The organism is Janthinobacterium sp. HH102, assembly GCF_001758625.2.
Classification (GTDB): Bacteria; Pseudomonadota; Gammaproteobacteria; order Burkholderiales; family Burkholderiaceae_D; genus Janthinobacterium.
On sequence record NZ_CP062062.1, the window covers coordinates 2,284,955 to 2,397,846 of the forward strand.

The 112,892-nt window shown below is 63.9% G+C and carries 108 protein-coding genes and 2 tRNA genes (2 of these 110 running past the window's edge); 73 read left to right on the top strand and 37 right to left on the bottom strand.

The window, feature by feature from the left end; translation table 11 throughout:
* The 8 genes from JAB4_RS10430 to JAB4_RS10465 form a co-directional block, all read left to right on the top strand.
* Positions 1–402, top strand: the 3' portion of a protein-coding gene (locus JAB4_RS10430; protein ID WP_223278908.1) for a winged helix-turn-helix domain-containing protein. It extends 99 nt beyond the left edge of the window; the window shows 402 of its 501 coding nt (coding positions 100–501); the start codon falls outside the window, past its left edge; its stop codon occupies positions 400–402.
* A gap of 267 nt (positions 403–669) precedes the next feature.
* Positions 670–1,542, top strand: a complete 873-nt coding sequence (locus JAB4_RS10435; protein WP_070224937.1) for a M90 family metallopeptidase — start codon at positions 670–672, stop codon at positions 1,540–1,542.
* A 110-nt stretch (positions 1,543–1,652) separates the two neighbouring features.
* Entirely contained in the window at positions 1,653–2,483 is an 831-nt protein-coding gene (locus JAB4_RS10440; RefSeq protein WP_070224938.1) for a transporter substrate-binding domain-containing protein, read from the top strand.
* A gap of 128 nt (positions 2,484–2,611) precedes the next feature.
* Positions 2,612–3,295 (top strand): amino acid ABC transporter permease, encoded by a 684-nt coding sequence (locus JAB4_RS10445; RefSeq protein ID WP_070224939.1) that lies wholly within the window; start codon positions 2,612–2,614, stop codon positions 3,293–3,295.
* Positions 3,295–3,987, top strand: coding sequence for an amino acid ABC transporter permease (locus JAB4_RS10450; protein WP_070224940.1), 693 nt, complete (start codon positions 3,295–3,297; stop codon positions 3,985–3,987). The genes JAB4_RS10445 and JAB4_RS10450 overlap by 1 nt, the downstream gene beginning before the upstream one ends.
* Positions 3,984–4,727: an amino acid ABC transporter ATP-binding protein gene (locus JAB4_RS10455; protein WP_070224941.1), complete on the top strand. Its 744-nt coding sequence runs from the start codon at positions 3,984–3,986 to the stop codon at positions 4,725–4,727. The genes JAB4_RS10450 and JAB4_RS10455 overlap by 4 nt, the downstream gene beginning before the upstream one ends.
* A 105-nt stretch (positions 4,728–4,832) precedes the next feature.
* Entirely contained in the window at positions 4,833–5,387 is a 555-nt protein-coding gene (locus JAB4_RS10460; RefSeq protein WP_070224942.1) for a glycine zipper domain-containing protein, read from the top strand.
* Between the two features lie 196 nt (positions 5,388–5,583).
* Positions 5,584–5,943, top strand: coding sequence for a hypothetical protein (locus tag JAB4_RS10465; protein ID WP_070224943.1), 360 nt, complete (start codon positions 5,584–5,586; stop codon positions 5,941–5,943).
* A 21-nt stretch (positions 5,944–5,964) separates the two neighbouring features.
* On the opposite strand, the gene JAB4_RS10470 is transcribed toward JAB4_RS10465, so the two are convergent.
* Complete coding sequence (locus JAB4_RS10470; RefSeq protein WP_070224944.1) at positions 5,965–6,831, bottom strand: universal stress protein; 867 nt, start codon at positions 6,829–6,831, stop codon at positions 5,965–5,967.
* Positions 6,832–6,999: 168 nt separating this feature from the next.
* Here JAB4_RS10470 and phbB point away from each other — a divergent pair, with 168 nt between their 5' ends.
* Positions 7,000–7,746: an acetoacetyl-CoA reductase gene (gene phbB / locus JAB4_RS10475; RefSeq protein ID WP_070224945.1), complete on the top strand. Its 747-nt coding sequence runs from the start codon at positions 7,000–7,002 to the stop codon at positions 7,744–7,746.
* Positions 7,747–7,914: 168 nt separating this feature from the next.
* Here phbB and JAB4_RS10480 read toward each other — a convergent pair whose 3' ends face one another.
* The 6 genes from JAB4_RS10480 to JAB4_RS10505 all read right to left on the bottom strand — a co-directional run bounded on the left by JAB4_RS10480 (position 7,915) and on the right by JAB4_RS10505 (position 12,684).
* A complete protein-coding gene (locus JAB4_RS10480; RefSeq protein ID WP_070224946.1) occupies positions 7,915–8,295 on the bottom strand; it encodes a TraR/DksA family transcriptional regulator in 381 nt (126 codons plus the stop codon).
* 108 nt (positions 8,296–8,403) lie between these two features.
* Complete coding sequence (locus tag JAB4_RS10485) at positions 8,404–8,820, bottom strand: VOC family protein (protein WP_070224947.1); 417 nt, start codon at positions 8,818–8,820, stop codon at positions 8,404–8,406.
* Positions 8,821–8,903: 83 nt separating this feature from the next.
* Positions 8,904–9,377: a hypothetical protein gene (locus JAB4_RS10490; RefSeq protein WP_083287293.1), complete on the bottom strand. Its 474-nt coding sequence runs from the start codon at positions 9,375–9,377 to the stop codon at positions 8,904–8,906.
* On the bottom strand, positions 9,362–10,180 hold the full coding sequence (locus JAB4_RS10495; RefSeq protein WP_083287292.1) for a hypothetical protein: 819 nt from the start codon (positions 10,178–10,180) through the stop codon (positions 9,362–9,364). The genes JAB4_RS10490 and JAB4_RS10495 overlap by 16 nt, the downstream gene beginning before the upstream one ends.
* Positions 10,181–10,268: 88 nt before the next feature.
* Positions 10,269–11,069, bottom strand: coding sequence for a 2-oxo-tetronate isomerase (gene otnI, locus JAB4_RS10500; protein ID WP_070224948.1), 801 nt, complete (start codon positions 11,067–11,069; stop codon positions 10,269–10,271).
* 244 nt (positions 11,070–11,313) lie between these two features.
* Positions 11,314–12,684, bottom strand: coding sequence for a DEAD/DEAH box helicase (locus JAB4_RS10505; RefSeq protein ID WP_070224949.1), 1,371 nt, complete (start codon positions 12,682–12,684; stop codon positions 11,314–11,316).
* A 290-nt stretch (positions 12,685–12,974) separates the two neighbouring features.
* Here JAB4_RS10505 and JAB4_RS10510 point away from each other — a divergent pair, with 290 nt between their 5' ends.
* The 4 genes from JAB4_RS10510 (at position 12,975) to JAB4_RS10525 (ending at position 18,991) form a co-directional block, all read left to right on the top strand.
* On the top strand, positions 12,975–14,696 hold the full coding sequence (locus JAB4_RS10510; RefSeq protein WP_070224950.1) for a methyl-accepting chemotaxis protein: 1,722 nt from the start codon (positions 12,975–12,977) through the stop codon (positions 14,694–14,696).
* 99 nt (positions 14,697–14,795) lie between these two features.
* Positions 14,796–15,173: a BlaI/MecI/CopY family transcriptional regulator gene (locus JAB4_RS10515; RefSeq protein WP_070224951.1), complete on the top strand. Its 378-nt coding sequence runs from the start codon at positions 14,796–14,798 to the stop codon at positions 15,171–15,173.
* Between the two features lie 3 nt (positions 15,174–15,176).
* Complete coding sequence (locus JAB4_RS10520) at positions 15,177–16,733, top strand: M23/M56 family metallopeptidase (protein ID WP_070224952.1); 1,557 nt, start codon at positions 15,177–15,179, stop codon at positions 16,731–16,733.
* A 113-nt stretch (positions 16,734–16,846) separates the two neighbouring features.
* Entirely contained in the window at positions 16,847–18,991 is a 2,145-nt protein-coding gene (locus tag JAB4_RS10525; protein ID WP_070224953.1) for a TonB-dependent receptor, read from the top strand.
* A gap of 15 nt (positions 18,992–19,006) precedes the next feature.
* Here the strand turns inward: JAB4_RS10525 and JAB4_RS10530 are convergent, their stop codons facing one another.
* Positions 19,007–19,261 carry a hypothetical protein gene (locus tag JAB4_RS10530; RefSeq protein WP_070224954.1) on the bottom strand — a complete coding sequence of 85 codons (255 nt, stop codon included), beginning with the start codon at positions 19,259–19,261 and terminating at the stop codon, positions 19,007–19,009.
* Between the two features lie 219 nt (positions 19,262–19,480).
* Here JAB4_RS10530 and JAB4_RS10535 point away from each other — a divergent pair, with 219 nt between their 5' ends.
* On the top strand, positions 19,481–20,134 hold the full coding sequence (locus tag JAB4_RS10535; protein WP_070224955.1) for a hydrolase: 654 nt from the start codon (positions 19,481–19,483) through the stop codon (positions 20,132–20,134).
* A gap of 67 nt (positions 20,135–20,201) precedes the next feature.
* Entirely contained in the window at positions 20,202–22,052 is a 1,851-nt protein-coding gene (locus JAB4_RS10540; RefSeq protein WP_070224956.1) for an amidohydrolase, read from the top strand.
* Positions 22,053–22,066: 14 nt separating this feature from the next.
* Here JAB4_RS10540 and JAB4_RS10545 read toward each other — a convergent pair whose 3' ends face one another.
* Genes JAB4_RS10545 through JAB4_RS10555 form a run of 3 tightly spaced genes read right to left on the bottom strand, consistent with a single transcriptional unit; the run spans position 22,067 to position 24,500 of the window.
* Positions 22,067–23,407 (bottom strand): VWA domain-containing protein, encoded by a 1,341-nt coding sequence (locus JAB4_RS10545; protein WP_070224957.1) that lies wholly within the window; start codon positions 23,405–23,407, stop codon positions 22,067–22,069.
* Positions 23,407–24,012, bottom strand: a complete 606-nt coding sequence (locus tag JAB4_RS10550; protein ID WP_070224958.1) for a TadE/TadG family type IV pilus assembly protein — start codon at positions 24,010–24,012, stop codon at positions 23,407–23,409. The genes JAB4_RS10545 and JAB4_RS10550 overlap by 1 nt, the downstream gene beginning before the upstream one ends.
* On the bottom strand, positions 24,012–24,500 hold the full coding sequence (locus JAB4_RS10555; protein WP_070224959.1) for a TadE/TadG family type IV pilus assembly protein: 489 nt from the start codon (positions 24,498–24,500) through the stop codon (positions 24,012–24,014). Before JAB4_RS10555 ends, JAB4_RS10550 begins: the two co-directional genes overlap by 1 nt.
* A gap of 558 nt (positions 24,501–25,058) precedes the next feature.
* Here JAB4_RS10555 and JAB4_RS10560 point away from each other — a divergent pair.
* From JAB4_RS10560 to JAB4_RS10605, 10 genes are all read left to right on the top strand, one after another.
* Positions 25,059–25,757 carry a response regulator transcription factor gene (locus JAB4_RS10560; protein WP_070224960.1) on the top strand — a complete coding sequence of 233 codons (699 nt, stop codon included), beginning with the start codon at positions 25,059–25,061 and terminating at the stop codon, positions 25,755–25,757.
* Positions 25,758–25,958: 201 nt separating this feature from the next.
* On the top strand, positions 25,959–26,132 hold the full coding sequence (locus JAB4_RS10565) for a Flp family type IVb pilin (RefSeq protein ID WP_071650303.1): 174 nt from the start codon (positions 25,959–25,961) through the stop codon (positions 26,130–26,132).
* Positions 26,133–26,248: 116 nt separating this feature from the next.
* Entirely contained in the window at positions 26,249–26,809 is a 561-nt protein-coding gene (locus JAB4_RS10570) for an A24 family peptidase (protein ID WP_083287299.1), read from the top strand.
* A gap of 63 nt (positions 26,810–26,872) precedes the next feature.
* On the top strand, positions 26,873–27,706 hold the full coding sequence (gene cpaB / locus JAB4_RS10575; protein WP_070224961.1) for a Flp pilus assembly protein CpaB: 834 nt from the start codon (positions 26,873–26,875) through the stop codon (positions 27,704–27,706).
* A gap of 25 nt (positions 27,707–27,731) precedes the next feature.
* Entirely contained in the window at positions 27,732–29,240 is a 1,509-nt protein-coding gene (locus JAB4_RS10580) for a type II and III secretion system protein family protein (RefSeq protein ID WP_071650304.1), read from the top strand.
* Positions 29,241–29,249: 9 nt separating this feature from the next.
* A complete protein-coding gene (locus JAB4_RS10585; RefSeq protein WP_070224963.1) occupies positions 29,250–29,522 on the top strand; it encodes a hypothetical protein in 273 nt (90 codons plus the stop codon).
* A 37-nt stretch (positions 29,523–29,559) separates the two neighbouring features.
* Positions 29,560–30,720: an AAA family ATPase gene (locus JAB4_RS10590; protein WP_070224964.1), complete on the top strand. Its 1,161-nt coding sequence runs from the start codon at positions 29,560–29,562 to the stop codon at positions 30,718–30,720.
* A gap of 107 nt (positions 30,721–30,827) precedes the next feature.
* Positions 30,828–32,117 carry a CpaF family protein gene (locus tag JAB4_RS10595; RefSeq protein WP_099409992.1) on the top strand — a complete coding sequence of 430 codons (1,290 nt, stop codon included), beginning with the start codon at positions 30,828–30,830 and terminating at the stop codon, positions 32,115–32,117.
* Between the two features lie 6 nt (positions 32,118–32,123).
* A complete protein-coding gene (locus JAB4_RS10600) occupies positions 32,124–33,092 on the top strand; it encodes a type II secretion system F family protein (RefSeq protein ID WP_070224965.1) in 969 nt (322 codons plus the stop codon).
* Between the two features lie 27 nt (positions 33,093–33,119).
* Positions 33,120–34,052, top strand: coding sequence for a type II secretion system F family protein (locus JAB4_RS10605; protein ID WP_083287298.1), 933 nt, complete (start codon positions 33,120–33,122; stop codon positions 34,050–34,052).
* Positions 34,053–34,126: 74 nt separating this feature from the next.
* On the opposite strand, the gene JAB4_RS10610 is transcribed toward JAB4_RS10605, so the two are convergent.
* A complete protein-coding gene (locus tag JAB4_RS10610; RefSeq protein WP_070224967.1) occupies positions 34,127–34,906 on the bottom strand; it encodes an inositol monophosphatase family protein in 780 nt (259 codons plus the stop codon).
* Positions 34,907–35,101: 195 nt separating this feature from the next.
* On the opposite strand from JAB4_RS10610, the gene JAB4_RS10615 reads away from it, so the two are divergent.
* From JAB4_RS10615 to JAB4_RS10670, 12 genes are all read left to right on the top strand, one after another.
* Positions 35,102–35,866, top strand: coding sequence for an RNA methyltransferase (locus tag JAB4_RS10615; protein WP_070224968.1), 765 nt, complete (start codon positions 35,102–35,104; stop codon positions 35,864–35,866).
* The gene (locus JAB4_RS10620) at positions 35,863–36,765 is read left to right on the top strand and encodes a LysR substrate-binding domain-containing protein (protein WP_070224969.1); all 903 of its coding nucleotides are present in this window, start codon (positions 35,863–35,865) and stop codon (positions 36,763–36,765) included. The genes JAB4_RS10615 and JAB4_RS10620 overlap by 4 nt, the downstream gene beginning before the upstream one ends.
* Positions 36,766–36,856: 91 nt before the next feature.
* Entirely contained in the window at positions 36,857–38,062 is a 1,206-nt protein-coding gene (locus tag JAB4_RS10625; RefSeq protein WP_070224970.1) for an MFS transporter, read from the top strand.
* 72 nt (positions 38,063–38,134) lie between these two features.
* Positions 38,135–38,662 (top strand): hypothetical protein, encoded by a 528-nt coding sequence (locus JAB4_RS10630; protein ID WP_070224971.1) that lies wholly within the window; start codon positions 38,135–38,137, stop codon positions 38,660–38,662.
* Between the two features lie 7 nt (positions 38,663–38,669).
* On the top strand, positions 38,670–40,304 hold the full coding sequence (locus JAB4_RS10635) for a GMC family oxidoreductase (protein WP_070224972.1): 1,635 nt from the start codon (positions 38,670–38,672) through the stop codon (positions 40,302–40,304).
* On the top strand, positions 40,301–41,257 hold the full coding sequence (locus JAB4_RS10640) for an alpha/beta fold hydrolase (RefSeq protein WP_070224973.1): 957 nt from the start codon (positions 40,301–40,303) through the stop codon (positions 41,255–41,257). Before JAB4_RS10635 ends, JAB4_RS10640 begins: the two co-directional genes overlap by 4 nt.
* Positions 41,258–41,559: 302 nt before the next feature.
* Positions 41,560–45,198 (top strand): EAL domain-containing protein, encoded by a 3,639-nt coding sequence (locus JAB4_RS10645; protein ID WP_070224974.1) that lies wholly within the window; start codon positions 41,560–41,562, stop codon positions 45,196–45,198.
* A gap of 152 nt (positions 45,199–45,350) precedes the next feature.
* Positions 45,351–45,971, top strand: coding sequence for a phasin family protein (locus JAB4_RS10650; protein ID WP_070224975.1), 621 nt, complete (start codon positions 45,351–45,353; stop codon positions 45,969–45,971).
* A 138-nt stretch (positions 45,972–46,109) separates the two neighbouring features.
* Positions 46,110–46,781: a TetR/AcrR family transcriptional regulator gene (locus JAB4_RS10655; RefSeq protein ID WP_034758777.1), complete on the top strand. Its 672-nt coding sequence runs from the start codon at positions 46,110–46,112 to the stop codon at positions 46,779–46,781.
* 41 nt (positions 46,782–46,822) lie between these two features.
* Positions 46,823–47,596, top strand: coding sequence for a hypothetical protein (locus JAB4_RS10660; RefSeq protein WP_070224976.1), 774 nt, complete (start codon positions 46,823–46,825; stop codon positions 47,594–47,596).
* An 11-nt stretch (positions 47,597–47,607) separates the two neighbouring features.
* The gene (locus tag JAB4_RS10665) at positions 47,608–48,153 is read left to right on the top strand and encodes a TIGR00730 family Rossman fold protein (RefSeq protein WP_046682536.1); all 546 of its coding nucleotides are present in this window, start codon (positions 47,608–47,610) and stop codon (positions 48,151–48,153) included.
* A 348-nt stretch (positions 48,154–48,501) separates the two neighbouring features.
* Positions 48,502–49,095, top strand: a complete 594-nt coding sequence (locus JAB4_RS10670; protein ID WP_070224977.1) for a PEP-CTERM sorting domain-containing protein — start codon at positions 48,502–48,504, stop codon at positions 49,093–49,095.
* Between the two features lie 161 nt (positions 49,096–49,256).
* Here the strand turns inward: JAB4_RS10670 and JAB4_RS10675 are convergent, their stop codons facing one another.
* From JAB4_RS10675 to JAB4_RS10685, 3 genes are all read right to left on the bottom strand, one after another.
* Entirely contained in the window at positions 49,257–49,769 is a 513-nt protein-coding gene (locus JAB4_RS10675; RefSeq protein ID WP_070224978.1) for a M48 family metallopeptidase, read from the bottom strand.
* A gap of 180 nt (positions 49,770–49,949) precedes the next feature.
* Positions 49,950–50,333 carry a general stress protein gene (locus tag JAB4_RS10680; RefSeq protein ID WP_070224979.1) on the bottom strand — a complete coding sequence of 128 codons (384 nt, stop codon included), beginning with the start codon at positions 50,331–50,333 and terminating at the stop codon, positions 49,950–49,952.
* Positions 50,334–50,381: 48 nt separating this feature from the next.
* Complete coding sequence (locus tag JAB4_RS10685) at positions 50,382–50,894, bottom strand: phasin family protein (protein ID WP_070224980.1); 513 nt, start codon at positions 50,892–50,894, stop codon at positions 50,382–50,384.
* 345 nt (positions 50,895–51,239) lie between these two features.
* Between JAB4_RS10685 and purU the strand changes: the two genes are divergently transcribed.
* Complete coding sequence (purU, locus tag JAB4_RS10690) at positions 51,240–52,121, top strand: formyltetrahydrofolate deformylase (protein WP_070224981.1); 882 nt, start codon at positions 51,240–51,242, stop codon at positions 52,119–52,121.
* Positions 52,122–52,160: 39 nt separating this feature from the next.
* Positions 52,161–52,703 carry a YaeQ family protein gene (locus JAB4_RS10695; protein WP_070224982.1) on the top strand — a complete coding sequence of 181 codons (543 nt, stop codon included), beginning with the start codon at positions 52,161–52,163 and terminating at the stop codon, positions 52,701–52,703.
* A 63-nt stretch (positions 52,704–52,766) separates the two neighbouring features.
* On the opposite strand, the gene JAB4_RS10700 is transcribed toward JAB4_RS10695, so the two are convergent.
* Positions 52,767–53,315, bottom strand: a complete 549-nt coding sequence (locus JAB4_RS10700) for an XRE family transcriptional regulator (RefSeq protein WP_070224983.1) — start codon at positions 53,313–53,315, stop codon at positions 52,767–52,769.
* A gap of 141 nt (positions 53,316–53,456) precedes the next feature.
* Between JAB4_RS10700 and JAB4_RS10705 the strand changes: the two genes are divergently transcribed.
* Together JAB4_RS10705 and JAB4_RS10710 are read left to right on the top strand one after the other, a co-directional pair.
* Positions 53,457–54,272 carry an aldolase gene (locus JAB4_RS10705; protein ID WP_070224984.1) on the top strand — a complete coding sequence of 272 codons (816 nt, stop codon included), beginning with the start codon at positions 53,457–53,459 and terminating at the stop codon, positions 54,270–54,272.
* Positions 54,273–54,303: 31 nt separating this feature from the next.
* Positions 54,304–55,191 carry a dihydrodipicolinate synthase family protein gene (locus tag JAB4_RS10710; protein ID WP_070224985.1) on the top strand — a complete coding sequence of 296 codons (888 nt, stop codon included), beginning with the start codon at positions 54,304–54,306 and terminating at the stop codon, positions 55,189–55,191.
* Here the strand turns inward: JAB4_RS10710 and JAB4_RS10715 are convergent.
* Entirely contained in the window at positions 55,188–55,973 is a 786-nt protein-coding gene (locus JAB4_RS10715) for a head GIN domain-containing protein (RefSeq protein ID WP_070224986.1), read from the bottom strand. The genes JAB4_RS10710 and JAB4_RS10715 overlap by 4 nt on opposite strands.
* A 188-nt stretch (positions 55,974–56,161) precedes the next feature.
* Between JAB4_RS10715 and JAB4_RS10720 the strand changes: the two genes are divergently transcribed.
* Positions 56,162–56,797, top strand: a complete 636-nt coding sequence (locus JAB4_RS10720; protein ID WP_070224987.1) for an SAM-dependent methyltransferase — start codon at positions 56,162–56,164, stop codon at positions 56,795–56,797.
* A gap of 51 nt (positions 56,798–56,848) precedes the next feature.
* Here JAB4_RS10720 and JAB4_RS10725 read toward each other — a convergent pair whose 3' ends face one another.
* The 4 genes from JAB4_RS10725 to JAB4_RS10740 all read right to left on the bottom strand — a co-directional run bounded on the left by JAB4_RS10725 (position 56,849) and on the right by JAB4_RS10740 (position 59,614).
* Complete coding sequence (locus JAB4_RS10725) at positions 56,849–57,274, bottom strand: helix-turn-helix domain-containing protein (protein WP_083287290.1); 426 nt, start codon at positions 57,272–57,274, stop codon at positions 56,849–56,851.
* A complete protein-coding gene (locus JAB4_RS10730) occupies positions 57,252–57,542 on the bottom strand; it encodes a type II toxin-antitoxin system HigB family toxin (RefSeq protein ID WP_070224988.1) in 291 nt (96 codons plus the stop codon). The genes JAB4_RS10725 and JAB4_RS10730 overlap by 23 nt, the downstream gene beginning before the upstream one ends.
* A 75-nt stretch (positions 57,543–57,617) precedes the next feature.
* Positions 57,618–58,892: a cytochrome c gene (locus JAB4_RS10735; protein WP_070224989.1), complete on the bottom strand. Its 1,275-nt coding sequence runs from the start codon at positions 58,890–58,892 to the stop codon at positions 57,618–57,620.
* Positions 58,889–59,614 (bottom strand): c-type cytochrome, encoded by a 726-nt coding sequence (locus tag JAB4_RS10740; RefSeq protein WP_070224990.1) that lies wholly within the window; start codon positions 59,612–59,614, stop codon positions 58,889–58,891. Before JAB4_RS10740 ends, JAB4_RS10735 begins: the two co-directional genes overlap by 4 nt.
* Positions 59,615–59,766: 152 nt before the next feature.
* On the opposite strand from JAB4_RS10740, the gene JAB4_RS10745 reads away from it, so the two are divergent.
* Both JAB4_RS10745 and JAB4_RS10750 read left to right on the top strand, forming a co-directional pair.
* Positions 59,767–61,188, top strand: a complete 1,422-nt coding sequence (locus JAB4_RS10745) for a PLP-dependent aminotransferase family protein (protein ID WP_070224991.1) — start codon at positions 59,767–59,769, stop codon at positions 61,186–61,188.
* An 89-nt stretch (positions 61,189–61,277) separates the two neighbouring features.
* A complete protein-coding gene (locus JAB4_RS10750) occupies positions 61,278–61,625 on the top strand; it encodes a DUF4870 domain-containing protein (RefSeq protein ID WP_070224992.1) in 348 nt (115 codons plus the stop codon).
* A gap of 21 nt (positions 61,626–61,646) precedes the next feature.
* Here the strand turns inward: JAB4_RS10750 and JAB4_RS10755 are convergent, their stop codons facing one another.
* From JAB4_RS10755 to JAB4_RS10765, 3 genes are read right to left on the bottom strand one after another with little or no spacing between them, the layout of a single operon-like run.
* Complete coding sequence (locus tag JAB4_RS10755) at positions 61,647–62,069, bottom strand: SMI1/KNR4 family protein (RefSeq protein WP_070224993.1); 423 nt, start codon at positions 62,067–62,069, stop codon at positions 61,647–61,649.
* Positions 62,070–62,090: 21 nt separating this feature from the next.
* The gene (locus JAB4_RS10760) at positions 62,091–62,738 is read right to left on the bottom strand and encodes a 3'-5' exonuclease (RefSeq protein WP_070224994.1); all 648 of its coding nucleotides are present in this window, start codon (positions 62,736–62,738) and stop codon (positions 62,091–62,093) included.
* A gap of 9 nt (positions 62,739–62,747) precedes the next feature.
* The gene (locus JAB4_RS10765; protein ID WP_070224995.1) at positions 62,748–63,257 is read right to left on the bottom strand and encodes a ProQ/FINO family protein; all 510 of its coding nucleotides are present in this window, start codon (positions 63,255–63,257) and stop codon (positions 62,748–62,750) included.
* A 569-nt stretch (positions 63,258–63,826) separates the two neighbouring features.
* Between JAB4_RS10765 and rpoD the strand changes: the two genes are divergently transcribed.
* Complete coding sequence (gene rpoD, locus JAB4_RS10770; protein WP_070224996.1) at positions 63,827–66,382, top strand: RNA polymerase sigma factor RpoD; 2,556 nt, start codon at positions 63,827–63,829, stop codon at positions 66,380–66,382.
* A gap of 64 nt (positions 66,383–66,446) precedes the next feature.
* Here rpoD and JAB4_RS10775 read toward each other — a convergent pair whose 3' ends face one another.
* The 3 genes from JAB4_RS10775 to ppc form a co-directional block, all read right to left on the bottom strand.
* Positions 66,447–67,586 carry a hypothetical protein gene (locus tag JAB4_RS10775; RefSeq protein ID WP_070224997.1) on the bottom strand — a complete coding sequence of 380 codons (1,140 nt, stop codon included), beginning with the start codon at positions 67,584–67,586 and terminating at the stop codon, positions 66,447–66,449.
* A 63-nt stretch (positions 67,587–67,649) separates the two neighbouring features.
* On the bottom strand, positions 67,650–69,437 hold the full coding sequence (locus JAB4_RS10780) for a PAS domain S-box protein (protein WP_162995605.1): 1,788 nt from the start codon (positions 69,435–69,437) through the stop codon (positions 67,650–67,652).
* Between the two features lie 177 nt (positions 69,438–69,614).
* Positions 69,615–72,464, bottom strand: a complete 2,850-nt coding sequence (gene ppc, locus JAB4_RS10785; RefSeq protein WP_070224998.1) for a phosphoenolpyruvate carboxylase — start codon at positions 72,462–72,464, stop codon at positions 69,615–69,617.
* A 252-nt stretch (positions 72,465–72,716) separates the two neighbouring features.
* On the opposite strand from ppc, the gene hemC reads away from it, so the two are divergent.
* The 4 genes from hemC to JAB4_RS10805 are packed head-to-tail and all read left to right on the top strand — an operon-like array spanning position 72,717 to position 76,818.
* Positions 72,717–73,697, top strand: coding sequence for a hydroxymethylbilane synthase (hemC, locus tag JAB4_RS10790; protein ID WP_070225031.1), 981 nt, complete (start codon positions 72,717–72,719; stop codon positions 73,695–73,697).
* Positions 73,690–74,472, top strand: a complete 783-nt coding sequence (locus JAB4_RS10795) for a uroporphyrinogen-III synthase (protein WP_070225030.1) — start codon at positions 73,690–73,692, stop codon at positions 74,470–74,472. The genes hemC and JAB4_RS10795 overlap by 8 nt, the downstream gene beginning before the upstream one ends.
* Positions 74,469–75,617, top strand: coding sequence for a uroporphyrinogen-III C-methyltransferase (locus JAB4_RS10800; protein ID WP_070224999.1), 1,149 nt, complete (start codon positions 74,469–74,471; stop codon positions 75,615–75,617). Before JAB4_RS10795 ends, JAB4_RS10800 begins: the two co-directional genes overlap by 4 nt.
* Positions 75,618–75,621: 4 nt before the next feature.
* Complete coding sequence (locus JAB4_RS10805; protein ID WP_071650305.1) at positions 75,622–76,818, top strand: heme biosynthesis protein HemY; 1,197 nt, start codon at positions 75,622–75,624, stop codon at positions 76,816–76,818.
* Positions 76,819–76,915: 97 nt separating this feature from the next.
* Here the strand turns inward: JAB4_RS10805 and JAB4_RS10810 are convergent, their stop codons facing one another.
* Positions 76,916–79,342, bottom strand: a complete 2,427-nt coding sequence (locus JAB4_RS10810; protein WP_070225001.1) for a membrane-bound PQQ-dependent dehydrogenase, glucose/quinate/shikimate family — start codon at positions 79,340–79,342, stop codon at positions 76,916–76,918.
* A 625-nt stretch (positions 79,343–79,967) separates the two neighbouring features.
* On the opposite strand from JAB4_RS10810, the gene ppa reads away from it, so the two are divergent.
* The gene (gene ppa / locus JAB4_RS10815) at positions 79,968–80,510 is read left to right on the top strand and encodes an inorganic diphosphatase (RefSeq protein ID WP_070225002.1); all 543 of its coding nucleotides are present in this window, start codon (positions 79,968–79,970) and stop codon (positions 80,508–80,510) included.
* A 50-nt stretch (positions 80,511–80,560) separates the two neighbouring features.
* Here ppa and JAB4_RS10820 read toward each other — a convergent pair whose 3' ends face one another.
* The gene (locus JAB4_RS10820) at positions 80,561–81,694 is read right to left on the bottom strand and encodes a GNAT family N-acetyltransferase (protein WP_070225003.1); all 1,134 of its coding nucleotides are present in this window, start codon (positions 81,692–81,694) and stop codon (positions 80,561–80,563) included.
* An 88-nt stretch (positions 81,695–81,782) separates the two neighbouring features.
* Here JAB4_RS10820 and JAB4_RS10825 point away from each other — a divergent pair, with 88 nt between their 5' ends.
* Together JAB4_RS10825 and JAB4_RS10830 are read left to right on the top strand one after the other, a co-directional pair.
* Positions 81,783–83,399, top strand: a complete 1,617-nt coding sequence (locus tag JAB4_RS10825) for an NAD+ synthase (protein ID WP_070225004.1) — start codon at positions 81,783–81,785, stop codon at positions 83,397–83,399.
* Positions 83,400–83,458: 59 nt separating this feature from the next.
* The gene (locus JAB4_RS10830) at positions 83,459–83,797 is read left to right on the top strand and encodes a P-II family nitrogen regulator (protein ID WP_034758685.1); all 339 of its coding nucleotides are present in this window, start codon (positions 83,459–83,461) and stop codon (positions 83,795–83,797) included.
* Positions 83,798–83,941: 144 nt separating this feature from the next.
* Here JAB4_RS10830 and JAB4_RS10835 read toward each other — a convergent pair whose 3' ends face one another.
* From JAB4_RS10835 to trxB, 3 genes are all read right to left on the bottom strand, one after another.
* On the bottom strand, positions 83,942–84,571 hold the full coding sequence (locus JAB4_RS10835; protein WP_034786156.1) for a trimeric intracellular cation channel family protein: 630 nt from the start codon (positions 84,569–84,571) through the stop codon (positions 83,942–83,944).
* Positions 84,572–84,706: 135 nt separating this feature from the next.
* Entirely contained in the window at positions 84,707–85,381 is a 675-nt protein-coding gene (locus JAB4_RS10840) for a Smr/MutS family protein (protein WP_070225005.1), read from the bottom strand.
* Between the two features lie 7 nt (positions 85,382–85,388).
* Positions 85,389–86,342: a thioredoxin-disulfide reductase gene (trxB, locus tag JAB4_RS10845; protein ID WP_034758671.1), complete on the bottom strand. Its 954-nt coding sequence runs from the start codon at positions 86,340–86,342 to the stop codon at positions 85,389–85,391.
* A 215-nt stretch (positions 86,343–86,557) separates the two neighbouring features.
* Between trxB and JAB4_RS10850 the strand changes: the two genes are divergently transcribed.
* The 3 genes from JAB4_RS10850 (at position 86,558) to JAB4_RS10860 (ending at position 90,971) form a co-directional block, all read left to right on the top strand.
* The gene (locus JAB4_RS10850; protein WP_070225006.1) at positions 86,558–88,918 is read left to right on the top strand and encodes a DNA translocase FtsK; all 2,361 of its coding nucleotides are present in this window, start codon (positions 86,558–86,560) and stop codon (positions 88,916–88,918) included.
* A 31-nt stretch (positions 88,919–88,949) separates the two neighbouring features.
* A complete protein-coding gene (lolA, locus tag JAB4_RS10855) occupies positions 88,950–89,579 on the top strand; it encodes an outer membrane lipoprotein chaperone LolA (protein WP_139143741.1) in 630 nt (209 codons plus the stop codon).
* A gap of 72 nt (positions 89,580–89,651) precedes the next feature.
* Positions 89,652–90,971 carry a replication-associated recombination protein A gene (locus JAB4_RS10860; protein ID WP_070225008.1) on the top strand — a complete coding sequence of 440 codons (1,320 nt, stop codon included), beginning with the start codon at positions 89,652–89,654 and terminating at the stop codon, positions 90,969–90,971.
* Positions 90,972–90,973: 2 nt separating this feature from the next.
* Here the strand turns inward: JAB4_RS10860 and JAB4_RS10865 are convergent, their stop codons facing one another.
* Both JAB4_RS10865 and JAB4_RS10870 read right to left on the bottom strand, forming a co-directional pair.
* Complete coding sequence (locus JAB4_RS10865) at positions 90,974–91,711, bottom strand: NAD(P)-dependent oxidoreductase (RefSeq protein ID WP_070225009.1); 738 nt, start codon at positions 91,709–91,711, stop codon at positions 90,974–90,976.
* Positions 91,708–91,998, bottom strand: coding sequence for a DUF2917 domain-containing protein (locus tag JAB4_RS10870; protein WP_070225010.1), 291 nt, complete (start codon positions 91,996–91,998; stop codon positions 91,708–91,710). Before JAB4_RS10870 ends, JAB4_RS10865 begins: the two co-directional genes overlap by 4 nt.
* Positions 91,999–92,178: 180 nt before the next feature.
* On the opposite strand from JAB4_RS10870, the gene JAB4_RS10875 reads away from it, so the two are divergent.
* The 5 genes from JAB4_RS10875 to JAB4_RS10895 all read left to right on the top strand — a co-directional run bounded on the left by JAB4_RS10875 (position 92,179) and on the right by JAB4_RS10895 (position 96,016).
* Positions 92,179–93,600 carry a PLP-dependent aminotransferase family protein gene (locus JAB4_RS10875; RefSeq protein ID WP_070225032.1) on the top strand — a complete coding sequence of 474 codons (1,422 nt, stop codon included), beginning with the start codon at positions 92,179–92,181 and terminating at the stop codon, positions 93,598–93,600.
* Positions 93,601–93,749: 149 nt separating this feature from the next.
* The gene (locus JAB4_RS10880) at positions 93,750–93,953 is read left to right on the top strand and encodes a hypothetical protein (protein WP_070225011.1); all 204 of its coding nucleotides are present in this window, start codon (positions 93,750–93,752) and stop codon (positions 93,951–93,953) included.
* Between the two features lie 135 nt (positions 93,954–94,088).
* Positions 94,089–95,378, top strand: coding sequence for a serine--tRNA ligase (gene serS / locus JAB4_RS10885; protein WP_070225012.1), 1,290 nt, complete (start codon positions 94,089–94,091; stop codon positions 95,376–95,378).
* A gap of 113 nt (positions 95,379–95,491) precedes the next feature.
* Positions 95,492–95,581 (top strand) — tRNA-Ser (locus tag JAB4_RS10890).
* 345 nt (positions 95,582–95,926) lie between these two features.
* A tRNA-Ser gene (locus JAB4_RS10895) sits at positions 95,927–96,016 on the top strand.
* Between the two features lie 161 nt (positions 96,017–96,177).
* Here JAB4_RS10895 and JAB4_RS10900 read toward each other — a convergent pair.
* Positions 96,178–96,777, bottom strand: coding sequence for a hypothetical protein (locus JAB4_RS10900; RefSeq protein WP_139143733.1), 600 nt, complete (start codon positions 96,775–96,777; stop codon positions 96,178–96,180).
* 130 nt (positions 96,778–96,907) lie between these two features.
* Here JAB4_RS10900 and hisC point away from each other — a divergent pair, with 130 nt between their 5' ends.
* The 10 genes from hisC (at position 96,908) to JAB4_RS10950 (ending at position 107,957) form a co-directional block, all read left to right on the top strand.
* On the top strand, positions 96,908–97,963 hold the full coding sequence (hisC, locus tag JAB4_RS10905) for a histidinol-phosphate transaminase (RefSeq protein WP_070225013.1): 1,056 nt from the start codon (positions 96,908–96,910) through the stop codon (positions 97,961–97,963).
* Positions 97,964–97,967: 4 nt separating this feature from the next.
* Complete coding sequence (locus JAB4_RS10910; RefSeq protein ID WP_070225014.1) at positions 97,968–98,405, top strand: GNAT family N-acetyltransferase; 438 nt, start codon at positions 97,968–97,970, stop codon at positions 98,403–98,405.
* Between the two features lie 63 nt (positions 98,406–98,468).
* On the top strand, positions 98,469–99,338 hold the full coding sequence (locus tag JAB4_RS10915; RefSeq protein WP_070225015.1) for an NAD(P)-dependent oxidoreductase: 870 nt from the start codon (positions 98,469–98,471) through the stop codon (positions 99,336–99,338).
* 206 nt (positions 99,339–99,544) lie between these two features.
* A complete protein-coding gene (locus JAB4_RS10920) occupies positions 99,545–100,609 on the top strand; it encodes a YeiH family protein (protein ID WP_083287284.1) in 1,065 nt (354 codons plus the stop codon).
* Between the two features lie 16 nt (positions 100,610–100,625).
* Positions 100,626–101,945: a D-amino acid dehydrogenase gene (locus JAB4_RS10925; protein ID WP_070225016.1), complete on the top strand. Its 1,320-nt coding sequence runs from the start codon at positions 100,626–100,628 to the stop codon at positions 101,943–101,945.
* A gap of 26 nt (positions 101,946–101,971) precedes the next feature.
* Positions 101,972–102,787: a thiazole synthase gene (locus tag JAB4_RS10930; protein WP_070225017.1), complete on the top strand. Its 816-nt coding sequence runs from the start codon at positions 101,972–101,974 to the stop codon at positions 102,785–102,787.
* Between the two features lie 91 nt (positions 102,788–102,878).
* A complete protein-coding gene (locus tag JAB4_RS10935) occupies positions 102,879–103,889 on the top strand; it encodes a porin (protein WP_070225018.1) in 1,011 nt (336 codons plus the stop codon).
* Between the two features lie 225 nt (positions 103,890–104,114).
* A complete protein-coding gene (gene xsc, locus JAB4_RS10940) occupies positions 104,115–105,929 on the top strand; it encodes a sulfoacetaldehyde acetyltransferase (RefSeq protein WP_070308476.1) in 1,815 nt (604 codons plus the stop codon).
* A gap of 263 nt (positions 105,930–106,192) precedes the next feature.
* Positions 106,193–107,194 (top strand): phosphate acetyltransferase, encoded by a 1,002-nt coding sequence (gene pta, locus JAB4_RS10945; RefSeq protein ID WP_070223834.1) that lies wholly within the window; start codon positions 106,193–106,195, stop codon positions 107,192–107,194.
* Between the two features lies 1 nt (position 107,195).
* Positions 107,196–107,957, top strand: a complete 762-nt coding sequence (locus JAB4_RS10950; protein ID WP_227742136.1) for a sulfite exporter TauE/SafE family protein — start codon at positions 107,196–107,198, stop codon at positions 107,955–107,957.
* Here the strand turns inward: JAB4_RS10950 and JAB4_RS10955 are convergent.
* Positions 107,954–109,351 (bottom strand): RtcB family protein, encoded by a 1,398-nt coding sequence (locus JAB4_RS10955; RefSeq protein ID WP_070223838.1) that lies wholly within the window; start codon positions 109,349–109,351, stop codon positions 107,954–107,956. The two genes, JAB4_RS10950 and JAB4_RS10955, sit on opposite strands and share 4 nt — an antisense overlap.
* A 437-nt stretch (positions 109,352–109,788) precedes the next feature.
* On the opposite strand from JAB4_RS10955, the gene JAB4_RS10960 reads away from it, so the two are divergent.
* From JAB4_RS10960 to JAB4_RS10970, 3 genes are all read left to right on the top strand, one after another.
* On the top strand, positions 109,789–110,676 hold the full coding sequence (locus JAB4_RS10960) for an RNA ligase family protein (RefSeq protein ID WP_070223840.1): 888 nt from the start codon (positions 109,789–109,791) through the stop codon (positions 110,674–110,676).
* On the top strand, positions 110,676–111,815 hold the full coding sequence (locus JAB4_RS10965) for an AAA family ATPase (protein ID WP_070223848.1): 1,140 nt from the start codon (positions 110,676–110,678) through the stop codon (positions 111,813–111,815). The genes JAB4_RS10960 and JAB4_RS10965 overlap by 1 nt, the downstream gene beginning before the upstream one ends.
* A 242-nt stretch (positions 111,816–112,057) precedes the next feature.
* Positions 112,058–112,750: a choice-of-anchor E domain-containing protein gene (locus JAB4_RS10970; protein WP_070223842.1), complete on the top strand. Its 693-nt coding sequence runs from the start codon at positions 112,058–112,060 to the stop codon at positions 112,748–112,750.
* Here JAB4_RS10970 and JAB4_RS10975 read toward each other — a convergent pair whose 3' ends face one another.
* A protein-coding gene (locus tag JAB4_RS10975; protein WP_070223844.1) for a cobalt chelatase crosses the window boundary here: on the bottom strand, positions 112,751–112,892 show its end. Its footprint extends 1,592 nt past the window's final position; the window shows 142 of its 1,734 coding nt (coding positions 1,593–1,734); its start codon lies off the right edge, out of view — the gene reads right to left on this strand; the stop codon is at positions 112,751–112,753.

Consider the following 112,892-nt stretch of genomic DNA (forward strand, 5'->3'; position numbering starts at 1 on the left):
CTGCACGAGATGCTGGCTGACGAAATCGCCTGGTTCCTCAAGTTTTCGCCATCGGGCGCCCGCAAATACATCCGCGACCTGCGTGAAGCGGGCGTGATCGAACTGGCCCGCTACATCGAAGGCACCGCCACCTACCTGGGCAAGGCAGTGTACCAGCTGACGCCGGATCCCGAGCGCGTGCGCGCCTTCCTGGCCGCCATCGTCCAGCCGAAACGCGAAGGCGCGCCACCGCGCAAGGACCGTCCCGGCTTGCGCGAGCAAAGCATGGCCGGCAGCGGCCGCCACTTCCACATCCTGGCCGATGACACGCATTACGCCATCCGCGTCAACCGCGGTCCCGTGACGCGCGATCCGCTGGTCGCCGCCCTGTTTGGCGCGCCACAGCAAAAATCGGCTGAATAAACCTTGCGCCTGGCAGGCCGCTTGACGGCCGGCAGGCGTGGTTTGTGGTTCGTATGATCAGACACATGTCGAAAGCCGGGTGACAACCCGGCTTTTGGCGTTGGGGCAAGCCCTTTGAGCTGGGCGGATTGAAAAGATATTAATCAACCCCATGTGGGCTGGACTGCTGCCCGCAACGCGCGGGTTCACTTGAAGGAGCTTGTCCTTGTCTGCCTACGCCGCCCTGTTATCGTCCCCGCCATTGCGCTGCCTGAAACGGGCCGCCGCATGAACCCGTTGCTGTGGATCGCCCTCGTCACGGCCGCCATCGTCTTTTCATTATGGTTCCCCCGCTGGCGCTTGAAGCGTGCCCTGTCCAGGCCCTTGCCGCCGGAAGGCCTGGCCGTGTTGGAAAAGAATATCCCCGTGTATCCGCGCATGCCGGCCCCGCTGCAGCAGCAGTTGCGCCGTCTGGTCGTGCAATTCCTGTACCAGAAGAAATTCGTCGGTTGCGGCGGCCTGGAGATCACGGACGAGATGCGCTACACGATTGCCGGCCAGGCGTGCTTGCTGCTGCTCAATCGCCAGACCCAGGTGTATCCGGAACTCGACACGATCCTCGTGTATCCCACGGAATTCATCGTTACGCGCGATGAAGTGGGGCCGGGCGGCGTCGTCACGCCATCGGCCAATGGTTTATTGGGCGAATCCTGGGGCGATGGCCGCGTGGTGCTGGCCTGGGACCACGTGCAGCGCGGTGCGGCCGACTGGACCGATGGCCACAACGTCGTGCTGCATGAATTCGCCCACCAGCTCGACAGCGAATCGGGCGCCGCGAATGGCGCGCCCTACCTGCCCAGCGTGTCGAGCTACCGCAGCTGGGCCACCGTGTTGTCGCGCGACTTCGACAACCTGCGCCACGATGCCATCTATCAGCAGCACAGCGTGATGGACCACTACGGCGCCACGAATCCCGCCGAATTCTTTGCCGTGGCGACGGAAACCTTCTTTGAAAAGCCATACCAGATGGCCGAGCACCACGAAGAACTGTACGCGCAATTCTTGCAGTACTACAAGGTCGATCCGCGCGACTGGATGGCGCCGCCCGTGGAAGCCGAACACATGGCCTCGCCGTTTCCCAATTACGCGCCCCACTGGTAGGCGGCAGCGCCTTACATGATTTACTCATAAGCAAGGCTGAAAAGATTCCTTTTTGGAAATAATAACGTTGCGGTCTAATGGCGGCATTCGTTATCCACCAGAGGAATCCCATGCAGACCCGCCTTCATTTCGCAGCGCTTCTTTTCACTTCCATCGCTTTCACGCAAGTGGCGCAAGCGGACCAGCTGGCCGCCATCAAGGCGAAGGGCGAACTGGTCTGCGGTACCCTGGGCACGGACGAGCCGAACAGTTTCATCGACGCCAAGTCGCGCCAGCTGGTCGGCTATGAAGTGGACCTGTGCCGCGCCATCGCCCAGGGCCTGGGCGTCAAGCCCGTGATCAAGCAGCTGGCCGTGGCCGCCCGCATTCCCGAACTGCAGCAGGGCCGCATCGATATCCTGACGGCGTCCTTGACGCACAACAAGGAACGCGAAGCGCTCGTCGATTTTTCGCTGTCCACGTTTTACACGGGCCAGCGCGTGCTGGTGAAAAAAAGCAGCCATATTACGACGGTCGCTGGCTTGGCCGGCAAGAAAGTGCTGACCGTCAAGGGCGGCACGCAGGAACCGAATATCCGCAAGGCCGTGCCCGGCGTGGACGTGGTGACGTTCGAGACGGCGGGCCAGGCTTATCTGGGCTTGCAGCAAGGTAAGGGCGTTGGCTATGTCGACGATGAAGTCTCCCTGCTGAACAATTACGCCAAGCTGGGCGCCGCGCAAAAAGACTATATTGTGCTGCCGCAAAACATCAGCCAGGAAGTGTTTGCCTTCGGCATCCGCAAGGGCGAGACGGGCGTGAAAACAGCCGTCGACCAGGTGCTGCGCGGACTGGAAAAATCGGGCGAGGCGGAAAAACTGTTCTTCAAATGGTATGGCCCGACGAGCAACGTCAAGTTTCAAAAACGGACCTTCAAGATCGAATCGGACAAGATTGACGCCTAAGCAAACCTACTGCGCGGCGCGCTTTGCGGCCTGCGATGCTCACCGTGCTCCAGCACGGTTGCGCTTCTCAGCCACAAATCACTGCCGCTCGCTACGGTTTTCTTAGGCATCAATGATATTTCACCATCATGTTCCAATTTGATCTGACCTTTTTGCTGTCCGGCGACTATCGCGACTGGCTCGTTTCCGGCTTGCTGCTGTCCTTGCAACTGATGGGCATCACCTTGCTCTTGTCTTTGCCGCTGGCCTGCGGCGTGGCCATGCTGCGGCTGGCCCCGTCGCGCCTGCTCAATGGCCTGGGCGCCGCGTATGTCGAGCTGATCCGCAACGTGCCCTTGCTGGCCCACTTCCTGTTCTGGTATTTCGGCGCGCCCGAATTGCTGCCCGATGCGTGGAAGGAGCGTTTGTATGCCGGCAATATCGAAGCCGCCAGCGCCGTCACGGCCCTGACTTTATATACGGCCGCCTACATGGCGGAAGACATCCGCAGCGGCATCCGCGCCATTCCCGCCCAGCAATTCGAGGCGGGCCGGGCGCTGGGCTTCAGTTTTCTTGCCACCATGCGCCTGTGCATCGTGCCGCAGGCGCTGCGGCTGGCCGCGCCGCCGCTGCTGTCGCAAACCCTGACCCTGTGGCAAAACACCAGCATCGCCACCGTCATCGGCGTGGCCGAGCTGATGTACCAGACGCAGCGCGTGGAAGCGGCCTCGTTCCGCAGCGTCGATGCCTTCGTCTTCGCCAGCGCGGCCTACCTGGCCGTCTCGCTGCTGATCGCCGGCCTGGCGGCCTTGCTGCAAAAGAAGGTGTCCTGATGCTGGAACTCCTCCATGATTACTGGCTGTATTTCCTCGTGGGACGCTATCCCGAGGGGCCGCTGGGCGGCCTGGCGCTGACGGTCGTGCTGGCCAGCCTGGCGCTGGTGCTGAGCCTGCCCTTCGGCCTGCTGCTGGGGCTGGCGCGCCTGAGTCCCTGGCGGCTGTTGCGCTGGCCCGTCGCCGTACTGATCCACGTGGTGCGGGGCATCCCCTTGCTGCTGGTGATTTTCTGGGCGTATTTCTTCCTGCCCAGCATCACGGGGCATGAAAGCGGGCAATTCGGCACCATGCTGGCCGCCCTCGTCATCTTCGACGGCATTTATCTGGCGGAAATCGTGCGCGCCGGCGTGCAAGCCGTGCCGCGCGGGCAGGTGGAGGCGGCCCGCTCGCTGGGCCTGAATTATCTGGACAGCATGCGCTCGGTGGTGCTGCCGCAGGCGCTGCGCCACATGCTGCCCTCGCTGGTCAACCAGTTCGTCTCGACCATCAAGGAAACCTCGCTCGGGTACATCATCGGCCTGGCCGAGGTGTCGTTCATCGCGTCGCAAGTGAACGGCCTCGTGCTGACCAAGCCCGTGCAAGTGTATTTCCTGCTGGGCATGACGTATTTTGTCTTGTGTTTCAGCCTGTCGCGCGCCGCCTTCTGGCTCGAGCGGCGCCAGGCGCGTCTCCTGAAAGCGGCAGCATGATTAACTTTGACAACGTCAACAAATACTATGGCGACTATCACGCCTTGCGCGAGATCAATGAACACGTGGCCAAGGGCGAGGTGCTGGTCGTGTGCGGGCCGTCCGGCTCCGGCAAGTCGACCCTGATCCGCACCATCAACCGCCTGGAGCCCATCGCCTCAGGGCGCATCGCGGTGGCGGGCCAGGATATCCACGCGCCGGGGCTGGACGTGAATGCCTTCCGCTCGCGTATCGGTTTTGTGTTCCAGCAATTCAACCTGTTTCCCCATTTATCCGTGCTGGACAATTGCGCGCTGGCGCCGCAGCGCTTGCGCGGCCTCGCCCGGCGCGAAGCCGAGGAGCGCGCGCTGGCCCTGCTGGAGCGCGTGGGGCTGGCACACAAGGCGCGCGCCATGCCGGCGGCCTTGTCGGGCGGGCAGCAGCAGAGGGTGGCGATTGCCCGCGCGCTGGCCATGCAGCCGCCGCTGATGCTGTTCGACGAGCCGACCAGCGCGCTGGACCCGGAAATGGTGGGCGAGGTGCTGCACGTGATGCGCGACCTGGCGCACGGCGGCATGACGATGGTGTGCGTGACGCACGAGATGGGTTTCGCGCGCGAAGTGGCGGACCGCGTCTGGTTCATGGACCACGGGCAAGTGCTGGAACGGGCCGCGCCCGAGGAGTTCTTTGCGCGGCCGCAGCATGTGCGCGCACAGCAATTCCTGGCCGATATCCGCAGCCCATATGGGGCACCGGCCTGAGGATTTCTGGGCTGTGTGCGCAAGCGAACGGTATCTTGGCGTTGTCCGGCGCACGCTATCGGAGTGGCGCACGGGGCGCCCGCAGCCGACCAGGAGGGCCGTATCATGTCACGCATCATCGCAGGTCATTTTCAGTTGCAGGAGCAGATAGACGCCGCGCGCGCCGCCCTGAACCAGGCGGGCTTTCCTGACAGCCGCATCAGCGCCTTCTTTGTCAACCAGCCGGGCCAGCATGATTTGCATGCGCTCGGCGGCGACCGCGACGTCTCGCCGGGCGCCAAGGAGACGCCGGAAGGCGTGGTCGAGGGCGTGGCCGTCGGGGCCGCCGTCGGTGCCGGCATCGGCGCGGCCACCACCCTGGCGACGGGGCCGCTGGGGCCGGTGGTGGGCGCGCTGGTGGGCGCCCATGTGGGCTCACTCTACAGTTTCAACAAGATGAAGGAGGCGGGCGAGCCCGAGAAACATGGCGAAAACCACCGCCAGCCGCGCCATCCGGGCATGCTGATCGCCGTGGCGCTGGGCGGCCTCGAAGAGCGCGAACGGGCGCTCGAGACACTGCACCGGCTGGGCGCCGAGCATATCGAGGAAGCGGAAGGCACGATCGCCAATGGCGACTGGCATGACTTCGATCCGCTCAGCATTCCCGTGCTGGTGGCGTGAATCAACGCCTCTGTGGTGCCATATGCATAAATTCCGCGCTGCACGAAATTTAGGTATGATCCTTGTTAGTATGAGTAATTATTGGTAAACAATGCCGACAGGGATAGTTTCCGCGCGCCCGAAGTGACACTGGACCAAGGTGACTGCCCGTAGTACTTGCCTCGCATGCTAACGAGTATGGATAGGAGGGCGCGTCATGACACAGGCATGGTTCATTCTGACACGGGCCGATGGGCGCGACATCTGCGCGCCCTCACCGGCACAGCTGGCCGATGCGCTGGCCGAGGTGTACCGCGGCGGCGCCGTCACGCCGGATGGCAGCCCGGCCGCCGTCTTGTTGCGCTTTGGCTACGACGATGGCTTGATGTATCAGGTCGAAGTCGCTAGCGGAGGCGAAGTCACTTTCGAGGAATGGTCGGACCGCGATTGCGAAATTGCCCTGGCCAGTCCGCGCCACATGTCGGCCCTGCCGCAGGACGACGCGCTGCAGCTGTGGCAGTGGCTGGCGCAGCGCCAGGTGGCGAAGATCCGCAGCCAGCCCTGGCAGGGCGGCTAGCCCGACCGTTTTAGCAAAGGCCTAGTGCGCCATCAGCACGGGGATCGTCATGCTCTGCAGAATCGTGCGCGTGACGCCGCCGAGGATGGTTTCGCGCAGGCGCGAATGGCCATACGCTCCCATCACCAGCAAGTCGACCGACAGGTCGGCGGCCTGCGACAGCAGCGCCTCGCCGATATCGCCGCGCCGCACGCCACCCCCATCGAGCAAATGCAGCCGCGCTTCCACGCCGTGGCGCGCCAGGTAGTGCACCAGTTCCGCGCCCGGCTGTTCGCCGTGCTCGGCCGCATGCACCTGGGCGTCGAAGATGGCCACGTGGACTTGCCCGGCGCGCTGCAGCAGGGGAAGGGCGGCGGTCACGGCGCGGCTTGCTTCCTTGCTGGCGTTCCAGGAAATGAGCACATTGCGCGCCGCTGCCGGCGGTGCCAGCAGGGGCAGCGGCGGCGCATACGGCACGATCAGCACGGGCCGGCCCGAATGCAGCAGCACATAGGCGGGAAAGTCGCGCATCACGGACGGCGATTTATCCTTGGCATTGTATTGGCTGATGACGACCAGGTCCGCATAGCGGGCCAGCAGGCTGATGCCGCCCGCCGCCTCGTCGTCGACGACGCGCTGTTCGAACGAGGCGACGCCTGCCGCGCGCACCTGCTGTTCGAAACCGTCGAGGGCGCGCGTGGCGCGGTCGCGCAGGAAATTCAGATGCAAGCTCAGGTTCGGGTCGGCATCGAGGTCGGGCTGGTGCTGGTACAGCAGGCGCGACACGCCCGTCAGCGCCACGCCCGTCAGGTGGCCGCCGCACGCCTGGGCGATGCTGGCCGCCGCTTCGATGCGGGCGGCGCGCCCGGCGCTGTCGTCGATGTGGAGCAATACGGTTTTGTACGTCATGGCCTGTCCTCTCGCTGTGCAGTAGGGGCCATTCTGGCACAGTCCGGGGTGCCGGCCGCGCACGACTGCATCAGGCTGGGCACTTGATCTGGCGCAAGGCTGGCAATAAAAACTGCTCCTACACTTGATGCCACGCAGAACAACCATAACAAGCGGGGAGAGACAGTCATGAAGGAACAAAAGGTAGCGCTGGTCACGGGCGGCATGGGCGGCCTGGGCACGGCCTTGTGCCGGCGCCTGCATGCGGCGGGCTTTGCCGTCGTGGCGGCGCATACGCCGGGCAACACGCGGGTGGAAAGCTGGCTCGACGAGCAGCAGGCGCAGCAGTATTATTTTCATCCGCTGGCCCTTGACGTGACGGACTTTGCTGCCTGCAGCGAAGCCGTCGGCAAGGTGCTGGCGCAGTTCGGCCGCATCGATGTGCTGGTCAATAACGCCGGCATCACGCGCGACCAGAGCATGCGCAAGATGGAGTTGCCGCACTGGTCCGAGGTGATGCGGACCAATCTCGACAGCCTGTTCAACATGAGCAAGCAGGTGCTGGAACCCATGCTGGAAAAGAAATGGGGACGCATCATCAATATCTCGTCCGTCAATGGCCAGAAGGGCGCGTTTGGCCAGTGCAACTACGCGGCCGCCAAGGCCGGTGTGCATGGCTTCAGCAAGGCGCTGGCGCTGGAAGTGGCGCGCCACGGCATCACCGTCAACACCGTGTCGCCCGGCTACCTGCGCACGCAGATGGTGACGGCCGTGCCGGCCGATATCCTGGAAACGAAGATCTTGCCGCAAATCCCCCTGGGCCGCCTGGGCGAGCCGGACGAGGTGGCGGCCCTGGTCGCTTACCTGGCGTCCGACGAGGCGGCATTCGTCACGGGCGCCAACATCGCCATCAATGGCGGACAGCACATGAGTTAAGCAAGCGTACAGCTTGCATAGAGGCAATGGCAGTAGAGGAGACCCATCCACCCAGCCGGCGCATAGACGCTGGCGGAGGACGGCAGGCAGCATGGTAATTACGCTGGAAAACAGGGGGCAGGGCAGCGATGCCTTGCCCTTTGTTGTCGTGCCGCCGTTAAGCTAGGGTCATGTTATGGCGCGCCGTGCCTTTTCCAGCCGGGTCTGGCAATCGATGCACAGGCGCGCTTCGGGGCGGGCGTTCAGGCGCGACAGGCCGATGGCTTCGCCGCAGTTGTCGCACAGGCCGTAGCTGCCGTCGGCAAACTTCGCCAGCGCGTGCTTGATGATGGCCAGTTGCGCCTGATTGTGCTCGGCCGCTTCGCTGACGAGGGCGTTCAAGGTGCGCACGCTGGCGTTGTCGGCCGGCGAGGCTTCGATTTCATTGAGCAGCGAGGCGCGCGCGTCCGCTTCGGCCGCTTCGTTCTCTATCTGTTCCAGCAACGCCAGCTTGCGTTGCTCCAGCACGCCTTGCAGGCGCTGTAGCTGGTCTTGCGGCAATCCATTCATGGCTGTCCCCGATAGGAGTCTCTCCTCTATGGTAGTCCAGGATGGGCGCTTCTGCTTGCGCTACTACCCGCGCCGCGTTTGACGCGGCGCAGGCAGGCGCGGGCCGTTCTATGCTGGCTCTTTCAGGCAGTTGACCATCCAGGCCACGCCGAACTGGTCTTTCAGCATGCCGAAGCGTTTGGCCCAAAACGTTTCTTCCATGGGCATCTGGATGGCGCCGTCACGCGCCAGCGCGGCGAAGGCCCGTTCCGCCTCCTCCGGCGTGTCGACGGTCAGGCAGATCGAGCTGCCGCTCATGCCCTTGGCGCCCTCGTCGCAGCCGCCGTCAGAGCCCATCAGCATGGTGGGACCCAGCTGCACGGAGCCGTGCATGATCTTGTCATACCAGTCTTCCTTGACTTGCTCCTGCATCGGCGTGCCGCGATACGGCATCAGGCACAGGTCCGTGCCATGCAGGTGCTGCCGGTAGTATTCCAGCGCTTGCGCGCAGTTTCCATTGAATTGCAAATACGGTTCGATACGCATGTTGGTCTCCTCTGGCAATCGCCCCGCAGGCACGATTGCCAGGCGGGGACGTCCCAGTATAGGCGCTCGCCGGCCGATTTCAATCAGTCCGGCGCCATCTCTTGCAGCCGCTCACGCACCTTGCCCAGCGTGCTGAGGATGCGCTCGGGATTGCCGGCCAGGACGGCACTGCCCAGATGTAACAAACTCGTCGACAGGCTGATCCAGTGCCGCACATCGTCGTTGCGGGCGATGCGCAGGCGCACCGTGTCGAGCAGGCCGCTGAGCTGGCGCTGCGCCGTTTCCAGGCCCATTACCGTATGGCCGGCAGCATCGGCATACAGCTGGTTGGCTTGCTGGCGCAAGGCTACTTCCAGGGCGAAGACGGCTTGTGCCTGGCTGTGGCTAATGCCGTTTTCTCCCTGGCTGGCGCGCTTGCGGATGGCGCGCATGACGGCGCCGTGCAGGGTGACAGCCGCCTGCGACAGGCTGTCGGCCAGTTGCTCGACGCGCATGGCGCTGCTGAGAGCCGCTTCGCGGCGTTCGCTGCCGCTGCTCCTGCCTACCGATCCGTCCATCTTGCCTCCGTGGTGGTGAGGGCGGCGGCCAGCTGTGCGTGGTCGCGCGCCAGTGCCGCCAGTTGCCGGCGCGCCAGCGTGTGGCGCAAGCCAAGCAGCCGGTATTCTTCGGTTTTACTTTGCTGCATGGTTTTCGCCAGCACGGCCAGCAGGCGCTGCTGCGGCGTGTCGGCAAACGCGATTTCCACGTCGAGCAGGCCGAGCACCATGTCGCGCTCGTTGTCGCCGCTTTTGTCGTACAGCGCCAGCAAGCTGTCGAGCGCTGCCAGTAAGGCTTGCAGCGGCGCGTCGCCGTCGTGCAGCACTTGCGCCAGGTGCGCCTGCTGGCTGGCCGCGCCGCCCAGGCGCGACAGTTGCTGCAGCAACAGGGTGTAGGCGCTGACATGACGGTCGTCGATGCCGCTGCCGGGCCAGGCGCGGATGGCGGCGCCGGCGCCGGCCAGTTCCGGCTGCACGTCGTACGCATCGGCATTCGCCAGCCGGCCCAGCGCCTGCAGATACAGGCGCACGGCCTGCGCCAGGCGCGCGACGTCCGCTTGCGCGGCGCGGCGCTGCGCATCGAGCAGGCGTTCGCGCGCGTCTTCGGCGGGCGACAGATAGGGGCGGGCGCGCTGGTAGCTGTCCACGTGGCGCTGCGACAGTTCGCCGAAGGCCGTCAAGGCATCGGTGCCGGCGGCCAGGGCGCGCACTTGCGCCAGGTCGGTGCGCGCACTGGCGCAGCCGCACAGCGCGACGGCCAGGAAGAGGCTCAGGTACAGGTTATGGCAAAGGGCGCGGCGATGGCGGGCGGGCAGGGTGGACACGTCACCTCTCGACAGGAAATACTGTATGGAAAGGTATTGTCGTGCCGACCTGCGTTGCCCGCCTTGTGCGGGCGCAAGCGCGCTGCGATCAGGCGCCTGTTGTGCCCGTGGCGGTGGTCAATTGTTCGCGCCAGCCCAATCCGGCCACGGTGTCGCTGGCGGGACGGTATTCGCAGCCGACCCAGCCCACGTAGCCGACCTGGTCGAGCAGCTTGAACAGGTGGCGGTAATTGATCTCGCCCGTGCCCGGCTCGTGGCGGCCCGGCGTGTCGGCGATCTGGATGTGGCGGATCAGGGGCAGCAGGGCGCGGATAGTGTTGCTCAGCTCGCCCTCCATGCGCTGCATGTGATAAATGTCGTACTGCAGGAAGATATTGCTGCGCTGGCAGTCGGCGATGACGTCGGCTGCCTGCTGACTATGGTTCAGAAAGTAACCGGGCATGTCAAAGCGGTTGATCGGCTCGATCAGCACGTTGATGCCGTGCGGACGGCAGGCGTCGGCCGCAAATTGCAGGTTGCCGATCAGGCTTTGCCGCGCACGCTCCAGGCTCATGCCGGGCGGCACGATGCCGGACATGCAGTGCAGCTGTTTCGCCCCCAGCGCCAGCGCATAGTTGAGTGCCAGCTGCACATTTGTGCGAAATTCCTCGCCCCGGCGCGGGTCGCAGGCGATGCCCCGCTCGCCGTGTTCCCAGTCGCCGGGCGGAAAGTTGAACACGGCCAGCTGCAGATGGTGGCGTTCCAGCCGCATGGCGATCTGCCGCGCCTCGACGGCATAGGGAAACAGAAACTCGACGGCATCGAAGCCCGCTTCCCTGGCGGCGGCAAAGCGGTCGAGGAAAGGCAGTTCGGTAAACATCATGCTGAGGTTGGCAGCGAAGTTCGGCATGGCGGCACGCAGGTGAGGAAGATGGATACTATCCTAGCCCAAATTGCCAATCAGTGGCGTGCATGAAAAAACCGCTCCAGAAGCAAGTCCTGGAACGGTTTTTTTCGTCTTTTTAACAAAGACAAACGCCGCCTGAAAGCGTAGCGAGCGGGAGTGATATTGCGTCGAGTAGCGCAGCCGTACTGGAGTACGGCGAGCAACGCAAACGCAATAGCGCCCCGCGCAGTAGCTTTCAGGCCGCGTTTTAGCGGCCGCGGCCGCCGGAGCGGTGGGAGGCGGCCGAACGCGGCGCATTGCCCGAACGGTTGCCGCCGCCACCGCCGCCCGATGGGCCGGCGCTGCGTGGCTTGGCGCCGCTGCCGCCCGTTTTTACGCGCACGACGGCGCCGGCTGGCGCGCGGCTGTTGTTGCGGTGGCCGCCGGTGCCGCTGCGCAATTGCACAGGCTGGGCGCGGGCGTTCAGGTCCGGCTCGAAGCCGGGGATGACTTCACGCGGCAGGGTTTGCTTGATCAGCTTTTCGATGTCTTTCAACATTTCGTGCTCGTCCACGCAGACCAGCGACACGGCTTCGCCCTTGGCGCCGGCACGGCCCGTGCGGCCGATACGGTGCACATAGTCTTCCGGAATGTTCGGCAAGTCGTAGTTGACGACGTGCGGCAACTGGTCGATATCGATACCGCGCGCGGCGATGTCGGTGGCGACCAGCACTTGCAGGGTGCCATCTTTAAATTCCGACAGGGCGCGCGTGCGCGCCGACTGGCTCTTGTTGCCGTGGATGGCCAAGGCGCCGATGCCGTCCGCGCCCAGCTGCTCGACCAGTTTATTCGCGCCATGCTTGGTGCGCGTAAAGACCAGCACTTGCGTCCAGTTGTTCGACTTGATCAGGTAGGACAGCATCGGGTGCTTCTTGTCGCGGTCGACGGGATGGATCTTTTGCTTGATCACTTCCACGGTCGAATTGCGGCGCGCCACTTCGATCATGGCCGGCTTGTTCAGCAAGCCGTCGGCCAGGGCCTTGATCTCTTCCGAGAACGTGGCCGAGAACAGCAGGTTCTGGCGTTTCGGCGGCAGCACGGCCAGCACTTTCTTGATGTCGCGGATGAAACCCATGTCGAGCATGCGGTCGGCTTCGTCCAGGATCAGGATTTCCACTTTCGACAGGTCGACGGTGCCCTGACCCATGTGGTCGAGCAAACGGCCCGGCGTGGCGACGAGAATGTCGACGCCATGCTTGAGCTGCTTGATTTGCGGGTTGATGCCGACGCCGCCGAAGATCACGGTGGAGTTCAGCTTGGTGTACTTGCTGTAGGCGCGCACGCTTTCCTCGACCTGCGCGGCGAGTTCGCGCGTCGGTGCCAGGATCAGGGCGCGGATCGGGCGCGTCGAGGTGTTGCTGGTGATGGCAGCGCCATTCTTGTCGGTCGACAGGCGGTGCAGCACGGGCAGGGTAAAGCCGGCCGTCTTGCCGGTACCGGTTTGTGCACCGGCCAGCAAGTCGCCGCCAGCGAGCACGGCGGGAATCGCCTGCGACTGGATCGGGGTCGGCACGGTGTAGCCGTGTTCGGTAACGGCACGTACGATAGCGTCGGACAATCCGAGGGAGGAAAAGGACATGGTAACTTTATTGTGAGATCGGCCTGTCGCCATCGTGGGGCGCCAGTCGCAGGCAATCAGATTAGGGGTCGAAAGACAGCGGCAAGGGGACTGGTCATATGTGCCGCACACGCGAAGTATAACAGCATGGCAAAAAACCGCCGAGTTTGTTTAAAGTATGCAATACCACAGGTAAAAGAAATACATGGCCACGGTGCGCCTTTGCATACCGTTTTTCATTATTATTGCCTGTAGCACTCCATCTGCGGGACTCGCCGTGGCGCCGGAGTGTTCACTCCCGGAGGACTATCATGCGTATTGCCGATCTTCGCATCGCCACCCGCCTGTACGGCGGTTTTGCCACCATTGTCCTGTTGCTGGCCGCCCTGGTCACCGTCGCCACATTGAACGTCTCGCGGCTGGCCGACGCCAATGCCATCAATACCCACACTTACCAGGTACTCGCTGAAAACAGCGCGATCCTGGAAAGCCTGATCAATATGGAAACGGGGCAGCGCGGCTATGTGATCACGGGTGCGGAGGCCTCGCTGGAACCGTACAAGGCGGGGCAGGCCGCGTTCGGCGCGCATCTGGACAAGGCGCGCGCCCTGACCAGCGACAATCCTGCCCAGCAGGAGCGCCTGGCGAAGCTCGATGCCGCCAAGCAAGCCTGGCTGGCCGGCGCGCTCGAACCCGTGATCGCCATGCGGCGCGCCGTGGCGCAGGGCACGGCGGCCATCGAGCCCGTGCTGGCGCTGGAAAAGGAGGGCCGGGGCAAGCAGGGCATGGATGCCATGCGCGCATTGCTGGGCGAGATCAGCCAGGCGGAAACGGTGCTGCTGGCGCAGCGTTCGGAAGCGGCGGCGGCCTTGCAGGCGCGCACGCACTGGACCTTGCTGGGCGGCGGCGCGGCGGCGCTGATCCTGGCCGCCCTGATCGCCTGGTGGCTGGCGCGCAACATCAGCGGGCCGCTGCGTTCAGCCATCGACGTGGCCAGGCAGGTGGCGCAGGGCGACCTGACGGTACAGGTGGAAGTGCGCTCGAAGGATGAGACAGGCGAGCTGATGCAGGCATTGAAGGAGATGACGGCCAGCCTGCTGCGCATCGTCACCGAGGTGCGCGGCGGCACGCAGGCCATCGCCACGGCCTCGCGCCAGATCGCTTCGGGCAACCTCGACCTGTCGGCGCGCACGGAACAGCAGGCCAGTTCGCTGGAAGAGACGGCCTCGTCGATGGAAGAACTGACCGGCACGGTACAGCAGAACGCGCAGAATGCCCATGAAGCCAACGGCCTGGCGGCGTCGGCTTCCGCCGTGGCGGGCAAGGGCGGCAGCGTGGTGGCGCAGGTGGTCGACACCATGGGCTCGATCAACGACTCGTCGCGCAAGATCGTCGACATCATCGCCGTGATCGACGGCATCGCCTTCCAGACGAATATCCTGGCCCTGAACGCGGCCGTCGAGGCGGCCCGGGCGGGCGAGCAGGGGCGCGGCTTTGCCGTCGTCGCCACGGAAGTGCGCAACCTGGCCCAAAGATCCGCTGGCGCGGCGAAGGAAATCAAGGCCCTGATCAACGATTCCGTCGCGCAGGTGGAGAGCGGCGCGCGCCTGGTCGACGAAGCGGGCCACACCATGCACGAGATCGTCGACAGCGTGCACAAGGTCAGCAGCATCGTCGGGCATATCTCGGCTGCCAGCGATGAGCAGCGGGCCGGCATCGAGCAAGTCAACCAGGCGATCAGCGAAATGGACCATGTGACCCAGCAAAACGCTTCATTGGTGGAAGAGGCCGCCGCGGCTGCGGAAGCCATGCAGGAGCAGGCGGCGCGGCTGGCCGATGCGGTGAGCGTGTTCAGGACGGCGCAGGTGGACGCCATCGCGGCGCCGTCACCTCGGCCCGCCGTGCGCCGTCCCGTGCCGCTCAAGGCGGCGCGCGCGCCCGCCCGCCTGAGCGTCAAGCCCGCAGCGCGCCATGCGCCGCAAGTTCCAGCCGGCAAACAGCGTCCGGGGGACGATGAGTGGGACGAGTTTTAGCACAGGCGCCCAGTGCATGCGACACCTGTCGCAAATACCGCTTGCGTGCGTGTGACTGTTGTCGCATAATTGTGTCAATAGTCACTCAAAGGATGCATCATGAACACGCCCTCCGTCACCGAACTGTCGTTATTGAAAGCCTTGTGGAAAGACCACCCGCTGTCCGCGCGCGAATTGCATGCCCGCGTGGAAGAAGAGCTGGGCTGGTCTTTTTCGTCAACGCGCAAGACGCTCGAGCGCATGCTGGACAAGGGCATGCTGCTGCAGCGCAGCGTGCACGGCGTGCTCGTGTATGAAGCGAACGTGGACAAGGTAGCCACCCTGGCCGCGTTCGCCCACGACTTTGGCCGGCGCGTGATGGAAATCGACAGTCCCTTGCCGGTCAGTATGTTTACGGGCAGCAAACTGGTGGACCAGCAGGAGCTGGCGGCGCTGGAGCAGCTGCTGCAGGACTGGCCTGCGGACGCGAAGGAATAGGCCATGACCCTGTTCGCCCTGACCTTGTTGCAGGCGACGGCCGCCTGCCTGTTCGCCGGCTTGCTGCTGCAAGGCTTGCTGCACCTGGCGCAGGGGCGCTGGCCCGCGCTGGCCGCCCAGCGCAGCGTGTGGCTGGCGGCCGCGCTGGTGCTGGCCGCCGTGTTCCTGCTGCCGCTGTTGCCGCAGGGCCAGCAGATCAGCGTGGTTCCCGAGTTCAGCTTGCCCGCCGCCGCGCAGGCAGCGCCCGAGGCGGTTTTGCCGATGGCCGCGCCCGCGCCCGCGCCCATGCCAGCGCCGCTGGTCGAAGCGCCATCGGTGACGGCCTGGCTGAGCATGCTGGCCACGATCTGGCTGGGCGTGTATCCGCTGGTTCTGTCCGTGCTGGCGTGGCGCCGCTGGCGTAGCCGCAGCGCACTGCGGGCCTTGCTCCAGGCGGCGCAGCCGCTGGCGCCGGCAGCCCTGGCCGCGCATGGCGCGTTTGCGCCGGCGCAACTGCGCCAGCTGCAAGCCCAGCGCACCGCCGTACTGGAAATCGACGCGCCCATCTCGGCCATGCTGGTGGGCGTGTGGCGGCAACGTTTGCTGTTGCCCGCGCATTTGCGGCAATTTACGGCCGAGCAGCAACAACTGGTCATCGAACACGAACTGACGCATGCGCGCCGGCGCGATCCCATGCTCCAGCTGCTGGCCAGCGGCGTGCAACTGCTGTTGTGGTTCAACCCGGCAGCGCGCTGGCTCGCAGGCAAGCTGGCCTGGGCGCAGGAACTGGGCTGCGACCGCCATGTGCTGGCTGGACGTTCGCAGCAGCAGCGCCGCGAATATGCGGCCGCCTTGGTGCGCCAGCTGGGCCTGCAAACCCGTGCCCCTGCCGGCCTGGCGTTTGGCGGCCAACCCGACAGCATGCTGGAGCGCGTGGCCCGCATGCGCGACAGCAGCGCCGCCAGTATGCACTGGCGCGCCCGGCTGGCCATGGGCCTGGTCCTGTGCGCACTGGGTGCGGCCAGCGTGGCCTTGCAGCCGGCACTGGCTTTACAACCGGCACCGGCCTTACAGCCCGCACGGGCCTGGACATCGGCCGCGTCCTTTGCCAGCCCGGCCCCGCTTCCGGCCACGGCACCTGCCCATGCGCCGTGGCGCAATCCGCTCGCCACCATGCGCGTCACGGGTTTCTTTGGCGTGGTGCGCCCCATCACGCAGAAGGGCTTGCGCGGGATTGACCTGGCGGCGCGGCGCGGCACGTCCGTGCAGGCAGTGGCCGATGGCATCGCCACGGTGACGCAGGACGACTGGCTGGGCAAGGCCGTGCACATCGCCCATGGCGGCGGACTGCAATCGGTATACGTCCACCTCGACAGCGTCGCGCTGGAAGACGGCGCCATCGTCGAGGCCGGCCAGCGCATCGGCACGGTGGGCGACACGGGCCGCGCGACGGGGCCGCACCTGCACTTCCAGGTACGCCAGGACGGCCGCGTGCAAGATCCGCAGCGCTGGCTGGCCGGCCTGGATGCCAACGCCAGCGAACGGGCCTTGCGCATGCGCAAGGAGCAGTTCGGCCGCTGACGCCGTACGGTATTTTGTCACCCAGGAACAACAAACGGGGGCGGACTCGGCAGGGTCTGCCCCGGCGTGAGGCTCTTGGTTTTCACTGAAATATCCTTTCTTCGGGAATCCCCATGCGATTGAGTATCTTGTTGTGCAGCCTCGCGCTGCCGTTGACGGCGCACGTCCGTGCCGAAGACATTCTCCCTTCCGTGACGGTCCATGCCGGTAAAGTGGAGCAGCGCCGCAACGACACCGTCGCCGCCATCGTCGTCGGCCACGATGAATTGATACGCCAGGGCGACCGCGTGCTGTCCGACGCCCTGAAGCGCCTGCCCGGCATTTCCATCGGCGGGCCATCCGGCGCGGCTGCGGGCGCCGCTGGCGGGCAAATCCAGATGCGCGGGCTGGGCCAGGGCTATACCTTGATCATGCTCGATGGCGTGCCCGTGGCGCCCGGCTTTTCGCTCGACGCCCTGGACCCGGAACTGGTCGAGCGCGTGGAAATCATGCGCGCCGCCACGGCGGAATTTTCCACCCAGGCGATCGCCGGTTCCATCAACATCGTGCTGAAAAAGTCGGGCGGGCGGCGCGAACGCACGTTCAAGCTGGGCGCGTCCGCCAGCCACGGCATGCCCGCCGGCAGCGCCACCGTGCAGTGGTCGGACAAGGATGGACGCCGGTCGTACGCGCTGGCCGGCACGCTCAGCCATACGGGACGCGAAGCGCTGCTCGACGAGTGGAGCCGCGAATTCGACGCAGCGGGCGCGCCCACGGTGGTGCGCCACGTGCCGCTCACCGAGCGCGTGACGAGCGACGCCATCGAGTTGGCGCCCCGCGTGCAATGGGCGCTGGCGGGGGAGGGCAGCCTGGCCTGGCAAAGCCTGGTCAACGTGCGCCGCCTGGCCAGCCGCCGCCACGCGCAGGAAACGGCTTACCTGGGCGGCACGACCGCCTATCCGGAGAACCAGGCCCATTTCAACCAGGACAGCAGCACCGTGCGCAGCGACCTGCACTGGCTGCGCAAGCTCGGCCATGGCGCCAGTCTCGACGTGAAGCTGGGCGCCAGCATCAATCACCGCGCCAATGATTATCAGTTCCTGGGCCGCGGCGCGGCGCCGGGACAGGGCATCACGCGCCTGGTCGATTCGGGCCTGGACGAGGTGGGCGTGCAGGCGAGCGGCACCTACCGCCGCGCGCTGGGCGAATACCACACGCTGGCGGCGGGTTGGGATGCGGGGCACCGGCGGCGCACGGATTTTCGCCGCGAACGCCAGCTGGAGCCGGGCGGGCCGCCCGTGCTCAGCGACGAAGACTATGCTGCCACAGTGCGGCGCCTGGCCCTGTTCGCGCAGGATGAATGGGAACTGTCCGCGCATTGGTCGCTGTACCTGGGCTTGCGCTGGGAAACCTGGCGCACGGCCAGCGCCACGGGCGGCGGCGAGCCGGTCGACGTGCGCGCGCAGGTATGGAGCCCCTTGCTGCAAAGCCTGTGGAAGTCCGGCGGCAAGCAGCAGGTGCGCCTGGCCGTTACGCGCACCTACAAGGCGCCGCAGATTTTCGAGCTGATCCCGCGCCCGTACACGGTCGACAATGGCAACAGTCCCACGAATCCCGACACCCAGGGCAATCCGGCGCTGCGCCCGGAGCTGGCCTGGGGCCTTGATGCCGCCTATGAATACTATCCGGGCGCGGGCGCCATGCTGGGCGCCAGCGCCTCGCTGCGGCGCATCAGCGACGTGACGCTGGAGCGCCTGTACCAGGACAACGGGCGCTGGGTGAGCACGCCCGTCAACCATGGCCATGCCGCCGTGCGCTCGATCGCGCTGGAAGCGAAGCTGCCCTTGACGGCGCTGTGGGCGGGCGCTCCCGCGCTGGACTTGCGGGCCAACGCGGCGCGCAACTGGTCGAGGCTCGATGCCGTGCCCGGCCCCGATAGCCGCCTCGACAGCCAATTGCCGTGGAGCGCCAACGTGGGAGGGGACTACCAGCTGGCCCGCCTGCCCCTGAGCCTGGGCGTCGACCTGAATTACCAGGCGGGAGGGCGCTCGCGCGAGTCCGGCCAGCTGCTGGCCTGGCAGGGCGGCAAGCGCGAACTCGATATGTACGCGCTATGGAAAGTCAGCGACAGGCTGCGCCTGCGCCTGTCGGGCGCCAACCTGCTGGGGCAGGATTACCGCACGCGCAGCCTGTATGCGGATGGCGCGCGCAGCCTGCTGCGCACGGTCGATACGGGCAGCTACCGCACCTGGCGGCTGATGCTGGAGGGAACCCTGTAGCCAGCTGTAGCCAGCCTAGTCGTCGATCTCGTCGACGGTGTAGCTGACGCCCTGCGCCTCGAGGTAGCCGCGCACGGCGTCCAGGCCGTGCCACGGGTCGGGGCGCAGGTGCTGGCATATATACAGGCCGGCGTCCGTCAGCCTGGCGTCGGTGTCGGGCATGGCGGCGCCGGTTACGCGCGGCGCCTGCGGCAGTGCCGCCAGCAGCTGTTCGAGGTGCTGGCGCTGGCGCGGCGCCAGGCTTGCCGCGATCCTGAATTCAAATCCCATGTTTTCTCCTTGATTGACAGGCCGCCGCAGCGGCTATTTTTCATTATCGAAAAAATTGCACATAGCTTGGCATTCTTTCCGTTTTTGTTTTCAAAGTATCTCGTCCATACTGCATAGCACTGGCCCGGCACACACAGCGTGACGCAAGGGCAGGAGCAGAAATGCCGTACAAGTACCTCTCTTTTTTCATATTCAATTATTTTCACTAAGGAAAACATCATGCCTATCGCCACCGCCCAAGCCGCCCACAAACTGCTGACTCCCAACGATCATACCCTGATCATGATTGACCACCAGTCGCAGATGGCGTTCGCCACCCGTTCGATCGACCTGGCCTTGCTGCGCAACAATGCGGCCCTGGTGGCCAAGGCGGCGGCGCAATTCAAGGTGCCGACGATTCTGACGACGGTGGCCGCCAAATCGTTCTCCGGCCCTATTTTTGACGAGATCCAGTCCGTCTTCCCCGAGCAGGCGCCGATCGACCGCACCAGCATGAATACCTGGGAAGACGCGCGCATCGCCGACAAGGTCAATGGCTACGGCAAGGGCAAGATCGTGCTGGCCGGCCTGTGGACGTCCGTCTGCATCGTGGGCCCTGCGCTGTCGGCGCTGGAGCAGGGCTTCGAGGTGTACGTGATCGCCGACGCCAGCGGCGACGTCTCCGACGAAGCCCATGCGATGGCCATGCAGCGCATGATACAGGCGGGCGCGCAGCCCATGACGTCCGTGCAATACCTGCTGGAACTGCAGCGCGACTGGGCCCGCGGCGAGACCTACAACGAGACGGTGGCGACGGCCGTGGCGCACGGCGGCGGCTATGGCCTGGGCTTGATCTACGCCAAATCCATGTTCAACGCCAGCGAAGGCCATTGATTTTTCACTGACTCCGGCTCTGCCGCCCGCCGGCGGGGCCGTGTTTTCACCTGATCCGGGAGTTCCCATGCACGCAAACACGATCTTGCTCAATGGCCGTTTCCACACGGTCGACAGGACGCAGCCGCTGGCGTCCGCCGTCGCCATCGCCGATGGCAAATTCCTCGCCGTGGGCGACGTCGAAGACGTGATCCGTCATCGCGGTCCCGCCACGCAGCTGATCGACCTGGGTGGCCGCACGGTGATTCCCGGTCTGAACGACTCGCACCTGCACCTGATCCGCGGCGGCTTGAACTACAACCTGGAATTGCGTTGGGAAGGCGTGCCCTCGCTGGCCGACGCCCTGCGCATGTTGAAGGAACAGGCCTTGCGCACGCCGCACCCGCAATGGGTGCGCGTGGTGGGCGGCTGGACGGAATTCCAGTTCGCGGAAAAGCGCATGCCCACCCTCGATGAGATCAATGCAGCTGCGCCCGACACACCCGTTTTCATCCTGCACCTGTACGACCGCGCCTTGCTCAACCGCGCGGCCCTGCGCGCCGTCGGCTACGATAAAAATACGCCGAACCCGCCCGGCGGCGAGATCGTGCGCGATGCATCGGGCAATCCCACGGGCTTGCTGATCGCCCGGCCGAACGCCATGATCCTGTATGCGACCCTGGCGAAAGGCCCCAAGCTGCCGCTGGAATTGCAGGTGAACTCCACGCGCCAGTTCATGCGCGAACTCAATCGCCTCGGCATCACCAGCGCCATCGACGCGGGCGGCGGCTTCCAGAATTATCCGGAAGACTACGCGGTCGTCGACGAGCTGGCGCAAAAAGAGCAGCTGACCATCCGTATCGCCTACAACCTGTTCACGCAAAACAAGGGCGCGGAATTGCAGGACTTCCAGAAGTGGACGGGCATGGTGAAACCCGGCGACGGCACCGATTTTTACCGCCACAACGGCGCAGGCGAAATGCTGGTGTTTTCCGCCGCCGACTTCGAGGATTTCCTCGAGCCGCGCCCCGAGCTGGCGGCCGGCATGGAAGACGAACTGGAAAAGGTCGTGCGCCACCTGGTCGAGCAGCGCTGGCCGTTCCGCCTGCACGCCACCTATGACGAATCGATCGGCCGCATGCTCGACGTGTTTGAAAAGGTCAACCGCGACACGCCGTTCGGCGGCCTGCACTGGCTGTTCGACCACGCGGAAACCATCAGCCCGAAAAATATCGACCGCGTGAAAGCGCTGGGCGGCGGCCTGGCCATCCAGCACCGCATGGCTTTCCAGGGCGAGTATTTCGTCGAGCGTTATGGCGCGGAGGCGGCGAAGGCCACGCCGCCCGTGCAGCGCATGCTGGACGCGGGCGTGCCCGTCGGCGGCGGCACGGATGCGACCAGGGTCGCCAGCTACAATCCGTGGACGGCGCTGTACTGGCTGGTTTCGGGGCGCACCGTGGGCGGCCTGGCCCTGACGGATGTGGCGGGCAGGTTGTCGCGCGACACGGCGCTGGAGCTGTGGACGGCGGGCAGCGCCTGGTTCTCCAGCGAGCAGGGCAAGAAGGGGCGCATCCGCGAGGGCATGCTGGCTGATTTGAGCGTGCTGTCGGCCGATTACTTTACGGTGCCGGAAGAGGCGATCAAGTCCATCGAATCCGTGCTGACCATGGTGGGCGGCAAGGTCGTCTACGGCCAGGCGGAATTCACGACCCTGGCGCCGCCGCCCATTCCCGTGCTGCCCGAGTGGTCGCCCGTGCGCACGGTGCCCGGCCATTACCGGCCCGCGGCCAGGCCGGCGCAAGCCATGCTGCCGCACCAGTGCGCGGGCGCCTGCGGCGTGCATGCGCATGCGCACGACCGGGCGCGCAAGTCGGCCGTGCCGATCAGTGACTTTTCCGGCTTCTGGGGCACCTTGGGCTGCAGCTGTTTCGCCTTCTAGAGGGCGGCCTGGCCTTATTTGGAAATGCGCAGGATGGCCGAGGCGAGCCGCGTGAAACATGGGCTCAGCTCGCTTTCGGTGGCCGCATAGCAGTACAGGCCCACGGGTTCGGCCGGCTTGCGGCAAGCCGCTTTTGCATCGGTCGTGTTGGCCAGGCAGCGCAGCAAGTCTTCGCCCAGCTCGTTGTCCGGCCCTTCCTTGGTTTTCAGCGAGGCGCCCATGCCCAGGGTAAAGACAAAAATGCCTTCCTGGCGCGCTTTTGCCGCCATCGCTTCAACCAGGTTGCGCGAGGCGCGGTGCACATTCGTCCACTGCGCTTGCGCCGTTGCGGTGGAAGAAGTCACGACGCGGGGCGTATTGGTGACGATGGGAAACTCGCGCAGCGCCGCGTCATTATTCGCGTTATACCATGCGGGAAGTCCGGTGATCTGACTGGCGGCGCAATCGCCGTATTGGAGCGAGTCGCTCACTTTCATCCTGTACAGGCCCGCCAATGCCGGGTTTTGCAGTTTCGGAAAGGTGGCGAGGCCGCCTGCGTCCTTGCATTTGTTGTCCTTGTTGGGAAAGTACGCGGAAAACGCCGCCGGCGAGCCATCGGAAAAAAACACGATGACGCGCAGGCTGGAGCGGTTGACCTGCGCGATGTCGTTCAGCTGTTTGCGCGCCTGGAACATGCCGGCGGAAGAATTGGTGCCGCCGACAAACGTGAATTGATCGATCTTTCCATTTTTCATGGTCATGCTATCGCGGTCGAAACCGCGCTCGACCTGCCTGATCGGGACGTCGATTTGCGCTTCCGAAGCGAAATGCAGCAAGCCGACCCGGTCGACCGTGGAATTGAATTTGTTCAGGAAGGACTTGCCTGCCGCCCGCACGGCGTCCGCATTGTTTTCCAGCGAACGCGACGTGTCCATCACCAGCACCATGTCCAGGTCCTTGCGGATGGTTTGCGCGCTGGCGGACACGTTCAGGGTCTTGAAACCGAGTACGCCCATCAGCGAGACGGGCAGCGAGGCGGTGGCCGAGACGTCGATGGTGACGGTACCCCTGTCGAACACCACGCCGACGGGATCGAGGACCGGCGTCGAGAGCAGGAAGTTGTCCGGATAATTGATGTCGAAAAACTCCCTGGCCGACTGGCGCGCGCTGTCCCGCTGTTCCGCTTCCGAATTGCCCGCGGTAATGCCGCGCGCCGCCGCCAGGCTGGCCGCGTCGACGGCCGCATTGAGCTTGGCCTTGACGAAGTAGCCGAGGGCGGAATCGACGGCCAGGCCCACCGAGGCGATCAGGACGACGGCCGACAGCGCCACCATGATCAGCACTTGGCCGCTTTGCCGCTTGTGTGGAATGCGCATCAGAATACCGTCATCGAAGTGAGGTTGGGGCCCAGCACGGGCGTCGTGCTGTTGCCAGAGTTCAGGGTGCCGAACAGCATGTCGAAATCATAGAACGTTTCCACGGCGTAGATCAGTTCGCCATCGGCCAGCTGGTTCTGCATCAATGCCACCGTGGGGGCATGCTCGTCCTTGGCGATGCCGGTGCACGTGCCATTGCTCCAGCTGCCGCATTGCCATACCTGGCTGGCGGGTAGGTAGCCGCTGGCCCTGGCGCCGGCATCCCAGCGGTACTGTTCCAGCACGATATTGCGCAAGCCGCTCTTTGCCGTGTAGCCCATGATCTTGGTGATGTAGATCATGCCGCGCTTGTTCATGTCCAGCGGCGGGGTGGTGGCCGCCAGCGCATTCATGATGGCCTGGCCCGAGCCGCTCAGGTCGGACGTGGAGCGCGAGGCCAGGTTGGCGCCTTCGCGGCTGATGTTGAGCAGGATGGTCTTGGCCTGGATGGCACGCGACAGGTCGGCCAGCATGAACAGCAGCAGCGCCAGCAGCGGCAGAACGATGGCAAATTCCACGGCGGCGATGCCGCGCGCGGCGCGCGGCGCAGGAGGGCGGGCGCGCATCACAGGCCGCCAAAGCTTTCATTGCGCATGGTGGCGGCCACCACGAAATGCGCCTGGCCGTCGCGGAACAGGGCCCGGATCATCGGCGTGGCAAACGCCCAGCGGCAATCGACGGAGATGACGACGATATCGCCGGCCTGGCCGAACATGGCGGCGCCGACCGCATCACTGCCGTTGACGGAGATCACGGGGCTGACCTTGTCATACATGCCCATGGAGCTGTCGCGTATTTTTTGTATCACGGCCTGGTAGCGCTGCTGGTTGGCGCTGTCGGGGTCGAGGTCTTTGGCCCCCGTGACGGCATAGCGCGCGCCTTCGCGCACCGCGTGCTGCATGGTCATATTGGCAAAATACGCCATGCTCAATTCAATGATGCCGATTATCAGCATGAGAAACACCGGCGTTATCAGGGCCAATTCCAGCAAGGTGGCGCCGCCCTGTCCGCTTTGCTTGCGGAATATAGGGGAATCGGCCTGTTTTAAACGCATGGGATTAATCCGGTTAGGTGCCGCGATGAAGAATGTCGGGCGGATGGTATTACGCCATTTGACTGGCGATTATTCTATATCGATTTTCAAGGGCATGTCTTCCCATTAAATTATTACAGGTCAAGATAATCGTAATTAAGCGCCTTATTTCAAGTGTGCGGCCCCCGTCCCTACAGGGCCGGGAGTAATATGCGCGGGTATGAAAACAGGCTTGGTGTCAGGATTGTCCTGCGTGCAGGCAAAGACTTGTTTTGCAAGGTGATGCAATAAAAATGCTGCAATGTAAGCAACAGCAGCGATGGCAGCAGCGATGGCGCGCCGGCGGGGCGCCCGCCCTGGCCGCGCTGCCCATCCATCGGCACTCGCCCGGCGTGCGGCGACCGCTGGCGTGGGTCACGCACCGCGTTTGCGCGTGCCGGCCCAAGGCCTCTTCCTTCGTGCCCCCATGACTTCCTCCCCTGCGCGCGGCAACAGAGGCGCGCGCGGGCGAGGCTGGCAATCCGATTCGGATCAACAACATTCCCCGAAGGGAATGGGTTACACGTTAAGAGGTAAAGCATGTCAACAAAAAATGTCATACGCGTCATGCTGGTGTCGGACCACAAAACCTGGCTGTGGGGCCTGGAGCAGCTGCTCGCCGGCGCCCAGCCGGCAATGCAGGTGGTGGCCAGCGCCACCGAGATCGACGGCGCGCTGCTGCTGGCCCGGACCCTGTGTCCCGACGTCATCGTGCTTGACGCCGATCTGGGCTGCGGCGGCGGCGGCGCCTGCGCCATCGATTATCTGCCGCAGCTGCTCGGCAATGGCGTCTCGCGCGTATTGCTGTTCAGCGGCACGCAGGACCAGGCCGAGTGCGGACGCGCCGTGCGCAGCGGTGTGCGCGCGGTGGTGGGCAAGGAGACGCCCGTCAAGCAAATGGTCGACGCCATCGCCCGCCTGCATCAGGGCGAGTTGTGCCTGGCTCCGGCGCTGCTCGACAGCATGCTGGGGGTGCTCAACAAGCCGGAAGCGGCACCCGATCCGGAAGAGCAGCGGATCGCCAGGCTGACGCTAAAGGAGCGCAAGATCGTTGCCATGATGGTGGAAGGAAATGGCGCGCTGAACCGTGCAATAGCCCAGCGCGCTTTTATCTCGGAGCAAACTTTGCGTAATCATCTGACATCGATCTACAGCAAGCTAGATGTCACCAACCGCCTGGAATTATATGTGTACGCCACCCGCAACCGGCTGGCCGAGTCCCTGCCTGCGGAGGGATAGTACATATGTCCTGATTGTAGACAAAAAATTAAGATGGTTTGTACTGCGCATAAAATGACTTTTCTCTGATTCGATTTAATGTTTGTTTATATAAAATACACGCATCAGAAATTGGCAAATAAAAACAAGGTGAATGTTTTTATTTTCAGACTGTATTTTCAGTTTTTATCATGTTTAAAACTTGACCTGAAAGGGAATAATATGAATTTCATTAAAAACTTTATCGCCGAAGAAGATGGCGTGACCGCCATCGAATATGCGCTGATCGCTGCGCTCGTGGCGGCGGCGCTGGTCACGGCCGTCGGCTATTTCACCACCGGCCTCGATGGCGCCTTCAAGGCCATCGGCACCAAGTTGACGGGCGCGGCGATCTAAGACGCCCGCCCACCGCGCTGCACCCCGGCATGCCAGCTGCCCATGCGCACTGGCCTGCCGGCTTCCCGCCCAACGATGCGCATGCCGTCATGCGCTCGGCTTGCATCAGGTACACGATGGACCCTCATTCTTTCTGGACGTTCAGCCCCGCCATAGTCTTGTGGGGGCTGCTGGCCGCCGCTGTCTGGCATGACGTGCGCCGCCGGCGCATTCCCAACCGGCTGGTCTTTTCCGGCGCCTTGCTCGGCGTGCTGCTCAACAGCCTGGCGTTGCCAGGGCTGACGCCGGCCGGGCCGTGGCTGGCCTTGGGCGGCTTGGCCGTCGGCCTGGGCTTGCTGCTGCCCATGTATGCGCTGAAGGCGCTGGGCGCGGGCGACGTCAAGCTGATGGCGATGGTGGGGGCGTTTCTGGGCCCGCGCCCCGCCGTGTTTGCCGTGCTGTGCAGCCTGCTTGCTGGCGGCGTGCTGGCGCTGGCCGTCGCCCTGTGCCAGGGCACGCTGCGCCAGGCCTTGGCCAATGCCCGGCAATTGCTGCTGCAAGGCTGGCTGCGCGCCGCGGCAGGCGAGGCGCCGCAGGTCGGCCCGCCCGCGCTGCCAAGCGGCAGCCTGCCGTACGCGATCGCCATTGCCGCCGGCACCGCCATCAGCCTGGCCCTGGCGGCCGGCGGCCATGCATGACGCGCCGGGCAGCGATATGGCCGCGTGCGCGCGGAAACCCATGTTTTACCAAGAGGACAAATCATGAGAAATAGCCGCGTTGCGATCGTGCTGCTGCTGGCGTTGCTGATGGCGGGCGGCGCCGTGCTGGCGGCCGCCCGCTGGATGTCAGGGCAGGGCGCGCCGGCCAGCCAGACGGTGATGGTCGCGCTGGTCGATATCGGCGTGGGCGCGAAGGTGACGCCGGCCATGCTGCGCGGCATGGACTGGCCGGCGGGCGCCATGCCGCCGGGGGCGTTTGGCGAGGCCGGCGCGCTGGACGGGCGCATCACGCGCAGCGCCGTCAGCAGGGGCGAGCCTGTGCTGGAAAGCAAGCTCGCGCCGCCCGGCGCCACCGGTGGCCTGTCGGCCATCGTCGCTGCCGGCAAGCGCGCCATGACCGTGCGCGTCAACGATGTGGTGGGCGTGGCCGGCTTCGCGCTGCCGGGCAACTTCGTCGACATTCTCGTGCATACGCAGGATGACCGCGCCAGGCCGGCGGGCGGCGGGCCGCTGGCCATTTCCAAGATCGTGCTCGAACGCATCCTGGTGCTGGCCGTGGCGCAGGAATCCGGCCGCGACGACAACAAGCCCAAGGTGGTCAACGCCGTGACCCTGGAACTGACGCCGGAGCAGGTGGAAAAGCTGGACCTGGCGCGCAGCGTGGGCAGCCTGTCGCTGGTGCTGCGCAACCAGGTCGATCCGGCGCCCGCCGACACGGGCGGCGCCACCAAGGAGTCGCTGCTGGAATTGAAGGCGCTGGCGCCGGCGGCGGCGCCCGTGCGCGCGGCGCGGCGTCAGACGGCGCCGGCACGCGCTGCCGCGCGCGACAGCATCACCGTCATCAAGGGCATGGATACCAGCGTCCAGCAATTTTAAATCAGCAGGCAAGCAAGGATGATCGATGAATACATTTCGTAAGCACGCCTCGAGTGCGGGCATGCGCCTGGCCCTGGCCTTGGGCGGCGCGGCCGCGGGCCTGGCCTGGCCTGGCAGCGCCGGCGCGGCGGCGCCTTCCCGGCAGGCCGTCATGGCGCCAGTCGCGGCGCCGCCCATGTCGCTGGGCGCCGATATCGCCCGCCTGGGCGCGCCCGTGCGCATTGCCGTGGGCAAGTCCACCTTGCGCAGCCTGAGCCTGCCGGTGTCGCAGATCGCCGTCAACGATCCGCGCGTGGCCGGCGCCAGGATGCTGGGCTCGTCCAGCCAGCTGTTCGTCTGGGGCCTGGCCCCGGGCAGCACCAACCTGATCCTGTGGGACCGGCAGCAGCGCCCCGTGATCGTCGATATTGAAGTCGAGATCGATGTCGAGGGCTTGCAGGCGCAGCTGGCCTATGTCTTCCCCGGCGAGCATGCCGTCAAGGCGGGCGCGGCCGGCGGCAGCATCGTGCTGTCGGGGCAGGTCAGCGACAGCGTCAAGGCCAGCCAGATCCTCGAGATGGCGCAAGCCTATGCCCAGCGCGGCGCGGGCGAAGCGGCGGCGCCGGCCGACGGCGCCGCCAGCACTGCCAATGCCGCCGGCGGCGTCAAGGTCATCAATATGCTGACGGTCGCGGCGCCGCAGCAGGTCATGCTGGAAGTGAAGATCGCCGAAGTGTCGAAGACCCTGGTCGACCAGCTGGGCGCCAGCGTGGGCATCAGCGGCACGCGCGGCAACTGGAGCTACGGCCTGCTGTCGAACTTGCTCAGCGGCCATCCCAGCCAGCTGGGCGCCGTCAACGGCAAGAATGGCAACGGTCTCACGCTCGATGCGCAAAAGCGCGACGGCCTGGTCAAGGTGCTGGCCGAACCGAACATCATGGCCATCAGTGGTCAGGAAGCCAGTTTCCTCGCGGGCGGCAAGATTTTCATTCCGGTCGCGCAAGACAGCACCACCAACAAGATCACGCTGGAAGAAAAGGAATTCGGCATTGCCGTCAAGTTCACGCCCACCGTGCTCGAAGGCGGACGCATCAACCTGAAGGTGGCGCCGGAAGTGTCGGAGCTGAACCGCGAAGGCATCGGCATCACCACCGGCGGGGGCGCCGCCGCCAACGCGGTGCTGCCGGCCTTTACCACGCGGCGCACCACCACGACGGTGCAGTTGTTCGACGGCCAGAGTTTTGCCGTCGGCGGTTTGATCAAGAACAATGTGACGACCAATATCAAGGCCTTGCCCTTCCTGGGCGAGATTCCCGTGCTGGGCGCCCTGTTCCGCAGCAGCGATTTCCAGACGGACCGCACCGAGCTCGTCTTCATCATCACGCCGCACCTGGTCAAGCCGCTCGATAGTGAAATTGTGCTGCCGACCGATGCCTACGTGGCGCCCAGCCGCGGCGAGTTCTTCTTGCAAGGAAAAATGGAAGGCGCCGCCGCGCCACGGCCGCGGCAGGACGCGGCCACGCAGACAGCGCCGGCCGGCGCGGACATTCAATAGGAGCACACCATGCAGCATGCCGTTTTCCTCCCCGTACTGCTGGCCGCCCTGGCCGCCAGCGGCTGCGCCGCCACGCCGAACCTGGACCGCCAGTTCGGCCACAGCGTCGCGCAGCTGCGCCAGCGCCAAATGCTGTCGCCGCAGGCGGGCGCGAACCGCGACCCCGTGGCCGGCTTGGACGGCAAGGCCGCCCAAGCCGCCTACGCGGCGTACCAGAAAAGCTTTGCCGCACCCGCGCCGCAAGCGGCCGCCTTCACCATCGGCGTCGGGGCGCGCAAGTGAAGCTGGCACCATCACCACAGAACCAGCAAGGCCTATCGTGAAAATCGCCATCAATTCCAGGGATGAAAAAACACTGTCCGCACTGGGCCAGCTGCTGCGCGGCCGCAACCGGCTCGACGAGATCGATGCGGGCGGCGAAACGCTCGAACCGCTGCAGGCGGCGCAGTCGCCGCCCGACGTGCTGATCTTCGACCGCCCGTCGAACGACGGCGCCGACCTGGCCGCCATCGAGCGCCTCAGCAACCTGCATCCGCGCATGGCTTTCATCGTGCTGTGCCACCAGCAGCCGCCCGAATTCCTGCTGCAGGCCATGCGCGCGGGCGTGCGCGACGTGCTGCCGTTTCCCGCCGCGCCGGCCAGCCTGTATGCGGCGCTCGAACGCATCGAGGAAAAGCTGGAGCGGCGCGAGCATGGCAATGGCAAGGTGCTGGCCTTCATCTCGTGCAAGGGCGGCAGCGGCGCCACCTTCATCGCCAGCAACCTCGGTTATGCGCTGGCCGCCGGCGGCCAGCAGCGCGTTGCCCTGATCGACATGAACCTGCATTTTGGCGACGCCTCGCTGTTCGTCTCCGAGAACAAGCCGCTGGCCACGCTGTCGGACGTCACGCGCGACATCCACCGGCTCGATTCCTCGTTCCTGGGATCGAGCATGCTGCACATCCTGCCCAACTACAGCGTGCTGGCCGCGCCCGAGGATCCCGCCCACGCCAGCGAAGTGGCGCCCGAACACATCGACGCCATCATCCGGCAGGCCAGGCGCCAGTACGATTTCATCGTGCTCGACGTGGGCCGCAACCTCGACGCCGTCAGCGTGCGCGCGCTGGACCACGCCGACATGATCTTTCCCGTCCTGCAGGCGACCTTGCCCTACATCCGCGACGGCAAGCGCCTGCTGGGCATGTTCCGCTCGCTCGAATACGCCAGTGACAAGGTGCATATCATCGTCAACCGCCACGACAAGGGCGGCGAGATCCGCCTGCGCGACCTGGAAGCGGCCTATGGCACGGCCGTCTACCGCACCGTGCCCAATCACTACGCCTCGGCGGCCGCCTCGGTCAACCAGGGCGTGCCGATTTTACAGCTCGACAAAGCCAGCCCGATCACGCGCTCGCTGCAGGAATTCGCCGCCAGCCTGGCCGGCGGCGCGGCCAGCACGGCGCGCCAGGGCTGGCTGGGCCGCGTCCTGCGGCGCGCCTGATCCACATCCCAGAACAGGAGCATTTCATGGCTAGTTCCCCCATCGCCGCCTTGTCCATCCGCGAACGGCTCGGCAGCGCCAAGATCGCCGCGCTCGCGCCGCAACGCATGGCGGCCATCGACAACCGCGGCTACCGCGACCTCAAGCTGCGCATCCATGGGCTGCTGCTCGAACGGGTCGACCTGGAAAGCATGCAGCGCCTGTCGCAGGAGCGCATCCGCGAAGAATTGCGCGGCCTGGTCGAGCGCTTGCTGGATGAAGAGGCGGTGGTCATCAACGAGGCCGAGCGCAGGAGCCTGACGCGCGACATCCAGCACGAGATGCTGGGCTTCGGCCCGCTGGAAACCCTGCTGTCGGACGCCAGTGTGTCGGACATCCTCGTCAACGGCCACCAGCAGGTCTATGTGGAGCGCGGCGGCCGCCTCGAGCTGACCGACGTCTGCTTCGACGATGACGCCCATCTGATGAAAATCATCGACAAGATCGTCTCGCGCGTGGGCCGGCGCATCGACGAATCGAGCCCCATGGTCGATGCGCGCCTGCCCGACGGTTCGCGCGTGAACGCCATCATCCCGCCGCTGGCCATCGACGGCCCCGTGATGTCGATCCGGCGTTTTTCCGTCGATCCGCTGCGCCTGGCCGACCTGGTCGCCTACCGCAGCATGACGGCGGAAATGGCCGAGGTGCTGCAGGGACTGGGCAAGGCGAAGATGAATATCCTCATTTCCGGCGGCACGGGCAGCGGCAAGACCACCATGCTCAACGTGATTTCCGGCTTTATCGGCCAGACCGAACGCATCGTCACGGTGGAAGACGCGGCCGAACTGCAGTTGCAGCAGCCGCACGTGGTACGGCTGGAAACGCGTCCGCCGAATATCGAAGGCAAGGGCGAAGTGAGCCAGCGCGCGCTGGTGCGCAATGCGCTGCGCATGCGTCCCGACCGCATCATCCTGGGCGAGGTGCGCGGCGCCGAGGCGCTCGACATGCTGGGCGCCATGAACACGGGCCATGAAGGCTCGATGGCGACCATCCACGCCAACACGCCGCGCGACGCCATCACGCGGCTGGAAAACATGATCAGCATGGCGGCGGCCAACCTGCCCAGCAAGGCCATCCGGCAGCAGATCAGCTCGGCCGTGTCGGTGGTGGTGCAGGTGTCGCGCCTGATCGACGGCAAGCGCAAGGTGACGTCGATCCAGGAAATCACGGGCATGGAAGGGGAGGTCATCACGATGCAGGAAATCTTCAGTTTCCGGCAGACGGGCGTGGCCGAGGGCGGCGCGGTGGTCGGGCATTTCTCGGCCAGCGGCATCCGCCCGCGCTTCCTCGAACGACTGAACAGCTTCGGCATCGGCGTGTCGGCCTCGCTGTTCGAACCCACCGCGGCGGGGCGCTGACACGCCATGCTTTCCTACCTTGTCTATCTGTTTATTTTCCTGGCCGTCCTGCTGCTGGTGGCTGGTGCCTGGCTGGCGTGGCAGGCGGCGCGGGGGCCGGGCGCGGCGCGCGTGGCGCGGCGCCTGCAAGCCATGTATACGGCCAGCGGTGGCGAACAGGCGCTGTCGATCACCAAGCAGCGCCCGCTGAGCGTCCATCCGTTTCTGCAAGGCGTGCTGGAAGGCTTGCCCGGCGCGGGGCGCATCGAGCAGCTATTGCTGCAGGCGGGCATGCGCTGGCTCGTGGCCAGCTTCCTCGGCTATTGCGCACTCGGCGCGCTGGCCGGCCTGCTGCTGGCCGGCGCGCTGCCGCTGCCCTGGTATGTGCGCCTGGGCCTGGGCGCGGGCGGCGCCATGCTGCCGTATCTGCTGGTGCGGCGCGCCAGGAGCCGGCGGCTGGTGCGCATCGAGCAGCAGCTGCCGGATGCGCTCGACCTGATGGGCCGCGCCATGCGCGCCGGCCATGCGTTTCCCACCGCGCTGAAAATGGTGGGCGAGGAGATGACGGGGCCGCTGGCCGAGGAATTTCGCGCCGTGTTCGACGAAGTCAGTTTCGGCGTCGCGATGGCCGATGCGCTGGCCAGCCTGGCCGCGCGCGTGCCCAGCACGGACTTGCGCTATTTCGTCATCGCCGTGCTGATCCAGCGCGAGACGGGCGGCAACCTGACTGAATTGCTGAGCAGCATCAGCGCCATCATCCGCGACCGCCTGAAATTGCTGGGACAGGTGCGCGTGCTGTCGGCCGAAGGGCGCATGTCGGCCTGGGTCCTGGGCCTGCTGCCGTTCGGCGCGGCGCTGATGATGCACGTGATGAATCCGCAGTTTATCGCCGTGCTGTACACGGATGGGGGCGGGCGCAAGATGGTCGGCGTGGCGCTGGGCTTGCTGATGGTTGGCGTGCTCTGCATCAGAAAAATTATCCATATCCGGGTGTGACATGAAAGAAAAAACACGATGAGCGGCATGAGCGCGGCGCAGCTGGCTTTGCTGGGCCTGCTGTTCCTGATCGTTTTCGCGCTGGCCTTGCTGGTGCTGCGCATATTCGCCGGCAGCGCCGTGCAGGAGCGGCTGCAGGCGCTGGGCGATGCCGGCGCGGCCGGCGATAGCGGGCGCCATGCCAGACGGCGCTGGCTGGCGCATGCCGTCAGCCTGACGCGCCCGCTGGCCAGGCTGTCGCTGCCGGACGAGGGTTGGGAAAGTTCGCCCATCCGCAGCCGCTTCGTCCATGCCGGCTGGCGCAGCCAGGCCGCGCCAGCCCTGTTTTACGCGGGCAAGACGGCCTTGTTCGTGGGCTTGCCGCTGCTGGCGTACTTCCTGCTGCGCCACGGCGGGCACAATATGCTGTTGTGGCTGGTCGCGGCCGCCGCCCTCGGCTATTACCTGCCCAATGTCTGGCTGTCGCATTGCCTGCAACAGCGCCAGCGCGAAGTGTTCGAAACCTTTCCCGATGCGCTGGACCTGATGACGGTGTGCGTCGAAGCGGGGCTGGCCATGGATGCGGCGCTGGCGCGCGTGGCGCAGGAAATCGGCTTGAAAAGCAAGGTCCTGGCCGAAGAGCTGCAACTGGTGACGCTGGAACTGCGCGCCGGCAGCGCCAAGGACAAGGCCTTGCGCAACCTGGCCCTGCGCACCGGGGTGGAGGATGTCGATGCGCTGGTGACCTTGCTGATCCAGGCCGAACGCTTCGGCACGAGCATCGCCGCGTCGCTGCGCGTGCAGTCCGACCAGCTGCGCACCAAGCGGCGCCAGCGCGCCGAGGAAACGGCGGCCAGGATCGCCCTCAAGCTGCTGTTCCCGCTGATCTTTTTTATCTTCCCGTCGCTGATGGTGGTGCTGATGGGACCGGCGTTCCTGCAGATTTACCGCGTGCTGCTGCCGGCCATGCGGGGCGGCTGAGGGCTGGCCGGGGCCAAAAAAAAGCTGCCGGAGTTTCCTCCGGCAGCTTTTTTACATCAGGGCGCGTCTGGCGATCAGGCGAATGGTGCCAGCAGGGGGATCATCTGGCCGAAGATCTTCGGGCTGGCGGCGATGACGTCGCCCTTGTACAGGTAGTCCGATTCGCCGGAAAATTCACCGACGATGCCGCCCGATTCCGTGATCATCAGGGCGCCGGCGGCGATATCCCAAGGCTTCAAGCCTTTTTCGTAGAAGCCGTCCAGGCGGCCGCAAGCGACGTTGGCCAGGTCCAGCGCGGCCGAGCCGGCACTGCGCACGCCCTGGCTGCGTTCGGCCATGATCTGGTACATCTTCAGGTATTCGTCGAGCGCGCGCGGGCCGGCGCCGTGGCCGGTGCCCAGCATGGCGTTCGAAATGCGGTCGAGCTTGGTGACGCGGATGCGTTTTTCGTTCAGGTAGGCGCCGGCGCCCTTGGTGGCCGTGAACAGGTCGTTGCGGACCGGATCGTAGATGACGGCTTGCGTGACGACGCCGCGATGCGCGAGGGCGATCGAGATGCAGTATTGCGGGAAGCCGTGGATAAAGTTGGTGGTGCCATCGATCGGGTCGATGATCCACTGATATTCATTCTCGTCGTGCGAGTTGGCGGAAGCTCCCGATTCCTCAGCCAGGAACGCGTGGTCCGGGTAGGCTTTGGACAGCACCTCGATGATGGCTTGTTCGGCCGCCTGGTCGACGTCGGTGACGAAATCGTTATGTTGTTTTTCCGTGACGACGACGCGGTCGAGGTCAAAAGAGGCGCGATTGATGACGGCGGCGCCGCGGCGGGCGGCTTTGATCGCCGTGTTGAGCATTGGGTGCATGTGAGCTTCCGTTAAAAGCACGCGACCGCCCATGGCCGCCTTGCGGCGCCGGTACGATAGAGTGCAAGAATGAATTAAAGAGCGGAGCGGTGCCGAAGTGGTTAAAATCCCGGCCTGGCGTCAGCGTTTTGTGACTCCGTTTCCCGAAATTTCCTGTATCGATACCGCGCAATAGCGCTATTTTAAATGAATCTGCCCGAAATCAACACGTCTCTTTTCAAACGCCTGCGATTTATTCTTGTCGAAACTAGTCGCTCTGGCAACATTGGCGCCGTCGCGCGCGCCATGAAAACGATGGGTTTTTCCGATCTGGTGCTGGTCAATCCCCGCTTTCCCGACGCCTTGACGGATGCGGAAGCGGTGGCCTTCGCCAGCGGCGCGCAGGATATTCTGTCCGGCGCGCGCATCGTCGGCTCGATCGCCGAGGCGCTCGAAGGCTGCAATTACGCGGCGGCCGTGTCGGCCCGGCTGCGCGAATTCTCGCCGCCCGTCACGGCCCCGCGCGCCATCGCGGCCCAGCTGGCGGCCAGCGAAGACCTGCACGCGGCCGTCATCTTCGGCAACGAGCGCTTTGGCTTGCCCAACGAGATCGTCGAGCAGTGCAATGTGCTGATCAACATTCCCGCCAATCCCGAGTATTCCTCGCTGAACCTGTCGCAGGCGGCGCAGGTCGTCGCCTATGAATGCCGCGTGGCGGCGCTCGGCGATGCTCAGGCGGCCAGCCCCGTCGGCTTCCATGGCGACGCGGCCAGCCTGGCGCAGGTCGACGGCATGTATGCGCACCTGGAACAGGCGCTGGTCGCCATCGACTTCCTCGACGCCGACAACCCGAAAAAACTCATGCCGCGCTTAAAACGCCTGTTTTCGCGCACGGGGCTGGAAACGGAAGAAGTCAATATCCTGCGCGGCATCGCGCGGCATATCCTGGCGGTCGCCAAAAAAGGCCCATGATCGAGACGCGGCTGCTGCGCCAGTTCATCGCCGTCGCCGAGGAACTCAATTTCCGCCGCGCGGCCGAACGGCTGCACATGGCGCAGCCGCCGTTGTCGCAGGCGATACTGCGGCTGGAAGAGGTGCTGGGCTACCCCGTTTTCGAGCGCACCAACCGCAAGGTCAGCCTGACCCCTGCCGGCACGGCCTTCCTGGTCACGGCGCGCCAGGTGCTGGCCAGCCTGGAAGAGGGCGTGGCCGCCACGCGCCGCGTGGCGCAGGGCATCGAAGGCTACTTGCGCCTCAGTTTCATCCACATTACGCCGTACGCCCACGTGCTGGACGCCTTGCGCGCCTTCCGCGCCGCCTCGCCCGCCGTGCAATTCACCTTGCGCGAAGCGTCGACGCAGCAGCAGGTCGAGTGGCTGGAACGGGGCGAGGTCGATATCGCCGTGCTGCGCGCGCCCGGCCGCAGCACGCCCGGCCTGCGCTTCGAGCGCCTGTCGGGCGAAGACATCGTGATCGCGCTGCCGTCGGATCACCGCTGCGCGGGCCAGGCGCGCGTGGACCTGGCGGACCTGGCCGGTGACGATTTCGTCGCCTCGCCGCGCGAGCTGGGCCAGGGTTTCCACGACCAGCTGGCCAGCCTGTGCCTGCATGCGGGTTTTGTGCCGCGCGTGGTGCAGCAGGCGCGCCGCTTGCAAACGGTGCTGGGACTGGTGGCAGCCGGCTTCGGCGTGGCCCTGCTGCCAGCCAGCCTGGCGGCGTCCAGGCCTGCCGGCGTCGTCATGCTGCCGCTGGCAAGCAGCGCGCCCGCGCCGCTGCGCCAGCTCGACCTGTACATGGCCTGGGACCCGCAACGCACGTCCGCCGTGCGCGAGCGGCTGCTGGCGCAACTGCGGCTGTCTGCTGCTCAATAAGACTTTGAACGTCTCGTTTCAAGATAAATAAGATATTTTACAGATGGTGGTGCAGGGGCCAGCATGGCGTTTTTGATTGTCAGGAGCTGCCATGTCTACCATGTCCTCACGCACAGTGCTGCCGTCCGCCATGCTGCCATCTTCCATTTATCTTCTTTCCCTGTGCAGCTTCGCCTTCGGCTTGTCTGAATTCATCGCCGCCGGCCTGTTGACCCCCATGGCGCGCGACTTGCACGCGAGCGTGGCGGCGGCTGGCGGCGCCATTGCCGCGTATGCGCTGGGGGCGGCCATCGGCGCGCCCGTGCTGACGGCCCTGCTGGCGCGCCGGCCTGTGCGCCAGGTGCTGGTGGCCACCATGCTCGTGCTGGCGGCCGGCAGCATGGCCATGGCGGCTGCGCCGGCGCTGGGTGCGCTGCTCGGTGTGCGTTTTGCCGTCGGCCTCGCGCATGGCGTGTTCATGGCCGTCGCTTCGCATGCGGCCACCAGCCTGGTCGACCCGTCCCGCGCGGGACGCGCGCTGTCCATCGTCTGGCTGGGCCTGACCCTGGCGCTGGCGGGCGGCGTGCCGCTGGGGACGTGGCTGGGCGCCGTCTCGTCGTGGCGCTGGGTGTTTTTCACCATCGGCGTGCTGGCCCTGTGCGGCGGCGCCGGCTTGCGCTGCGCCATGCCCGCCGCGCGCCAGCCGCTTGCTGCCACGTCGGCCCTGGCCAGCCTGCGCGCCATCCTGCAGCCGCCCCTGCTGCTGGCGGCCGGCGTGGCGGCGCTGATCAGCGTGGCCACCTTCAGCTTTTTCACGTATGTCTCGCCGTTCCTGCTGCAGCTGGGCGGGCTCGATGCGGGCTGGCTCAGCGCCGCCATGCTGTGCTTTGGCGCGTGCGCCATCGGCGGCAACCTGCTGGGCGGCTGGTGCGCGGACCGTCCCCACGCGCTGCGCTTCACCGTGCTGGCCCAGGCCGCGCTGGCGCTCAACCTGCTGGGATTTTATGCGCTGCGCACGCATCCCCTGGCCATGCTGGCCCTGTGCGGCACTTTGGGCTTGCTGTTCTTTGCCCTCGTCACCCTGTCGACCATGCGGCTGCTGCGCCTGGCGCAGCAGCATTGCCCGGGCAGCGATGCGGTGGCGGCGGGCCTGAATATCGCCGCCTTCAATGCGGGCACGGCTGCCGGCGGGGCGCTGGGCGGTGTGCTGATCGTCGCGTTTGGCTTGCCCGGCATCGCCATCGGCGGCGCGCTGGCTGCGCTGCTGGCCATGCTGCCGCTGTGGTTACAGTCGCGCAAACTAGACGGCTCGCTCTAGTTTTTGCGCGCGGAAGCGCACTTCCTTTGGCGTACACTGGCCTGCAAAAGGCGGGTCAAAACAAGGGGAGACATGGGAATGCGACGCAGATCGTTCTTGAAACTGGGCGTGTTGGGCGCCTGTGCGCTGGCCGCCGGCGGCGCCGCCTACCGCCTGGTGCGCGGGCCGGCGCCCCCTGGCCGTTTCGTGCTCGACGGCGAAGCGCGCGCTGCGCTGGCGGCCATCGTGCCGGCCATGCTGGGCAGCGCGCTGCCGCGGGAAGCCCCCGCGCGGGCCGCGGCGCTCGATGGTGCCATCGCCGGCGTGGACGCGGCCATCCGTGGCTTGCCGCTGGCGGCGCAGCAGGAAGTGCAGGATTTGTTTGGCTTGCTGGCGCTGGCGCCCGCGCGGCGCTTTGTCGCCGGCGTGAAAGATGGCTGGCACGCAGCCGATCCGGCCCAGGTTGCCGCCTTTCTGCAGGCGTGGCGCACGCACCGCCTGGCCACCCTGCAGACGGCCTACCTGGCCCTGCATGACCTGATCCTCGGTGCCTGGTACGCCGATGCCGCCCACTGGGCCGCCATCGGCTATCCGGGGCCGCTGCCCGAACTGAGCGCATAAGGCATCCATGAGCATATCCCCCATTCCTGATCCCATCGCCGCCGGCATTGCGGCAGGCTGGAACGTCACCGACGCCAGCACCCTGGGCACCGACCGTACCTTCGAGGCGGACGTCGTCGTCATCGGCAGCGGCGCCGGCGGCGGCGTGACGGCGGAAATCCTCGCGCTGGCCGGCTTGAAAGTCTTGATGGTCGAAGAGGGCGGCTTGAAGTCTTCGAAGGACTTCAAGATGCGCGAAGCGCAGGCCTATCCCGCGCTGTACCAGGAATCGGCCGCGCGCAAGACGCGCGACAAGGCGATCAATATCCTGCAGGGGCGCACGGTGGGCGGTTCGACCACCGTCAACTGGACCTCGAGTTTTCGCACGCCGCCCGGCACCCTCGAATACTGGCGCCGGCATTTTGGCTTGTCCGGCTATTCGGTGGACGCCATGGCGCCGTGGTTCGCCATGATGGAGAAGCGCCTGCACGTGAGCGACTGGGCCGCGCCGCCCAACGAAAACAACGATTTATTGCGCCGTGGCGCCGCGGCGCTGGGGATTCCGACGGCCGCCATCCGGCGCAACGTGAACGGCTGCTGGAGCCTCGGCTACTGCGGCATGGGCTGCCCGACCAACGCCAAGCAGTCGATGCTGGTGACGACGATTCCGTCGGCGCTGGCGCTGGGCGCGGGCCTGCTCGTGCATGCGCGCGCCGAGCGTTTCAGCTTCAAGGGCGAGCGCATCGACAGCCTGCAAGTCACTGCGCTGGACGCGGCCGGGCAAGTACCCACGGGCGTGCGCCTGACGCTGCGCGCCAAACACTTCGTGCTGGCCGGCGGCGCCATCAATTCGCCGGCCCTGCTGCTGCGCTCGCAGGCGCCCGACCCGCACGGCTTGCTGGGCCGGCGCACCTTTTTGCATCCGACCGTGGTGTCGGCGGGCCTGTTCACGCAGCGCGTCGACGCCTACGCGGGGGCGCCGCAGACGATTTATTCCGACCATTTCCTGCACACGGCGCCCATCGACGGTCCCATCGGCTACAAGCTCGAAGCGCCGCCTTTGCACCCGCTGCTGATGGCCACCACCATGGGCGGCTTCGGCGACGAGCATGCGCGCACCATGCGCGACTTCCCCCATGCACACGCCTTGCTGGCGCTGCTGCGCGACGGCTTTCACCATGAGGCGGTCGGCGGCAGCGTCTCCATCGACAGCTTCGGCGCGCCCGTGCTCGACTATCCGCTCACGCCGTTCATCTGGGATGGCGTGCGGCGCGCGCTGCTGTCGATGGCGGAAATCCAGTTCGCGGCCGGCGCCAGGACCGTGTATCCCGTGCACGAGATGGCCAGCCACTACACGAGCTGGACGCAGGCGAAGCGGGCCATCGGCGATTTGCCGATGCAGGCGCTGCTGGCGCGCGTGGTATCGGCCCACGTGATGGGCGGCTGCGCCATGTCGGACGATGCGCGCCTGGGCGTGACGGGCGCCGACGGCCGCTACCACGGCGTGCGCAATCTGTCCGTGCACGACGGCTCGCTGTTTCCCACGTCGATAGGCGCCAATCCGCAACTGACGATCTATGCGCTGGCCGCGCGCCTGGCCAGCGGGCTGGCGCAGCAATTAACGGGCAAGCCGGCGCCCGTTCCTCTTGCAGGCGCTGCATGATCGCGCGCATCCTCAAGTGGCTGATGCTGCTGCAGGTGCTGGCCGTGCTGGGCTTTGCGTACCTGGCCATGCACGCGTGGGGCGTCGCCTCGCCCGCCATGGCCCTGCTGCTGGCGGGCGCCATGCTGCTGGCCGTGCGAGCGCTGATCGTGGCGCGCAATTTCTGGCAGAGCCGGCGCCTGGGCAGCCCCGTACCAGAGCAATATCAGTTGGGTGCCGGGGGCGCCGCGCGCCTGTTTTTCGGCGAGCTGCGCGCCACCCTGCGGTCCTCGTCGTGGGACATGCTGCGTCCGCGCCTGCATGCGGCCGACAACGTCGCTGGCCAGGGTCTGCCGGTGCTGCTGGTGCACGGCTATGTGTGCAACCGCGGCTACTGGGCGCAGCTGAGCCGGCAGCTGGCGCGCGCCGGCATCGCGCACGACGGCGTCGACCTGGAACCGATAGGCGCCGACATCGAAGACTTCGTGCCGCAGGTCGAGCAAGCGATCGAGGCGCTGTGCGCGCACACGGGCAGCGACCGCGTCATCATCGTCGCCCACAGCATGGGCGGCCTGGTGGCGCGCGCCTGGCTGCGCCGTTACGGCGCGGCCCGCGTGGCGCGCATCCTCACCATCGGCACGCCGCACCACGGCACGGCGCTGGCCAACCTGGCGGCGGGGACGAATGCGCGGCAGATGAGCCGCATCGACGATGCGCCCAGCGGCTGGCTGGCGCAGCTGGCCGCCAGCGAGACGCCGGCGCTGCGCGCGCTGATCACGTCGATGTATTCGCATCACGACAATATCGTCGCGCCGCAAGCGTCCGCGCAGTTGCCGGGCGCGCGCAATCTCGCCTTTGGCGGCATCGGCCACGTGGCGCTGGCCAGCGACGCGCGCGTGCTGCGCCGGCTGCTGGCAGAAATCACTATCAAGAACGAAGTCGCCCAGCCCCCTTCGGCCCCCCATTTCGCCTGAGTCCTGTTGTGTTTTGTCTGCATGGCAAGACTGTCTGTTTTGACTCTGCTGTTGCCCCTGTTTAACAACGCAAGGGGCAGATAATGCTGTTTTCCACTGGCGTACTGTATTAAGCTAGCATCGGAAGACAGGCGGTGGAAATTTGTTCTTGAGGCCGCTTGCCCCGTTCCGCAGCCTGACGACGGCCACCTATTTCTCTGGATATATGGCAAGATGTTGTAGGATTGTTATGTAGGCCGCGCAAGCGGAAAGTTGAACGCAGGCAGAAAATGAGTCCATGCAGTTTTTATTGGGGGCGCTAATTGTCCGCACGTATACTGATTATCGAAGATAACGCCACCAATATGGAATTGATGGTGTACTTGCTGCGTGCCTTCGGGTACACGCCGCTGGCCGCCTATGACGGTGAAGAGGGCGTGCGCATGGCGCGCAGCGAATTGCCCGACCTGATCATTTGCGACGTGCATTTGCCCAAGCTCGATGGCTATGGCGTGGTGGCGGAGCTGAAGAAAGACCCGCTGCTGCGCAAGATTCCTGCCCTGGCCGTGACGGCGCTGGCCATGGTGGGCGACCGCGAACGCCTGCTCGAAGCGGGCTTCAATGGCTACATCGGCAAGCCCATCGAACCTGACCTGTTCGTGGCGGAGCTGGAGTCTTTTTTACCCGGGGCGCCGTCGACGCCAGTTAAAAACGACATAGCCACCATCCTGATCGTCGATGATCATGTGCTGAACCGCGAATTCCTCACCGCTCTGCTGGGCTACGGCGGCCACCGCCTGCTGGAGGCGGCCAATGGCGCCGACGCGCTGGAAATCCTGCGCACCGAGCGGCCGGACCTGATCATCTCCGACATCCTCATGCCGAACATGGACGGCTACGAGTTCGTCACGCGCGTGCACGCCGATCCCGCGCTGACCGACGTGCCCATCATCTTTTATACGGCCACCTACCGCGAGCAGGAAGCGATCCTGCTGGCGCAGGCATGCGGCGTGCGCTGGGTGCTGCCCAAGCCGTCCGATCCCGAGGTTATCGTGCGCACCGTCAACGAGGCGCTGGGGCTGATGCCGGCGGCGGCCCAGATGGCGGCGGGGCCGGGCGCGGGCGGCGGGGCGGCGCTTCCCGTCACGGGCAAGCTGGCCGGCATCGAGCATCAGGTCAGCGGCTACCTCGACGAACTCGAATCGAGCAGCCAGCAGATTTCGCAGCTGGCCAGCCAGCGCGAGGGCCAGGCCGCGCTTCCCGAAGACCTGGGCGTCATGACGGAGCGCCTGTCGCGTTCGCTGTCGAGCCTGCAGGCGGTGAGCCTGCGCCTGACGGCCCTGATCGAACTCGGCATCGAGCTGGGCGCCGAACGCGATCCGCGCGCCCTGATCGAGGCGGGCTGCAAGGTGGCGCAGAATATCTGCGTCTCCAAGTACGCCTGCATCGGCGTGCTGGAAGAGGGCGCCGAAAAGCTCAGCTATTTTTCCTCGTGCGGCGCCGAGAAGAACCTCGAGCGCATCGCCAGCGCGCCGCGCACGGGCATTTTGAACCGCTTGCTGGAACAGCGCCAGCCCTACCGGGTCAATGGCTTGAAGGGCGATCCCGGCGCGCTGGGCCTGCCCGACACGCACCCGCCCGTGCATTCCTTCCTGGGCGTGGCCATCGCTTCGCGCGAACGCAGCCATGGCTGGCTGTATCTGGTCGACAAGCTGGGGGCAAACGAGTTTTCCGAAGTCGACGAGCGCGTCGCCGCGACGGTGGCGGCGCAGATCGCCGTCGCCTACGACAACCTGCTGCTGTACGACGAGATCAAGCGCCATCACGAGCAGCTGACCCTGGACATGGCGGCGCGCATCCGCCTCGATGAAGACTTGCGCCGCTTCCGCCTGGCGATGGATGCCACGGCCGACGCGATTTTCCTCGTCGACCGCGCCGGCATGTGCTTCGTCGACGTCAACCAGACGGCTTGCCGCATGCTCGGTTTCGAGCGCGAGGATTTCCTGCGCGTGGGGCCGGGCCGCGCGCACGAGGGCGAATCCCAGCTCGAAGAGCTGTACAACAAGCTGCTGGCCGGCGACCAGGGCGGCCCCATGACGGAATTGCAGCTGCAGCGCAAGGACGGCTCGCCGCTGTCGGTGGAAGTGCAGCGGCGCACCCTGCGCTCGGGGCAGAGCTGGATCCTGGTGGCCGTGGCGCGCGACATCACCGAGCGCAAGGATGCCGAGCAGCGTTTGATGAAGCTGGCCCATTTCGATACCTTGACGGGTTTGCCGAACCGCAGCCAGTTTTATGCTTCGCTGACCCATTCGCTGTCCCAGGCGGCCGAACACCAGTGGGCCGTGGCCGTGCTGTTCATGGATGTCGACCGCTTCAAGAATATCAACGATACCCTGGGCCACACCATCGGCGACGACCTGCTGCGGCAGTTTTCCAGCCGCCTCGTCGATTGCCTGCGCGTGCGCGACACCATCGGCCGCTTTGGCGGCGATGAATTTGCCACCATCCTGGTGCTGCCTGAAGGCGCACAGCATGCCGTGGGCGTGGTCGACAAGATCCGCGAGGCGATGCGCAAGCCCTTCGACTTGCAGGGCCACGAGGTGACGGTGACGGTCAGCATCGGCATTTCCGTGTTCCCCGAGGATGCGGTCGATGCGGACACTCTGATTCAATACGCCGACACGGCCATGTACCGCGCCAAGGAAGCGGGGCGCGACGCCTTCCGCTTCTTCACGGCGGAAATGAATGCGCAATCGATGGCGCGGCTGGACATGGAAAATGCCTTGCGGCGCGCCATCGACAACGAGGAATTCGTGCTGTTCTTCCAGCCCAAGGTGAATATCATCTCGGGGCGCATCAGCGGCGCCGAAGCGCTGATCCGCTGGCGCCGTCCGGGCCACGGCATGGTCTCGCCGGCCCTGTTCATCCCCCTGCTGGAAGAAACGGGCCTCATCGTACGCGTCGGTAACTGGGTGCTCGACGAGGCCTGCAAGAAGATCAGCGAGTGGGGCGCCAGCAGCATCGGCCCCGTGCACCTGTCGGTGAACGTGTCGGGCATCCAGTTCTTCGTCGGGGGCCTGGAAGAGGAGGTGCTCAAGGCCATCCGCAAGTACGATATCGCGCCCGACCTGCTGGAACTGGAGCTGACGGAAAGCTCGCTGATGTCGAACGCCGAGGAGACCATCTCCGTGCTGCGCAACCTGAAGGCGCTGGGCATCCAGATTTCCATCGACGATTTCGGCACCGGCTATTCCAGCCTGGCCTACCTGAAGCGCTTCCCCATCGACAAGCTGAAGATCGACATCGCCTTCGTGCGCGAAGTGACGAGCAATCCGGACGACGCGGCCATCGTGCTGGCCATCATCAGCATGGCGCACAGCATGAAACTGGAGGTGATTGCCGAAGGCGTGGAAAACGATGCGCAGCTGGCTTATTTGCGGCGCCACGGCTGCGACGAGATGCAGGGCTATTATTTCAGCCGCCCCGTGCCGCAGGAAGAATTCGAGCAGATGCTGATGGGGGGCAAGCTGCTGCAGGCGCCGCAGGATGATGGCAGCGAAGAGCAGCAAACCTTGCTGATCGTCGACGACGATGTCTTCATGCTCGACGTGCTCAGCGACTTCCTGGCGCAGGACGGCTACCGCATCCTGACGGCGCAGACGGCCGCCGAGGGCTTCGACATCCTGGCGCGCCACAAGGTGCAGGTGATCCTGTGCGACCAGTGCATGCCGCTCATGAGCGGCACCGAATTCATGGAGCGGGTCAAGCACCTGTGCCCCGACACCTTCCGCATCATGCTGTCGGCCTTTGCCGACCTGACGCCCATCATGGCGGCCATCAACCGCGGCGCCGTCGACCGCTTCTACACCAAGCCGTGGAAAGGCGCCGTGCTGCGCGAGAATATCCGCGAAGGCTTCCGTCTGCACAAGCTGCTGCATGGCCCCGTGAAAGCGGCGGCTTAGGCGCTGGCCGCGCGCAAGCGACCGGCCGCCGCGTGCGCTGGCGCACCTTGGGGCGCAGCTCGCTATCGAATTAGACTCCCGTCTCTAGTTTTGCTCACTAGAATAAAAATATCCATGAAGTGGCATGGCCTTTCACATGACGGGAGCGGGCGATGGTGAAGAAATTGAAGGAACTGGCGGAAGACACGGAATTGGCGAGCGCCGTGCGCTCGTCGGCGCAGCAGATCTGGCAAGCGGGCCTGGGCGCCTTCGCCAAGGCGCAGGAAGAGGGCGGACGCGTGTTTTCCAAGCTGGTCAAGGAGGGCACGGAATTCCAGAAGCGCGCCGAAGACAAGGTGGCCGATGTCAGCGGCAGCGTCAGCAAGCTGGCCGATGGTGTGGGCAAGCAGGCCAGCGGTTCCTGGGACAAGCTGGAACAGGTGTTTGAGGAGCGTGTGGCGCGGGCCCTGGCCACCATCGGCGTGCCCATGCAAAACGACATTGCCGCGCTGCACGCCAAGATCGATGCCTTGAGCGTGCAGGTAGCGGCCCTGTCGGGCAAGGCCGCGCCGGCGGCCAAGCCGAAGGCCGTTGCCAAGCCTGCCGCGAAGACGGCGCCGAAAACGGCACCGAAGGCGGCCGTCGCCAAGGCTCCGGGCAAGGCACCGGCCAAGACGACCGCCAAGGCGGTGCCGCGCACCGCCGCCAAGTCCGTGACCAAGCCCGTGACCAAGCCAGCCGCCAGCAAGCCAGCCGTCAGGCCGGCGGCGAAGAAAAAAGCATCGCCGGCCTGAGCTGGCGCAGCATTCCTCCAGCCTGCTCGCGCAGGCTTTTTTTTGCCTGCCTTATTCGCCGCCGCCGTGGGGCGCGGTGTTTCATTACGGCTATCTTAGGTGGTATGCTTGAGGCAGAACACAGAGAGATTGCCCGACATGCTACAAAAAGCACCACGCCGTACCCGCGAACGCATCCTGGAGTTGTCGCTGCGCCTGTTCAATGAGTTTGGTGAGCCGAATATCACGACGACCGTGATTGCGGAAGAGATGAATATTTCGCCGGGAAACCTGTATTACCACTTCCGTAACAAGGACGACATCGTCAACTCGATCTTCGTCCAGTTCGAGGCGGAAATCGAACGCATCCTGACTGTGCCCGACGGGCGCCGCTCGAATATCGAGGATGTCTGGCTGTACCTGCACCTGATGTTCGAACTGATCTGGCGCTACCGCTTTTTCTACCGCGACCTCAACGATTTGTTGTCGCGCAACCGCAAGCTGGAATTGCACTTCAAACTGATCCTGGCGCACAAGATCAAGGTGGCCACGCAGCTGTGCGAAGATTTGCGCAGCGAACAGTCGCTCGAGGCGTCGGACATGGAAGTGGCCGCCATGGCGACGAATATGGTGGTCGTCGCCACCTACTGGCTGTCGTACGAATACGTGCGCAATCCGCGCAAGTACAGCGAGCAGCAATCGATGTCCGATGCGCTGGCGCGCGGCTGCTACCAGGTGCTGTCCCTGATCGGGCCCTATTTGCGCAATGAAACGCATTTGCTGTTTCGCAAACTGTCGGAAGAGTATGTGACCAAACTCAAGAACGACTGATGCGGCTGTTGGCGCCACGTCGTCAATTACAGGAGAGATATATGGCTTGGAAACAATTTCCCTATCCGGACGCAGCATATGTCTACACCCCGCAAACCCTGGAAGCGGCCTGGTCGCGCCTGCATGCGGGCGACGTGGAACCGTTTCCCACGCACCCTGCGCTGGTGCAAGCCTGGCTGGCCTTCCATGCGGGCGACTTCGAGCGCGCCGTGAAGCTGGGCCTGGCCGTCGGCGTGCCCGGTTATGCGGTGGCGCACAAGGCCACCTGCATCTACGCCACGCACCTGGAAGGCAATGACAGCCAGAAACTCGACATGTACGAGGAAGTGGCCGAGCGCTGTGAGCGCCAGCAGAGCGAGCAGCCGGACAATCCGGCCGGCTACTACTGGCATGCCTACAGCCTGGGCCGCTACGCGCTCGGCACTTCCGTCGTCAAGGCGCTGGCGCAGGGCATGGGCGCGCGCGTGCGCAACAGCCTGGACCGCACGATGACGATCGCGCCCATGCATGCGGAAGCGCATATCGCGTTTGGGATTTATCATACGGAAATTATCGACAAGGTCGGCGTCATGATAGGGGGGCTGACCTATGGCGCCAACAAGGAAGATGGCTACCAGCACTTCAAGACGGCGCTGGCCCTGACGCCGTATTCGGCGCTCGCGCACAGCGAATATGCGCGCGCATTGAATATGCTCGATGGAAAGAAAAAGCTGGCGGAAGCGCTGGCCTTGTATGAAAAGGCGGCCGAGTGCGTGGCACTGGACGCCAAGGAACGCCTCGAAGTCGAGGCGGCGATCGATGAATTGAAAGGGTAGGGACGACTGTGATCAAGGCTTTATGTGTGTACTGTGGCGCCAACGCTGGCGTCTCGCCGGACTATGCCGTGGCGGCGCGCGAACTGGCGCGCGTGCTGGTGGCGGAAAATATTTCGCTCGTGTATGGCGGCGGAAAAGTGGGCCTGATGGGCGTGATCGCCGATGAAGTGCTGCGCCTGGGCGGCGAGGTAACGGGCGTGATTCCCACCCAGCTGGTGGAACGCGAAGTGGGTCACATGGGCTTGACGCGCCAGTTCATCGTGAAGGACATGCATGAGCGCAAGGCGATGATGGCCAGCCTGTCCGATGCCTTCATCGCCATGCCCGGCGGTTATGGCACCCTGGAAGAACTGTTCGAGATGCTCACGTGGGCCCAGCTGGGCTTGCATGCCAAGCCCATCGGCCTGCTCAATGTCGACCGTTTCTATGATGGCTTGATTGCTTTCGTGCAAAACGGCAAGGAGCAGGGTTTCATCCGCCCGCAGCACGCGGCGTTCCTCAATGCCGACGCCGATCCTGCAGCGCTGGTGCAGCGCCTGAAGGAGTGCGCGCCGTAATGCCGTTTTCGCCTGGCGGTGCGTATGCCGCCAGGCAACTATTTTCCCTGTCGCTTGCAAGGGCCATGCAGTACGCACTGCATGGCTTTTTTATTTCCGCATGGGAAAATTGATCGGGCCTGATGAGTTAATTAATAAAAATATGGCAAAAAAATTGCATTGATAGCATGTTTTTTTGAAAATGAAGATGATTTTTAAGCATGGCTGTGGTCTACTGGCATGGTTCAAAGTTAGGAATATCGGACACCGACGAGCGTTGTATAGACTCCCAAAAAAAGGTGCCGGTCCATTTCAAGTTGCCACAACCACGCTACTTCATCATCTCGAAAGGATGCTATTTTGAAACCTATGACCCTCTTGCGAGCGACCGCTGTCGCCGCCATTCTGGCCAGCGCTGGCGGCGCCCACGCACAAACCACCATCATCGGCTTCGATCCGCTGGAACAACCCGGCTACTTCGGTTCCGTGTTCAAGTCCTACTCCGAAGGCGGCTACAACTTCGACAGCAGTTTCGGGCTGCTGAGCTCGGCACACCAGAATAGCCTCGCCTACGCCGGTTCGGCCGGTCTCGGCGCGACGCTCCTGTCGACGACGACCCTGAGCCGTGCCGATGGCGGCGCTTTCTCGCTGAGCTCGATCAGCCTGGCCGACTTCGTGAGCTTGCCCGGTTCCTTTGACGTGACCTTCGTCGGCCACCAGGTGGGCGGCGGCACGGTGAGCCAGACCTTCACCCTCGGCGGCGGCCACACCTTCGCCGACTACACGTTTACGGGTTTCAGCAATCTGCTGTCGGCAACGTGGAAGGAAGGCGCCTTGCATACCTTCCAGGTCGACAATATCGCCGCCAGCGTGAGCGCCGTGCCGGAACCGGCCACCTACGGCATGCTGCTGGGCGGTTTGGGCCTGCTGGGCTTCATGCTTCGCCGCAAGAACGCCGCCTGAGCCTGAACATGGTGCCGGCCATGCCGGCGCCCCTGTAAAAAAGCCGCCCGTTTTACCGGGCGGCCATGCTGACTAGCCAGCGCACTCGAACAATGCCGCCCAGTGTATGCCGGGCGGCATTTTCACGTGGACTTCATGCGCAGGCCGTCATGCGCAGCAGTTCATGACCACAGGCGCTGGCCTGACAGGTCGAGCTGGGTCAGGTACAGGCGCACGTCGAATTCGTACTGGTGGTACTGCGGTTCCATATATGTGCACAGCTTGTAGAAGGCCTTGTCGTGCTGCTTTTCCTTGACGTGCGCCAGTTCGTGCACAGCGATCATGCGCAGGAATTCCAGCGGCACTTCCTTGAACATGGTCGCCACGCGGATTTCATGTTTGGCCTTGAGCTTGCCTCCCTGCACGCGCGAGATCGAGGTATGCAAGCCCAGCGCATGCTGGATCACATGGATCTTGCTGTCGAACGCCACCTTGTTGATCGGCTCGGCATTGCGCAGGAATTCATTCTTCAAGTCCTGCACATATAGGTACAGCGATTTGTCGTTGCGCACATCGTGCGCGTTCGGGTAGCGTTTTAATAACACTTCGCCCAGCTTGTCTTGCGCGATCAGTTGCTGCACTTGCGCTTGCGTTTGTTCGGAATAGGCGCTCAGGTATTTCAGGGATGGCTGCATGCGGGGAAGGGCGGGACGTGGCGCGGAGGTGTCGGTAAGGCGAGAATGTACCATACCGCCGCGCCCCGCGCTGCGCCACCCCTTGCACGGAGCTGCCAGGGCCGCCCCGTGCCTTCGCGCGCCAAGCCGTGCGTTACCGGGCTAAGCCGCTCGCTCGTCCCGGCAAGTCCCGCAGCCCGGTCAGCCCTTGTCGTCTTCGTCCTTGCCGCCCTGACGGCCCGTGCCGCCGCTGCGCCCCGCCGTGCTGCTGCGGTTTTCATTGGCGCGCTGAGCCGATTGCCGGCTTTCGCCGCCTTTCCTGCCGATTTCCGCCATGTGTTCGCGGTTGCGGCTGACGGCTTCACCGCCTTTCTGCCCGGCACGGCGTGCTTCTTCCGAGTCGAATTCATGCGCCGTGCCTTTTTGATGGGCTGCCTGGCCGCCCTTGCTGGCAATTTCGCGTTGCTGTTCCTCATTCATGGCGGCGAAACCGCGCTTGCTCGTGCCTTTGGCGCTGCCCGATTCGCTGGCTTTCTGGCTGCTGCCAGTGCCTTTGCCCTGTTCATTACCTTGATTGCTAGCCATGTCGCTCTCCTTGCTGTCGAGTGGGGGTCAAGTGGTCTGTGCAGGCGCTCAATGCGCCTGATCGGATTGCCTGCTGTTATCGTGGCTGCGGCCCGCGCCGTCGCGGTGGCCTATGGCGTGCATTTTTTCGATCATTTCACGCTGGCGCTGCGTGGCTTTTTCCGTTTCTTCCGCTGTCTTGCGCACCACTTCGTCAGCGAAGGCCACGGCCGTGCGGCTCGTTTCGGGCAGGTGGTTCTCTGCCGTGCGGTTCATCTCGACATTGGCGTTGGCGACGAGATTGCCGAGCTGCTGCTGGTATTGGTGCAGCTTGTTACTGCTTGGCTGCAACTGGCCAGCGGCCAGCGACATGAACTCGCCCGTGTCGCGCGCGCCCAGCAGTTGCTGGCTGGCGTTGCTCCACTCGTGCAGCAAGTCTTGCGCCAGCCGCAGATGCAGCTCGCTCAATTGCTGCGCCGTATCGAACATCTTGCGCGATAGTTCCGTGGCGAAATTGCATTGGGCCTCGAGATGGGACTTCAGGGCCGGGCTGAGACTGGGGAAAATACTGTTTGTGAACATGTTCTACCTCAATGAAAAGCTGATCCAGAAAACATCCGGCGCACCGGATGCGGCGTATGGTGAAACAAGCAAAGAGATAGACGCCGGATGGCGTGCCAGGTTCCACGCCAGTTACCGGTTTGGTGCGAGAATGGGAGCTCGCAGGCGCAAAAACGCGATGCCTTTGTGTTAGATCAAATGAACGCCAGTTAGCTCGCTGCTGCTGGCAGCCATGCTGTTTGTGTGGAAAATGCCGGCTTACCGGCCCGGCCGTGCGACAATAGCCGGCTCGCGGCAGCGCAGCCGATGGCCGGCGCGCGTGGCTGAGCCGAGCATCGCCTTACTTTTTTACCTATTTCCGCGACCATGACGCATCCCGAATACATCCTGACCCTGTCCTGCCTGGACCAGCGCGGCATCGTGCACCGCGTGTCCGGCTTCCTGGCCGATCACGGCTGCAACATCCTCGATTCCGCCCAGTTCGGCGACCAGGAATCCCAGCTGTTCTTCATGCGCGTGCATTTCGCGCTGGAAGACGGCGCCGTCAGCGACGCCCAGTTGCGCAGCGACTTCGCCGACTTGTCGCAAGTCATGCAGCGCAATGGCCCCTTCCATGGCCAGTTGCACGATGCGCGCGTCAAGCCGCGCGTGATGCTGATGGTGTCGAAGATCGGCCATTGCCTCAACGATTTGCTGTTCCGCTACAAGAGCGGCTTGCTGAACGTGGAAATTCCCGCCATCGTGTCGAATCACATGGAGTTCTACCAGCTGGCGGCCAGCTACAATATTCCCTTCCACCACTTGCCATTGGCGGCCGGTGCGCCGGAAGCGGCCAAGCTGGCGCAGGAAGCGAAGATCCTCGACCTGATGGACACGCACAAGATCGACCTGGTGGTGCTGGCGCGCTACATGCAGATCCTGTCGCCCGGCCTGTGCCAGGCGCTCGACGGCCGCGCCATCAATATCCACCACTCCTTCCTGCCCAGCTTCAAGGGCGCCAAGCCGTATGCGCAGGCGCACCACCGCGGCGTCAAGCTGATCGGCGCGACGGCCCACTTCGTCACGGGCGACCTGGACGAAGGCCCGATCATCGAGCAGGACGTCGAGCGCGTCGACCATGCGATGGATGCGGAAACGCTGACGGCCATCGGCCGCGACGTCGAGTGCGTGGTGCTGGCGCGCGCCGTGAAATGGTTCGTCGAGCATCGCATCCTGAAAAATGGCGACAAGACCGTGGTTTTCCGCTGATACCGACTTCACTATTTACTTTACCGAGACAGAAACACGATGGCCCTCAAAGCAACAATTTTCAAAGCCGATCTGCAGATCGCCGACATGGACCGCAATTACTACCAGGATCATGCGCTGACCCTGGCGCGCCACCCGTCCGAAACGGACGAGCGCATGATGGTGCGCCTGCTGGCGTTCGCCATCCATGCGGACGAGGCGCTGACCTTCACCAAGGGCCTGTTCGATACGGAAGAGCCCGACCTGTGGCAGAAGGATTTGACGGGCGCCATCCAGCTGTGGATCGAAGTGGGCCAGCCGGATGAAAAGCGCATCCTGAAGGCCTGCGGCCGTTCGGAACAGGTCATCGTCTACAGCTATGGCGCAACCAGCCACATCTGGTGGAAGCAGATCGCGAATAAACTGGAACGGGCGAAGAACTTGACCGTGATCAACTTGCCATCCGAGGCGGCGCAAGACATGAGCAAGCTGGCGCAGCGCACCATGCAGCTGCAATGCACGATCCAGGATGGCCAGATCTGGCTGACCGACAGCGTCAACACGGTCCTGGTCGACCGCGAACCGGTGAAGCCGCCACGCTGATGTTGGCTGTCTGAAACGCAAAAAGCCCGGATCGCTCCGGGCTTTTTGCATTGCGCCGCCGCTTTACGGGGCCGCGTCTTCGTCGTTGCTGACGATGACCAGCAACTGCGCCTGCTGCGCGCCAATGCTGCGCGTGCGGTGCGGAATCAGGGCGTTGAAATACACGGAGTCGCCCGTGTGCAACTGCACGGTTTCCTGGGGAAACTCGATTTCAATCGCGCCCTGGTGCACGAACAGGAATTCCTCGCCCGCATGTTCCTTGAAGGCGGAGGCGGCGAAATCGGCCGCCGGATACACCATGAAGGGCAGCATTTTCTTCGGTGCCACGCCGGCGGCGATGCTGGCGAAATGCGGCAGCGGCGGCATCGCGCCCGCGCTGGCCGGATCGCCGGCGCGGGTGATGGTGACGGCCGCCTGCCGGTGGCTGTCGCTGAACAGCTGCTCCACGTCCACCTGCATCGCGTGCGACAGTTTCAGCGCCACGGCGATTGAGGGCACGCTCAGGCCCCGCTCCACCTTGGACAAGTAACTCTTCGTCAAGCCGCTTTTTTCCGCCAGCTGTTCCAGGGTCCAGCCCTTGTGTTTTCTCAGCAGTTTCAGACGCATAGCCATGGTTGCATCGGTCGATTTAAAAAAACTATTGTACCTCATGACACAAAGTGTCCTAAAATACACTCAGTTTCCTCGGATTGGGTTGCGCGGCTGTTGCCGTGCATGCCGGGAAGCGTAGTCAGCATGAGTGAAGGATCAACGATGCAACACAATACTCAGTATGAAGCAGCGGCACCGGGCGCCAGCCTGGCCTTGTCGAAAGACGAACTGGTGGCCATCGCCGAGCGGCGCCTGGCCAGCGTCACGCAGGACAGTGCCTGGTCGGCGCGGCAAACCCTGGCGCTGTCCTGCCGCATCCTGTTCGATGGCGGACATGATTCCGGCCTGGCAGGGCAGATCAGCAGCCGTGGCGGCCAGGACGCCACGTTCTACACGCAACAGCTGGGCCTGGGCTTCGATGAAATCACGGCCAGCAATCTGCTCGAGGTCGACCATGACCTGCGTGTGGTGCACGGCGAGGGTATTCCCAACCCGGCCAACCGTTTCCACAGCTGGATCTACCGCCAGCGCCCGGACGTGGCCTGCATCATCCACACGCATCCAACGCACGTGGCGGCGCTGTCGATGCTGGAGCAGCCGCTGCAGGTGTCGCACATGGATACCTGCCCCCTGTTCGACGATTGCGCCTTCCTGCCCTCGTGGCCGGGTGTGCCGGTAGGAAATGAAGAAGGCGAGATCATCGCCGGCGCCCTGGGCGACAAGCGCGCCATCCTGCTGGCCCATCACGGCCAGCTGGTGGTGGGCCGCACGGTGGAAGAGGCGTGCATGCTGGCCTTGCTGATGGAACGGGCAGCCCGTTTGCAATTGCTGGCCATGGCGGCCGGCACCATCCTGCCCTTGCCCCCGGCCCTGGCGCGCGAGGCGCACGACTGGATTTCCACGGCCCGGCGCGACACGGTGACCTTCGCCTATTACGCGCGGCGCGCCCTGCGCCAGCACGCCGACTGCCTGGCCTGAACCACACACACTGATTAAAGGAAGGAACATCATGCAGACACCATTTCACGGCATCATTGCCTACCCTGTCACCCCTTTCACGGCCGATGGCGGCGACGTCGACCTGCCGCGCCTGCAACGACTGATCGAGCGCCTGATCGCCGACGGCGTGCACAGCATCGCCCCGCTGGGCAGCACGGGCGAGAGCGCCTACCTGCAGGACGCGGAGTGGGAAGCCGTCGCCGCCACCTCGCTGGCCGCCGTCGCCAGGCGCGTGCCCACGGTGGTGGGCATTTCCGACCTGACCACGGCGGGCGCCATGCGCCGCGCCCGCTTTGCGGCAAAGCAGGGCGCCGACGCGGTGATGGTCTTGCCCGTGTCGTACTGGAAATTGAGCGAGGAAGAAATTGTGCGCCACGTGGCGCGCATCGGCGACGCCGTGGGCATTCCGATCATGCTGTACAACAATCCGGCCACCAGCGGCATCGATATGTCGCCCGAGCTGATCGTGCGCATCTGGCGCGAGGTGCCGAATGTGACGATGGTCAAGGAAAGCACGGGCGACATCCAGCGCATGCACCGGCTGGCGCAGCTGAGCGGGGGAGCGTTGCCGTTCTACAACGGCAGCAATACCCTGGCCTTCGCCGCGCTGGCGGCCGGCGCCCGCGGCTGGTGCACGGCCGCGCCCAACCTGCATGCGGGATTGCCGCTGGCCCTGTATGCGGCCGTGCAGGCGGGCGACCTGGTGCGGGCGCGTGAACTGTTCTTCCAGCAATTGCCATTGCTGCAATGCCTGATGAAAGGGGGCTTGCCGCCCACCGTCAAGGCGGGGCTGGCGCTGCGGGGCTTTGATGTGGGTACGCCCCGCGCGCCGCTGCAGCCGCTGGACGAGGCGGCCACGCGCGCGCTTGCCGCCGTGCTGGCCAGCCTTACGGCCTAATTCGGCGCGGCACCCAGGCGCTTGATGCTGCTCGAACGCTGCATGCTGCGGCTGATGCGCGGGTCGCCGTAGTAGCTGACTTCGCCCGAACCGCCGATGCTGATGGTCAAGTCATCCTTGGCCCATACCTGCGCTTCGCCCGAGCCGCCGATGCTCACCTGCACGTCGCGCGCGGCCAGCTTGCCCGCCTGGATATTGCCCGAGCCGCCGATCGAGGCCGTCAGCTGCTCGGTCTTGCCGCTGGCCTTGAAGTTGCCGCTGCCGCCGATGGCCACGGACACCTGGCGGCTGTCGAGCTCGCGCGCGTTGATGGAGCCGGAACCGCCCACGTCGAAGCGCAGATTCTCGGCCCGCAAGCCCGTTGCCGTGATGTTGCCCGAGCCGCCCACGCTGACGCGCTCCACCTGGCGCGCCTGGATGACGATGGTCAGGCTGCTCTGGCGGAAATTCGCGTTGCGCTTGGCGGGGCGGATGCGCAGGGTGCCGTTTTCCACGGCTGTCTCGATCAGCGGCAGGATATTGTCGTCGGCTTCGATGGTGACGCTGTCCGTGTTGCCGATACGCAGCTCGACCGTGCCCGGCACGTTCAGCGCCACGCCATGGAAACTGCCCACATCGCGCGTCTGTTTTTGCAGCTTCCCGCTGCCTTGGATGCTGTTGCCGGAAATCCAGTCCAGTGGCGAGGCCAGCGCCGGCGCGGCCGGCATGGCCAGCGCGCAGGCGGCCAGCAGCAGGGCGGTCGCGGCGCTGAAGCGGCGGCGGTGGAAAAGTGTCGGTGTCATTCTTGCTCCCTGTTTTGAATTGGACTGCAGGCATGGTATGCGAGCCGGCCGCGCCTGCGTAGGGCGCTGCGACAGACTGCGCCGGCAGCGGCATGGAATGCAGGAGGATGCGACAGGATGGCATGAGGTATCATGCCGGTATTGGACATACGACGACCGGCACGCGCCGCTCACACTACTGGAATTACATGCTGATCATCACCATCAAACAGGGCAAGGAAAAGAGCTTGCTGGGCCAATCGTGGATTTACGCGTCCGCGATTGAAAAAGTCGAAGGCAAGCCGCAGGAAAAAATGAAGCCCGGCTCGACGGCCATCGTGCAGAGTTCTTCGAAACAATTTATCGCCCGCGCCGCCTACAATTCGAAGTCGCAGATCCGCGCGCGCATCTGGAGCTTCAAGGAAGACGAACCGGTCGACCACGCGCTGATCAAGCGCAGGGTCAAGGCCGCCATCGAGAAAAAACTGCCAGCCATCAAGAAGGCCGGCGAAAACCAGCTGCTGACCCTGATCAAGGGTGAAGACGAGGGCTTGCCGGGCCTGGTGGTGCAACTGTTTGGCGGCGTGCAGGGCTATCTGATCTGCGAATTCAACGCCGGCGGCGTCGACGCGTGGAAAGTGGCCATCGTGCAATCGCTGATGGCGTCCACCGGCTGCGTCAACGTGTACGAGCGCTGCGACGACCTGATGCGCAAGGGCGAAGGCTTGCCCCTGATCGACGGCGCCTTGGCCGGCGAGGAACCGCCCGATGAAGTCATGCTGACGGACAACGGCGTGCGCTATGCGCTGGACCTCAAAACGGGGCACAAGAGCAAGTTCCGCTGAGAACGGCTGTTTGACATGAAAAGAACCGGCGTGAGCCGGTTTTTTATTGGATTACGCAATAAAAACACTGGGAGGGACGTCGAATCGTTGTGCCAGGGCCTTGATTTGCCGCACATTCAGATCCCGCTTGCCGTTGAGCACTTCAGAGACGACGCCTTGGGTGCCGACTTCCGGTACGTCGGACTGTGTCAGTGAATGTTGTTCCATTAACTGGCGCAGCGTGGCCGCAGGCGAAACAGGGGCAGCCGGGAAATGCTCCTGATCGTAATCGGCTATCAACCGGCCGATACTGTCAACCAACCCCGCCAACGGGTGTTTTTCATCGGCCGCCCCCGCGTCCAATAGCTGATGCAATACGCTGACAGCTTGTTCATAAGCGGGCGCATCAGGAATCGCCTGCAGAGGGACCAGTTTGGACAAGGCCTGATAGTGGACAGTGATTTCTGTAATCATCTCACGATGCATCAAGGTTTCCATGCGTCGTACTCCTGTGCGTCAACACTTCCCGGATGAACAGCAATTGGCGATTGAAGTGAATGGCCGCAATGATCCGGTACTTGTTACCGCCAATATTAAAAACATAGTAATCACCGACGCGATCCGTGGCGTTAAATATCGACTTCAGCACGGCGAAATTGGCAAAAGGCCTCGATTCGATGATCTTGCGCCATGCCTGCATGGGCTCGCCCGCCAGGGGATGTTTCCTGGCGAAATCGATCAAAGCCTTGTTGGCGACGATGCGCATATGCCGAAGCGATGCCGTGACGAAGCGATATCATGAGCGCAGATTATCTCAATTTGAGATAATCGTCAAACGGCATTATTCCAGCGGCACGCTGCGGTATTTGTTTACCTCCAGCGCCGACACCGCCGGCGCATCATTGCCCCACGACGCGCGCAGATACGTGACCACGGCCGCCACTTCCGCATCATCCATGACGGGACCGAACGGCGGCATGCCGTAGGGACGCGGGTTGCCTTTTGTCCCGGGCGCGAAGCCGCCGTTGAGCACGAGGCGGATGGCGTTCACGGCCGAGACCGTCGTCAGCGCGCGGTTGCCGGCCAGCGGCGGGTAGCCGGGCGGTACACCCTTGCCGTCGGCCTGGTGGCAGCTTGCGCACTGCGCTTCATACAGTTTTGCGCCCAGCGCCAGTTGCTGCCGGGCTTGCTCCGACGTGTCGCGCGGCGCCCGTGGTGCGGGCTGCGCGGGGCCGGGCAGGCTTTTCAGATAGACGGCCATGGCTTGCACATCGGTCGTGCTCATGTGCTGCAAGCTTTGCCGCACGACCTCCGCCATGGGGCCGAAGACGGTGGCGCGCGGCGAGACGCCCGTTTGCAGCAATTCCACGATATGCGCCGTGTCCCAGTCGCCCAGGCCCGCTTCCGCGTCGGACGTCAGCGACGGCGCATACCAGCCCAGCACGGGGATCAGGCCGCCCGACAGGCCGTCGTCGCTGCCGCCCAGGGTGGTGCGGCTGCTATGGCAGGCGCTGCAGTGGCCCAGGCCCTGTACCAGGTAGGCGCCCCGGTTCCACTCCATGCTTTTGCCCGTCAGCGGCTGGTACACGCCTGGCTTGAAATACAGGGCGCGCCAGGCCGCCAGGGCGATCTGCTGGTTGTAGGGGAAGCGCAGCGCGTGCGGCGTATTCTCCTGCTTGTGCGGCGGCACGCTTTGGAAATACGCATACAGGGCGTCGCTGTCTTCGCGCTGCACCTTGGTGTAGCTGGTGTAGGGAAAGGCCGGATACAGCAGCCGGCCGTCTTTCGACTTGCCGTTGTGGATGGCGCGCCAGAAATCGTCGGCCGTCCAGCTGCCGATGCCCGTTTCCCTGTCGGCCGTGATGTTGGGCGAGAGCACCTTGCCGAACGGCGTCTGCAGGGCCCGTCCCCCCGCGTAGGGCACGCCGCCGCGCGTCGTGTGGCAGGCCATGCAATCGCCCGCCTTGGCCAGGTAGGCGCCGCGCGCGACCAGCTGTTCCTGGCTCAGGGTGCTGGCAACGGCGGGCGGGCCCATGTCGTCGTCTGGATACAGTACGAATCTGGCGCCGGCCGCAACGATGGCAACGCCGGCAATCGCGATCATCCATTTTTTCATGGCGCCACCTGTGCACCGGAGCCCGGCACGCCGCCGCAATGCAGGGGCAAGGGCAGGGCGATGCTGCTGGCGGGGCGCGCGTCGGCGCTGGCCACTTGCGTGCCCAGCCAGGCCGAGACGGCGCCCACGTCCGCGTCCGACAGGCGCTGCGCCACTTGCGCCATGCAGTCGGGCGCGTGGGCGCGGCGGATGCCGTTCTTCCACGCACCCAGCTGGGCATTGATATAGTCGCGCGGCAAGCCCAGCAAGCCGGGGATGGCGGGCGCCACGCCGGCCAGCTGCTGGCCGTGGCAGGCGATGCAGGCGGGAATCTTCTTGCCGCTGTCGCCTTGCAGCACCAGCTGCTTGCCGCGTTCCAGGGCTGCCGTGCCGGCGCCGCTGGGCTGGGCCGGCGGCGGGGCAGGGTGCTGCGCCGCAAAATATTCGGCGATTTCGCGCAGGTAATCGTCCGGCAAGTGCTCGACCATGTAGTTCATCATTGGATACTGGCGCCGTCCCTCGCGAAAGTTCAGCAGCTGGTTGTACAGGTAGCCTGAAGGCTTGCCGGCGATGCGGGGAAAGAAGGCGTCGTGGCGTTCCTTCGGCGCATGGCATGCCGTGCACGCCTTGATGCGCTGCTCCAGGCTGTCGTGGCCAGATGGCAACGCGGCGGGCGCGGCCAGCGCCATGCCGGGCCAGGCGATAGCCAGGGCCAGCAGCACGGGCGGGGAATGCAGTAGCATGGGGAGTTGCATGGGGAAATAACCTGTCTCGTCGGTCGATATGCCGTGCCGGTGTTGCTGCCCGGATGTTGTTACCCTAGCATATACCGGGTGCTGTCACTGTGACAGGATCAGTTGTGCAATAAAACTACGGATCAGTTTGAGGAGCAGGGTTGAAACGATATGAGGAATTGGCGGAAGAAGTCGCCGCCATGATCAGTACGCAGCTGTTGCTGCCTGGCGATAAATTACCGTCCGTACGCCAGCAGCATGCGCGCAGGGGCGTGAGCCCGTCGACGGTGTTCCAGGCGTATTATTTGCTCGAAGCGCGCGGCATGATCGTCTCGCGTCCCCGCTCCGGCTATTACGTGGCGCCGCAGCGCGCCGCGCTGGCCCCCGAGCCGGACAGTTCCCACCCGCTCGACGCCAGCACCACAGTCGACGTTAGCGACCTCGTGTTCGAAGTGCTGGGCGCCGCGGGCGCGCGCGATATCGTGCCGTTCGGTTCGGCCTTTCCCAGCCCGCAGCTGTTCCCCATGGAAAGGCTGGCGCGGGCCGTGTCGGCCAGCATGCGCCGCCTCGACCCGTGGAGCACCGTCACGGATTTGTCCTTGGGCAATGCCGAGCTGCGACGCCAGATCGCCCTGCGCTACCAGCAGGGCGGCGCGCCCGTTTCCAGCGACGACATCGTCATCACGAATGGCGCGCTGGAAGCGCTGAACCTGTGCCTGCAAGCCGTCACGCGGCCCGGCGACACGGTGCTGATCGAGTCGCCCAGCTTCTATGCCTGCCTGCAGGCGCTGCAGCGGCTGGAACTCAAGGCCGTCGAGATCGCCACGAGCCCCCGTGACGGTGTCGACCTGGCCGCGCTGGAAGAGTTGCTGCAACGCCACCGGCCCAAGGCGTGCTGGCTGATGACGAGTTTCCAGAACCCTCTGGGCAGCCTGATGCCGCCGCAAAAGAAGCGCGCGCTGGTCGAACTGCTGGCGCGCCATGGCGTGCCGCTGATCGAGGATGATGTGTATGGCGAGCTGTATTTCGGCAAGCAGCGTCCGGGCCTGACGAAAAGCCACGACAGCGCGGGCCTCGTCATGCATTGCAGCTCGTTTTCCAAGACCCTGGCGCCTGGTTTCCGGCTGGGCTGGGCCGTGGCGGGCCGCTATGCGCGCCAGGTCGAGCGCTTGAAACTGACGACGAGCCTGTCGGCGCCCATCCCCCTGCAGATGGCGCTGGCCGATTATCTGGCGCAGGGCGGCTACGACCGCCATTTGCGCCAGCTGCGCTTGACCCTGGCGGCGCAGCAAAACACCATGCTGCAAGCGATCGCCGTGCATTTTCCGCCCGGCACGCGGGTAACGCGGCCGCAGGGCGGCTATTTCGTCTGGGTTGAAATGCCGGCGGGCATCGATGCGCTGGCCTTGCACCGCAGCGCGCTGGCGGCCGGCATCAGCATCGCGCCCGGCCCCATCTTTTCCGCCACGCGCGCGTTTCGCCACTGCATCCGCCTCAATTATGGACACCCGTGGAGTCCGCAGCTGGAAGAGGCCATCGCCACCCTGGGGCGGCTGGCGCAGAGGGCGGCAAGCGGCACATGAAAAAAAGTCCTTGCGCCAGCAAGTGTTTCATTCCAAAAGGAAATATTGCTGTTATATTGAAGTATCTATAACGAATGATGGGAATGATAATGGATAACACGCAGCCGGAACTGGGTCGTACGCAAGATACGACGCTGGCCATTCTGTCCCACGTTGGCGGCCTGTTCACCAGCTGGGTGGCGCCGCTGATCATTTACTTGATCAAGAAAGACGATGCGGATCAATTCTCGGCCGAGAACGCCCGCGAGGCGCTCAATTTCCAGATCACCCTGATCATCTGGTATTTCGCCTGCTTCATCCTGTCGTTCGTGCTGATCGGCCTGTTCCTGTTCTGGATCGTGGCGCTGGCCAACCTGGTGTGCTCGATCGTCGCTGCCGTCAAGGCCAGCAATGGCGTCACTTACCGCTATCCCCTGACCTTGCGTCTGGTCAAATAAGGCTGCGCCGGCCGCCGGGTGTCAGCCCGGGCGGCCGGGCAGTATCAGGAATGACGCAAAGTCGGGCGCCACCGTGGTGGCAGCCCCTGTTTCGTGCGACCACAGCACGACCACCGGCTCGCCCGATGGCCCCGTTTGCGCATAGTCAAAACAATAGTAATCGCCCGTGCCGAACTGGGCAAAGGGCAGCAGGGATGCGGCATCGCCGTCATCCGTATTCTCGAGCCACTCTTGCCAGTCGGTGCGGTAATGGCGTTCTATCGATTCCCACGTCTTGCGCGCATTAGCCGCGTCGTAGACGGGAAAGATGCTCAAGGCGCCCAGCGCGCGGCCATTGTTGACCAATAACCATTGCACGTAGGACGCGGGCAGCGCACGCCCCAGCGCCTGTTCGGCGGCGGTGATCGCGTCAGGCGTGGTGCCGATGGACTTGTTCTTGCTCATGTTGCAGGAAGGCGCGCCGGCTCAGGCGGCGACTGGCGGCGGGCCAGGCGGCGTACTGGCGCGCGGCGCTTTTTGCGGTGCCACCTTGCCGCCTTCGGCGATCCAGCGGCGGTACACGCGCAGGGCCACTTGCGCATCGTCGGCCGCGTACAGGATCTGCTTTTCCGTCAGGCGCGACGTGGCCCAGTTGGTGGTGGAGATCTTTTTCGATTTCTGCAGATGCAGGCCGAAAAATTTGGCCACGGCCGTCTTCGCGCCCAGGTCGTTGCGCTGGCCGCCGCGCAGGGCGACGGACAGGTCGAGCACCTGGGCTGGCGCGATACCGAGCTTGTTGCGCAGGCGCTTGACGTCGTCGGACAGGCCAAAGCCCACCTTCAGGGTGGTGGTCGATTCGAGGATGGCTTTGAGTTCGGCCAGGGCCGGCGCCGGCGTGCTGCCCACCTGGAACAGGTAGGCGATGTCGTCGGTAGCCAGCTGGATCAGATGCGGCCCCGTGGAGGACTCGCCCTTCACAAAAGTGGGCTTCGACTCCGTATCGAAGCCGATGGCGTCCGCTGCCAGCAGGGCGGACATGGCCGCCTGTGCATCATCGCTGGTACGTACCAGCTTGACGTGGTCGAGGGCGATGCCTTGATACGGGGGGAGTGGCGGTACGGCAGCTGTGTCCATGAAACCGGATCAGCCTTTGCGCGAGAATTTCGCGGTCAGCTGATTCAGTTTTTCCAGGCGCAAGCGGTTCGCTTCTTCGGCGGCGGCCGCGTCGCGCTCGGCTTTCTTGCGCTCGGCTTCCTTCTTGAAGCGTTGCTGCAAGACTTGCGTGGCGTGGTCGCGGTGCGTTTGCGTCACTTCCGCGCCGGCCGTGCCGTCGAGGTCGTAGCGGATCTTGGCTTTTTCCATCACGCGCAGGTAGCGCAGCGAACCCGTGTGGATGCCCAGCGCCGTGCGCATCAGCTTGCGGTCCAGGTCCGGCAGGCGCGCCAGGATCTGCTTGTCGATACCGATCGACAAGGGCAGGCAATCGCGGAATGGCGGGAATTGCTCCTGGAACTGCTTCAGCAGGGCGCGCGCGGTCAGGCCGGCAGGCGCCGGCGTGGTCGCTGCGGCCGGTGCCGCCGCTGGGGCTGCATCGACTGGCGTGTCAGGAGTGGTGGCTTGCTGGTCTGGCGTGGAGCTGGTCATCGACATCATTGGTTGGGCTATAAAAGGGGAGCATAGCACGCGCCACAGGCAAGTGCATTGTCTTTTTTGGCAACTTGCGCTGCAACAAGCGGGTCCGCCCTACAGCGGACGCAGCGCGAAATACGGGAAATGTGTATAATGTCGGCTTGCGCTGATGACTGGACCCCGTTTTTGATGGTCTGGCTCAGGTGTGCAGGGGATAGGAGCAGTGCGGTGCAGGGCCATCATTATTGATATTTTTGATATCAGATATTTTGCTTATCAATTATCCAGATAACTGGCCTTCGTGCATAATCTTGCTCTCCGCTGTGTCTTCACTGAACAACAATAGATTCAAGCCCGTTCTGGTACGGGCTTTTTTTCATTCCGCAATGTACATCGCTTATTTATCTGACCCGGCTTCGGCCCCGCCGCTCCGCATGACGGATGCGCGGGCTTTGAACGTCCCGATAGACAGGCGCCGCTGCCGTTAACACGGCAGCCGCAACAATACGCTCCATCGAGTCCGGTTTCGCAGGCTTAGGTGGAATCATTCACTTCGCGCCGACACCATCTGGTCTCGCATTAAGAGATATCTCATGAAGAATACGCCAAAAACTTTAACGTTGTCCGCCAAGGCGCCACGCCCAGCCGCGGCGCCACTTGCCGTACCCAAAACGACTTTATCTTACTTCATCGATAATGCGCAAGCGAATCCGGAAGCCACCGTCACGACGGCGCCCACCGTCGTCACCGTGGTGAAGAAAAGCCGCTCGCGCCTGGCTGCCGTGCCGCCGGCCGATGCGGCTGCCGAAGCGCCAGCGGCGGCTGTCGACGCCGTTGCCGAAGTGGCCGAGGTGGCCGACGCCGCACCGGCCAAAACGCCAAGCGTGAAGGTCGCCCCCGGCGCCAAGGCCCCGGCCGCGCCGCGCAAGGTCAGCGAAAGCGCCGCCACGAACAAGGTGGTGACGGCAGCCCGCTCGAAAGTCGTGCGCGCCAAGCCTGAGGCAGCGCCCGTGACCATCATCACCGGCGCGCAAGTGGTCAGCAAGACCACGGACGCCGATGCCCTGGCCGCCATCGACACCTCGAATTACTTCCTGCCGACCGTCAAGGTGCCAGGCCGCCGCGGCCGCAAGCCGAGCGAATTCACGCCGGAAAACGATGAAGTGGCAGCACTCAACGCCGTCGAGCGCGCCGAACTGAAGGCCGTGTCGAAAGCGCGCGACCGCAAGGCCAAGGGCGGCCTGGCGGACGCGCTGGGCGATCCGGAAGCATCGGCAGCGGACCTGGAACGCCGCCGCAAGCAGATCACGGGCTTGATCAACATGGGCAAGGAACGCGGTTTCCTCACCTACGCCGAGATCAATGACCAATTGCCGGAAAACATCATCGATCCGGAAGCCATCGAAGGCATCATCGCCACTTTCAACGACATGGGCATCGCCGTCTACGAGCGCGCCCCTGATGCGGAAAGCCTGTTGTTGACTGACAACGTCGCCACCGTCACCAGCGACGATGAAGTGGAAGCGGCTGCCGCCACGGCCCTGTCGACGGTCGACTCCGACTTCGGCCGCACCACCGACCCCGTGCGCATGTACATGCGTGAAATGGGCGCCGTGGCGCTGCTGACGCGCGAAGGCGAGATCGAGATCGCCAAGCGCATCGAAGGCGGCCTGAAAGACATGATTCAGGCTATTTCCGCCTGCCCCACCACGATCGGCGAAATCGTCGCGCTGTCGCAAAAAATTGCGCGCGATGAAATCAAGGTCGATGAAGTGGTCGACGGCTTTGTGGATTTGAACGAAAGCAATGCCCCGGCGCCGGCCGCCGCTCCCGCCGCGCCTGCCGCCGCCAGCGGTGACGACGAGGAAGAGGAAGAAGAAGCCGAGGAAGAAGACGGCGACGCCAATGGCGGCGCTGCCGGTTTCTCCAGCGAGCAACTGGCCCAGCTGAAAAAGAATGCGTTGGAGAAATTCAACGTCATTTCCACGCAGTACGACAAGATGCGCAAGGCGCCCGAAGGTTACAACTCGAAAGCCTACATCAAGGCGCAGGAAGCCATTTCGCAGGAATTGCTGGGCATCCGCTTCACGGCCAAGGTCGTCGAAAAGCTGTGCGACACCCTGCGCGGCCAGATGGAAGAAGTGCGCCACATCGAGCGCGCCGTGCTGGAACTGTGCGTGAACAAATGCGGCATGCCGCGCGCCCACTTCATCAAGGTGTTCCCGGGCAATGAATGCGACCTGGAATGGGTCGACCGCGAAGTCGACTGCAAGTACCCGTACAGCGCCATCCTCAGCCGTAACGTGCCTGCCGTCAAGGAACTGCAAAAGAAGATGATCGACCTGCAAGCGCGCGTGGCCCTGCCGCTGGCGGACTTGCGCAAGATCAACAAGCAGATGGCTGCCGGCGAAAAGCGCGCGCGTCACGCGAAACGCGAGATGACGGTCGCCAACTTGCGTCTGGTGATTTCGATCGCCAAGAAATACATCAACCGCGGCTTGCAATTCCTCGACCTGATCCAGGAAGGCAACATCGGTCTGCTGAAGGCCGTCGATAAATTCGAATACCGCCGCGGCTACAAGTTCTCGACCTACGCCACCTGGTGGATACGCCAGGCGATCACGCGTTCGATCGCCGACATGGCCCGCACCATCCGCGTGCCGGTGCACATGATCGAAACGATCAACAAGATGAACCGCATCTCGCGCCAGATCATGCAGGAAACGGGCAGCGAGCCGGACCTGGCGACCCTGGCCGTCAAGATGGAAATGCCGGAAAACAAGGTGCGCGAAATCATGAAGATCGCGAAAGAGCCGATTTCCATGGAAACGCCGATGGGCGAAGATGGCGATTCGCAACTGGGCGACTTCATCGAAGACAACACGACGTTGGCGCCGCTGGACGCCGCGCTGCACGCCTCGATGCGCAACGTGATCAAGGAAGTACTCGATTCCCTGACGCCGCGCGAAGCGAAAGTGCTGCGCATGCGTTACGGCGTGGAAATGTCGAACGACCACACGCTGGAAGAAGTGGGCAAGCAGTTCGACGTGACGCGCGAGCGCATCCGCCAGATCGAGGCGAAAGCCATGAGCAAGCTGCGCCAGCCTTCGCGTTCGGACAAGCTGAAGACTTTCCTGACGCAAAACTAAGCGGTCAGCAGGCAATAAAAAAAGAGGCGTAAGTCTCTTTTTTTTCGTCCCTACCTGTGCCGATTTACAGAAAATGCGTGCGCTGTCCCAGCAGGCCGGCGCGCACGTGCCGGCGCGCGCGGAACAGGGCCGCGCCGCAGGCGGCGGCGATGACGGTCAGGAAGAACCAGTCCAGCGGGTTGCGGCGCGGCGGCGGCGGCGATGCTTGCGAGGGCACGGCGAAGGCCTGGAATTTATGCCCCGTGTAGACGGCGCCCACCACCAGGCCGGCGTCCGTGATCTTGTTGGTCAGATACAGGCCGTCGTCGCGGCGGCGCACCGTCATCACGCCTTCCTTGTAGACAAAGGTCATCGGTTCAAAGCCGTTGATGTTGACGCTGCCGACGACGTGCCCGGCCGCGTTGACGGCCGTGGCGTAGCTGTCGCCCTGGCCGATCAGGGCGCCCAGGTCCAGCATGCGCTTGCCATCCCAGGCGAACGCGTGCCAGCGGCGTTTTTCCGTTTCCGAGGCGCCCACGATCAGGCCCGCGTCATTGATGGCGGTGGCCGAGCTGATGCGCCCGCCGGGCAGGGTGCCGATTTCCCGCATGCCCGCGCCGGGGTGGTAGACGAAGGCGCGGCGGTAGCCATCGCCGCGCTGGGCCGTGCCCACCACCACGCCATGGCTGTTCAGGCCGCTGGCATAGCTGCTGGCGCCGCCCAGGGTGCCCAGGTCTTGCAGGCTGTGGTCGGCTTTTGTCACAAAGGCGTGGAAATCGCCGCCGCTCGTGTCGGCATAGCCGGCCACCTGGCCGCCTTGTGCGATGGCCGTGGCATAGCTGCTGGTACCGCCCAGGGTGCCCAGGTCGTGCATGCCGCCGGCCGCGTCGTAGCGGAAGGCGTGCCAGGCGCCGCTGGCCGTTTGCGCCGAACCGACCACCGCGCCATGGATATTGATGGCCTTGGTAAAACCTTCATCGCCGCCCAGGGTGCCCAGCTCGCGGAGGCGGCCATGCTGATACGTCACGGCGCGGCGCCGTCCTTCTTCTTCCATGATGATGCCGGCCACCAGGCCAGCCGGGTTCAGGTCGGATGCGATGCTGCCGTTGCCATCCCTTTCTCCAAAGCCCCGTTCGGCATAAATGGTGGCGCTGGCGTTGGAAACGGCGGCCAGCAGGAGCAGGCCGAGCAATGGGGCGGGGAGGCGGGAGAACCGTGTCAGCATGATAGTTTCCTCTAGGAAAAAACTTACTATACTTTTATTTGCCAAAAATGCATATCTAATTTGTTACTGTTTTTGGTAATGTTTGTGTTCGGGCATGGCCGGCATGGCGCGCCTGGCGGCGTGGGGCAGGTAGATGGTCAGCACCGTGCCCCGGCCCGCCTGGCTGTCGATGCGCAGTTCGCCGCCCAGCGCGTGGACACGTTCGCGTATGCTTTTCAGGCCGAAGGCGGCCCGCTTGCCGTCGTCGCCCGGCTGCATGCCGATGCCGTTGTCGCTGATGCGCAGGATGATGGAATCCGCATCTTGCTCCAGCGCCACCTCCACTTCGCTGGCCTGGGCGTGGCGCACGATGTTCGACAGCGATTCCTGCAGCACGCGGAAGATGGCCGAGGTCTGGCGCTGATCGAGGCCCAGGTCCGGCACCTCGCTGTCGAGCGTGAGCCGGTAGCGGATGGCGCCGCGGCTTTCCATCTGGCGGAGCAGCCATTCGGCCGCCGGACCCAGTCCCAGTTCGAGGGTGCTGGGATGCAGGTCATTGATGATGGTGCGCACCGAGCGGATGGTGGTGTCGATGGTGTCGAGCACGCGCTGCGCGTGGCGGTGCAGGCGCGGATGGGTCTTGGCCGTGCGCGCGTGCAGCAGCGACACATCGATGCGCAGCACCATCAGGTTCTGGCCCAGGTCGTCATGAATGTCGAGCGCGATGCGCCGGCGTTCCTCTTCCTTGATCGTTTGCTGGTGGTCGCTCAGTTCGCGCAGCTGGGCCAGGGTGCGTTCCAGGTTTTCCTCGTTGCGCTTGCTGTCGGTGATGTCGATGGCCATGGCGATGATCATCTGCGGCCGCCCTTCGGCATCGAAGATGGGTTTCTTGTGCGTCTGCAGCAGGCGATTTTCCTGCAGCTGCGCATTCCATACCAGTTCTTCGCGTATCACCACCTTGCGGCTGGCAAACGCTTCCTGGTCCGCCGCGTGGAAGCCCACGTTCTGGTCGCTGGGGAAATGCTGCAAGTCGCGCCCTTCGGCAATGTCCTGCTGGTGCACGCCCCATTGCTGCTCGCAGGCCTGGTTCATCAGCACGATGCGCGAATCGGCATCTTTCAGGAACAGCGACAGGGGCATCATGGAGATGATGTCCTGCAGCCGTTCTTCGCTGCGCGCCAGGGCCGCTTCCGTTTGCGCGCGCATGGCGATTTCCGCCGATAGCTGGAGATTGACGTCGAGCAGCTGGGCCGTGCGCAGGGCCACGCGGCTTTCCAGTTCCGCATGGGCGACGCTCAATGCATGTTCGGCCCGCTTTTGTTCGGTGATGTCGCTGGCCAGCACGAGCGCGCCCGTCAGCGTGCCCTGTTGGTCGTACAGGCGGCGGCCGCTGATCATCGCCCAGCGTTCCGAACCGTCGCTGTGCCGGTATTGCAGTTCTCCCATGCAGCTATCCGTGGCTGTCTGGCGCAGCGGACACAGGCGCAGCAAGGTCGCCTCATCGTAGAATTCGCTCATTTTATGGCCCAGCAGCTTTTCCGCAGGCATATCGAGCATGTCGCACAGGCGCTGGTTGAGATGCAATATCGTGCCTTGCGCATCCGTTTGCCACATGCCGTCCTGCGCCGTCTCGCTCAGGTGGCGGTAGCGCATGGTGCTGGCATCGAGCTGCAAGCGCGTGCTGGCGAGGTGGGCGCGCAGCTTGCGCATCAGCCACATGGCCGTGCCGGCGGCTGCCGCCAGCAGCAGCAACAGCCAGATATGTTCCCAGGAGTCGAGCTCCTGCCAGGCCGCGCCGGCCAGCCAGCCCAGCACCACCAGGACGAGGGCGGCGCATGCCGTACTCAGCGTTTCAATCGACCATTTGCTCATACGCGTCCCTGGCGTCATCGTTGGCCGCTGCGGTGCACGTAGCGCCGGAGTGGGAAAAGTATTCGACGCTAGTGTAATACCAAATGTTGTTTTATTGAGAATATTTTTCCATTTGGAAAGCAAAAGGGCCGACCCTTGCGGTGCCGGCCCCTGCTTGCCGAAGGCAATGCGGCGCGATCAGCCCGTGTTGCGCAAGCCTGCCGCCACGCCGTTGATCGACAGCTGGATGCCGCGGTGCACCCGTTCATCGACTTTACTGGCGCTGGACAGGGCGCGGTTGCGCTTGATCAATTCCACCTGCAAATGGTTCAGCGGGTCGAGGTAGGCGAAGCGGTTCTGGATCGAGCGGGCCAGCAGCGGATTGCCCGCCAGGCGCTCGGTATTGCCGGTGATCAGCTCCAGGCAGCGCAAGGTGTTGCCGTGCTCTTCCGTGATGCGCTTGTAGATGCGTTCGCGCAAGTCCTGGTCCGCCACCAGTTCCGCGTAGCGCGACGCGATGGCCAGGTCGGTCTTGGCCAGCACCATGTCCATGTTCGACAGCAGGGTGGCAAAGAACGGCCATTCGGCGTACATGGCGCGCAGGGTGGCGATCCTGTCATCCTTCGACGCTGGCTCGCCATCGTTGATCCACGCTTCGATGGCGCTGCCGAAGCCGAACCAGCCCGGCAGCAGCAAGCGGCACTGGCCCCAGGAAAAGCCCCAGGGAATGGCGCGCAAGTCTTCGATGCGCTGGTTGGCCTTGCGCGAGGCGGGGCGCGAACCGAGGTTCAGCTCGGCGATTTCCGCAATCGGCGTGGCCGAGAAGAAATACTCCGTAAAGCCCGGCGTTTCATACACGAGGTGGCGGTAGGCGTGATAGGCGAGGTCCGACAGCTGCGCCATCACGGCTTCGAATTGCGCCAGCTGGCCGTTGCGGGCCGGATTGGCTTCCTGCGGCGCCAGGCTCGCTTCCAGGGTCGCGGCGACCAGCAATTCCAGGTTGCGCCGGCCGATTTCCGCGTTGGAAAACTTCGACGCGATGATTTCGCCCTGCTCCGTCAGGCGGATCTGGCCGTTGACGGTGCCCGGCGGCTGCGCCAGGATGGCTTCGTAGCTGGGTCCGCCGCCACGGCCCACCGTGCCGCCGCGGCCATGGAACAGGCGCAGCTTGACGCCGGCCTTCTGGAAATCCGCCACCAATGCCAGTTCCGCCTTGTACAGTTCCCAGTTCGACGTGAGAAAACCGCCATCCTTGTTCGAATCGGAATAGCCGAGCATGACTTCCTGCAACTGTCCCTGCTTGGCGATCAATTGCTTGACCAGCGGCAAGGCCATGAGCTGGCTCATGATGCCGGCCGCGCGCTGCAGGTCGGGGATCGTCTCGAACAGGGGGATGACCATCAGCTCGCACGTGCTGTCGCCGTCGCCCCCGGCCTGCCAGTCGGTGCGCAGCAAGCCTGTTTCCTTTTGCAGCAGCAGTACTTCCAGCAAGTCGGACACGGTTTCCGTGTGCGAGATGATGTAGTTGCGGATGGCCCGCGCGCCGTAGCGCTGGCGGATGTCGCGCGCCGCGCGCAGGATGGCCAGTTCGGAATCCGTTTCCGTGGCGTAGGCGATGTAGGGCGAGTACAGCAGGCGCGGCTGGGCCAGTTCGTTCAGCAGCAGCGCCTGCTTGTCTTCTTCGGACAGGGTTGTGTAGTCGGCGGCCACGCCGCTTTTCGCGAACAGGTCGGCCAGCACGCGCTCGTGCACGTCGGAAGTCTGGCGCATGTCGAGCGATGCCAGGTGGAAACCGAAGATGTCGGCCGCCCGCGCCAGGGTCGCCAGGCGCGGGCGCACGAGGGCCGCGCCGTGGTGCGACTCGAGCGAGGCGACGATGGTGCGCAAGTCGGCCACAAAGGCGGCCGCGTCAGGGTACGCCGCGGCCGCGCCCACTTCCTTGCGCAGGATGTTGGTGGCGCCCAGCGCGCGGGCCGTGGCGGCCAGGCGCGCATAGATGCCGATCAGGGCGCGGCGGTACGGTTCGTCGCTGCGGTGCGGCGAGGCGTCCGGCGACTGGTCGGCCAGCGCCTGCAGTTCGGCGCTCACGCCCACCATCAGGGTCGAGACGGACAGTTCCGCGCCCAGCGCGTGCACTTCGTCGAGGTAAAAGTCGAGGATGGTGGTGGCGTGGCGCGCCAGCGCGTGCTGCATGGTGCCGGCGTTGACGTTGGGGTTGCCGTCGCGGTCGCCGCCGATCCAGCTGCCCATCTGCACGTAGGCGGCATTGATCGGCTCGATCGTGCCGTTGCCGTTCGGGTACTCGGCGGCGATGTCTTCCTCGATGTCGTCGTACAGGCCCGGCAGTTCGCGCAGGAAGGTGATGCGGTAGTAGGACAGGGCGTTTTCGATTTCGTCGGCCACCGTCAGCTTCGAGTAGCGCAGCATGCGCGTCTGCCACAGGGTGGCCACGCGCGAGCGCAGCAGCTGCATGTTGGCCTGCCGTTCCTTCGGCGTCTGCGGCAGGTCGCGCTCGGCCAGCAGGCGGGCGATGTCGTGCTCGGCGTCGAGGATGCTCTTGCGCTGCACTTCCGTCGGGTGGGCCGTCAGCACGGGCGCGATCAGGGCGTCCTGGAAGAAGGTGTCGACGGTCTTGCGCGGCACGCCGGCGGCGCGCAGTTTTTTCAGCGCGAAGCTGACGCTGCCCTTTTGCGCCGGCGAGCCGGCCAGCAGGTGGGCGCGGCGGCGGCGGATGTGATGCTGGTCTTCCGCAATGTTGGCCAGGTGCGAAAAATAGGAAAACGCGCGCACGACGGAAATCGTCTGTTCGCGGCTCAGTTCCTTGAGCATGGCGTCGAGTTCCAGCGCCGCGTCGGCGTCCGCTTCGCGGCGGAAGCGCACGGAAGTCTGGCGTATGGTTTCCACCACATTGAAGACGGCGTCGCCTTCCTGTTCGCGCAGCACGTCGCCCAGCAGGCGGCCCAGCAAGCGGATATCTTCTTTCAGCGGCGCGTCCTTGTCGGAGCCGGCCGCTGGAACTATTTCTGGTGCTACTGCGTCATTGAGCATAATAAAGAACCAAAGTAAGTGTAAAAGCAAGGGAATGTGGATCGCACCGGGCGTTTGGCCGCAGAGGGGAGGGGGCGCATGATAAAATTTGTGGTCTTCAACATGGACGCTAGCCTGACTTGGCCTTCTAGGCTAAGGGATAACGATTATAGCGAGGCCGGGCGCCATTCCGATACAAATTGATATCGGACGGGCGAATTGGCAACGACAACGACAGCCACAGCGAAAGAACTTGTTTTGAAAGCATCCGAATTGACCCAAAATATTCCTTCCCGCCTGGTGATCGCCACGCGCGAGAGCCGTCTTGCCATGTGGCAAGCCGAACACGTGCGTGCGCGCCTGGCCGCCCTGTATCCGCAGTGTAGCGTTGAAATTCTCGGCATGACCACACGCGGCGACCAGATTCTGGACCGCGCCCTGTCCAAGGTAGGCGGCAAGGGCCTGTTCGTCAAGGAACTGGAAGTGGCGATGGAAGAGGGCCGCGCCGACCTGGCCGTGCATTCGCTCAAAGACGTGCCGATGGAGTTGCCGGCAGGCTTTGCCCTGGCCGCCATCCTCGAGCGCGAAGACCCGCGCGACGCGTTCGTGTCCAACGATTACGCCAGCCTGGCCGAGCTGCCGCACGGCGCCGTCGTCGGCACCAGCAGCCTGCGCCGTCAGTCGCTGATCGCCGCGCGCTACCCGCACCTGACGATTCTGCCCCTGCGCGGCAACCTCGACACACGCTTGGGCAAGCTGGACCGTGGCGATTACGCCGCCATCATCCTGGCCGCCGCCGGCCTGAAACGCCTGGGCCTGGCGTCGCGCATCCGCGCCGTGCTGGCGCCGGAAGACAGCCTGCCTGCCGCCGGCCAGGGCGCCATGGCGATCGAGGTGCGCGCCGGTCGCGCCGACGGCGTCGACATGACGGCCCTGCTGGCGCCGCTGAACCATATTGATACGGCGCAAGCCGTCACGGCCGAGCGCAAGGTGTCGAAGATCTTCGGCGGCAGCTGCCAGATTCCGCTGGCCGCGTTTGCCACTGTCGAAGGCGACAGCATGCGCTTGCGCGCCATGGTCGCCACGCCGGACGGCGCGCGCATGGCCAGCGCCGAGTTCGAAGGCCCGGCCAGCGCGCCGGAGCTGCTGGGCGAACAGGTGGCCGAGCTGCTGCGCGCACAGGATGCCGCCGGCATCCTCGCCTCGTGCGCCATTACGCCCGACAACCATGAAGGCCTGGCGCCGCATGCCTGACACGGTGGTGATCACGCGGCCCGCGGCGCAAGCGGGGCCGCTGGCCGCCAGGATCACGGCGCTGGGCTGGCCCGTGACCCTGCTGCCGCTGCTGGAAATCCACGCGCTCGACGGCGCAGATGAATGCGCGCAGCTGCAAGACGTGCTGGCGCGCCTGGCTGATTACGACCTGGTGGCCTTCGTCTCGCCGAACGCCATCGATTGCGTCTTTGCGCACTTGTCCGCCTGGCCGCCAGGCGTGCCGCTGGCCGTCGTGGGCGAGGGCAGCCGGATGGCCTTGGCCGCGCATGGCGTCACGGATGCGAATGCCAGCATCACCAGTCCGCTCGACACGGCGCGCAGCGATTCCGAACATTTATTGCTGGCGCTGGACTTGCCGGCCCTGCGCGGCAAGCGCGTGCTGATCGTGCGCGGCGACGGCGGACGCGATTACCTGGCCGAGGGCTTGCGCGCCGCTGGCGCCGAAGTCGAGTTCGTCACGGCCTACCGCCGCCAGGTGCCAACGCTGACGCCGGCATTGCGGGCGACCCTGGAAAAGCTGTTGCAGCATAATAATGACTGGATCATCACCAGCTCGGAAGCGCTGCGCGGTTTGCTGGCGCTTCTTGAGGAATTGGATGCTGAAAAGACGGCTGTTGTGAAAATGCAACAGCAACATCTGATCGTGCCGCACGCCCGCATTGCACAAACGGCGGCGGCCCTGGGTTTTGCCCGTGTCACCCTGACAGGATCAGGCGACGCAGGAGTGCTCGCCGCGTTACAATCACGACCATGAACGAAATGCCTACACTCTCCGAACCGAATGCAACGCCTGGCAGCGCCGTGAAGACGGCGCCGCAGGCGGCCGACCAACCTGCCGGCCGCGCGCCGACCTTGCTGGAACAGCTGCAAAAGCCCATGAGCATCGCCGTCATCGTGCTGGCCGTGCTGCTGGCGGCGCAAAGCTGGTCGTCCAGCAAGCAGATCCGCAACCTGCGCGAAGAAGTGGCCAAGCGCCTGCAAAAGGGCGATGTCAGCAACGCCGAAACGGGCGTGCTGGCGCGCACCGTGCAAGAAGGCACGAAAGAGCTGGAAATCAAGGTGGGTGCGCTGGAAAACCGCCAGAGCGAAACGCAAAGCCAGCAGCTGGCCCTGGAACAGCTGTATAACGACTTGTCGAAGAACCGCGACGAGTGGGCGCTGACGGAAATCGAGCAAGTGCTGTCGACGGCCAGCCAGCAGCTGCAGCTGGCCGGCAACGTGCCCGGCGCGCTGATCGCCCTGCAAAACGCGGACCGCAGCCTGTCGCGTTCCGACAAGCCGCAATTCATCACCATCCGCCGCGCCATCGGGCGCGACATGGAAAAACTCAAGGCCCTGCCCAGCGTCGATTCGACGGGCGTGGCCCTGCGCCTCGACGCCGTGATCGCCCAGGTCGATTCCTTGCCGATGCTGTCCGACGAAACGCCGGCCTTGCCGGCCGCGCCGGAAAAACCGGGCAAGGCCAAGTCCGTGCGCGATGCCAGCGGCAAGCTGGTGGGTCCGCCGGCGCCGGAACCGCTGCTGCAAAAGGTGCGCGACGGCTTCAATACCTGGAGCGGCGACATGTGGGCCGACGTGCGTCAATTGATCCGTATCCGCCGGGTCGATACGCCGGAAGCGCTGATGCTGTCGCCGACGCAATCGTATTTCTTGCGCGAAAACGTCAAGCTGCGCTTGCTCAATGCCCGCATGGCCTTGTTGTCGCGCAATGAAACGGCGTTCCGCAACGACTTGATCGCCGCGCAGGATGCGCTGGCCAAGTATTTCGACACCCGCGCCAAGAGCACGCAGACGGCGCAAGCCCTGCTGCGCCAGGTGCAGGGCAGCAATCTGGCCATCGAAATGCCAACCTTGTCCGACAGCCTGACTGCTGTGCGCAACTACAAAGCGAAGTCCTGAGCCCATGCGTCTATTTCTCTGGTTACTCGCCCTGATGGCCGCGGCGATCGGTATCGCCGTGACGGCCCGTTTCAACCCTGGCAACGTGGTGCTGTTCTATCCGCCATACCGCATCGATTTGTCGCTGAACTTCTTCCTGCTGCTGCAGGTCGTGCTGTTCGTGCTGCTGTACCTGCTGGTGCGCGCCGTGCGCGCCACCGTGCGCATGCCGGCGCAAGTGGCGGCCTACCGCCAGCGCAAGCGTGAGCGCGATGGCAACAAGGGTTTGCGCGAAGCCTTGAAAGCCCTGTTCGAAGGCCGTTTCGGCCATGCCGAGAAGGCCGCCTTGCGCGCCGCCGAACTGGACGAAAACGCCGGCCTGGCCGCGCTGATCGGCGCGCGCGCCGCGCACCGCATGCGCCAGTCCGAACGCCGCGACAGCTGGCTGGCCCGCGTCGAAGGCGACGCCAGCCTGAAGACGGCCCGATTGATGACGGTGACGGAATTGCTGGTCGACGACCACCAGCCGGAAGCGGCGCTGGCCGCCGTGCGCGAACTCAACGCCAGCGGCACGCGCCATATTCACGCGCTGCAATGGTCGCTGAAAGCCGAGCAGCAGGCGAAGAACTGGCCGGAAGTGCTGCGCCTCGTGCGTTCGCTCGACAAGCACCGCGCCCTGCATCCGGCCCTGTCGTCGCGCCTGCGCGAACTGGCTTACGACCATTTGCTGTCCGACCCGTCGCATGACGCCGAATCCTTGCTGCGCGTATGGTCGACCGTGCCAAGCGCCGACCGGGTCAAGCCGTATATCGCCTGCCGCGCCGCCACGGCCCTGAATGCGCGCGGCCTGCATGACGAAGCGCGCCTCGTGTGCGAAGAGTCGCTGGCCGCCGACTGGGACGAGCGCGTCGTGCGCGCCTACCGCGAAGCGGCGGCCCCGAGCGGCACGCCGGCCTTGCTGCTGCAGATCGAGCATTGCGAGCAATGGCTGAAACAGCGTCCGCTCGATGCGGAACTGGCGCTGACCCTCGGTACCCTGTGCCTCAAGCAAAAACTGTGGGGCAAGGCCCAGCGCCACCTGGAGCAGGCTTTGTCGGACGCCAACGAACCGCAGATGGTGCGCGACGCCCACCTGAAGCTGGCGCAGATGCACGATGCCTTGCAGCAGACGGAACAGGCTGCCGCCCATTACCGGCAGTGCGCGCTGGCCACCATCCTGTAAGCCTTGTAGGCCATTTCTCCAGACGTAAAAAAGCCGTTCAGTGCAGACTGAACGGCTTTTTTTGCGCTGCTACCTTGCTAATTTACTTCTTCGAGCTTTACTTCTTCGGTACGGCCGTGCCTTCGGGCAAGGCATACGCGATCAGGGTATCGCTCATCTTCGTGCCCAGCGAACCGTGGCCGCCGGCCATGACGACGACGAACTGGCGTCCCGACTTGTTCGACACATAGCTCATCGGCGTAGCCTGGCCGCCGGCCGGCAAGCGGGCTTTCCAGATGACTTTGCCGTTGCTGACGTCGTAGCCGCGGATGTAATAGTCGAGCGTGCTGCTGAGGAAGGTCACGCCGCCGCCCGTGGTGACCATGCCGCCCAGGCTGGGCACGCCCAGTGGCAATGGAATCGGCACGGGACCGCTGTCGCGCGTGGTGCCGTTCTTGTGCATCCACACTTTTTTCATGGTGCGCAGGTCGACGGCGGCCACATAGCCCCACGGCGGTGCCTGGCATGGGAAGCCCAGCGGCGACAAAAAGGCCTTGATTTCCACGGCGAACGGGACGCCCGTCTGCGGCTGCAAGCCCATTTCGCCGCCCGTGCCGCCCTTGGCCGTCGTTTCGGCGCGCGGCACGAGTTTTTCCAGGAAGCCCATGTAGTCAGGGTTGACGATCAACAACTGGCGCACGGGGTCGATGGCCGCGCCGCCCCATTCGAAGATGCCCAGCGGGCCCGGCGAGATGACGGCGCCCTTGCCGGCCGTTTGCGGCGTGAACGGGCCTTCATAGCGGCGTTCCTTGAAGATGATGCGGCAAGCGAGCTGGTCGAACGGCGTCGTGCCCCACATGTCCGCTTCGCTGATATTGCGTTCAGGCAAGAACGTCAGGGCCGAGAACGGCTGCGTGGGCGACAAGGTGTCGCCGGCGGCAGGATTGTTCGTCGGTACGGGTTTTTCCGGCGCCGGCACGACCAGGCTGCCGTCGCGGCGGTCGATCACATAGATGTCGCCCCGTTTCGTCGTGGCGACGACGGACGGCACCTTGCCTTTCGGCGTGTCGATGTCGACCAGGCTAGGCTGGCCGCCGATATCCATGTCCCAGATATCGTGGTGCACGGTCTGGTAGACCCAGCGCACTTTGCCGGTCGCCAGGTCGAGCGCGACGATGGCGCTGTTGAATTTCTCGCCATTCTTGTTGCGGTTGCCGCCCCAGGTATCGGGGGTTTCATTGCCCATCGGGATGTAGACCATGCCCAGCTTTTCATCGATGCTGGCCACGCCCCACGAGTTGGGCGAGTTGTTGGTGTAGTTCTTGCCTTCAGGGAAGGGCTTGGTATCTTCCGGCGTGGCCGGGTCCCAGTTCCACATCAGCTTGCCGGTGACGGGATCGTAGCCGCGGATCACGCCCGACGGTTCTTCCGTCGAATGGTTGTCCGTCACGCTGGCGGCGATCACGGCCATTTTCTGCGAGACGGCGGGCGGCGAGGTCGGCATCAGGAAACCGCGCTTGATCATCGCCATGTTTTTATACAGGTTGACGACGCCGTTGTTGCCAAAGCTCTTGCACGACTCGCCCGTATCGGCATTGACGGCGATCATGGTGCCGTCCATGGTCGGCGCCAGGATGCGGCGCGGGCATTCCATGCCGGCCGCTTCGGGGGCCGGGTTGTTCTTGGCGCGGCCCGCGTTGACGTCCCAGTAGGCGACGCCGCGGCAGATCATGTGCTGGTAGCTGGCCGCGTCGCGGTTGATCTTCGGATCGTGGCGCCAGATTTCCTTGCCCGTGTCCGGGTTCAGCGCGATGACGATATTGTGCGGCGTGCACAGGTACAGCATGTCATTGACCTTCAGCGGCGTGACTTCGTTGGCGATCTCGCCCGGGTCGTTCGGTCCCTTGAAGTCGCCCGTGTGGTAGGTCCAGGCTTCTTTCAGGCCGGAAATATTCGCTGGCGTGATCTGCGCGGCCGGGGCGTAGCGGTCACCATAGCCGGAGCGGCCATACGCGGACCAGTCGTTGTGCTCGACGCCGGGCGCCAGGTCGCCGCTGGCGGTGGCGGCCATGTTTTCGGCCGGCACGTCGCCATGCAGGTCATGGTAGTCCTGGAACAGGGCGATGACGCCGGCGATGACGGTCAGGGCCACGGCGGCGGACAGGGCTGTCCTTCCCAATTGCCCCTGTTTCGCGGCGGCGGGTGGCGCCAGGCGGCGGCTGACGAAGGGCAGCAGCAGCCAGACGGCGGCGGCAAACCAGATGTCGAGGCGCGGCAGCAATTGCCACCAGTCGAATTTCACTTCGATGACGGACCAGATGAGGGTGGCGGTCAGCAAGAAGGCGAGGAAAGCTTGCGCGCTGCGCTTGCCCTGGAACACCAGCACGCCGGCGACGAGCATGCCTATGCCGGCCAGCAGGTAGTACCAGGAGCCGCCGAGCGTGGCCAGCCAGATGCCGCCGCCCAGCAGGGCGAGGCCAAAAAGAATGAAAATAACGCCGGTGACCTTTAATAAAGGCCCGGGCCGGAAGGAGGGAATCATCATATTCCTTTTTGCAAGGATTTATCGGTGGCGCGTTGAAAGCGCCATATTGAATTCAGGGAAGGCGTCGATTGCAGAATATACAAAGTTTGGAATCACCAGAATGTGACAGTTTATCAGAATTGATGATTGTCTTCTGGTCGTGCCATTTTTTGGCCAGGCCGTCATTTGAATCAAATAAATGCTTCAAATAAGCGCAAAGATTATACTGGATGGGGGAGTTTCCGGGCTGGCAGGCTTGATGGCCATCGATGGTGAGACGGCCGCGCCATCACGCGCTGACAGTTCGGGGAGAATAAGCCTGACACAGTTGTTATAAGTGGCTGCAATAAATGCAATGCCGGTTATGATAACCATGTCCGCTGCATGGTGATATTGAAATGAAAATATGACGATATTTCAGGTATTAACTCGGCGTCGACCGTAGTAATGCTTAAGTGTTTCTACTTATTATTCCCAATAGCCTGTTTATTCTCTCGGCAGCAGCTTGCGCGTGCCGGACGGCCGTGCTGGCGAGTGTTGCTGGCTGGACGCGCAAAACGCCGGCGCGCCGCTGCTGCATCGCACAAGCTGCCTGTACTTCGCTATAATTGCGCGGTTAAAACACCATCCGCTAATGAGGAACCCCATGAGTTTGAATAACGTCTCTTCCGGCCGCGACCTGCCGAACGATTTCAACGTCGTCATCGAAATCCCGATGAATGCCGATCCGATCAAGTACGAAGTCGACAAGGAAAGCGGCGCGATCTTCGTCGATCGCTTCATGGGTACCGCCATGCATTACCCGTGCAACTACGGCTACGTGCCGAACACCCTGTCGCCGGACGGCGATCCGGTCGACGTGCTGGTCATCACCCCGTTCCCGCTGATCCCGGGCGTGGTCGTGCGCTGCCGTCCTATCGGCGTGCTGAAAATGACCGACGAGTCGGGCGAAGACGCGAAAGTGCTGGCCGTGCCAGTCGACAAGGTCCTGTCGATCTACAGCCACTGGCAAAAGCCGGAAGACTTGAACGAACTGCGTTTGCGCCAGATCCAGCATTTCTTTGAGCACTACAAAGATCTGGAAAAAGGCAAATGGGTCAAGATCGACGGCTGGTATGGCCCTGACGTGGCCAAGGAAGAAATCCTGGGCGGCGTCGCCGCCTACAAGGCAGATGCTGCAAAAGCCTAACAGCATCAGTTAAAAAACGCTCCCCGCCAGTCATGGCCGGGAGCGTTTTTTTATGCGCGAAACGGACTGTGTTCGTTCAACTCATCGAGATAGGCATCGATGCCGCCCCGTTCGCGCTCGAGGAAGCGCTGCACGGCGTCGGCAAAGGCAGGGTGGGCCAGCCAGTGGGCGGACCAGGTCTTTTGCGGCAGGAAGCCGCGCGCCATCTTGTGCTCGCCCTGGGCGCCCCCTTCGAAGGTGGCGATGCCGTTGGCGATGCAAAATTCCAGCGGCTGGTAGTAGGCCGTCTCGAAGTGCAGGCACGGTACGTGTTCGAGCGCGCCCCAGTAGCGGCCATACAGGGTGTCGGCCGTGTGGATCACCAGCGAGGCGGCGATGGCCCGGCCTTCGCGCTCGGCGATCACCAATAGAATGTTCTGCGGCATGGTCGCGCCTATGCGCCGGAAGAAGTCCAGCGACAGATAGGGCGAGGAGCGGTGTTCCGCATAGGTATTGCTGTAGCAGCGGTGGAACAGCTTCCAGTCCGCGTCCGTGGCGTCCATGCCGCGCACCTGGCGCATGGTCACACCCGCTTCCCGCACCTTGCGCCGCTCGGCGCGGATATTCTTGCGTTTCTTGTGTTCCAGGGTGGCGAGAAATTGCTCGAAATCCGTGTAGCCGGGATTGAGCCAGTGAAACTGCACGCCGCTGCGCATCAGGTAGCCGGCCTCGGCCAGCTGGCGCGCCTCGCTTTCCGGCGGGAACAGGATATGGCAGGACGACACGTCGGCCGCTTGCTGCTGGGCCTGCAAAAAGGCCAGCAGGGCGGCGCGCGCTTCGCCATCGCGGGCCAGCAAACGCGTGCCGCTGACGGGCGTAAAGGGAATAGCGGACAGCAGTTTCGGGTAGTATTCGAGGCCATGCTGCTGATAGGCGTCGGCCCAGGCCCAGTCGAACACGTATTCGCCGTACGAGTGCATTTTCAGGTACAGGGGCAGGGCGGCGGCCAGCGTGTCTCCTTGCCACAGCACCAGGTAATTCGGTTGCCAGCCCGTGTCCGCGCTGGCGCAGCCGGACTCGTGCAGCGCGTGCAAAAAGGCATACGAGAGGAAGGGATTGCTATCCGCCTGGCGCGCCAGCAGTTCAGACCAGGCCGCTTCGCCAATTTCAGCCAGGGTAGTGACGATAGCCGTGCGATAATTCATTGTTGTAGTGTGCATTCATCACTCTCGGGGCGCCACCATCGGCCTGTGTGCCCCTGTCTTGTTTAATAGAACGAAAATATCCATCATCATGACAGTCAAAGTCGCAATTGCTCAAATGAATAGTACGGTCGGCGATCTGGCCGGCAACCGTGCCAAGATCTTCGACCTTTCCCGCCGCGCCTTTGAAGCGGGCGCCGATATCGTGCTCACGCCGGAACTGTCGCTGGTCGGCTATCCACCCGAGGACTTATTACTGCGCAATGCATTCTACGCAAAAACGCAGCAGGCGTTTGCCGAGCTGGCCCGCGACCTGGCCCAGTTCAAGGATTTGCACGTGGTGGTGGGCGTGCCCCTGCAGGACGAGAAGGGCGTGCGCCACAATGCCGCCTCCGTGCTGCTCAATGGCGAAGTGCTGGGCACCTACCGCAAGCACGACTTGCCGAACACCACCGTGTTCGATGAAAAACGCTACTTTACGTCGTCGGACCAGGCTTTCGTGTTTGGCGTGAAGGGCGTGCGTTTCGGCATCAATATCTGCGAAGACACGTGGTTCGAGCATGCACCGATGCGCGCCCGCGCTGCCGGCGCGCAAGTGCTGCTGGTGCCGAACGGCTCGCCGTACCACATGAACAAGCAGCATCTGCGTTATGAAACCATGCGCAAGAACGTCAGCGCGCAAGGCATGGCCCTCGTGTACGCCAACCTGGTCGGCGGCCAGGACGAGCTGATTTTCGACGGCGATTCGTTTGTCATGGATGCGGCCGGCACCATTTGCGCCCAGCTGCGCCATTTCGAGGAAGACTTGCAACTGGTCGAGTTCGACGGCGCCACGCCCGTGCCGCAGCCGCTGGCCACGCCGTTGACCACCGAGGCGCAGGTGTACCAGGCGCTGGTGCTGGGCGTGCGCGACTATATAGTCAAGAACGGCTTTCCGGGCGTGCTGATCGGCATGTCGGGCGGCGTCGATTCTGCGCTGACCCTGGCCATCGCCGTCGATGCGCTGGGCGCCGACAAGGTGCGCGCCGTGATGATGCCGTCGCAATTTACGGCCGATATCTCGTGGATCGACTCGCGCGACATGGTAAAACGCCTCGATGTGCGCTACGATGAAATTCCGATCAAGCAAACTTTCGACGCCTTCCGCGCCACCCTGGCGGACGAGTTCGCGGGACTGGCGGAGGACGCGACGGAAGAAAACATCCAGGCGCGCATCCGCGGCACCCTGCTGATGGCCCTGTCGAACAAGCATGGCAGTATCGTCTTGACGACGGGCAACAAGAGCGAGATGGCGGTCGGCTATTGCACGCTGTACGGCGACATGGCGGGCGGCTTTGCCGTGATCAAGGATATTGCCAAGACGCTCGTGTACCGCCTGTGTGCCTGGCGCAACAGCGTGTCGGACGTGATTCCCGAGCGCATACTGACGCGGGGACCGTCGGCCGAACTGCGCGCCGACCAGTTGGACCAGGATTCCTTGCCGCCATACGACGTACTCGACGGCATCATGCAGCTGTACATGGAAGAAAACCGGCCGATCGCCGAGATTATCGAGGCTGGCTACCCGCCGGCCGATGTGGCCCGGGTCACGCGCCTGATCAAGATCAATGAATACAAGCGGCGCCAGTCGCCGGTGGGCATCCGCGTCACGCACCGTGGCTTCGGCCGCGACTGGCGCTACCCGATTACCTCGAAGTTTTACGAGTAAGGCGGGGTTCCGTTAAGCCAGCTAATGAAGAACTGACGATTATCAATAAGGAGAAAGCCATGAAACAGATTACCGCCATCATCAAACCATTCAAGCTCGACGAAGTACGCGAGGCGCTGGCCGACGTGAACGTGACGGGCTTGACCGTGACGGAAGTGAAGGGCTTTGGCCGCCAGAAGGGCCATACCGAGCTGTACCGTGGCGCCGAGTACGTGGTCGACTTCTTGCCGAAAGTCAAAGTCGAAGTGGTGGTGGACGACAGCGTGTCGGAACTGGTGGTCGACGCCATCATCAAGGCGGCCCGCACGGGCAAGATCGGCGACGGCAAGATCTTCGTGCGCGACGTGGAGCAGGTCATCCGCATCCGCACGGGCGAGACGGGTCCGGACGCGGTGTAAATCCAAGCCAACAATGTTGTCGGATTACGGTCCTTCAGACCTAATCCGACCTACGTGATGTATCCCTTATATGGCCGTAGGTCGGGTTAGCGCGCCAGCGCGTAAGCCGACGCTGCTGAGCTAACAAAGCTGTTGGATTGCGCTTCAGCGCCCCAGCCGCATGTCGAATTTCCAGCAGATCAGGCGCAGTATCGTGATGCCGCTGGCGCTGGTCCATAGCGCGAAGTCGTGCTCGGCGCCGAAGTGCATCTGCAATAAATAAGCCCAGCAGCCGAAAAACGCGCAGATGGCGTAGGGTTTTCCGTCACGAAACACCATCGGCACTTCGTTGCAGACGATGTCGCGCATCACGCCGCCGAAAATCCCCGTAATCACCCCCATCATCGACGCGATAAAGATCGGCATGCCGGCGCGCATGGCTTCGGCCACGCCGGCGATGGCGAACATGCCCAGGCCGATGGCGTCGGCGATGACGATCAGGCGTTCCGAGACGATCTGGCGCAAATGCTGGATCAGGGGCGCGGCCGTCAGGGCCAGAACGAAGATCAGGATCGCGTATTCCTGGTGCGAAACCCAGAACAAAGGCCGCTTGTCGAGCAGGATGTCGCGCAAGGTGCCGCCGCCGAACGCCGTGATGAAGGCCACGACGAATACGCCGACCAGGTCCATGCGCTTGCGCCGCGCTTCGATGAAGCCGGAAAACGCGCCCACCAGGATGGCGATGACCTCAATGATCTTGATCAGCGAGCCAGGCGGCAATTGGGGTGGCATCATGGGTGGAGCGCGTGCACGAGACGCTAAGCAGGAAATAATTGTCACAGGTTAACATGACACGGCCCCGAATGGTGACAAACGGGGCCGTGTGCAGGGTGTAACTTGTTACTGAATTGTAATTTCTTGCTATCTATCCTAGCGGATGGGCTGCAGCGCGGAAGAAAGCAATACCACCAGCGCGCCATCGCCCCCTTCGGAGCGGCGCGCCTGGCAGAAGGCGATGACTTCCTCCTTTTGCACGAGCCAGCTGTGCACCATCGATTTCAAGACCGGTTCCTGGCCTTTCGAGCCAAAACCCTTGCCGTGGATTACGCGCACGCAGCGCAGCTTGCGCCGCGTCGCCTGGTTCAGAAAGGCGCCGATGCCGTCGCGCGCCTCGTCGCGGCGCAAGCCGTGCAAGTCCAGCTCATCCTGGATGGGCCAGTGGCCCTTGCGCATCTTCTTGACCACGTCCGGCCCCACGCCGGGGCGGGCGTAGTTCAGGGCCGGATCGTTTTCCAGATAATGGTCGACCTCGAACAAGTCCGACAGCGACTCGCGCAGCACGGCCGCGTCGTCCTCTTCCGGGGACAACTTGCGCGCGGGCTGCTGGGCGCTTGCCGCGCCCGCCTTGGGCAGGCTGGGCACGTAGCGGTCCGACTCGGGCAGGCGCTTGACGCCGCCGATGCTGGCCTTGAACAGATTGCTTTCCACGGCCTGCACCTTGACCTGTTGCGCGCGCTCAGCCGCGGCTTGCGCGCGCGCATCGGCCTGCTCCTTGAGCTGCTTGCTGACCGCTTTCAGGTCGGCAAAGTCTTTCATCGACGCCATGCGACGCTTACTCCTGGCCTTCCAGGTAGCGCTGGGCGTCCAGTGCTGCCATGCAACCCGTACCGGCGCTGGTGATGGCCTGGCGGTAGATATGGTCTTGCACGTCGCCGGCTGCAAATACGCCCGGTGCGCTGGTGGCCGTGGCCATGCCTTCCAGGCCCGTCTTGGTCTTGATGTAGCCGTTGTGCATGTCCAGCTGGCCTTCGAAGATGCCCGTGTTCGGCTTGTGGCCGATGGCGATGAAGACGCCATGCACGCTCAATGCTTCGACCTTGCCGTCGATGGTCGATTTGATGTTCAGGCCCGTTACGCCGCCTTCGTTGCCCGTCACTTCGTCCAGAGTGTGGTTATATTTCAACACGATCTTGCCTTCGGCAACCTTGGCGTTCAGGCGGTCGATCAGGATCGCTTCGGCGCGGAACTTGTCGCGGCGGTGGATCAGCGTGACTTTGTTGGCGATGTTCGACAGGTACAGCGCTTCCTCGACGGCCGTATTGCCGCCGCCGACGACGGCCACTTCCTGGTTGCGGTAGAAGAAGCCATCGCAGGTGGCGCAGGCGGACACGCCCTTGCCCATGAATTCCGCTTCCGACGGCAGGCCCAGGTATTGCGCGGATGCGCCCGTGGCGATGATCAGCGTGTCGCACGTGTATTCGTGGCTGTCGCCCTTCAGGCGGATCGGCTTTTCATTGAGGAAAGTGGTGTGGATATGGTCAAACACGATTTCCGTATTGAAACGCTCGGCATGCTGCAGCAAGCGCTGCATCAAGTCCGGGCCTTGCACGCCCATCGGGTCGCCGGGCCAGTTTTCCACGTCGGTGGTGGTCATCAACTGGCCGCCTTGTTCCACGCCGGTGACCAGCATCGGGTTCAGGTTGGCGCGGGCGGCGTAGACGGCGGCGCTGTAGCCGGCTGGGCCGGAGCCGAGGATCAAAACGCGGGCGTGTTTGGTAGTGGTCATGGGAGGCTTCTCTATGAGTGGGGTCTATCCGAATTGGGGGCATACGCGCGAAGAACAAGGCTGTATTGCGCTTGCGCAAGCAATCCTCGATTATAGACCAAGCCGCCTGTAGCGACGAATCGTGGGGCCGTCCGGGGCATATATGGCTTAGAATACTTCCTTATTATGGGAAATTCCCTTTCAGAAACATTTTTCACCTTGCAGCGCTTCCCAGAATGACTAAACCAGCCCAGGCCAATCAAAATAGCTACACCCGAAAACCGGTCGAACGCCGGCCCTTGCCCAACCGGCTGGTACGGCTGCTGTCCGAGGCGCGCTGGTTCGCGCTGGCCGCGTTTGCCCTGTATTTCGTGCTGATCCTGGCCAGCTTCAACAAGCTCGACCCCGGCTGGTCGCACGCCACCAATGTCGACAAGGTGGCCAACCTGGGCGGCAAGCTCGGCGCCACCTTTTCCGATCTGTTGCTGTATATCTTCGGCTTTTCCGCCTGGTGGTGGTGCGTGTGGCTGTTGCGCACCGTGTGGAATGGCTATCGCCGGCTGAGTAAGCGCTTCCTGCTGGAAGAGGAAGAGGTGGAGCGCGAGCACCATGTCGAGATGCTGATCCGCATCGTCGGCTTTTCCATCATGCTGATCGGCAGCATGGGGCTCGAATACCTGCGCATGGCGAAAAGCCTGCACGTGCAGCTGCCGCGCGACCCGGGCGGCGTGCTGGGGCAGCTGGTGGGGCATTCGGCCCACGTGGCCTTCGGTTTCACCGGCGCTACTTTATTACTGTTGCTGCTGTTCGGCCTCGGTTTCAGCCTGTTCTTCCACGTTTCTTGGTTGCAAGTGGCCGAACGCATCGGCGGCGCGATCGAAGACGCATTTAATTGGTTCGTGCTGCGCTACCAGGACCGCGAAGACCGCCGTCAGGGCGAAGTGGCCGCCGTGCGCCGCGACGAAGTGGTGGTCATCGAACGGGCCAAGCACGTGGAAAAGCACGTGGCCGCGCCGCCCGTCAAAATCGAGCCGCAGGTGGTGACCGTGGTGAAATCCGAGCGCGTGGAAAAGGAACGCCAGGCGCATCTGTTCGAGAACCTGGGCGATGGCAAGCTGCCGCCTTTGTCGCTGCTCGACGAAGCGCCGCCCGTGGTGGAAACGGTGTCCGTGGAAACCCTGGAATTCACGAGCCGCCTGATCGAAAAGAAATTGTCGGACTTTGGCGTGGATGCCAAGGTAGTGGCCGCTTACCCCGGCCCCGTCGTGACGCGCTATGAAATCGAGCCGGCCACGGGCGTGAAGGGCAGCCAGATCGTGGGCCTGGCGCGCGACCTCGCCCGTTCGCTGTCGCTGACCTCGATTCGCGTCGTGGAAACCATTCCCGGCAAGAATTACATGGCTCTGGAATTGCCGAACAGCAAGCGCCAGATCGTGCGCCTGACGGAAATCCTCGGCTCCAAGGTCTACAACGATGGCGTGTCCAGCCTGACGATTGCGCTGGGCAAGGATATCGCCGGCAAGCCCGTCGTGGCCGATCTCGCCAAGATGCCCCACTTGCTGGTGGCCGGCACCACCGGTTCCGGCAAGTCCGTCGGCATCAATGCGACGATTTTGTCGCTGCTGTATAAATCCGACCCGCTCGACGTGCGATTGATCCTGATCGATCCGAAGATGCTGGAAATGTCCGTTTACGAAGGCATCCCGCACTTGCTGGCGCCCGTCGTGACGGACATGCGCCAGGCGGGCCACGCGCTGAACTGGGCCGTGAACGAGATGGAGCGCCGCTACAAGCTGATGAGCAAGATGGGCGTACGTAACCTGGCCGGCTATAACGCGAAGATTGCCGACGCGAAAAAGCGCGAAGAACACATCCCGAATCCGTTCAGCCTGACGCCGGATTCGCCGGAGCCGCTGGAAAAACTGCCGACCATCGTCATCATCATCGACGAGCTGGCCGACTTGATGATGGTGGTGGGTAAAAAAGTCGAGGAATTGATCGCGCGTATCGCGCAAAAGGCGCGCGCCGCCGGCTTGCACTTGATTCTGGCCACGCAGCGCCCATCTGTAGACGTGATCACGGGGCTGATCAAGGCGAATATCCCGACGCGTATCGCCTTCCAGGTCTCGTCGAAGATCGACTCGCGCACGATTCTGGACCAGATGGGCGCGGAAACCCTGCTGGGCATGGGCGACATGCTGTACATGCCGCCCGGCACTGGCTTGCCGATGCGCGTGCACGGCGCGTTTGTGTCGGATGAAGAAGTCCACCGCGTTGTCAGCCATCTGAAGCTGCAGGGCGAACCGAATTACATCGAGGGCATCCTCGAAGGCGGCACCCTGGAAGGCGACGGCGCCGAAGGCGGCGCGCCGGGCGAGGGCGGCGGCGAGGCCGATGCCCTGTACGACCAGGCGGTGGCGGTGGTGCTGAAAAACCGCCGCGCCTCAATTTCGCTGGTGCAGCGTCATTTGCGCATCGGCTACAACCGCGCGGCCCGTCTGCTCGAGCAGATGGAGCAGAGCGGGGTGGTATCAACCATGCAATCCAATGGCAACCGGGAAATCCTGGTTCCGGCGGCGAGTAGTGAACAAGGGTAACGGAATGAAGAATACGACTTTCGCAGCAAAAATGATCCTCGGCGCGGCCAGCGTCGCCTGCAGTATGCTGTTCGCGGCCAGCGCCTCGGCCAGTGCCCTGGAACAGTTCAAGAGCTTTGCGGCCGGCACCAAGTCGGCCAAGGGCGAGTTCGTGCAGCGCCAGGTCAAGAAGGCGGACGCCAGCGGCAAGGCGAAAGTGTCGACGCCAGCCAGCGGCACCTTCGAGTTTGCGCGCCCAGGCAAGTTTATCTGGACCTACCTGAAGCCGTACGAGCAACTGCTGCAGGCGGACGGCGACAAGCTGTATATCTACGACAAGGACCTGAGCCAGGTGACGGTCAAGAAGCTGGGCGACGCGCTCGGTTCCTCGCCGGCCGCCATCTTGTTTGGCAGCAACGACCTGGAAAAGAATTTCACCTTGGCCGAAGCAGGCACGCGCGATGGCCTGGAATGGCTGAAAGCGACGCCGAAAGCGAAGGACACGACCTTCGACGAAATCACCATCGGCCTGCGTAACGGCGTGCCGGAGGCGATGGAATTGCGCGACTCGTTCGGGCAGACGTCGGTGCTGGCGTTCAAGAATTTCCAGAAAAATCCGGCGCTGTCCGCGAACCATTTCAAATTCGTGATGCCTAAAGGCGCGGACGTGATCAACAACTAAGTTTTTCACGTGCTGTTTTTTTGACCGGCCTCGCACCATGCGGGGCCTTTGCATTCTTACCTGGTACATATTATGGCGGATCTCTTTTCCACCGCACCGCGCCAGCCGCTGGCCGAAGCCTTGCGGCCTGCTACTCTCAACGAAGTCATCGGCCAGACGCATCTGTTGGGCGTCGGCAAGCCGCTGCGCCTGGCGTTCGAGGCGGGCAAGGCCCATTCGATGATTTTATGGGGGCCGCCCGGCGTGGGCAAGACGACCCTGGCGCGCCTGATGGCCAACGCGTTTGACAGCGAATTCATCGCTCTGTCGGCCGTGTTTGCAGGGGTGAAAGATATCCGCGCGGCCATGGACCAGGCCCGCCACAGCCTGGACCAGTTCGGCAAGCACACTTTATTGTTTGTCGACGAGATCCACCGGTTTAATAAATCGCAACAGGACGCCTTGCTGCCTTTCGTGGAGTCGGGTCTGGTGACCTTCATCGGCGCCACCACCGAAAACCCGAGCTTCGAAGTGAACTCGGCGCTGCTGTCGCGCGCGCAAGTGTATGTGTTGAAGTCGCTCAACGAAGACGAGATGAAGCAGTTGCTGGCCAAGGCGCAAAGCACGGCGCTGACGCATTTGACCTTCGACGAGGCGGCGGCCGACACCCTGATCGGCTATGCGGATGGCGATGCGCGCCGCTTTTTGAACTTGCTGGAGCAGGCCGAGACGGCCGCCAGCTCGACGGGCACGACGACCATCGACGCGGCCTTCGTCGACAATGCGCTGACCCTCAATTCGCGCCGCTTCGACAAGGGCGGCGACAATTTCTATGACCAGATTTCTGCCCTGCACAAGTCCGTGCGCGGTTCGAACCCGGATGCGGCCCTGTACTGGTTTTGCCGCATGATCGACGGCGGCGCGGACCCCCGTTATTTGTCGCGGCGCATCGTGCGCATGGCTTGGGAAGACATCGGCTTGGCCGACCCCCGTGCCTTGACCATGGTCAATGACGCGGCGGAAACGTATGAACGCCTGGGTTCGCCCGAAGGCGAGCTGGCGCTGGGCCAGGCCGTGATTTACCTGGCCATCGCCGCGAAAAGCAATGCCGGCTACAACGCGTTCAATACGGCCATGGCGTTTGTGAAGAAAGACAAGTCGAAGGAAGTGCCCGTGCACTTGCGCAATGCGCCGACGAAGCTGATGAAGGAACTCGGTTACGGCCACGCCTACCGCTATGCGCACGACGAGCCCGATGCCTATGCGGCCGGCGAAACGTATTTTCCGGACGGCATGGCGGAACCGGGCTGGTACCAGCCCGTGCCGCGCGGTCTGGAAAGCAAGATTGCCGACAAGCTGGCCTGGCTGCGCGAGCTGGACAGGAAAGCAGGAAAGCCAGCCGGCAAGGGCTGAGGCTACAGGCCCAGCAAGGTAAAACCGTCATCCTGCGGCGCGTAGCCGACCAGCCGGCGCGTCGCGTCGATGGATAGCCGTTTATAACGGTTGTCCGACACGCCATGCACGACGTGATAGCCGGCTGGCACGTCCGCCGCGATGCAGCGGGCCAGCAGTTGCACCACGTCGCGCTCGCTGATGAAGGCGGCGATGTCGCGCGCGCTGTGCTCTTGGCCTGGCGCAAAGCGGGCCACGTTGGCGATGCGCACGGCGATCGCCGTCATGCCATGCAGGTGCGCGAACGCCGACGCCACGCCTTCGCCGAAGGCCTTGCTGGCGCCATACATGTTCGCCGGACGCGCCGGCATGTGCTCATGCACTTGCATATCGAGCGGATAGCCTTCGACGGTTTGCGCGCTGCTGGCGAATACCACTCTGCTCACTCCCTGTGCCTGTGCCGCGCGGAAGATGTTGTGCGTGCCGATGATGTTCGGCTGCAGTAACTGCGCGTCGAAATCGGCGCTGGCGTGCGGGACGCCGGCCAGGTGCAGCACCACGTCGATGTCCAGGCAGGCGGCCAGGCAGGCGGCGTAATCGCTGACGTCGAGCTGCATGGACGGGCAGGGCGCTTGCGCCAGCCCGTCCGTGTGCAGGTCGGCCAGGCGCAGGGAGAATTCCCCGTGCCGGCGCTTCCAGAAAGCGGTGCCGATGATGCCGGCGGCGCCCGTGACGAGGACGCGCAAAGGTTGTTGAATCATGTATTCCTTGTATTGAGTGTGTGAGGCAGTGCCTGGTTCAGCCAGCGCAGCAGGGCGGGGCGCGGGGCTGCCGTCCCATGCACGCGGATGCGTCCGCTGCCCACGGCTTCGACCAGCACCAGGCCGTCATTCGGTATCGTGTAGCGTTCACCGCTGCGCAGCACGCAATCCTCGAACTGGGCGTAGGCCGTGATCCAGGCCGTGCCGGACAGGCATTCGATGACCCTGGCGCGCGCTTTTTCCAGGCGCAAGGGGCGTTCGCTGCGTAATTCATGGTCGGTTTGCATGGCATCGCTCCTGTTGTGCGGACAGGAACAGCTTAGGCGCTGGGCTTGAACCATGACAGATGCAGGAAACCGAAATTGTCATGCATACAGTCTGCTTCGTCGTACACTGTGCTTGTCAAAAAAACGGGCAACTGTATCTGTGCGTGCCGCGCGCACCAGCCGCATACTGAAGGGATGAACATGAATGCGCCTTTGAATCTGTACGAGCACCTGGCCAACGAGCTGGGCGCCCTGATCGACGCGCGCGTGTTCGCGCCTGGAGACCGCTTGCCGTCGATCCGCCACCTGGCGCAGCAAAAGCGCATTTCCGTCAGCACCGTGATGCAAGCCTTGCGCCTGATGGAAGACCGGGGGCAAGTCGATGCGCGGCCCCAGTCCGGCTATTTCGTGCGCCACCGCGCGCCGCGCCGGCCCTGCAGCGCGGACGCGCAGCATTTGAAGGAGCCGGCCTTTGTCGGCATCAACAACCTGTTGATGCGCGTGCTGAAGGAAAACGAGGCGCCCGCTATCGTGCAGCTGGGCACGGCCTGGCCGCCCGACGAGATATTGCCCATCAAGCGCATGCAGCGCACCATCAGCGCGGTGGCGCGGCGCGAGCCGGCGTTATTGAGCAAGGTCAGCTGCTACGACGTCAGCGAAGGCAATTTCCTGCGCCAGGTCGCGCGCCGCGCGCTGGACTGGGGCAAGCTGGACCCGCGCGAGATCGTCGTGACGAATTCCTGCACGGAAGCGATCAGCCTGTGCCTGCGCGCCGTGGCCAAGCCGGGCGACACCATCGCCATTGAGTCGGCCACGTATTTCGTGCTGCTGCAGATGATAGAAAGCCTGGGCATGAAGGCGCTGGAAATCCCCACCGACCCGAAGACGGGGCCGTCGCTCGATGCGCTCGAGCTGGCCCTGCGCGCCGGCCTCGTGCAGGCGTGCCTGTTCGTGCCGAACGCGAACAATCCCCTGGGCTGCGTCATGCCGGAAGCCAACAAGAAGCGCTTGGCGGGCTTGCTGTCGGAATTTAATATTCCGCTGGTGGAAGACGATGTCTATGGCGACCTGTGCTTTGCGCCGCAGCGCCCGTGGCCTGTGAAGGCTTACGACACGAGCGGCAATGTGCTGCTGTGTTCCTCGTTTTCCAAGGCTATCACGCCCGCGTCGCGCGTCGGCTATGTGCTGGCCGGGCGTTTCGCACAGGAAGTGGCCTTGCTGAAAACCGTGTCGAGCGGCGCCACCAGCCATTTTTTCCAGGCCGTGCTGGCCGACTTTTTGGAGGGCAGCAGCTACGACCAGCAGCTGCGCAAGATGCGGCGCACGCTGGTGCAGCGCATCGCGCGCATGTCCGATGCCGTGGCGGCCAGCTTTCCGGCGGACTGCATGCTGTCCGAGCCGCAGGGCGGTTTCGTGCTGTGGGTGCAGATGCCGCCGCAAATCGATGCGCTGGCCTTGCATGGCCCGGCCGTCGCGGACGGCGTGGCGTATATGCCGGGCCAGCTGTTCTCGGCCTCGGGCAAGTTCGGCAATTATCTGCGCCTCAATTGCGGCAATCCGTGGACGCCGCGCATCGAGCAGGCGATCGGCCGGCTGGGCCGCCTGGTGCATGAGGCCTTGTAACTATTCTTTGCGTTTCAGTCCCGCATTTTCACCGTTCGCTCCCTGTTTTTCGCCGCCGGTCGCAAGCCGGTGGCCTTGTTTGCCGCCGTTGGCTAAAGTAGCACCATACCAGCAGCATTCAACGACGCAAACTAACCAGGAGTCACATCATGCACGCACTGAAAAACATGGAAATCGCCTTTATCGCCGCCGCCGTCCTGGCCATCGGCAGCAGCTTCGCCACCGCCGGCGCCAACACGGTGGAGGTGAGCGCCACGTCGACCCTGATCGCCAAGGCCGCCGACACCAGCATGCCCGTCGTCACCGTCAGCGCCCGCCGCCTGACGGCCGCCGAAAAAGCCGCTTTCATTTAAGTATCCGCCGTAAAGCGGGCGCGAGTGCCCGGCCATGCCGCCATGACGATGGCAGAGCGTGTGCAAAACTCATAAAGAACTGAACGGGTCTTGGTACAATGAGTGCTTTCGATACATCGGCACCGCCATCCACCCATGATAGATATCCAACTTCTCCGTAAAGACATCGCCAACGTCGCAGAACGCCTGGCGACGCGCAAATTCCAGCTCGACGTGGCAGGTTTTACCGCCCTCGAAGCCGAACGCAAGGCGATCCAGACGCGCACCGAAGAGCTGCAGGGCAAGCGCAACGCGCTGTCCAAGCAAATCGGCATGTTGAAAGGCAAGGGGGAAGACACCTCGGCCGTGATGGCGCAAGTGGCCGGCCTGGGCGATGAACTGAAAGCCGATGAAGCGGCCCTGACCCTGGTGCAAGCCAAGCTGAGCGAATTCATCATGGCCGTGCCGAACCTGCCGCACGAATCGGCGCCGGTAGGCACGGACGAGTCGGGCAACGTGGAAGTGCGCAAGGTCGGCACGCCGCGCACGTTCGATTTTGAAGTCAAGGATCACGTCGACGTGGGCGCCCCGCTGGGCCTGGACTTCGAAGTGGCCACCAAGCTGACCGGTTCGCGCTTCTCCGTGATGAAGGGCGGCATCGCCCGTCTGCACCGCGCACTGGCGCAATTCATGCTCAACACGCACGTGGACGAGCACGGCTACACGGAATGCTATACGCCGTACATGGTCAACGCCGATTCGCTGCGCGGCACGGGCCAGCTGCCGAAATTCGAAGCCGATCTGTTCTCGGTGAAAAAAGGCGGCGTGGAAGGCGAGGGCGAGACCTTCTACCTGATCCCGACGTCGGAAGTGTCGCTGACCAATATCGCGCGCGATGAAATCCTGGCGCTCGACCAATTGCCCCTGAAGATGACGGCCCACACGCCATGCTTCCGTTCGGAAGCGGGCAGCTACGGCCGCGACACGCGCGGCATGATCCGCCAGCACCAGTTCGACAAGGTGGAAATGGTGCAAGTGGTGCACCCGGACACCTCGTACCAGGTGCTGGAAGAAATGGTCGGCCACGCGGAAACGATCTTGCAACGCCTGGGCCTGCCATACCGCGTGATGTCGCTGTGCACGGGCGACATGGGCTTTACGGCCAGCAAGACCTTCGACCTGGAAGTATGGCTGCCGGCGCAGAACACCTACCGCGAAATCTCGTCCCTGTCGAACACGGAAGCCTTCCAGGCCCGCCGCATGCAGGCACGTTTCCGCAACGCAGCCGGCAAGCCGGAACTGGCCCACACCCTGAACGGCTCCGGCCTGGCAGTGGGCCGCACCCTGGTGGCTGTGCTGGAAAACTACCAGCAAGCGGACGGCAGCGTCGAAATCCCGCCAGTGCTGCGCCCGTACATGGGCGGCCTGACGCATCTGAAGGCGTAAAAAAGACCAGGCAGCTTGCAGCAATGGAAGGCTTAAAATAGTCCTTCCATTTTTTCAAGCGGCTGCTATAATCTTGCCTTCTCGCAGCAATGCGGGAAAAGACCGCAGCAAATGGAGAGGTGGCAGAGTGGTCGAATGTACTTGACTCGAAATCAAGCGTACGTTAAATCGTACCGTGGGTTCGAATCCCACCCTCTCCGCCAGAACAAATAGAGAAAGCTCCCGCAAGGGAGCTTTTTTTATTTGTGGCGGCGAAGAGGAGTACGCCCCCTGCGGGGCGTACGCGTGGGATTCGAAGCCCCGCGCATATTTGCGCGGGGCCCTCCGAATCGCCCAATTGGTTTTCACGCGTGCGCCAAGGTGGCGTCTACAAAGGCGAGCCGCGCCTTGCGCGAGGCTCCCCGAATCGCCAAATTGTTTTTCGGGTTGGCGTCCAGCATTGGGTTGCAAATCACCAATAAACCCCTACCCAACCCAACAACACCCATGCTAAAATAGCGCCTCGTTCAAACAGGCATGCCAGTTTGAGCGAATAGACCGCAGTAAACGGAGAGGTGGCAGAGTGGTCGAATGTACTTGACTCGAAATCAAGCGTACGTTAAATCGTACCGTGGGTTCGAATCCCACCCTCTCCGCCAGAATACATAAGAGAAGCTCCCCCCAAGGGAGCTTTTTTTATTTGCGCAACGCCAAAAAATCGTCAGCGTCTCAATGCAGGTAGAAAAACCGCCCAAAGCGCGCAGCGCAAGGCGTTTTTTCCTCCATTCAGGTTTTAAAGGCCAGCCCCCAGGAACCCAAGCTAATGCACGAGCTTGGCTACCGCAAACGCGACGCCCGACATGGCAATGATCGTCCCCACACACGACAGGATGACAGCCGACTTCGCCTCAGCCACATCTGACTTGGTCGCATAATTGGAGCGCACCACAGCGAGGTCCAGTTTCAAGCCACCGACATCGGTCTTGAGAACGCCGACATCCGTTTTCAGACCAGCCACATCCACCTTGATGCCGGCCACATCAACCTTCAAATCAGCAACGTCCAGTTTCACCCCGGCCATGTCTTTTCCCAGTGTGTTGACTTGCTCGTCCATGGCGCAATCCTCCGTGCTTGTCACTGCATGCTCCTCGCTTTTTTCACCGCTGTCAAACAGTGTCCCGAGGGTATCGCGCATGGCTTTGCTATTGTTTGCCAAGCGTTGTGCCAGTGCCGTCACGCGCTGCAAGTCGGCCATACCCTCGCCCTGTAGCTGCTCAGTGGCAGTCTGCAATTCGACGGCGATCTGTTCGCCGAGGCTGGTGGCAACCCGCATCCATGCCTCGATCTTGCGCTGGCGTGCCTGTTGCGTGAGCGCGTCATGCCGCACCCGCGTATCGCTCAGCTTGTGCATGCTGTTCATGCCACGTCCTCTACAGTCTGGGGCCGATGCCGATGCTGTCCACGCTACCCCTTGCCGATGCCCCCCACCTTGACCCCGCTCAGCCTATGTTAATCTACCTCCTCCCATCCCGACCCCACCCATAAAAGCAATGAGCCGATTCTGGAGCAACATCGTCAGCGAGCTGACCCCCTACGTCCCCGGCGAGCAGCCGAAACTGCCCGACCTGGTGAAACTCAACACCAACGAAAACCCCTACGGCCCGTCGCCGCAGGTGCTGGCCGCGCTGCGCGAAGCGGCCAACGACAGCCTGCGCCTCTACCCGGATCCCACCGCCAGCGAACTGAAGCAAACCCTGGCCGCCTACCACGGCCTCAACAGCGCGCAAGTGTTCGTCGGCAACGGTTCCGATGAAGTGCTGGCGCTGGCCTTCATGGCCTTGCTCAAGCACGATGCGCCCCTGCTGTTCCCGGACATCAGCTACAGCTTCTATCCCGTGTATTGCAAGCTGTACGGCATCGATTACCGCACGGTCGCGCTCGACGATGCCATGCGCATCCGCCCCGAAGACTATCAAGGGCCGTGCGGCGCCATCATCTTCCCGAATCCCAACGCGCCCACGGGTGTGGACTTGCCGCTGGCCGACGTGGAAACCTTGCTGCGCGAGCATCCCGACGCCGTGGTCGTGGTCGATGAAGCGTATGTGGATTTCGGCGGCGAGAGCGCCGTGGCCCTGGTCGACCGGTATCCGAACTTGCTGGTGGTGCAGACGTTCTCGAAGTCGCGTTCGCTGGCCGGCTTGCGCGTGGGGTGTGCCTTCGGCCATGCGGATTTGATCGAGGCGCTGGAGCGCGTGAAGAACAGTTTCAACTCGTATCCGCTGGACCGGCTGGCCTTGGCCGGCGCGGTAGCGTCGCTGCACGACGAAGCGTATTTCCAGCAGACGCGCCAGGCCGTCATCGCCAGCCGCGAACAGCTGGCGGCGGACCTGGCGGCGCTGGGCTTCGAGGTGCTGCCGTCGGTGGCCAACTTTGTCTTTGCCCGCCACCCGCAGCATGATGCGGCGCAACTGGCGGCAGGCTTGCGCGCCAAGTCGGTGATCGTGCGCCATTTCAATGCGCCGCGCATCAGCCAGTATTTGCGCATCAGTATCGGCAACCCGACCGAGTGCGCCGCCTTGATGGCGGCATTGCGCGCAGTGCTGTGACGCCATGCTGACCTTCGTCCCTGCCAGCAGCGCCGATGGCGAGGCGCTGGCCAGCCTGCGCGTGGCCGCCATGCGCGACAGCCTGGAGCGCATCGGCCGCTATGATCCGCAGCGGGCGCGCCAGCGTTTCCTGTCCACCTACGACCCCGCCTGCACCTGGCAGTTGCGCCACGGCGGCGCGCTGGCCGGCTTCTATGTGTTGCGCCCGCAAGCGGATTATTTGCTGCTCGACCACCTCTACCTGGCGCCGGAATGCCAGCGGCAAGGCATGGGCGCGGCCGTGCTGGCGCGCGTGTTTGCCGAGGCCGATGCGGCCCGCAAGAGCGTGCGCGTGGGCGCCTTGCGCGGCAGCGAGGCGAACCGCTTCTATATGCGTCACGGCTTCGTGCCGGATGGCGAGGAAGAGTTCGACCTGTATTATCGGCGCGCCCCCGCGCCTTGATGCTGCCTGCGGCGACTGTTTGTGCAACAATAATCGGATTCACACATCGACAGGACGGACAAAATGGCAAAAGTGGCATTCATCGGTTTGGGCGTCATGGGTTTCCCCATGGCAGGTCACCTGGCGGCGGGCGGGCACGACGTCACCGTGTACAACCGCAACCCGGCCCGCGCGGCCGCCTGGCTGGAGCAGCACAAGGGCAGCAGCGCCGCCACGCCGGCCGCCGCCGCAGCGGGTGCCGAGTTCGTCTTCACCTGCATCGGCAACGATAACGATCTGTATCAAGTGATCCTGGAAGAGGGCGGCTTGCTGTCCGCCATGGCGCCGGGCAGCATCCTGATCGACCATACGACGGCGTCCGCCGAAGCGGCGCGCACCATCCACGCGGCGGCGAAGGAGAAGGGCGTGTTCTTCCTCGACGCGCCCGTGTCCGGCGGCCAGGCCGGAGCGGAAAACGGCAAGCTGACCGTGATGGTGGGCGGCGATGCAGAGGCGTATGCACGTGCCGAGCCCGTCATTGCCCTGTTCGCGCGCGCCGTCACCTACATGGGCGCCTCCGGTTCCGGCCAGCTCACAAAAATGGTCAACCAGATCTGCATCGCGGGCCTGGTGCAAGCCTTGAGCGAAGGCATTGCCTTTGCGGAAAACGCGGGCCTCGACGCGGCCCTGGTGGTGGACGTGATTTCCAAGGGCGCGGCGCAGTCATGGCAGCTGGAAAACCGGGGCAAGACCATGATCGAGCGCAAGTTCGACTTCGGTTTCGCCGTCGACCTGATGCGCAAGGACCTCGGTATCTGCCTCGCCGAAGCCAAGCGCAACGGCAGCGACTTGCCCGTGACGACCTTGACGGACCAGTTCTATGGCGAAGTGCAGCAGGCGGGCGGCAACCGCTACGACACCTCCAGCCTGATTACCCGCCTGAACAAAAAGTAACTTTTTAACTCTTCAGTAAAGAGCGGCGCGTCCCTGCCCAGGGCCGCGCCGCTTGTCGTTTATGGTGTCGGCATTATTAAAATGTCGGTTTCCGGAACATCCGGTTTCGATTTTCATGGAAAAGCATGGACTTCGCTAGCTCATCGTGTATTATTAAAAAACGAGATGAAATGTCCCAATTTTTAAAACATTATGAGCGGACCAGCATGAAAACTAACTCCTCAGCGATAACACGCGTTGTCGACAAGAACATCCCCTATTTGTCTTCCGCCATCGCCATCTGGCGGCCCCGCGCCGTGCTGCGCAGCTGGCCCGGCGTGGCCATCGCGCTGGTGATCGCCCTGTCGGCCACCTTTATTTCCAGCAATTACGGCGGGCCCCAGCTGCTGTATGCGCTGTTCTTCGGCCTGGCTTTCCACTTCCTCGCGTCCGATCCCACCTGCAAGCCCGGCATCGAGTTTTGCAGCAAGGTGCTGCTGCGCACGGGCGTGGCGCTGCTGGGCGCGCGCATCACCTTCAATCAGATCGCCTCGGTGGGCGTGACGCCGTTATTGATCGTCGTCGGCGGCCTGATCGCCACCCTGGGCTTCGGCTACCTGCTGGCCAAATGGCTGAAACGCCCCATCACGGAAGGCATTTTGTCGGGCGGCTCCGTGGCCATCTGCGGCGCCTCGGCTGCGCTGGCCATCTCGGCCGTGCTGCCGCAAACCAAGGAAAACGAGAAATTCACCCTGCTGACGGTGGTGGGCGTGACGTCGCTGTCCACCCTGGCCATGATCGTCTACCCGCTGCTGGTCAAGCTGCTGGGTTTTGACCCCACGGAAGCGGGCGTGTTCATCGGCGGCACCATCCATGACGTGGCGCAAGTGGTGGGCGCCGGCTATCTGGTGAGCAACCATACGGGCGACGTCGCCACCTTCGTGAAATTGACGCGCGTCGCCTGCCTCGTGCCCGTCGTGCTGGGCCTGTCGATCATGTTCAAGCGCAAGGATGGCAAGAGCGAAGTCGATGCGCCGCCGCTCGTGCCGTTCTTCCTGATCGGCTTTGTCTGGCTCGTCATCACGAACAGCCTGGGCCTGATTCCGCAGGAAGTGAATGGCTGGATCAACAATGCCTCGCGCGCCTGCCTCGTCATTGCGATTGCCGCTCTGGGCGTGAAAACCTCGTTCCAGTCGCTGGCCTCGCTGGGCTGGCGTCCCGTGATCATGCTGGTGATGGAGACCGTGTGGATCGCCGCCTTCGTCGCCATCGCCGTCCTGCTGACGCGTTAAGCGCATCGGGCCCGCCATGAAAGTCCTCGTTCTCGGCGCCGGCGTGGTCGGCACGGCATCGGCCTGGTACTTGCGCCAGGCGGGCCACGACGTGCGCGTGCTCGAACGCCAGGCGGGCGCCGCGCAGGAAACCAGTTTCGGCAACGGCGGGCAGATTTCCGTCTCGCACGCGGAACCGTGGGCCAATCCCGCCACCCTGCGCAAGGTCGTTAGCTGGCTGGGCAAGGACGACGCGCCGCTGCTGTTCCGTCCCCGCCTGGACCCGCTGCAATGGCAGTGGGCCTTGCACTACCTGCGCGAATGCCTGCCGTCCAGGGTGGCGCGCAACATGCGCCAGATCGTCGCCCTGGCCGAGTACAGCCGCCAGAGCCTGCAAGCCTTGCGTCGCGAGACGGGGATTACCTATGATCACCTGGAACGGGGCATTTTGCATTTTTATACGGACGAGCAGGAGTTTGACAAATCGCAAGCGGGCGCCGCGCTCCTGCGCGAGCTGGGCTGTCCGCGCAATACCGTCAGCGCCGACGAAGTGATCCGGCTGGAGCCTGCCTTGCGCCACGCGCGCAGCCGCATCGTGGGCGGCGACTTCACGGCCAGCGACGAATCGGGCGACGTGCATCTGTTTACCACGGCCCTGGCTGCCCGCGCGGCGGCGGCCGGCGTGGATTTTCAGTACAGCACGACGGTGACGCGGCTGCTGGAAGATGGTGCGAATGGCGCACGCATCACGGGCGTGGAATGCATCGATGCGCAGGGGCGCCACCGGCTGGAATACGCGGACGCCGTGGTGGTGGCCATGGGCAGTTTTTCCGCACCGCTGCTGCAGCCGCTGGGCATCCGGCTGATGCTGTATCCGGGCAAGGGTTATTCCGCCACGTATCCGATCATCGATCCCGTCAGCGCACCCAGCGTATCGCTGACGGACGACGGCCATAAGCTCGTGTTTTCGCGCCTGGGATCGCGCCTGCGCGTGGCGGGCACGTGCGAGCTGAACGGCTACACGCGCGAACTCAACCCCGTGCGCTGCGCCGCGATCACGCGCCGCGTGCAGGCGCTGTTCCCCGATGCCTGCGATTACGGCGATCCCGTCTACTGGGCCGGCCTGCGCCCCCTGACACCGTCGAACGTGCCCTACATCGGCGCCACGCGCTACCGCCAGCTGTTCCTCAACACGGGCCACGGCACCCTGGGCTGGACCATGGGCTGCGGCGCGGGCAGGGCGATCGCCGACCTCGTGTCGGGACGGCGGCCGGAAGTCGATTTTGCGTTTTGCGGGCAACGCTTGGCACCGCAGTCTGCGGCAGAGGAGTTCCGGGGTCAGACCCGCCGGGTCTGACCCCAGCTTTAACTTAGGAGATCACGATGAGAGACGACGCCACCCCCCGCCCGCCCGCCAGTGGCCTGACCCTGGCCGGCACCACCTACCAGTCGCGCCTGCTGGTGGGCACCGGTAAATACAAGGATTTCGAGGAGACGCGCCTCGCCATCGAGGAAAGCGGCGCCGAGATCGTCACCGTGACCATCCGCAGGGTGAATATCGGCCAGGAAAAGGGCGAGCCGAACCTGCTCGACTTCATCCCGCCGTCGAAATACACGATCCTGCCCAACACGGGCGGCTGCTACAACGCACGCGATGCCGTCTACACTCTGCAACTGGCGCGCGAGCTGCTGGGCGGCCACCAGTTGTGCAAGCTGGAAGTGCTGGGCGATGAAAAGACCCTGTTCCCGAACATGCCGGAAACGTTAAAGGCGGCGGAGCAGCTGGTGCGCGACGGCTTCCAGGTGATGGTGTATTGCAGCGACGACCCCATCCAGGCGCGCATGCTGGAAGACCTCGGCTGCATCGCCGTCATGCCGCTGGCGTCATTGATCGGCTCGGGCATGGGCATTCTCAATCCATGGAATCTGTCCCTGATCATCGAGCAAGCCAAGGTGCCCGTGCTGGTGGACGCGGGCGTGGGTACGGCGTCGGACGCGGCCATCGCCATGGAACTCGGTTGCGACGGCATCTTGATGAATACTGCCATCGCGGCGGCGCGCGAGCCGATCCGCATGGCGCGCGCCATGAAACTGGCAGTGCAGGGCGGACGCGAGGCCTATCTGGCCGGACGCATGCCCCGGAGAGCGGGCGCCATGAGCGCTTCGCCCTCGTCGCCGATGGCCGGGCTGATCGCCTGAGTTGCCGCATTTACCGCATTTACCGCAGTTTGCAGCACCGTTGTTGATTCTGTTTGAAGCACCCATAAAAACCACAATACCTGGAGATGACATGAAACACACACTCGTAGCGGCAGCCATCCTGGCCTCCTTCTTCGCCGGCAACGCCAGCGCCCAATCGTCCGTCACCGTGTACGGCTTGCTCGACGCGGGCTTCACGTCCGAGCACGGCGGCGCGGACGGTTCCGTCACCAAGCTGGCCACCGGCGTGCAGTCGGGCAGCCGCATCGGCTTCAAGGGCACGGAAGACCTGGGCAACAACTTGAAAGCCAATTTCCTGCTGGAAAATGGCCTCGACGTGGACACGGGCGCCAACCGCCAGGGCGCCTTGTTCGGGCGCAAGGCCTACGTGGGCCTGTCCGGCGGCTTCGGCGCCGTGAACCTGGGCTTGCAGCACAACCCGCTGTTCACGGCGCTGGACAATATCGACCCCTTCGAGACGGGCCTGACGGGCGCCTCGATCAACCTGATGAGCGTGGCCAGCCTGCGCACGAAAAATTCCATCATGTATGAGACGCCCAAGGTCAAGGGCCTGTCGGCATCGATCATGTACGGTCTGGGAGAGAAGCCGGACAGCAATACGCTGGGCCGCACCATCGACTTTTCCATCGACTACGCCAACGGCCCGCTCGTGCTGACCCTGGCGCACGACAACCGCAAGGACACGCCGCTGAACACGGCGAAAGTGACCTTGCTGGGCGGCACTTACGACTTCGGCCCCGCCAAGCTGCACGCCGCCTATGAAACGGACAAGGACGATGCGGGCACGGATTTCCGCAACTACATGCTGGGCGCGTCGGCTCCCGTGGGCGCGGCGGGCAGCGTGATGGCCTCGTACATCCGCAAGGATGACCGCACGAATGCGCGCCGCGGCGGGCGCCAGCTGGCCATCGGCTACACGTATGCCTTGTCCAAGCGCACGAACCTGTACACCTCGTACGGGCGCATCAGCAACGATGGCGCTGGCACCAACTTCGTTGGCGACGCCTCCAGCGGCGGCAGCGTGCCCTTGCCTGGGCATAACTCGAGCGCCTTCACGGCCGGCATGCGCCTGAAGTTCTAAACGCGGCGGCGCAGGTAGCGATGGCGGCTTGTCTGTTGCGGATAAGCCGCCATTGTTGTTTCAGGAATGGGCCTAAGTCACGGATTCCGGATTCAGGAATGAAACAGTCCGATTTTTCATGAATTTTCATTGACAGCGCATTTCGCAACCGTTAAATTGAACACGTATTTCAAATATCGGAACAAAATATACCGATTTTTTATAAAACCGTAAGGAGACTGAGCCATGACCGATTTGTCCGACCAAAAAGCCGCCGCCGCTGCCGTTCCAGTAGGCCCGCAAAAGATGACGCCTTCCGAAGCGTTCGTGGAAACCCTGGCCGCCAATGGCGTGACCGACATGTTCGGCATCATGGGCTCGGCCTTCATGGACCCGATGGACATTTTTGCGCCGGCCGGCATCCGGCTGATCCCCGTCGTGCACGAGCAGGGCGCCGGCCACATGGCCGACGGCTATGCCCGCGTCTCGGGCCGCCATGGCGTCGTCATCGGCCAGAACGGCCCCGGCATCAGCAATTGCGTCACGGCGATTGCCGCCGCCTACTGGGCGCACACGCCCGTCGTCATCATCACGCCGGAAACGGGCACGATGAGCATGGGCCTGGGCGGCTTCCAGGAAGCGAACCAGTTGCCGATGTTCGAGGAATTTACCAAATATCAGGGTCATGTGACCAATCCGGCCCGCATGGCGGAATTTACGGGCCGCTGCTTCGACCGCGCCATGTCGGAAATGGGGCCGACGCAACTGAACATCCCGCGCGACTATTTTTATGGCGAAATCAAGGCGGAAATCCCGAAACCGAACCGCCTGGACCGCGGCGCCGGCGGCGAGCAAAGCCTCAACGATGCGGCCGAGCTCTTGGCCAAGGCCAAGTTCCCCGTCATTATCTCGGGCGGCGGCGTCGTCATGGGCGAAGCCATCGAAGAATGCAAGGCCCTGGCCGAACGCCTGGGCGCGCCCGTCGTGAACAGCTACCTGCACAACGACTCGTTTCCCGCCAGCCACCCGCTGTGGTGCGGTCCGCTCGGCTACCAGGGTTCCAAGGCGGCGATGAAACTGATCGCCCAGGCCGACGTCGTCGTCGCTTTAGGCTCGCGCCTGGGACCGTTCGGCACCTTGCCGCAGCACGGCATGGATTACTGGCCGAAGAACGCGAAGATCATCCAGATCGACGCCGACAACAAGATGCTGGGCCTGGTCAAAAAGATTTCGGTCGGCATCTGCGGCGATGCCAAGGCGGCCGCCAAAGCCATCCTGTCCCGCCTCGACGGCAAGAGCCTCGACTGCGACGCCACGCGCGACGCGCGCTATGCCACCGTGCAAGCCGAGAAGGCGGCGTGGGAAGAGGAGCTGACCAACTGGACCCATGAAAAAGATGCGTACAGCCTGGACATGATCGAAGAGCAAAAGAAAGAGCCGGGCAATTATTTGCACCCGCGCCAGGTCTTGCGCGAGCTGGAAAAAGCCATGCCGGAAGACGTGATGGTGTCGACCGACATCGGCAACATCAACTCGGTGGCCAACAGCTATCTGCGCTTTGAAAAGCCGCGCAGCTTCTTTGCGGCGATGAGCTTTGGCAACTGCGGCTACGCGTTCCCGACCATCATCGGCGCCAAGGTGGCAGCTCCCCACCGTCCGGCCGTGTCGTATGCGGGTGACGGCGCCTGGGGCATGAGTTTGATGGAAACGATGACCTGCGTGCGCCACAACATTCCCGTCACGGCCGTGGTGTTCCACAACCGCCAGTGGGGCGCGGAAAAGAAGAACCAGGTCGATTTCTACAACCGCCGCTTCGTTGCCGGCGAGCTCGACAACCAGAGTTTCGCGGAAATTGCGCGGGCCATGGGCGCCGAAGGCATCACGGTCGACAAGCTGGAAGACGTGGGGCCGGCCTTGAAGAAGGCGATCGACATGCAGATGAATGAAGGCAAGACGACCATCATCGAAATCATGTGCACGCGCGAGCTGGGCGACCCGTTCCGCCGCGATGCGCTGAGTAAACCAATTCGTCATCTGGATAAGTATAAAGACTACGTTTGATGTAACGGGTGTTGTTGGATTACGCCCGTTGGGCTAATCCAACCTACCCAACCTACGCAATGTACGCGTGGTGCTGGCGTAGGTCGGATTAGCCGGGCAAAGCCCGGCGTAATCCGACACCACCCGGGCAGTAGCCAGGCCCGGCGTCATCCGACGCCACCCCGACCGATCCTTGTATGACCCCGGCTTGCCGGGTTTTATGTGCCGGAACCATCTTTATGCTTCCATGGTTCCGGCACTTTTTTTACCGAATTGGAGTCGCCATGAAAGCCCTGCACCGCATCATCGAGCAAGCCCGCGCCGTGCCGAAACATATCGTGTTGTGCGAGGGTGGCGATGCGCGCGTGCTGCAGGCGGCCGCGCGGGCTGCCGCCGAAGGGCTGGCGCACATTACCCTCGTCGGCCAGCCGGCCGCCATCCTCGCCCTGGCGCACGAGCACGGGCTTGACCTCGATAGCGTGCGCCTGGTCGACCCGGCCACGTCCGACGAGTCGGAACACTATGCCCAGCAATTGTTCGTGTTGCGCCAAGCCAAGGGCATGACGGTGGAGCAGGCGCGCATCGCCGTGCAAGACCCGTTGTGCTACGCCAACCTGATGGTGCGCCTGGGCGACGCGGACGGTTGCGTGGCGGGGGCCGTGCATACGACGGCCGACGTGGTGCGCAGCGCCATCCAGATCATCGGCGTCGACCCGGCCTTCAAGCTCGTGTCGAGCTTTTTCCTGATGATGCTGTGCGAACCGTTCCACAGCCTGAAGGGCGGATTCATCTTTTCCGACTGCGCCCTCGTCGTCGATCCGAAGGCCGAGGAACTGGCCGACATCGCCATGGCCGCCGCCGACAGCGCGCAAGCCTTGCTGATGGAAGAACCACGGGTCGCCATGCTGTCGTTTTCCACCAGCGGCAGCGCCCATCACGCGGCCGTGGACAAGGTGCATGCGGCCACGGACCGGGTCAAGGCCCAGCGTCCGCTGCTGGCCATCGATGGCGATGTGCAACTCGACGCGGCCATCGTGGCCGAAATTTCCCAGAGAAAAGTCAAGGATTCCGTCGTCAACGGCCGCGCCAACGTGCTGGTATTTCCGAACCTGGACGCGGGCAATATCGGCTACAAGCTGGCCGAGCGCATGGGCGGCGCCGTCGCCATCGGCCCCTTGCTGCAAGGCTTGAACAAGCCGGCCAACGATTTGTCGCGCGGCTGCAGCGCCGACGACGTCTACAACGTCATTGCCGTGACGGCCGTGCAGGCCCAGGGTGGGCGCTGAGTTGTTCAGCTTGCCCGTGCTGGCGCTGCTGGGCGTGGTGGCGGCCGGCACGTATTTCCAGACCGTCACGGGCTTTGGCCTGGGCATGATCGTCATGGGCGTGGCCAGCGGCCTCGGCCTGGCGCCCGTGCCCGCGCTGGCGGCCCTCGTCAGTTTATTGTCGCTGGCCAATTGCCTCGTGGCCTTGCCGGGCGCCTTGCACCACCTGGACTGGCGCGCCATCCGCGCTGCCAGCATCGGCTTGCTGCCGGCCATGGCGGCCGGCGTCTTGCTGTTGGGATATCTGGACCAGGCATATGCGCCCGTGCTGAAACTGTTGCTGGGCGCGGCCATCGTGTATGGCGGCGTCAGCATCCTGCTGCAGGCGCCGCCGGGACCGGGCGCGGCGGATAAACGCAGCTTTTTCATCAGCGGCGTGTGCGGCGGCCTGTTCTCGGGCCTGTTTTCGCTGGCCGGCCCGCCCCTCGTGTACCAGTTTTACCGCCAGGAAATGAGTTTGACCACCATCCGCTACAGCCTGATCTTTTTGTTTGCCATCAGCGCGGGCGGGCGCTCGCTGATGGCGGGTAGCCAGGGCCAGCTCGACGCAAAAGTCTTGTTGCTGTGCGCGCTGGCCTTGCCCGTCGGCGTGCTGGCCACCATGGCAGGCAAGCGCTACCCGCCGCCGATCGCCCAGCGCGGCATGCGCCGCATCGCGTTCGCCGTGCTGACCGCCATCGGCCTGTCGCTGATGGCGGCGGCCGTGCCGCAATTGCTGCACTAGGCTTTAAAGGTCAGCAAGGGTTTCAAGCGCGCCACCGATTGCAGCAAGCCCGCTTCCTCCTGCGCGGCGATGACGGGACCGATCTTCTTGTACGCCATCGGTGCTTCCTCGACACGGCGTTCCTCGCGCAGGGTCACGCACTGGAACGTCATCTCGTCGCCGCCCACCGTGGGCCGCATGGCGCGCATGGCTTGCCTGCGGATGCTGCGCCCCGCGCCATGCGAGCACGACCACAGCCAGTCGGGATTGCCCATGCCAGTTGCCACATAAGAATAGTCGCCCATGGAGCCGGGGATCAGCGCCAGGTCGCCTTCGCGCGCCGGCGTGGCGCCCTTGCGGTGGATGTTCATGCCATGCTCGCGCAGGATGACGTTGTGCGGCACGTCCACCACCAGGCGCGATTGATCCTGCGCAAACACTTGCGACAGGCTGTCGCGCACCAGCTCGGCCAATACCATGCGGTTGACCCAGGCATAGCGCGAGGCCACGCCCATGGCGTCCATGTATTCGCCGGCCAGTTCGCCCGTCAAGCCGTACAGGCCCGACTGCGGGTGGCGCACGCCTTTCGGCCACGCCTCTTTGGCGCGGTCCATCCAGCGGCTGCCCACAAAAAAACCCACGTCGCGGCTGCCGCTGTGGATCATGACGACCACTTCGCCCGGCACCAGCCCGTGCCGGTACGCGGCGTGGCGGTCCATGACGGCGTCGACCAGCTGGATTTCCACGAAATGGTTGCCCGATCCCGTCGTGCCCAGGCTGGGATCGCGTATCACTTCGCGCGTGCCCACCAGCGCTGCGGGCGCATGGCGCAAGCCGCCGCCCAGTTCGCGCAGGGCGATGCAAGCGTCGAGCTCGCGCAACAGCCGCTCCTTGTCGACGCGGGGCCACAAACCATCGTCATGCAGGCTGTCGATGAACGCTGCCGGACCCACGTCGAACAGGGCGGCAAACGCTTTCGAGCGCAGCGGCACGTTGCGGCCGTCTTCCAGCAGCACATGTTTGAGCTTGGCGAGCAGTTGCGGCTTGCGCGCCTCGAACTGGGCCAGGGTCAGGCCTGTCGTGATCAGGCGCATGCCGCAGGCGATGTCCGTGCCGGGAATGGCGGGGATCACCATGTCGGGGCTGGTGGCGACGATGCTGCCGACGGGCGCGATGCTGCCAGGGTGGAAGTCGGGCGTGGCGCACGCCTTGCACACATGGCCATCCTGGCCGGGCACGGCGACGGCCGCAAATTCCATCAACTGGCGCACGGCTTTTTCCTCGAGGGGAAAGTTATGGGGCAGCAGCACGGACGCTTGGGCGTGCGGATTGCTGAGCGTATAAATACCGTCGGCATAGGCGACGGCGATGCCCTGGCGGCGCAGGGCTTTTTGTAATCTGGATAGGGGAAACACGATTCTGCTCCGGAAATAACGAATGCACGGCCCTTTTGCAAGGGCCATGTTTGTTTTCCACGCAGCAGCGACAGGAAGTGCCGCCAGCTTAGCAAATTTTGCGGGGATTGCAAAGCGGGGGAGCGTACAAGAATGCGCACGATACGGATGAGCCACTTGCAAAATAATCAAACAGCCTTTATATTCGCGGTTCTTTCTCGAACCTCTTCCTTATTGGAGCCAAAAGTGCCTCGCTTCTTCGCCATCACCTGCTAACGCTGACGAAATGCTCTCTGCAGCATCGTTCGGCGCGTTGACGCCCCCGATTGCTGCGGCACTGTTTTTGCTCTTTCCGCACACGTATCCAGGACCACCGTCCTGATCGTCCACGCCCGAACACGTCGTCAGCACCCCTGACCCTGTATGGACACGCCCCGGTGAACGCGGCGTGGGACGCTATGTTTTTACAATCTTTGCCTTTATTTAAATACCCGCGCACGCCGCACCTGGAAGGCTCGCGCCTGCAGGACGGCGACGACGGTTCCGACCAGATGCCGTTGAAAAAGCTGGCCGGCCAGTACGTCGTCATCGAGGAAAAAATCGATGGCGCCAACTCCGCCGTGTCGTTCAGCGATGCGGGCGAGGTGCTGCTGCAGTCGCGCGGCCACTACCTGGCGGGCGGCGGCAGCGAACGCCAGTTCAACCTGTTGAAACCGTGGGCGCATGCGCACGAGCACGCCTTGCTGCATATGCTTGAAGATCAATTTGTGCTGTTTGGCGAGTGGTCTTACAGCAAGCATTCCGTGTTTTATGACCGGCTGCCCCATTATTTCAACGAGTTCGACGTGTATTGCCGCCGCAGCCAGATGTTTTTGTCGACGGCGCGCCGCCACGCCATGCTGGCCGGCTCGCCCGTGCTGTCGGTCCCCGTGCTGTATGCGGGCACCATGCCCGCGTCGCCGAAACAGCTGTGGCAGCTGCTGCGCCATTCGCTGGCCAAGTCCCGGTTGTGGCGCGACGCCTTTGAAAACGTGGTGGCGCGCGAACGCCTGCCGCTGGACCTGTGCTGGAAGCAGACGGACAAGTCCGACCACGCGGAAGGCTTGTACCTGAAAGTGGAAGACGACGAGCAAGTGCTGGCCCGCTACAAGCTGGTGCGGCATGACTTTACGCAAACCATCCTCGACAGCGGCTCGCACCACAGCACGCGGCCGTTGATCCCGAATCTGCTGGCCGACGGCGTCGATCTGTACGCGCCGCAGCCGCTCGTGACGTGGGAAAGCCTGGGCTTGCATACCTGCAGCTCGCTCGACGAACTGGCAGCTTACTCAAGGAGTACAAAATGATGAACTGGAAAACCCTGCAGCAACTGGTGCCGCAAGCGGGCCAGTCGCCCGATTTCAACGCCTGTCTGGCCGCTTTTCCGCAGCTGGAACTGGCGAAGACGACGCCGCAAAACCCCGTCTATCACGCGGAAGGCGACGTGTGGACGCATACGATGATGGTGGTGGAGTCCCTGCTGGGCATGCCTGAATATCAGCAAGCCACGCGGGCGGAACAGGAAATCGTGTTCCTGGCCGCCTTGCTGCACGACGTGGCCAAGTGCAGCACCACGGTGATCGACCCGGTGACGGGCGCCATCGGCCAGCCCGGCCACTCGCGCAAGGGCGCGCTCGATGCGCGCATCGCCCTGTGGGACTATGACGTGCCATTTGCCGCGCGCGAGGAAATCTGCCGTCTGATTAACGTACATCAAGTGCCATTCTTTGCGCTGGAACAATCACGGCGCGGCGTCACGCCGGAATTTACCGTGCGCGAACTGTCGTGGCAAGTCGATATCCGCCTGCTGGCCATGCTGGCCGAGGCCGATATCCGCGGCCGCATCTGTCCCGACCCGCAGCGCATCCTCGACGCCATCGAGCTGTTCCGCGAACTGGCGCGCGAGGAGGGCTGCTATGGCCAGCGCAGGGTCTTCGTCGACGACCACACGCGCGTGAAGTACTTTCGCGGCGCCGAGGCGCATCCCGATTATTCCCTGTTCCAGGAGCCGGGTTCGCGCGTGATCGTCATGTCGGGCTTGCCCGCATCGGGCAAGAACACGTGGGTGGACAAGCACCATCCGCGCCTGCCCGTCGTGTCGTTTGACGATGCGCGGACGGCCTTGGGCTTGAAGCACGGCAAGAACGAGGGGCAGGTGGGCGACTATGCGGAAGAGCGGGCGCGCGAACTGCTGCGCAAGGGCGAACCGTTCGTGTGGAATGCCACGCATTTGTCCAAGCTGATGCGCGAAAAGACGCTCAACCTGCTGTACAAATACCATGCGCAGGTGGAGCTCGTGTACCTGGAGCAGCCGCGCAAGGAGCTGCTCAGGCGCAACGGCCAGCGCGACACATCGCTCAGCAACAAGAAGCTGCAAGCGATGCTGTGGAACTGGGAAATCCCGCTGCCGATGGAGGCGCATGCCGTGCGTTACTGCGTTGATTGAGGCGCCCGCCAATGTGTCGCACTGCGTTCGTCCGCTTTTGCGATAGTTGCATGAGCAATCAAAATGTTAATGGTTATTTTTAAAATTGCAACAAACTGAGTATATTGTGACTCTTTCATTTATTACAATGAATTGTCTGGTTAGCTGAATGGCCGGGCTGTGGCGCGAGGGACTTCCCTCGCGCTTCCTGCGTGAATCACTGCGTGATCCACTCTTCCTCATTGAATGAACAGGAGTCATCGATGCAAAAATCTCTCATCGCACTGGCCGCAGCCGCCGTGCTAAGCCTTGGCGCCGCATCTTCCGCGCAGGCGGCCACCCAGACCATCAGCTTCAGCGCCGACCGCGCCCTGGGCGCCACCAACTGGTCAGACACCCTGGGCCTGGGCAAGTTCGACAGCAACCTGGGCACCCTGACGTCGATCAAATTCCATCTGGAAGGCGCCGTGCAGGGCAGCGGCCGGACGGAAAGCCTGGACGCCAGCGCGTCGAATGTGACCCTGAGCCTGGCCTCGCTGCTGACCTTGTACCGTCCCGACAATTCCACCCTGCTGGTGGCCAATCCGCTGTTCACGCAGACCTTTGCCTTGAGCGCCTTCGATGGCAGCATCGATTTTGCCGGCACCTCGGGCGCCAGCACGGGCCTGCGCTCGAGCACGGGCTCGAATGGCTACACGAGCGCCAGCGCCAGCGACTTTGCCCTGTTTTCCTCGGCGGGCGGCGGTTTGATTTACCTGGGCTTGAATGCCATCGGCTCCTCGATGGGCAGCGGCGCGGGCAATTTGCTGACGCAGTTCCAGACGTCCGCTTCCGGCCGCGTGGCAGTGACGTATGAATACGTGAGCGCCGTGCCGGAGCCGGAAACCTATGTGATGCTGCTGACGGGGCTGGCGCTGGCCGGCGTGATGGCGCGCCGCCGCAAGCCCCGCGCCTGATCAGCGCCGGCCGCGCCCGGCGATCAGCTGGGCGATCTCGCTGAACAGCTCATTGTTCAGCGAGGCGGGCAGGGTGGTGGCCAGGCTGCGGCTGTAGTAGGCGCCCAGGTCCAGGCCCAGGCCCAGCCCGCAAATTTCCACG

Coding starts and splice junctions, on each gene's coding strand:
- JAB4_RS10435 (WP_070224937.1), top strand. CDS start 670: ATGAACCCGTTGCTGTGGATCGCCCTCGTCACGGCCGCCATCGTCTTT.
- JAB4_RS10440 (WP_070224938.1), top strand. CDS start 1,653: ATGCAGACCCGCCTTCATTTCGCAGCGCTTCTTTTCACTTCCATCGCT.
- JAB4_RS10445 (WP_070224939.1), top strand. CDS start 2,612: ATGTTCCAATTTGATCTGACCTTTTTGCTGTCCGGCGACTATCGCGAC.
- JAB4_RS10450 (WP_070224940.1), top strand. CDS start 3,295: ATGCTGGAACTCCTCCATGATTACTGGCTGTATTTCCTCGTGGGACGC.
- JAB4_RS10455 (WP_070224941.1), top strand. CDS start 3,984: ATGATTAACTTTGACAACGTCAACAAATACTATGGCGACTATCACGCC.
- JAB4_RS10460 (WP_070224942.1), top strand. CDS start 4,833: ATGTCACGCATCATCGCAGGTCATTTTCAGTTGCAGGAGCAGATAGAC.
- JAB4_RS10465 (WP_070224943.1), top strand. CDS start 5,584: ATGACACAGGCATGGTTCATTCTGACACGGGCCGATGGGCGCGACATC.
- JAB4_RS10470 (WP_070224944.1), bottom strand. CDS start 6,831: ATGACGTACAAAACCGTATTGCTCCACATCGACGACAGCGCCGGGCGC.
- phbB (WP_070224945.1), top strand. CDS start 7,000: ATGAAGGAACAAAAGGTAGCGCTGGTCACGGGCGGCATGGGCGGCCTG.
- JAB4_RS10480 (WP_070224946.1), bottom strand. CDS start 8,295: ATGAATGGATTGCCGCAAGACCAGCTACAGCGCCTGCAAGGCGTGCTG.
- JAB4_RS10485 (WP_070224947.1), bottom strand. CDS start 8,820: ATGCGTATCGAACCGTATTTGCAATTCAATGGAAACTGCGCGCAAGCG.
- JAB4_RS10490 (WP_083287293.1), bottom strand. CDS start 9,377: ATGGACGGATCGGTAGGCAGGAGCAGCGGCAGCGAACGCCGCGAAGCG.
- otnI (WP_070224948.1), bottom strand. CDS start 11,069: ATGCCGAACTTCGCTGCCAACCTCAGCATGATGTTTACCGAACTGCCT.
- JAB4_RS10505 (WP_070224949.1), bottom strand. CDS start 12,684: ATGTCCTTTTCCTCCCTCGGATTGTCCGACGCTATCGTACGTGCCGTT.
- JAB4_RS10510 (WP_070224950.1), top strand. CDS start 12,975: ATGCGTATTGCCGATCTTCGCATCGCCACCCGCCTGTACGGCGGTTTT.
- JAB4_RS10515 (WP_070224951.1), top strand. CDS start 14,796: ATGAACACGCCCTCCGTCACCGAACTGTCGTTATTGAAAGCCTTGTGG.
- JAB4_RS10520 (WP_070224952.1), top strand. CDS start 15,177: ATGACCCTGTTCGCCCTGACCTTGTTGCAGGCGACGGCCGCCTGCCTG.
- JAB4_RS10525 (WP_070224953.1), top strand. CDS start 16,847: ATGCGATTGAGTATCTTGTTGTGCAGCCTCGCGCTGCCGTTGACGGCG.
- JAB4_RS10530 (WP_070224954.1), bottom strand. CDS start 19,261: ATGGGATTTGAATTCAGGATCGCGGCAAGCCTGGCGCCGCGCCAGCGC.
- JAB4_RS10535 (WP_070224955.1), top strand. CDS start 19,481: ATGCCTATCGCCACCGCCCAAGCCGCCCACAAACTGCTGACTCCCAAC.
- JAB4_RS10540 (WP_070224956.1), top strand. CDS start 20,202: ATGCACGCAAACACGATCTTGCTCAATGGCCGTTTCCACACGGTCGAC.
- JAB4_RS10545 (WP_070224957.1), bottom strand. CDS start 23,407: ATGCGCATTCCACACAAGCGGCAAAGCGGCCAAGTGCTGATCATGGTG.
- JAB4_RS10550 (WP_070224958.1), bottom strand. CDS start 24,012: ATGCGCGCCCGCCCTCCTGCGCCGCGCGCCGCGCGCGGCATCGCCGCC.
- JAB4_RS10555 (WP_070224959.1), bottom strand. CDS start 24,500: ATGCGTTTAAAACAGGCCGATTCCCCTATATTCCGCAAGCAAAGCGGA.
- JAB4_RS10560 (WP_070224960.1), top strand. CDS start 25,059: ATGTCAACAAAAAATGTCATACGCGTCATGCTGGTGTCGGACCACAAA.
- JAB4_RS10565 (WP_071650303.1), top strand. CDS start 25,959: ATGAATTTCATTAAAAACTTTATCGCCGAAGAAGATGGCGTGACCGCC.
- JAB4_RS10570 (WP_083287299.1), top strand. CDS start 26,249: ATGGACCCTCATTCTTTCTGGACGTTCAGCCCCGCCATAGTCTTGTGG.
- cpaB (WP_070224961.1), top strand. CDS start 26,873: ATGAGAAATAGCCGCGTTGCGATCGTGCTGCTGCTGGCGTTGCTGATG.
- JAB4_RS10580 (WP_071650304.1), top strand. CDS start 27,732: ATGAATACATTTCGTAAGCACGCCTCGAGTGCGGGCATGCGCCTGGCC.
- JAB4_RS10585 (WP_070224963.1), top strand. CDS start 29,250: ATGCAGCATGCCGTTTTCCTCCCCGTACTGCTGGCCGCCCTGGCCGCC.
- JAB4_RS10595 (WP_099409992.1), top strand. CDS start 30,828: ATGGCGGCCATCGACAACCGCGGCTACCGCGACCTCAAGCTGCGCATC.
- JAB4_RS10600 (WP_070224965.1), top strand. CDS start 32,124: ATGCTTTCCTACCTTGTCTATCTGTTTATTTTCCTGGCCGTCCTGCTG.
- JAB4_RS10605 (WP_083287298.1), top strand. CDS start 33,120: ATGAGCGCGGCGCAGCTGGCTTTGCTGGGCCTGCTGTTCCTGATCGTT.
- JAB4_RS10610 (WP_070224967.1), bottom strand. CDS start 34,906: ATGCTCAACACGGCGATCAAAGCCGCCCGCCGCGGCGCCGCCGTCATC.
- JAB4_RS10615 (WP_070224968.1), top strand. CDS start 35,102: ATGAATCTGCCCGAAATCAACACGTCTCTTTTCAAACGCCTGCGATTT.
- JAB4_RS10620 (WP_070224969.1), top strand. CDS start 35,863: ATGATCGAGACGCGGCTGCTGCGCCAGTTCATCGCCGTCGCCGAGGAA.
- JAB4_RS10625 (WP_070224970.1), top strand. CDS start 36,857: ATGTCTACCATGTCCTCACGCACAGTGCTGCCGTCCGCCATGCTGCCA.
- JAB4_RS10630 (WP_070224971.1), top strand. CDS start 38,135: ATGGGAATGCGACGCAGATCGTTCTTGAAACTGGGCGTGTTGGGCGCC.
- JAB4_RS10635 (WP_070224972.1), top strand. CDS start 38,670: ATGAGCATATCCCCCATTCCTGATCCCATCGCCGCCGGCATTGCGGCA.
- JAB4_RS10640 (WP_070224973.1), top strand. CDS start 40,301: ATGATCGCGCGCATCCTCAAGTGGCTGATGCTGCTGCAGGTGCTGGCC.
- JAB4_RS10650 (WP_070224975.1), top strand. CDS start 45,351: ATGGTGAAGAAATTGAAGGAACTGGCGGAAGACACGGAATTGGCGAGC.
- JAB4_RS10655 (WP_034758777.1), top strand. CDS start 46,110: ATGCTACAAAAAGCACCACGCCGTACCCGCGAACGCATCCTGGAGTTG.
- JAB4_RS10660 (WP_070224976.1), top strand. CDS start 46,823: ATGGCTTGGAAACAATTTCCCTATCCGGACGCAGCATATGTCTACACC.
- JAB4_RS10670 (WP_070224977.1), top strand. CDS start 48,502: ATGACCCTCTTGCGAGCGACCGCTGTCGCCGCCATTCTGGCCAGCGCT.
- JAB4_RS10675 (WP_070224978.1), bottom strand. CDS start 49,769: ATGCAGCCATCCCTGAAATACCTGAGCGCCTATTCCGAACAAACGCAA.
- JAB4_RS10680 (WP_070224979.1), bottom strand. CDS start 50,333: ATGGCTAGCAATCAAGGTAATGAACAGGGCAAAGGCACTGGCAGCAGC.
- JAB4_RS10685 (WP_070224980.1), bottom strand. CDS start 50,894: ATGTTCACAAACAGTATTTTCCCCAGTCTCAGCCCGGCCCTGAAGTCC.
- purU (WP_070224981.1), top strand. CDS start 51,240: ATGACGCATCCCGAATACATCCTGACCCTGTCCTGCCTGGACCAGCGC.
- JAB4_RS10695 (WP_070224982.1), top strand. CDS start 52,161: ATGGCCCTCAAAGCAACAATTTTCAAAGCCGATCTGCAGATCGCCGAC.
- JAB4_RS10700 (WP_070224983.1), bottom strand. CDS start 53,315: ATGGCTATGCGTCTGAAACTGCTGAGAAAACACAAGGGCTGGACCCTG.
- JAB4_RS10705 (WP_070224984.1), top strand. CDS start 53,457: ATGCAACACAATACTCAGTATGAAGCAGCGGCACCGGGCGCCAGCCTG.
- JAB4_RS10710 (WP_070224985.1), top strand. CDS start 54,304: ATGCAGACACCATTTCACGGCATCATTGCCTACCCTGTCACCCCTTTC.
- JAB4_RS10715 (WP_070224986.1), bottom strand. CDS start 55,973: ATGACACCGACACTTTTCCACCGCCGCCGCTTCAGCGCCGCGACCGCC.
- JAB4_RS10720 (WP_070224987.1), top strand. CDS start 56,162: ATGCTGATCATCACCATCAAACAGGGCAAGGAAAAGAGCTTGCTGGGC.
- JAB4_RS10725 (WP_083287290.1), bottom strand. CDS start 57,274: ATGGAAACCTTGATGCATCGTGAGATGATTACAGAAATCACTGTCCAC.
- JAB4_RS10730 (WP_070224988.1), bottom strand. CDS start 57,542: ATGCGCATCGTCGCCAACAAGGCTTTGATCGATTTCGCCAGGAAACAT.
- JAB4_RS10735 (WP_070224989.1), bottom strand. CDS start 58,892: ATGAAAAAATGGATGATCGCGATTGCCGGCGTTGCCATCGTTGCGGCC.
- JAB4_RS10740 (WP_070224990.1), bottom strand. CDS start 59,614: ATGCTACTGCATTCCCCGCCCGTGCTGCTGGCCCTGGCTATCGCCTGG.
- JAB4_RS10750 (WP_070224992.1), top strand. CDS start 61,278: ATGGATAACACGCAGCCGGAACTGGGTCGTACGCAAGATACGACGCTG.
- JAB4_RS10755 (WP_070224993.1), bottom strand. CDS start 62,069: ATGAGCAAGAACAAGTCCATCGGCACCACGCCTGACGCGATCACCGCC.
- JAB4_RS10760 (WP_070224994.1), bottom strand. CDS start 62,738: ATGGACACAGCTGCCGTACCGCCACTCCCCCCGTATCAAGGCATCGCC.
- JAB4_RS10765 (WP_070224995.1), bottom strand. CDS start 63,257: ATGATGTCGATGACCAGCTCCACGCCAGACCAGCAAGCCACCACTCCT.
- rpoD (WP_070224996.1), top strand. CDS start 63,827: ATGAAGAATACGCCAAAAACTTTAACGTTGTCCGCCAAGGCGCCACGC.
- JAB4_RS10775 (WP_070224997.1), bottom strand. CDS start 67,586: ATGCTGACACGGTTCTCCCGCCTCCCCGCCCCATTGCTCGGCCTGCTC.
- JAB4_RS10780 (WP_162995605.1), bottom strand. CDS start 69,437: ATGAGCAAATGGTCGATTGAAACGCTGAGTACGGCATGCGCCGCCCTC.
- ppc (WP_070224998.1), bottom strand. CDS start 72,464: ATGCTCAATGACGCAGTAGCACCAGAAATAGTTCCAGCGGCCGGCTCC.
- JAB4_RS10795 (WP_070225030.1), top strand. CDS start 73,690: ATGCCTGACACGGTGGTGATCACGCGGCCCGCGGCGCAAGCGGGGCCG.
- JAB4_RS10800 (WP_070224999.1), top strand. CDS start 74,469: ATGAACGAAATGCCTACACTCTCCGAACCGAATGCAACGCCTGGCAGC.
- JAB4_RS10805 (WP_071650305.1), top strand. CDS start 75,622: ATGCGTCTATTTCTCTGGTTACTCGCCCTGATGGCCGCGGCGATCGGT.
- JAB4_RS10810 (WP_070225001.1), bottom strand. CDS start 79,342: ATGATGATTCCCTCCTTCCGGCCCGGGCCTTTATTAAAGGTCACCGGC.
- ppa (WP_070225002.1), top strand. CDS start 79,968: ATGAGTTTGAATAACGTCTCTTCCGGCCGCGACCTGCCGAACGATTTC.
- JAB4_RS10820 (WP_070225003.1), bottom strand. CDS start 81,694: ATGAATTATCGCACGGCTATCGTCACTACCCTGGCTGAAATTGGCGAA.
- JAB4_RS10825 (WP_070225004.1), top strand. CDS start 81,783: ATGACAGTCAAAGTCGCAATTGCTCAAATGAATAGTACGGTCGGCGAT.
- JAB4_RS10830 (WP_034758685.1), top strand. CDS start 83,459: ATGAAACAGATTACCGCCATCATCAAACCATTCAAGCTCGACGAAGTA.
- JAB4_RS10835 (WP_034786156.1), bottom strand. CDS start 84,571: ATGATGCCACCCCAATTGCCGCCTGGCTCGCTGATCAAGATCATTGAG.
- JAB4_RS10840 (WP_070225005.1), bottom strand. CDS start 85,381: ATGGCGTCGATGAAAGACTTTGCCGACCTGAAAGCGGTCAGCAAGCAG.
- trxB (WP_034758671.1), bottom strand. CDS start 86,342: ATGACCACTACCAAACACGCCCGCGTTTTGATCCTCGGCTCCGGCCCA.
- JAB4_RS10850 (WP_070225006.1), top strand. CDS start 86,558: ATGACTAAACCAGCCCAGGCCAATCAAAATAGCTACACCCGAAAACCG.
- lolA (WP_139143741.1), top strand. CDS start 88,950: ATGATCCTCGGCGCGGCCAGCGTCGCCTGCAGTATGCTGTTCGCGGCC.
- JAB4_RS10860 (WP_070225008.1), top strand. CDS start 89,652: ATGGCGGATCTCTTTTCCACCGCACCGCGCCAGCCGCTGGCCGAAGCC.
- JAB4_RS10865 (WP_070225009.1), bottom strand. CDS start 91,711: ATGATTCAACAACCTTTGCGCGTCCTCGTCACGGGCGCCGCCGGCATC.
- JAB4_RS10870 (WP_070225010.1), bottom strand. CDS start 91,998: ATGCAAACCGACCATGAATTACGCAGCGAACGCCCCTTGCGCCTGGAA.
- JAB4_RS10875 (WP_070225032.1), top strand. CDS start 92,179: ATGAATGCGCCTTTGAATCTGTACGAGCACCTGGCCAACGAGCTGGGC.
- JAB4_RS10880 (WP_070225011.1), top strand. CDS start 93,750: ATGCACGCACTGAAAAACATGGAAATCGCCTTTATCGCCGCCGCCGTC.
- serS (WP_070225012.1), top strand. CDS start 94,089: ATGATAGATATCCAACTTCTCCGTAAAGACATCGCCAACGTCGCAGAA.
- JAB4_RS10900 (WP_139143733.1), bottom strand. CDS start 96,777: ATGAACAGCATGCACAAGCTGAGCGATACGCGGGTGCGGCATGACGCG.
- hisC (WP_070225013.1), top strand. CDS start 96,908: ATGAGCCGATTCTGGAGCAACATCGTCAGCGAGCTGACCCCCTACGTC.
- JAB4_RS10910 (WP_070225014.1), top strand. CDS start 97,968: ATGCTGACCTTCGTCCCTGCCAGCAGCGCCGATGGCGAGGCGCTGGCC.
- JAB4_RS10915 (WP_070225015.1), top strand. CDS start 98,469: ATGGCAAAAGTGGCATTCATCGGTTTGGGCGTCATGGGTTTCCCCATG.
- JAB4_RS10920 (WP_083287284.1), top strand. CDS start 99,545: ATGAAAACTAACTCCTCAGCGATAACACGCGTTGTCGACAAGAACATC.
- JAB4_RS10925 (WP_070225016.1), top strand. CDS start 100,626: ATGAAAGTCCTCGTTCTCGGCGCCGGCGTGGTCGGCACGGCATCGGCC.
- JAB4_RS10930 (WP_070225017.1), top strand. CDS start 101,972: ATGAGAGACGACGCCACCCCCCGCCCGCCCGCCAGTGGCCTGACCCTG.
- JAB4_RS10935 (WP_070225018.1), top strand. CDS start 102,879: ATGAAACACACACTCGTAGCGGCAGCCATCCTGGCCTCCTTCTTCGCC.
- xsc (WP_070308476.1), top strand. CDS start 104,115: ATGACCGATTTGTCCGACCAAAAAGCCGCCGCCGCTGCCGTTCCAGTA.
- pta (WP_070223834.1), top strand. CDS start 106,193: ATGAAAGCCCTGCACCGCATCATCGAGCAAGCCCGCGCCGTGCCGAAA.
- JAB4_RS10960 (WP_070223840.1), top strand. CDS start 109,789: ATGTTTTTACAATCTTTGCCTTTATTTAAATACCCGCGCACGCCGCAC.
- JAB4_RS10965 (WP_070223848.1), top strand. CDS start 110,676: ATGAACTGGAAAACCCTGCAGCAACTGGTGCCGCAAGCGGGCCAGTCG.
- JAB4_RS10970 (WP_070223842.1), top strand. CDS start 112,058: ATGCAAAAATCTCTCATCGCACTGGCCGCAGCCGCCGTGCTAAGCCTT.